88 protein-coding genes, 1 tRNA gene and 23 pseudogenes (2 of these 112 running past the window's edge) are annotated in these 115,343 nt (G+C 73.2%); 61 read left to right on the plus strand and 51 right to left on the minus strand.

The window, feature by feature from the left end; genetic code table 11:
* Both UK82_RS03060 and UK82_RS03065 read left to right on the plus strand, forming a co-directional pair.
* Nucleotides 1-160, plus strand: the 3' end of a protein-coding gene (locus tag UK82_RS03060; protein ID WP_055406244.1) for a transposase. The gene continues 1,553 nt to the left of window position 1, outside the view; 160 of the gene's 1,713 nt are visible here — the last part of the coding sequence; its start codon lies off the left edge, out of view; its stop codon occupies nt 158-160.
* A gap of 69 nt (nt 161-229) precedes the next feature.
* A complete protein-coding gene (locus tag UK82_RS03065) occupies nt 230-1,252 on the plus strand; it encodes a bifunctional lytic transglycosylase/C40 family peptidase (RefSeq protein ID WP_055406245.1) in 1,023 nt (340 codons plus the stop codon).
* Nucleotides 1,253-1,303: 51 nt separating this feature from the next.
* On the opposite strand, the gene UK82_RS03070 is transcribed toward UK82_RS03065, so the two are convergent.
* The 3 genes and pseudogenes from UK82_RS03070 to UK82_RS03075 all read right to left on the minus strand — a co-directional run.
* Nucleotides 1,304-2,161 (minus strand): ATP-binding protein, encoded by an 858-nt coding sequence (locus UK82_RS03070; RefSeq protein WP_055406246.1) that lies wholly within the window; start codon nt 2,159-2,161, stop codon nt 1,304-1,306.
* Nucleotides 2,162-2,364: 203 nt separating this feature from the next.
* The coding region (locus tag UK82_RS35295; protein WP_236705444.1) for a PP2C family protein-serine/threonine phosphatase at nt 2,365-2,967 on the minus strand (603 nt) is incomplete at its 5' end.
* Between the two features lies 1 nt (nt 2,968).
* Nucleotides 2,969-4,476 (minus strand): annotated as a pseudogene (locus tag UK82_RS03075) (GAF domain-containing protein); the annotation flags it as partial.
* 240 nt (nt 4,477-4,716) lie between these two features.
* Here UK82_RS03075 and UK82_RS35300 point away from each other — a divergent pair.
* The 6 genes and pseudogenes from UK82_RS35300 to UK82_RS35320 form a co-directional block, all read left to right on the plus strand.
* The coding region (locus tag UK82_RS35300) for a HAMP domain-containing protein (protein ID WP_396230445.1) at nt 4,717-7,364 on the plus strand (2,648 nt) is incomplete at its 3' end.
* Between the two features lies 1 nt (nt 7,365).
* Nucleotides 7,366-8,898 (plus strand): annotated as a pseudogene (locus tag UK82_RS35305) (hybrid sensor histidine kinase/response regulator); the annotation flags it as partial.
* Nucleotides 8,899-9,034: 136 nt separating this feature from the next.
* On the plus strand, nt 9,035-9,673 hold the full coding sequence (locus UK82_RS03085; RefSeq protein WP_044887848.1) for a two-component system response regulator: 639 nt from the start codon (nt 9,035-9,037) through the stop codon (nt 9,671-9,673).
* Nucleotides 9,674-10,202: 529 nt separating this feature from the next.
* Nucleotides 10,203-10,678 (plus strand): annotated as a pseudogene (locus UK82_RS35310) (serine/threonine protein kinase); the annotation flags it as partial.
* Nucleotide 10,679: 1 nt separating this feature from the next.
* Nucleotides 10,680-12,564: pseudogene (locus tag UK82_RS35315) on the plus strand (protein kinase); the annotation flags it as partial.
* Between the two features lie 119 nt (nt 12,565-12,683).
* On the plus strand, nt 12,684-13,511 hold the full coding sequence (locus UK82_RS35320; RefSeq protein ID WP_236705486.1) for a WD40 repeat domain-containing protein: 828 nt from the start codon (nt 12,684-12,686) through the stop codon (nt 13,509-13,511).
* Nucleotides 13,512-13,606: 95 nt separating this feature from the next.
* Here UK82_RS35320 and UK82_RS03095 read toward each other — a convergent pair whose 3' ends face one another.
* The gene (locus UK82_RS03095; protein WP_082122236.1) at nt 13,607-14,353 is read right to left on the minus strand and encodes an alpha-ketoglutarate-dependent dioxygenase AlkB; all 747 of its coding nucleotides are present in this window, start codon (nt 14,351-14,353) and stop codon (nt 13,607-13,609) included.
* 216 nt (nt 14,354-14,569) lie between these two features.
* Between UK82_RS03095 and UK82_RS03100 the strand changes: the two genes are divergently transcribed.
* Nucleotides 14,570-15,106, plus strand: coding sequence for a MarR family winged helix-turn-helix transcriptional regulator (locus UK82_RS03100; protein ID WP_044887850.1), 537 nt, complete (start codon nt 14,570-14,572; stop codon nt 15,104-15,106).
* A 133-nt stretch (nt 15,107-15,239) separates the two neighbouring features.
* On the opposite strand, the gene UK82_RS03105 is transcribed toward UK82_RS03100, so the two are convergent.
* The 8 genes and pseudogenes from UK82_RS03105 to UK82_RS03120 form a co-directional block, all read right to left on the minus strand.
* The coding region (locus UK82_RS03105; RefSeq protein WP_236705446.1) for a metal-sensitive transcriptional regulator at nt 15,240-15,460 on the minus strand (221 nt) is incomplete at its 5' end.
* A gap of 1 nt (nt 15,461) precedes the next feature.
* Nucleotides 15,462-15,614, minus strand: a pseudogene (locus tag UK82_RS42235) (hypothetical protein); the annotation flags it as partial.
* Nucleotides 15,557-15,808 (minus strand): annotated as a pseudogene (locus tag UK82_RS35325) (allophanate hydrolase); the annotation flags it as partial. The pseudogenes UK82_RS35325 and UK82_RS42235, both read right to left, overlap by 58 nt.
* A 1-nt stretch (nt 15,809) precedes the next feature.
* A pseudogene (locus tag UK82_RS35330) lies at nt 15,810-16,239 on the minus strand (allophanate hydrolase); the annotation flags it as partial.
* 1 nt (nt 16,240) lies between these two features.
* A pseudogene (locus tag UK82_RS03110) lies at nt 16,241-17,794 on the minus strand (amidase family protein); the annotation flags it as partial.
* A gap of 15 nt (nt 17,795-17,809) precedes the next feature.
* Nucleotides 17,810-18,412: cysteine hydrolase family protein (locus UK82_RS03115; protein ID WP_236705447.1), on the minus strand; the 603-nt coding region annotated here is incomplete at its 5' end.
* A 1-nt stretch (nt 18,413) separates the two neighbouring features.
* Nucleotides 18,414-18,637 (minus strand): annotated as a pseudogene (locus UK82_RS35335) (cysteine hydrolase); the annotation flags it as partial.
* Nucleotides 18,638-18,702: 65 nt separating this feature from the next.
* Nucleotides 18,703-19,428, minus strand: a complete 726-nt coding sequence (locus UK82_RS03120; RefSeq protein WP_044887851.1) for a GntR family transcriptional regulator — start codon at nt 19,426-19,428, stop codon at nt 18,703-18,705.
* A gap of 292 nt (nt 19,429-19,720) precedes the next feature.
* On the opposite strand from UK82_RS03120, the gene UK82_RS03125 reads away from it, so the two are divergent.
* Nucleotides 19,721-20,515 carry an alpha/beta fold hydrolase gene (locus UK82_RS03125; RefSeq protein WP_063897432.1) on the plus strand — a complete coding sequence of 265 codons (795 nt, stop codon included), beginning with the start codon at nt 19,721-19,723 and terminating at the stop codon, nt 20,513-20,515.
* A 156-nt stretch (nt 20,516-20,671) separates the two neighbouring features.
* Here the strand turns inward: UK82_RS03125 and UK82_RS33935 are convergent, their stop codons facing one another.
* Nucleotides 20,672-20,815, minus strand: a complete 144-nt coding sequence (locus UK82_RS33935; RefSeq protein WP_009741885.1) for a hypothetical protein — start codon at nt 20,813-20,815, stop codon at nt 20,672-20,674.
* A 640-nt stretch (nt 20,816-21,455) separates the two neighbouring features.
* Here UK82_RS33935 and UK82_RS03135 point away from each other — a divergent pair.
* Nucleotides 21,456-21,686, plus strand: coding sequence for a hypothetical protein (locus UK82_RS03135; protein WP_173402713.1), 231 nt, complete (start codon nt 21,456-21,458; stop codon nt 21,684-21,686).
* Nucleotides 21,687-22,313: 627 nt separating this feature from the next.
* Here the strand turns inward: UK82_RS03135 and UK82_RS42240 are convergent.
* Together UK82_RS42240 and UK82_RS03145 are read right to left on the minus strand one after the other, a co-directional pair.
* Nucleotides 22,314-22,685 carry an FmdB family zinc ribbon protein gene (locus UK82_RS42240; protein ID WP_082122238.1) on the minus strand — a complete coding sequence of 124 codons (372 nt, stop codon included), beginning with the start codon at nt 22,683-22,685 and terminating at the stop codon, nt 22,314-22,316.
* A gap of 44 nt (nt 22,686-22,729) precedes the next feature.
* Entirely contained in the window at nt 22,730-23,485 is a 756-nt protein-coding gene (locus tag UK82_RS03145) for a 5-formyltetrahydrofolate cyclo-ligase (RefSeq protein WP_055406343.1), read from the minus strand.
* A 391-nt stretch (nt 23,486-23,876) separates the two neighbouring features.
* Between UK82_RS03145 and UK82_RS03150 the strand changes: the two genes are divergently transcribed.
* From UK82_RS03150 to UK82_RS03170, 6 genes and pseudogenes are all read left to right on the plus strand, one after another.
* The coding region (locus tag UK82_RS03150) for a UTP--glucose-1-phosphate uridylyltransferase (RefSeq protein WP_236705449.1) at nt 23,877-24,668 on the plus strand (792 nt) is incomplete at its 3' end.
* Between the two features lies 1 nt (nt 24,669).
* Nucleotides 24,670-24,809, plus strand: a pseudogene (locus UK82_RS35350) (UTP--glucose-1-phosphate uridylyltransferase); the annotation flags it as partial.
* Between the two features lie 274 nt (nt 24,810-25,083).
* On the plus strand, nt 25,084-26,439 hold the full coding sequence (gene glp, locus UK82_RS03155; protein ID WP_055406252.1) for a gephyrin-like molybdotransferase Glp: 1,356 nt from the start codon (nt 25,084-25,086) through the stop codon (nt 26,437-26,439).
* On the plus strand, nt 26,436-26,966 hold the full coding sequence (gene moaC / locus UK82_RS03160) for a cyclic pyranopterin monophosphate synthase MoaC (RefSeq protein WP_055406253.1): 531 nt from the start codon (nt 26,436-26,438) through the stop codon (nt 26,964-26,966). Before glp ends, moaC begins: the two co-directional genes overlap by 4 nt.
* Nucleotides 26,963-27,499: a molybdenum cofactor biosynthesis protein B gene (locus tag UK82_RS03165; RefSeq protein WP_044887877.1), complete on the plus strand. Its 537-nt coding sequence runs from the start codon at nt 26,963-26,965 to the stop codon at nt 27,497-27,499. The genes moaC and UK82_RS03165 overlap by 4 nt, the downstream gene beginning before the upstream one ends.
* A 9-nt stretch (nt 27,500-27,508) precedes the next feature.
* Entirely contained in the window at nt 27,509-28,141 is a 633-nt protein-coding gene (locus UK82_RS03170) for a GNAT family N-acetyltransferase (protein ID WP_044887878.1), read from the plus strand.
* Nucleotides 28,142-28,543: 402 nt separating this feature from the next.
* On the opposite strand, the gene UK82_RS35355 is transcribed toward UK82_RS03170, so the two are convergent.
* A complete protein-coding gene (locus UK82_RS35355; RefSeq protein WP_199865824.1) occupies nt 28,544-28,690 on the minus strand; it encodes a hypothetical protein in 147 nt (48 codons plus the stop codon).
* A gap of 21 nt (nt 28,691-28,711) precedes the next feature.
* Here UK82_RS35355 and glpR point away from each other — a divergent pair, with 21 nt between their 5' ends.
* On the plus strand, nt 28,712-30,451 hold the full coding sequence (gene glpR / locus UK82_RS03175; RefSeq protein WP_055406254.1) for a gephyrin-like molybdotransferase receptor GlpR: 1,740 nt from the start codon (nt 28,712-28,714) through the stop codon (nt 30,449-30,451).
* A gap of 47 nt (nt 30,452-30,498) precedes the next feature.
* Here glpR and UK82_RS03180 read toward each other — a convergent pair whose 3' ends face one another.
* The gene (locus UK82_RS03180) at nt 30,499-31,200 is read right to left on the minus strand and encodes a cyclase family protein (RefSeq protein ID WP_044887860.1); all 702 of its coding nucleotides are present in this window, start codon (nt 31,198-31,200) and stop codon (nt 30,499-30,501) included.
* 106 nt (nt 31,201-31,306) lie between these two features.
* Nucleotides 31,307-31,603, minus strand: a complete 297-nt coding sequence (locus tag UK82_RS03185; protein ID WP_044887861.1) for a YiaA/YiaB family inner membrane protein — start codon at nt 31,601-31,603, stop codon at nt 31,307-31,309.
* Between the two features lie 114 nt (nt 31,604-31,717).
* Between UK82_RS03185 and macS the strand changes: the two genes are divergently transcribed.
* The 3 genes from macS (at nt 31,718) to UK82_RS03200 (ending at nt 34,327) form a co-directional block, all read left to right on the plus strand.
* Nucleotides 31,718-32,899, plus strand: a complete 1,182-nt coding sequence (macS, locus tag UK82_RS03190; protein WP_236705450.1) for a MacS family sensor histidine kinase — start codon at nt 31,718-31,720, stop codon at nt 32,897-32,899.
* Nucleotides 32,886-33,629, plus strand: a complete 744-nt coding sequence (locus UK82_RS03195; RefSeq protein ID WP_055406255.1) for a response regulator transcription factor — start codon at nt 32,886-32,888, stop codon at nt 33,627-33,629. Before macS ends, UK82_RS03195 begins: the two co-directional genes overlap by 14 nt.
* A 149-nt stretch (nt 33,630-33,778) precedes the next feature.
* Nucleotides 33,779-34,327, plus strand: a complete 549-nt coding sequence (locus UK82_RS03200; RefSeq protein ID WP_055406256.1) for a YbaK/EbsC family protein — start codon at nt 33,779-33,781, stop codon at nt 34,325-34,327.
* Nucleotides 34,328-34,443: 116 nt separating this feature from the next.
* On the opposite strand, the gene UK82_RS03205 is transcribed toward UK82_RS03200, so the two are convergent.
* Complete coding sequence (locus UK82_RS03205; protein WP_044887865.1) at nt 34,444-34,716, minus strand: acyl carrier protein; 273 nt, start codon at nt 34,714-34,716, stop codon at nt 34,444-34,446.
* Between the two features lie 122 nt (nt 34,717-34,838).
* A complete protein-coding gene (locus tag UK82_RS03210) occupies nt 34,839-35,651 on the minus strand; it encodes a ferritin-like domain-containing protein (RefSeq protein WP_044887866.1) in 813 nt (270 codons plus the stop codon).
* Between the two features lie 553 nt (nt 35,652-36,204).
* Here UK82_RS03210 and UK82_RS41940 point away from each other — a divergent pair.
* The 3 genes and pseudogenes from UK82_RS41940 to UK82_RS42245 form a co-directional block, all read left to right on the plus strand.
* Nucleotides 36,205-36,310 (plus strand): annotated as a pseudogene (locus UK82_RS41940) (hypothetical protein); the annotation flags it as partial.
* Between the two features lies 1 nt (nt 36,311).
* Nucleotides 36,312-36,864: pseudogene (locus UK82_RS41945) on the plus strand (DUF6629 family protein); the annotation flags it as partial.
* Nucleotides 36,865-37,019: 155 nt separating this feature from the next.
* Nucleotides 37,020-37,625, plus strand: coding sequence for a DUF397 domain-containing protein (locus tag UK82_RS42245; protein ID WP_396230446.1), 606 nt, complete (start codon nt 37,020-37,022; stop codon nt 37,623-37,625).
* Nucleotides 37,626-37,712: 87 nt separating this feature from the next.
* Here the strand turns inward: UK82_RS42245 and UK82_RS03220 are convergent.
* Both UK82_RS03220 and UK82_RS03225 read right to left on the minus strand, forming a co-directional pair.
* Nucleotides 37,713-37,786, minus strand: a tRNA-Ala gene (locus UK82_RS03220).
* Between the two features lie 96 nt (nt 37,787-37,882).
* The gene (locus UK82_RS03225) at nt 37,883-38,584 is read right to left on the minus strand and encodes a hypothetical protein (RefSeq protein ID WP_044883340.1); all 702 of its coding nucleotides are present in this window, start codon (nt 38,582-38,584) and stop codon (nt 37,883-37,885) included.
* Nucleotides 38,585-39,803: 1,219 nt separating this feature from the next.
* On the opposite strand from UK82_RS03225, the gene UK82_RS35365 reads away from it, so the two are divergent.
* The 3 genes and pseudogenes from UK82_RS35365 to UK82_RS03240 form a co-directional block, all read left to right on the plus strand.
* Nucleotides 39,804-40,587, plus strand: a 784-nt coding sequence (locus UK82_RS35365; protein ID WP_255354242.1) for a phosphoribosyltransferase family protein, incomplete at its 3' end; no start/stop codon positions are given.
* Nucleotide 40,588: 1 nt separating this feature from the next.
* Nucleotides 40,589-41,366, plus strand: a pseudogene (locus tag UK82_RS42250) (dienelactone hydrolase family protein); the annotation flags it as partial.
* Nucleotides 41,367-41,486: 120 nt separating this feature from the next.
* Nucleotides 41,487-42,323 carry a DUF1918 domain-containing protein gene (locus UK82_RS03240; protein ID WP_055406260.1) on the plus strand — a complete coding sequence of 279 codons (837 nt, stop codon included), beginning with the start codon at nt 41,487-41,489 and terminating at the stop codon, nt 42,321-42,323.
* Nucleotides 42,324-42,358: 35 nt separating this feature from the next.
* Here the strand turns inward: UK82_RS03240 and UK82_RS03245 are convergent, their stop codons facing one another.
* From UK82_RS03245 to UK82_RS03255, 3 genes are all read right to left on the minus strand, one after another.
* Entirely contained in the window at nt 42,359-43,093 is a 735-nt protein-coding gene (locus UK82_RS03245; RefSeq protein ID WP_055406261.1) for an ABC transporter ATP-binding protein, read from the minus strand.
* Entirely contained in the window at nt 43,090-44,154 is a 1,065-nt protein-coding gene (locus UK82_RS03250; protein ID WP_082121623.1) for an ABC transporter permease, read from the minus strand. The genes UK82_RS03245 and UK82_RS03250 overlap by 4 nt, the downstream gene beginning before the upstream one ends.
* Nucleotides 44,155-44,277: 123 nt before the next feature.
* On the minus strand, nt 44,278-44,685 hold the full coding sequence (locus tag UK82_RS03255; RefSeq protein WP_044883345.1) for a molybdopterin-binding protein: 408 nt from the start codon (nt 44,683-44,685) through the stop codon (nt 44,278-44,280).
* 238 nt (nt 44,686-44,923) lie between these two features.
* Here UK82_RS03255 and UK82_RS03260 point away from each other — a divergent pair, with 238 nt between their 5' ends.
* From UK82_RS03260 to UK82_RS03275, 4 genes are all read left to right on the plus strand, one after another.
* Nucleotides 44,924-45,436, plus strand: coding sequence for an NUDIX hydrolase (locus UK82_RS03260; protein WP_055406262.1), 513 nt, complete (start codon nt 44,924-44,926; stop codon nt 45,434-45,436).
* 268 nt (nt 45,437-45,704) lie between these two features.
* Nucleotides 45,705-46,685: a zinc-binding dehydrogenase gene (locus tag UK82_RS03265; protein WP_044883347.1), complete on the plus strand. Its 981-nt coding sequence runs from the start codon at nt 45,705-45,707 to the stop codon at nt 46,683-46,685.
* A 67-nt stretch (nt 46,686-46,752) separates the two neighbouring features.
* A complete protein-coding gene (locus tag UK82_RS03270; protein ID WP_044883487.1) occupies nt 46,753-48,174 on the plus strand; it encodes a winged helix-turn-helix domain-containing protein in 1,422 nt (473 codons plus the stop codon).
* Nucleotides 48,175-48,373: 199 nt separating this feature from the next.
* A complete protein-coding gene (locus tag UK82_RS03275; protein WP_055406263.1) occupies nt 48,374-48,877 on the plus strand; it encodes a hypothetical protein in 504 nt (167 codons plus the stop codon).
* Between the two features lie 2,644 nt (nt 48,878-51,521).
* Here the strand turns inward: UK82_RS03275 and UK82_RS03285 are convergent.
* Nucleotides 51,522-52,409, minus strand: coding sequence for a TetR/AcrR family transcriptional regulator (locus tag UK82_RS03285; RefSeq protein ID WP_063897434.1), 888 nt, complete (start codon nt 52,407-52,409; stop codon nt 51,522-51,524).
* Nucleotides 52,410-52,541: 132 nt separating this feature from the next.
* On the opposite strand from UK82_RS03285, the pseudogene UK82_RS03290 reads away from it, so the two are divergent.
* A pseudogene (locus tag UK82_RS03290) lies at nt 52,542-54,102 on the plus strand (MFS transporter); the annotation flags it as partial.
* A gap of 119 nt (nt 54,103-54,221) precedes the next feature.
* Here the strand turns inward: UK82_RS03290 and UK82_RS03295 are convergent.
* Nucleotides 54,222-55,112 carry an acyl-CoA thioesterase II gene (locus tag UK82_RS03295; RefSeq protein ID WP_055406266.1) on the minus strand — a complete coding sequence of 297 codons (891 nt, stop codon included), beginning with the start codon at nt 55,110-55,112 and terminating at the stop codon, nt 54,222-54,224.
* Between the two features lie 490 nt (nt 55,113-55,602).
* Here UK82_RS03295 and UK82_RS03300 point away from each other — a divergent pair, with 490 nt between their 5' ends.
* Both UK82_RS03300 and UK82_RS03305 read left to right on the plus strand, forming a co-directional pair.
* The gene (locus UK82_RS03300) at nt 55,603-56,349 is read left to right on the plus strand and encodes a cysteine hydrolase family protein (protein ID WP_055406267.1); all 747 of its coding nucleotides are present in this window, start codon (nt 55,603-55,605) and stop codon (nt 56,347-56,349) included.
* 17 nt (nt 56,350-56,366) lie between these two features.
* Nucleotides 56,367-58,139, plus strand: coding sequence for a hypothetical protein (locus UK82_RS03305; protein ID WP_044883353.1), 1,773 nt, complete (start codon nt 56,367-56,369; stop codon nt 58,137-58,139).
* 239 nt (nt 58,140-58,378) lie between these two features.
* Here UK82_RS03305 and UK82_RS03310 read toward each other — a convergent pair whose 3' ends face one another.
* The 8 genes and pseudogenes from UK82_RS03310 to UK82_RS03335 all read right to left on the minus strand — a co-directional run.
* Nucleotides 58,379-59,134, minus strand: coding sequence for a YceI family protein (locus UK82_RS03310; RefSeq protein WP_052680919.1), 756 nt, complete (start codon nt 59,132-59,134; stop codon nt 58,379-58,381).
* Between the two features lie 103 nt (nt 59,135-59,237).
* Nucleotides 59,238-60,230 carry a family 43 glycosylhydrolase gene (locus tag UK82_RS03315; protein ID WP_236705487.1) on the minus strand — a complete coding sequence of 331 codons (993 nt, stop codon included), beginning with the start codon at nt 60,228-60,230 and terminating at the stop codon, nt 59,238-59,240.
* 267 nt (nt 60,231-60,497) lie between these two features.
* The coding region (locus tag UK82_RS03320) for a SulP family inorganic anion transporter (RefSeq protein ID WP_236705452.1) at nt 60,498-61,900 on the minus strand (1,403 nt) is incomplete at its 5' end.
* A gap of 1 nt (nt 61,901) precedes the next feature.
* Nucleotides 61,902-62,159: pseudogene (locus tag UK82_RS35375) on the minus strand (SulP family inorganic anion transporter); the annotation flags it as partial.
* A 320-nt stretch (nt 62,160-62,479) separates the two neighbouring features.
* Entirely contained in the window at nt 62,480-63,349 is an 870-nt protein-coding gene (locus UK82_RS03325; RefSeq protein ID WP_044883356.1) for a DUF305 domain-containing protein, read from the minus strand.
* A gap of 120 nt (nt 63,350-63,469) precedes the next feature.
* Nucleotides 63,470-64,990 carry an FHA domain-containing protein gene (locus tag UK82_RS03330; protein ID WP_044883357.1) on the minus strand — a complete coding sequence of 507 codons (1,521 nt, stop codon included), beginning with the start codon at nt 64,988-64,990 and terminating at the stop codon, nt 63,470-63,472.
* 235 nt (nt 64,991-65,225) lie between these two features.
* Nucleotides 65,226-65,484: glycoside hydrolase family 15 protein (locus tag UK82_RS35380; RefSeq protein WP_396230440.1), on the minus strand; the 259-nt coding region annotated here is incomplete at its 5' end.
* Between the two features lies 1 nt (nt 65,485).
* Nucleotides 65,486-67,010 (minus strand): annotated as a pseudogene (locus UK82_RS03335) (glycoside hydrolase family 15 protein); the annotation flags it as partial.
* 415 nt (nt 67,011-67,425) lie between these two features.
* Between UK82_RS03335 and UK82_RS03340 the strand changes: the two are divergent.
* Nucleotides 67,426-67,989 (plus strand): hypothetical protein, encoded by a 564-nt coding sequence (locus tag UK82_RS03340; RefSeq protein ID WP_044883490.1) that lies wholly within the window; start codon nt 67,426-67,428, stop codon nt 67,987-67,989.
* An 802-nt stretch (nt 67,990-68,791) separates the two neighbouring features.
* Here UK82_RS03340 and UK82_RS35385 read toward each other — a convergent pair.
* Together UK82_RS35385 and UK82_RS35390 are read right to left on the minus strand one after the other, a co-directional pair.
* Nucleotides 68,792-69,862: dolichyl-phosphate-mannose--protein mannosyltransferase (locus UK82_RS35385; RefSeq protein WP_396229755.1), on the minus strand; the 1,071-nt coding region annotated here is incomplete at its 5' end.
* A gap of 1 nt (nt 69,863) precedes the next feature.
* Nucleotides 69,864-70,576, minus strand: a pseudogene (locus tag UK82_RS35390) (phospholipid carrier-dependent glycosyltransferase); the annotation flags it as partial.
* A 40-nt stretch (nt 70,577-70,616) separates the two neighbouring features.
* On the opposite strand from UK82_RS35390, the gene rsmI reads away from it, so the two are divergent.
* Nucleotides 70,617-71,765, plus strand: a complete 1,149-nt coding sequence (gene rsmI / locus UK82_RS03355; RefSeq protein WP_055406271.1) for a 16S rRNA (cytidine(1402)-2'-O)-methyltransferase — start codon at nt 70,617-70,619, stop codon at nt 71,763-71,765.
* Nucleotides 71,766-72,066: 301 nt separating this feature from the next.
* On the opposite strand, the gene UK82_RS03360 is transcribed toward rsmI, so the two are convergent.
* Complete coding sequence (locus UK82_RS03360; RefSeq protein WP_044883361.1) at nt 72,067-72,621, minus strand: YdcF family protein; 555 nt, start codon at nt 72,619-72,621, stop codon at nt 72,067-72,069.
* A gap of 270 nt (nt 72,622-72,891) precedes the next feature.
* The gene (locus tag UK82_RS03365) at nt 72,892-74,004 is read right to left on the minus strand and encodes an ABC transporter substrate-binding protein (RefSeq protein ID WP_044883362.1); all 1,113 of its coding nucleotides are present in this window, start codon (nt 74,002-74,004) and stop codon (nt 72,892-72,894) included.
* 114 nt (nt 74,005-74,118) lie between these two features.
* Here UK82_RS03365 and UK82_RS03370 point away from each other — a divergent pair, with 114 nt between their 5' ends.
* Together UK82_RS03370 and rsmA are read left to right on the plus strand one after the other, a co-directional pair.
* The gene (locus UK82_RS03370; protein ID WP_044883363.1) at nt 74,119-74,943 is read left to right on the plus strand and encodes a TatD family hydrolase; all 825 of its coding nucleotides are present in this window, start codon (nt 74,119-74,121) and stop codon (nt 74,941-74,943) included.
* A 107-nt stretch (nt 74,944-75,050) separates the two neighbouring features.
* Entirely contained in the window at nt 75,051-75,827 is a 777-nt protein-coding gene (gene rsmA / locus UK82_RS03375) for a 16S rRNA (adenine(1518)-N(6)/adenine(1519)-N(6))-dimethyltransferase RsmA (RefSeq protein ID WP_236705453.1), read from the plus strand.
* Nucleotides 75,828-75,846: 19 nt separating this feature from the next.
* Here rsmA and UK82_RS03380 read toward each other — a convergent pair whose 3' ends face one another.
* The 4 genes and pseudogenes from UK82_RS03380 to glmU form a co-directional block, all read right to left on the minus strand.
* On the minus strand, nt 75,847-76,872 hold the full coding sequence (locus UK82_RS03380; RefSeq protein ID WP_044883364.1) for a tryptophan--tRNA ligase: 1,026 nt from the start codon (nt 76,870-76,872) through the stop codon (nt 75,847-75,849).
* A gap of 134 nt (nt 76,873-77,006) precedes the next feature.
* Nucleotides 77,007-77,515, minus strand: a 509-nt coding sequence (gene prs / locus UK82_RS35395; RefSeq protein WP_236705454.1) for a ribose-phosphate diphosphokinase, incomplete at its 5' end; no start/stop codon positions are given.
* 1 nt (nt 77,516) lies between these two features.
* Nucleotides 77,517-77,981 (minus strand): annotated as a pseudogene (prs, locus tag UK82_RS35400) (ribose-phosphate diphosphokinase); the annotation flags it as partial.
* Nucleotides 77,982-78,469: 488 nt separating this feature from the next.
* Entirely contained in the window at nt 78,470-80,083 is a 1,614-nt protein-coding gene (glmU, locus tag UK82_RS03390) for a bifunctional UDP-N-acetylglucosamine diphosphorylase/glucosamine-1-phosphate N-acetyltransferase GlmU (RefSeq protein WP_083507039.1), read from the minus strand.
* A gap of 849 nt (nt 80,084-80,932) precedes the next feature.
* Between glmU and UK82_RS03400 the strand changes: the two genes are divergently transcribed.
* Nucleotides 80,933-81,964, plus strand: coding sequence for an acyl-CoA desaturase (locus UK82_RS03400; protein WP_055406347.1), 1,032 nt, complete (start codon nt 80,933-80,935; stop codon nt 81,962-81,964).
* A gap of 72 nt (nt 81,965-82,036) precedes the next feature.
* Here the strand turns inward: UK82_RS03400 and UK82_RS35405 are convergent.
* The 3 genes and pseudogenes from UK82_RS35405 to UK82_RS03410 form a co-directional block, all read right to left on the minus strand.
* Nucleotides 82,037-82,898: ATP-binding cassette domain-containing protein (locus UK82_RS35405; protein ID WP_236705455.1), on the minus strand; the 862-nt coding region annotated here is incomplete at its 5' end.
* Nucleotide 82,899: 1 nt separating this feature from the next.
* A pseudogene (locus tag UK82_RS35410) lies at nt 82,900-83,941 on the minus strand (ABC-F family ATP-binding cassette domain-containing protein); the annotation flags it as partial.
* Entirely contained in the window at nt 83,938-84,984 is a 1,047-nt protein-coding gene (locus UK82_RS03410; protein ID WP_044883369.1) for a 4-(cytidine 5'-diphospho)-2-C-methyl-D-erythritol kinase, read from the minus strand. The gene UK82_RS03410 and the pseudogene UK82_RS35410, both read right to left, overlap by 4 nt.
* Nucleotides 84,985-85,479: 495 nt before the next feature.
* Here UK82_RS03410 and UK82_RS03415 point away from each other — a divergent pair, with 495 nt between their 5' ends.
* From UK82_RS03415 to pth, 8 genes and pseudogenes are all read left to right on the plus strand, one after another.
* Nucleotides 85,480-85,998, plus strand: coding sequence for an Asp23/Gls24 family envelope stress response protein (locus tag UK82_RS03415; RefSeq protein WP_055406275.1), 519 nt, complete (start codon nt 85,480-85,482; stop codon nt 85,996-85,998).
* A 65-nt stretch (nt 85,999-86,063) separates the two neighbouring features.
* Nucleotides 86,064-86,588, plus strand: coding sequence for a hypothetical protein (locus UK82_RS03420; RefSeq protein WP_236705456.1), 525 nt, complete (start codon nt 86,064-86,066; stop codon nt 86,586-86,588).
* Nucleotides 86,589-87,134: 546 nt separating this feature from the next.
* The gene (locus tag UK82_RS03425) at nt 87,135-87,323 is read left to right on the plus strand and encodes a DUF2273 domain-containing protein (protein ID WP_044883372.1); all 189 of its coding nucleotides are present in this window, start codon (nt 87,135-87,137) and stop codon (nt 87,321-87,323) included.
* Entirely contained in the window at nt 87,320-87,763 is a 444-nt protein-coding gene (locus UK82_RS03430; RefSeq protein WP_044883373.1) for an Asp23/Gls24 family envelope stress response protein, read from the plus strand. The genes UK82_RS03425 and UK82_RS03430 overlap by 4 nt, the downstream gene beginning before the upstream one ends.
* Before the next feature lie 210 nt (nt 87,764-87,973).
* On the plus strand, nt 87,974-88,738 hold the full coding sequence (locus UK82_RS03435) for a DUF6286 domain-containing protein (protein ID WP_055406349.1): 765 nt from the start codon (nt 87,974-87,976) through the stop codon (nt 88,736-88,738).
* A pseudogene (locus UK82_RS35415) lies at nt 88,735-89,046 on the plus strand (alkaline shock response membrane anchor protein AmaP); the annotation flags it as partial. The gene UK82_RS03435 and the pseudogene UK82_RS35415, both read left to right, overlap by 4 nt.
* A gap of 461 nt (nt 89,047-89,507) precedes the next feature.
* Nucleotides 89,508-90,131, plus strand: coding sequence for a 50S ribosomal protein L25/general stress protein Ctc (locus UK82_RS03445; protein WP_044883493.1), 624 nt, complete (start codon nt 89,508-89,510; stop codon nt 90,129-90,131).
* A 69-nt stretch (nt 90,132-90,200) separates the two neighbouring features.
* Nucleotides 90,201-90,794, plus strand: coding sequence for an aminoacyl-tRNA hydrolase (gene pth / locus UK82_RS03450; protein ID WP_044883375.1), 594 nt, complete (start codon nt 90,201-90,203; stop codon nt 90,792-90,794).
* 55 nt (nt 90,795-90,849) lie between these two features.
* Here pth and UK82_RS03455 read toward each other — a convergent pair whose 3' ends face one another.
* On the minus strand, nt 90,850-92,058 hold the full coding sequence (locus tag UK82_RS03455; RefSeq protein ID WP_044883494.1) for a glycosyltransferase: 1,209 nt from the start codon (nt 92,056-92,058) through the stop codon (nt 90,850-90,852).
* Nucleotides 92,059-92,343: 285 nt separating this feature from the next.
* On the opposite strand from UK82_RS03455, the gene UK82_RS03460 reads away from it, so the two are divergent.
* Both UK82_RS03460 and UK82_RS03465 read left to right on the plus strand, forming a co-directional pair.
* On the plus strand, nt 92,344-93,576 hold the full coding sequence (locus UK82_RS03460; RefSeq protein WP_044883376.1) for a glycosyltransferase family 2 protein: 1,233 nt from the start codon (nt 92,344-92,346) through the stop codon (nt 93,574-93,576).
* 85 nt (nt 93,577-93,661) lie between these two features.
* Nucleotides 93,662-94,573, plus strand: a complete 912-nt coding sequence (locus UK82_RS03465) for a glycosyltransferase (RefSeq protein WP_044883495.1) — start codon at nt 93,662-93,664, stop codon at nt 94,571-94,573.
* A gap of 40 nt (nt 94,574-94,613) precedes the next feature.
* Here the strand turns inward: UK82_RS03465 and tyrS are convergent, their stop codons facing one another.
* Together tyrS and UK82_RS03475 are read right to left on the minus strand one after the other, a co-directional pair.
* Nucleotides 94,614-95,903: a tyrosine--tRNA ligase gene (tyrS, locus tag UK82_RS03470; RefSeq protein WP_044883377.1), complete on the minus strand. Its 1,290-nt coding sequence runs from the start codon at nt 95,901-95,903 to the stop codon at nt 94,614-94,616.
* Between the two features lie 9 nt (nt 95,904-95,912).
* Nucleotides 95,913-97,541 (minus strand): S8 family serine peptidase, encoded by a 1,629-nt coding sequence (locus UK82_RS03475; protein WP_236705457.1) that lies wholly within the window; start codon nt 97,539-97,541, stop codon nt 95,913-95,915.
* A gap of 560 nt (nt 97,542-98,101) precedes the next feature.
* Here UK82_RS03475 and UK82_RS03480 point away from each other — a divergent pair.
* The 12 genes and pseudogenes from UK82_RS03480 (at nt 98,102) to UK82_RS03520 (ending at nt 113,911) form a co-directional block, all read left to right on the plus strand.
* The gene (locus UK82_RS03480; protein WP_055406278.1) at nt 98,102-100,213 is read left to right on the plus strand and encodes an HAD family hydrolase; all 2,112 of its coding nucleotides are present in this window, start codon (nt 98,102-98,104) and stop codon (nt 100,211-100,213) included.
* Between the two features lie 5 nt (nt 100,214-100,218).
* The gene (locus UK82_RS03485) at nt 100,219-100,455 is read left to right on the plus strand and encodes an acyl carrier protein (RefSeq protein ID WP_044883496.1); all 237 of its coding nucleotides are present in this window, start codon (nt 100,219-100,221) and stop codon (nt 100,453-100,455) included.
* Nucleotides 100,445-101,092 carry a serine O-acetyltransferase gene (locus UK82_RS03490; RefSeq protein ID WP_236705458.1) on the plus strand — a complete coding sequence of 216 codons (648 nt, stop codon included), beginning with the start codon at nt 100,445-100,447 and terminating at the stop codon, nt 101,090-101,092. Before UK82_RS03485 ends, UK82_RS03490 begins: the two co-directional genes overlap by 11 nt.
* A gap of 363 nt (nt 101,093-101,455) precedes the next feature.
* Nucleotides 101,456-101,613 (plus strand): DUF4062 domain-containing protein (locus UK82_RS42255; RefSeq protein WP_396230447.1); only part of this gene is annotated, 158 nt, incomplete at its 3' end.
* 1 nt (nt 101,614) lies between these two features.
* Nucleotides 101,615-101,701, plus strand: a pseudogene (locus tag UK82_RS42260) (hypothetical protein); the annotation flags it as partial.
* Between the two features lie 45 nt (nt 101,702-101,746).
* Nucleotides 101,747-102,841, plus strand: a pseudogene (locus tag UK82_RS35420) (hypothetical protein); the annotation flags it as partial.
* A 1,961-nt stretch (nt 102,842-104,802) separates the two neighbouring features.
* Nucleotides 104,803-105,579 (plus strand): SDR family oxidoreductase (locus UK82_RS03500; protein ID WP_236705460.1); only part of this gene is annotated, 777 nt, incomplete at its 3' end.
* 1 nt (nt 105,580) lies between these two features.
* Nucleotides 105,581-105,831 (plus strand): annotated as a pseudogene (locus UK82_RS41950) (NAD-dependent dehydratase); the annotation flags it as partial.
* Nucleotides 105,828-106,367, plus strand: coding sequence for a dTDP-4-dehydrorhamnose 3,5-epimerase family protein (locus UK82_RS03505; protein WP_044883381.1), 540 nt, complete (start codon nt 105,828-105,830; stop codon nt 106,365-106,367). The pseudogene UK82_RS41950 and the gene UK82_RS03505, both read left to right, overlap by 4 nt.
* A gap of 292 nt (nt 106,368-106,659) precedes the next feature.
* The gene (locus tag UK82_RS03510; RefSeq protein ID WP_044883382.1) at nt 106,660-107,979 is read left to right on the plus strand and encodes a class I SAM-dependent methyltransferase; all 1,320 of its coding nucleotides are present in this window, start codon (nt 106,660-106,662) and stop codon (nt 107,977-107,979) included.
* Nucleotides 107,980-109,690: 1,711 nt separating this feature from the next.
* The gene (locus tag UK82_RS03515; protein ID WP_236705461.1) at nt 109,691-112,117 is read left to right on the plus strand and encodes a hypothetical protein; all 2,427 of its coding nucleotides are present in this window, start codon (nt 109,691-109,693) and stop codon (nt 112,115-112,117) included.
* Nucleotides 112,118-112,351: 234 nt separating this feature from the next.
* Entirely contained in the window at nt 112,352-113,911 is a 1,560-nt protein-coding gene (locus UK82_RS03520) for a Wzz/FepE/Etk N-terminal domain-containing protein (protein WP_044883384.1), read from the plus strand.
* 161 nt (nt 113,912-114,072) lie between these two features.
* Here UK82_RS03520 and UK82_RS03525 read toward each other — a convergent pair whose 3' ends face one another.
* Together UK82_RS03525 and UK82_RS03530 are read right to left on the minus strand one after the other, a co-directional pair.
* Nucleotides 114,073-114,747: an O-methyltransferase gene (locus tag UK82_RS03525; RefSeq protein ID WP_044883385.1), complete on the minus strand. Its 675-nt coding sequence runs from the start codon at nt 114,745-114,747 to the stop codon at nt 114,073-114,075.
* A 66-nt stretch (nt 114,748-114,813) separates the two neighbouring features.
* The coding region annotated (locus tag UK82_RS03530; RefSeq protein ID WP_236705462.1) for a hypothetical protein crosses the window boundary (this coding region is incomplete at its 5' end): on the minus strand, nt 114,814-115,343 show 530 of its 1,118 nt. Its footprint extends 588 nt past the window's final position.

The following is a 115,343-nucleotide window of genomic DNA, read 5'->3' on the forward strand; positions in this document are numbered from 1 at the left end:
CGGGATCGAGGGCACCATCAACCAGGCCCTCGACGTCACCGGCCTGCGCTACGCCCGCTACTGCGGCCTACCCAAGACCCGCCTCCAACACGCCTTCTCCGCCACCGCGGTCAACATCACCCGCCTCAGCCACCAACTCGCAACCCAAACCCCGAATTAAGCAGCAGAGTCTTCACCGCGATCAGCATCAAGTCGTCCTGACTCGTGATGAGGGGGTGGATCCCGGGCGATGGCGGTCGAGACCATGCCGGCGCAGGGAGCATCGACGCCACCGCTGGCGGCCATCCTCGCCGGATCGGCGATGGTGCTGGTCGTGGGCTTTGTCGCGATCTTCGGCGAGGCGATCTCCGGGGACTCCGGCGGCGCAACCGGCCAGTACGCGGACGCCGGGACGATCCCCGGCGCCTACGTGGGCGCGATCCTCAGTGCCGGTCAGACCTGCGCCACCCTCAGTCCCGGTCTGCTCGCCGCCCAGCTCAAGCAGGAGTCCGGCTTCCGGCCCGGTGCTCGATCACCGGTCGGCGCCCTCGGCATCGCGCAGTTCCTGCCCGGCACCTGGGCCAGCCACGGCCGGGACGGGGACGGGGACGGCCGGGCCGACATTCTCAATCCCGCCGACGCGATCCCGTCTGCGGCCGCCTACGACTGCTCGGTGGCCGCCGCGGTCGCGGATGTGCCCGGGGACCCGGTACGGCTCATGCTCGCCGCCTACAACGCCGGCCCGGGCGCTGTGCGTGCCTACCAGGGCGTTCCGCCCTTTTCGGAGACCCAGAGCTACGTCGAGTCGATCCTCGCCGCCGTGCCCGGCATGACCGCGGCGCTCAGCAGCGCGAGCGCCCCGATCGGACCGGCGACCGAGGCGGCCGCGGCCGCGATCGCCTTCGCGCGCGGTGAGCTTGGTGATCCCTACGTGCTCGGCGCGAACGGGCCGGATGCCTGGGACTGTTCCTCGCTCGTCCAGGCGGCCTACGCCGCGGCCGGGGTCAGACTGCCCCGCACGACCTACGACCAGGTCGACGCCTCCGGTCCGAGCATCGCGCTGATGCCGTTGTCGGCCTGGCAGCCGGGGGACCTGCTGTTCGCCGCGGGATCGGACGGAACCCCCTCGAATCCGGGGCATGTGGGCATCTACCTTGGCGGCAACCAGGTTCTGCACGCCCCGCACACCGGCGACGTGGTCAAGATCGTGACACTGGATCGTTACGAGAAGGTCACCCGGGTCACCAGGCCGTCGGCGCTGTCGACGGAGTGAGTCGCGCCGGCCCGGCGCCTGCGCGCTTCCATGGGCGGCGGCCCCGGGGCCTCAGAACAGTCGGGTGATGATCCTGGTGTCGGGCTGGCCGTCGTCCGATCGGGGGACGCCCGGCCCGGAGATGGCCGGCCGGATCCTGCCCGAACCGGGGCGGGACCGCCGCTGGGAGATGGCGGAGGTCGTGGATGCCGCGGGCGTCGCCGTCGGCCCGTCGGCGCGCAGGCCGGAAGACACCAGGGCGGCCCGCGGCGCGGCGGGGGGCGCAGCCTTGTCCGGCGGTGGCGTGGACGGCGGTGGCGTGGACGGCGGTTGCGTGGACGGCGAGGCGGGTCCATCGGAACGCCCCTGGTGCGGGTGTCCCGCGGCGACCCGGGTGGAATCCGTCGGGTCCGAGGTGCCGGCGGACGCCGGGGTGCGGTCGCCGTCGCGGGAGGCCGTCGCCGTGGCCTCGCCGTCGCCGGCGGGGGCGGGCTCGTGCGGCACCGGCAGGTCGAACCAGAGGTACTTGCCCGACTCCGCCATGACCGTCCCCCAGCTTCCGGCGAGGGCGTCGAGGACGAGCAGGCCGCGGCCGCCCTCGGCGTCGGGCGCGGCCGTGCGCCGCTGCGGCAGGACGGTCGAGGTGTCCGAGACGGAAGCGTGGATCAGCCCGGGGCGCATCTCGATGAGCAGCCACAACGGTGGCTGGCCGTACTTGACGGCGTTGGTCACGAGCTCGCTGACGAGCAGCTCGGCGGTGCTGCGGACGTCCTCGGGGAGCTGCGCCATCCGCATGCCCTCCCGCAGGACCCGACGGGCCTGGGGAACGGCCGAGGGCAGATAGGGAAGCTCGGCGAGTATGTGGGTCGCGGGTGGGCAACGCGAGGTCGCCTGCCGAACCACGTCCATCGGAACCGAAGACGCGCTCATCTACCACCAAGCCTGAACAACGAGGACATCGCTCATCGTGTACCCGCTCAGGGCCGATTGAAGCCTCGGAATCCGGATCGCACCCCTTGGGGCGATGCCCACTCGGCATTCGATCTTGCTGTGGACGCCGGACCTGCGTTTATGGCCGCCGACCGGCTTCGTCGCGGGGGGACGTGACGGCCGTCGCCACCACCCGGGGCCGGTCAGCCGGGTACCCGCGCGACCAGGATCGCGACGTCGTCGCGCAGGTTGCCGCCGGCGAAGCGCTCGGCCGCGGCGAGCACCCGGTCGGCGATGCCCTGTGCCGACAGCCCCGCGCACCCGGCGACCGCCGCCAGCAGCCGATCCTCGCCGAGCAGGTCGCGGCCGTCGCGGGCCTCGATCACCCCGTCGGTGTAGAAGACCAGCGACTCGCCGGCGCCGAGGGTGACGTCGATGCCGGGGAAGGAGACCTCGTCGTCGTCGAGCACGCCGAGCAGGGTGCCGGGCCGGCCGACGAGCGAGGCGTGCCCGTCGGCATGCAGCACCACCGGCTGGGGGTGCCCGGCGAGGAACAGCCGCAGCCGGATTCCGGCGGCCTGCGCGTCCCCGGCCGGGCCCCCGCCGGGCAGGCTCGCGGGGCCCGTGATCGACGCCGCGGCCAGGGTGCAGAACCGGCCCTGACCGTTGGGGTGCGAGGAGGCGGCGTCACGCAGTGTCCGGTTCAGTTCGAGCAGTACCTCGCCGAGGTCGGTGCCGCGCCCGGTGAGCAGCCGCAGGACGGCGCGGGCCACCCCGGTGACCGTCGCGGCCTCGGCGCCCTTGCCNCAGACGTCGCCGATGGCGATCGTCCAGCCCAGCGGGCCCCACAGCAGGTCGAAGAAGTCCCCGCCGACGTCCAGACCGGCCGACTGCGCGGCGCCGTAGGCGGAGCCGAGATCGAGTCCTTCGATCATCGGCAGGTCCGGCGGGCGCAGCCCGGCCTGCAACGTGCCGGCGAGCTCCACCTGGCGGCTGTAGAGGCGGGCGTTGTCGATGGCGAACGCGGCCCGGCGGGCGAGGTCGGCGAGCAGGTCGATCTCGTCGGCGGCGAACGCGTTGCCCTCCGGGCGCCCGAGGGCGAGCACCCCGAGCACCCGGCGGCGGGCCTTGAGCACCATCACCAGGGTCGGGCCGCCGAACGCGGTCAGCGAGTGCACCCGGTCGCCGCTCGCGGAGCGCACCGCGGCCATCAGCACCCCGCCCGGGTCGGCCGCCGCCGTGCTCAGCGCGCCGGCCATGTTCTCCTCGGCGTGGGCGGCCGACCACAGCGCCGGATCGGCGTTCTCCCGATGCAGGTAGACCGCGCACCACTGGGCGAGTCGGGGGACCGGCAGCCGGGCCAGCAGGGCCAGCGAATGGCCGAGGTCGAGGCTGCCGGCGAGCAGGTCGGACGCCTCGGCGAGGAACGACAGCATCCCGATCCGGCGCTCCTCGGCGCGGCGCATGTCGCCGCCGCCGAGGGCCAGCGCCATCCACCGGGTCGCCAGCCGGATGCGGTCGACGTCGAGCCCGGCCGGGCCTGCCCCGGGCGCCGGCCACAGCAGCAGCTCGCCGAGGCTCGACTGGGTCGGGTCCAGCGGGAACGCCACCGCCTCGTCGGCCTCGCCGACGACGCCAAGGGTGGCCACGGTCTCGACCCGGCCGCCGTCGCGGCCGGGGCGTCGCACCAGCCCGGCGGTCACGGTCAGGGCGTCGACGAGCTGCGCGAGAAGCTCGTTCACCTCGCCCTCGGCGGTCAGGGCGCGCGCGGTGTCGCGGGCGATGAGCCGTGCCGGGCGCATCTGGGCCGGCACGATCACCGCCTCGTCGTCGGCGGTGGAGTCCTCCTGCGGGACGTCCGCGGAACCGAGCCGGAACCAGACGGTCTTGCCGCCGGGACGGTGCTCGGTGCCCCAGCTCGTCGCGAGCGCGTCGACGAGGGCGAGGCCGCGGCCGTCCTCGCGCAGCCCGTCGAGGCCGAAGTCGGCCTCCTCGGGGAACGCCGACGGCGGGCGCGGCACGTCCACCTTCTTCACCCGCGCCATGCCGATGCGCACCGGGTGCCGGTCGGCGACGCCGACGCGAACGCCGTCGCCCTCCTGGCGGACGTCGACGGTGGCCGCGGTGCCCGCGTGCACGACGACGTTGGTGACCAGCTCGGTGACCAGCAGGAGCGCGGAGTCGAGCAGGTCGTCGTCGAGCCGGCCGTGCAGCGTCTCGAGCACGAAGCGCCGCGCGGACCGAGGGGAATCGGGCGTCGGCGGCAGCGTGATGGCCTGCGTCGGCGTCGTCGGACCCCCTCCTACGCCATTCATGTCGCTCAGTCTCTCCTGCGTTGTCCATCGTGAGGCGGATACTGGCGGCTGGTGTCACCTGTCCACCGACGCCCGCCCACGCCGGTGCCCCGAGGAGACCGCCCCTGGCCCGGGCTCCTCCGCCCGGCCCGTCGTCCGAGACGATCGTGCCGACCGAGCTCAGGTAGGAGACCGATGAGTTCCACTGACGACCAGCAGGCCCCGGCTCGCCGTGATCCCGTTGCACCCGGCGGTGACGCTATCGCGACCATCGTCCCTCATGCGACCCGCGACGTGGACGAGACCCGGACATCGCGCACCTCGTCGGATGAGCTGATCGCCGATCTCCTGCACGGTCTGACCAGGTTGTGCGAGGGCGACTTCGCCACCCGCCTGCCGGCCCGGGAGGGGTATGCCGGCGACGTGGTGCGCAAGTTCGACGAGCTGGCCGCCATCCAGGAGCGCCATGCCGGCGAGCTGGCCCGGGTCAGCAAGGTGATCCGCCGCGACGGGCGGCTCACCCTGCGGATGGAGGACCAGGGCAGCCCCGGCGGCTGGTCGGACATGACCCAGGCAGCGAACTCCCTCATCGACGACCTGGCCCGCCCGACCCACGAGGTCGCGCGCGTCATCGCCGCGGTGGCCGAGGGGGACCTGTCCCAGCACATGGCGCTGGAGATCGCCGGCCAGCCGGTGCGCGGGGAGTTCCTGCGGATCGGCACCACGGTGAACACGATGGTGGACCAGCTCTCGTCGTTCGCCGATGAGGTGACCCGGGTGGCCCGCGAGGTCGGTACCGAGGGCAACCTGGGCGGGCAGGCCAAGGTCAAGGACGTCTCCGGGGTCTGGCGGGACCTGACCGAGTCGGTGAACTCGATGGCGGGCAACCTGACCAGCCAGGTCCGCAACATCGCCCAGGTGACCACCGCGGTCGCGCAGGGCGACCTCAGCCAGAAGATCACCGTCGACGCCCGCGGCGAGATCCACGAGCTGAAGTCGACCGTGAACACGATGGTCGACCAGCTCTCCGCGTTCGCCGACGAGGTCACCCGGATGGCCAAGGAGGTCGGCACCGAGGGCAAGCTGGGCGGCCAGGCGCAGGTCAAGGGCGTCTCCGGCGTCTGGCGGGACCTCACCGACTCGGTCAACGTCATGGCCGGCAACCTCACCACCCAGGTCCGCAGCATCGCCGAGGTGGCGGCGGCGGTGGCCCGGGGCGACCTGACCCGGCAGATCACCGTCGACGCCCGCGGCGAGGTCGCGGGCCTCGCCCACACCCTGAACACGATGGTCGACCAGCTGTCGTCGTTCGCCGACGAGGTGACCCGGGTCGCCTGGGAGGTCGGCACCGAGGGCAACCTGGGTGGGCAGGCGCACGTGCGCGGGGTCTCGGGGGTGTGGCGGGACCTGACCGAGTCGGTGAACTCGATGGCGGGCAACCTGACCAGCCAGGTCCGCAACATCGCCCTGGTCGCCACCGCGGTCGCGCGCGGCGACCTGTCCCAGAAGATCACCGTTGCCGCCCAGGGCGAGATCCTGGAGCTCAAGGACACCCTGAACACGATGGTGGACCAGTTGTCCTCGTTCGCCGACGAGGTCACCCGGGTGGCCCGCGAGGTCGGCACCGAGGGCGCGCTGGGTGGGCAGGCGCACGTGCGCGGGGTCTCGGGGGTGTGGCGGGACCTGACCGAGTCGGTGAACTCGATGGCGGGCAACCTGACCAGCCAGGTCCGCAACATCGCCCTGGTCACCACGGCGGTGGCCCGCGGCGACCTGTCGCAGAAGATCACCGTCACCGCGCAGGGCGAGATCGCCGAGCTCAAGGACACCGTCAACACGATGGTCGACCAGCTCTCCTCGTTCGCCGCGGAGATCACCCGGGTGGGCCGGGAGGTCGGCGTGGAGGGCAAGCTCGGCGGCCAGGCCACGGTCGCCGGGGTGGCCGGGACCTGGAAGGACCTCACCGACAACGTCAACCAGCTCGCCTCCACGCTGACCATCCAGCTCCGCGCGATCGGCGACGTGTCCACCGCCGTCACCCGCGGCGACCTGACCAGGTCCATCTCGGTGGAGGCCGAGGGGGAGGTCGCCGAGCTCAAGGACAACATCAACCAGATGATCGCCCGGCTGCGGGAGACCACCGAGCTCAACGCACAGCAGGACTGGCTGAAGTCGAACCTGGCCCGCATCGGCAGCAAGATGCAGGGCCAGCGCGACCTCTACGCGGTCTGCCAGATGATCATCAGCGAGATGACCCCGGCGGTCAACGCCCAGCAGGGCACCGTCTACCTGCTCGACTTCATCGAGGGCGACAAGCTGCGCTACGTCGCCGGCTACGGCTCGGTGCCCCGGCGCCGCTCGGACGGCACGTTCCTGTTCGGCGAGGGCCTGATCGGCCAGGCGGCGCTGGAGCGCAACCGGATCCGGGTCGAGCACGTGCCCGCCGGCTACCTCAACATCCGCAGCGGGCTGGGCGAGGCGCCACCGTGCGACCTCGTCGTCGTCCCGGTCGTCTTCGAGAACCAGGTGCTCGGCGTCATCGAGCTGGCCTCGTTCACGCCGTTCTCCGAGCTGCACCTGACCCTGGTCGACCAGCTCGTCGACACCATCGGCGTCGTCCTCAACACGATCATGGCGAACGCGCGGACGGAGGAGCTGCTCGCCCAGTCGCAGCGGCTCACCCAGGAGCTGCGGTCGCAGTCGGTCGAGCTGCAGCGCACCAACAACGAGCTGGAGGAGAAGGCGGCGCTGCTGGAGGACAAGAACCACGAGATCGAGCTGGCCCGCATCGGCCTGGAGGAGAAGGCCGAGCAGCTCGCGCTGTCCTCGCAGTACAAGACGGAGTTCCTGGCGAACATGAGCCACGAGCTGCGCACGCCGCTGAACAGCCTGCTCATCCTCGCCAAGCTNCTCGCCGACAACCCCGACCGCAACCTGTCCCGCAAGCAGATCGACTTCGCCGAGACGATCCACTCCGCCGGCTCCGAACTGCTCGGCCTGATCAACGACATCCTCGACCTGTCGAAGGTCGAGGCCGGCAAGATGGACGTCGACGCGACCACCGTGCGCACCGCGGCCCTGTGCGACGCCGTCGCCGGGGTCTTCGGCCCCGTCGCCGACGAGAAGGGGCTGGCGTTCGAGGTCAACCTCGCCGCCGACGTGCCGGCCGAGTTCGTCACCGACGAGCAGCGCCTGCAGCAGGTGCTCAAGAACCTGCTGTCCAACTCGGTGAAGTTCACCGACAGCGGCACCGTCCGCCTCGACGTCACCCTCGCTCGTCCCGACCTCCCGCACCTGGCGTCGCACCTGCGCTCGGCCGGCACGGTGCTGTCCTTCGCCGTCAGCGACACGGGGATCGGGATCGCCGCCGAGAAGCTGCGCATGATCTTCGAGGCGTTCCAGCAGGCGGACGGCACCACCTCGCGCCGCTACGGCGGCACCGGGCTCGGCCTGTCCATCAGCAAGGAGATCGCTCGCCTGCTCGGCGGCTCGATCGCGGTGTCCAGCGCGGTCGGGCACGGCAGCACCTTCACCCTCTACCTGCCGGCGGTCCCGCTCGCGCAGATGCCGGCCTTCGGGGTCACGCCGGGGGAGCCCGACGACGTTCTGATGATCGTCGGCGCGGCGGACGGTGGCTGGGGCCAGAACGAGTCGACGAGGGCGGCCCTGGCCGGCTCGCCGGCCGCGCAGGGCTGGCGCAACGGGGTCGCCGACCGGATCGGCGGAGTCGCCGGCCAGCGCGGCGGCGCGCCCACGCCGGCGCCCACCGCCGTCGGCGGATCCGGCCCGGGCTCGGGCGCCGCCAACGGTTCCGCTGCTGTCAACGGCTCAGGCGGAGCCAACGGCTCCGGCGCCGCCAACGGCTCCGGCGCGGCGAGCGTCCCAGGCGGGGCAGGCGGGGACGCGGCTTCTGCCGGTCCGGCCGAGAACCGGGTCTCGCCACCGGCCGCGACCGCCTACACCACGGACTGGCGGCCGGGCGATTCCGCGGTGGGCACCCCGTTCCTGACGGAACCGGCCGACACCGGCGGCCGGCTGCCCGCGGGGGACATCGACGACTCCGACCCGCTGGTCGGCACGACGGTCCTGGTCGTGGACGACGACGTGCGCAACGTGTTCGCGCTCACAAGCGCTCTGGAGATGTACGGAATGCGGGTCCTCTACGCCGACAACGGCCACGATGCGATCCGCACCCTCCAGCAGGACACCGCGCCGGTGCACCTCGTGCTGATGGACGTCATGCTCCCCGGCATGGACGGCAACGAAACGACCTCGATGATCCGGGACATGCCCGCCTTCGCCGACCTGCCGATACTGGTGCTGACCGCGAAGGCCATGCCCGGGGACCGGGAGAAGAGCATCACCGCCGGCGCCACGGACTACATCACCAAGCCGGTGGATCTCGACCACCTCCTCGGGGTGATGCGGTCGTATCTGTATTGATCAGATCGCGTATGGTGCGCATTCGGGTGTCTATCGGTGGGGCGGTGAGATGCCGTCGGGAGCGATCAGCGATGGTGGTGGGGTGGCGACTCCCACCATGGACCGGCAAGGCGATCGCGAAGGAGGAGGCGGGCGGGTGACCGAGCGGAGCGGCGGTTCCGTCGACGGCGAAGGCGGGCCGGCCGCGGAACGACCCCGCAGCAAGATCCTGCTGGTTGACGATCGGGCCGACAATCTCATGGCGCTGGAGGCGATTCTCGCCTCGCTGGATCAGGATCTTGTCACGGCGTCGTCGGGTGAGGAGGCGCTCAAACGCCTTCTCGTCGACGACTTCGCCGTGATCCTTCTGGACGTGCAGATGCCTGGGATGGACGGATTCGAGACAGCGCATCGGATCAAGCAGCGCGGGCGCACCCGAGACACCCCGATCATCTTTCTCACGGCGATCGATCGGGAGCCGCATCACGCGTTCCGCGGTTACGCTGTCGGTGCGGTCGACTACATTGCGAAGCCGTTCGACCCGTGGTTGCTGCGGGCCAAGGTCAGTGTGTTCGTGGAGCTGTTCGAGAAGAACGAGCGGCTGTCCGAGCTGGTTCATCAGCGGGTCCGGGACTTCGACCTGATGACGGAGGTCGCCGAGCGGCTCATCGCGCTCGACGTCCTGCTGGAAGGCGGGGGCGGGAGTTCCGCTGAGGAGACGATCGCCGCGGCCGGAGCCGAGGTGCGCGGTCTGGTCGCCCGGCTGCAGCCCTTCGCGCGCTCGAACAACACCTGAACGCCCGCGCAGCCGTCCGTCTGGTTCGCCGCGGTTGCGGGTGAGCGGGGCGGGGCGCCGGGTCGAGCTGTGGTGTGGGGTGACCCGAGGCGTCGGTCGGACGGCGGTGCTGGTCGCCTGGCGGTGCCGGTCGGTCGGAGTGCTGGTCGGTCGGAGTGCCGGTCGGGGCGGGTGGCCCGGGGTAGCGCGGGTGCCCGCCTGGGGGACCACTGGCGCGTGGCGGTCCGTTGTGTCGGTCACATCACGCCGTCGTCGCGGGCGGGTGACGGACACGGGCGGAGGCTCCGATCCGTTGCCGACGTCTCACGCTTCGTCGCGCTGGCGACGCCGACCAGCGCCAGATCGGCCCCCAGTCGCACCGGACCGCCCGTTCCGGACCGCTCATTTCCCTGTGTCCCGGCTGACACTGCGCCGCGATCGAATGGATGTTGTCCCCGCCCTCGCTCCGCGCCGATAGCATGCTTTTGTCGACCAGATCCGCCGGCGTGCCCGCCCAGCCGGTTTGTGCAGCCGTAGGAGGTTTCGTCGTATGGCGATTGCCCGGCGCACTCCCCAGCCTCTTGCCGGGCTAGATCCCAGGACTATCGGTCCGTATACGGTTGAACGGAAGCTGGTCGATGCCGGGACCGGACCGGTGTTTCTTGCCCGTAACAATCTCGCGCGGCCCGTCATCATCAAGCTGATCACGGCGCCGTTCGCGCGGGACACGGAGTTCCGTCGCCGGCTGCGCACCGATCTTGATCATCTGCGGGGGCTGGCCCCGTTCTGCCTCGCCGCGATCCTGGACCTGGATACGCTGGCCCGGCCCCCCTACGTGGTCGTCGAGTACATCGACGCGCCGACTCTCGCCGCCAGCGTCGAGGACGACGGTCCGTTGCACTCGGCCGACACCGCCCGGCTCGCCGTGGGGCTTGCCGCAGCGCTGTCCGCGCTCCATGGCGAAGGAATTGTCTTCGGCGATTTGAAACCGACCAATGTGGTGCTTTCTGGGCGAGGGTTGCGGTTNGTCGACTTTGGTCTCGCCCGAGTGTTGAACGTGGTCTCCGCCGACAATTCGGGCACTTCCTCGTCCGGCGTCGGGACGCTCGCGTTCATCAGTCCGGAACAGGCTCTGGGCCAGGCGGTGACCGCCGCGTCCGACATCTTCACCTGGGGCGGCGTACTGCTGTTCGCCGCGACCGGCCGACCTCCGTTCGGCGCGGGCACCCCGCGTGCTCTGCTCCAGCGTGCCGTCTACGCCGAGCCCGATGTGTCGATGCTCGATCCCGATCTGCGCGACCTGGTCTCTGCCGCGATGCGCAAGGACCCCAAACGCCGGCCCCGCGCCGTCGACCTGCTCGAGCACCTCATGGTGAGTGCTCCCGAGGACGACCCGCGGACTGTCGCCGAACACGGCGTGATGGGACTCCCCGACGACGCTGCCGACGCCGTCGCGGCGACAGCCCGGGAGACGACGGTGACCGCCGGTCCGCTACCCGCCGCCGCATCGGTCGCCGACGATCATCGGCGGCCGGCGGCAGCGCCCGAGGCGGAGGCGGACCCGCGGGTTGAGCCCGGGGCGGAGGCGGCCCCGCAGGTTGAGTCCGACCCTGAGCCGGAGTCCGACCCCGAGCCCGAGCCGGAGCCCGAGCCGGAGCCTGGTGCCGAGTCCGAAGCGAAGCCCGAGCCGGCGGTGGAGCCCGAGCCGGCGGTGGAGCCCGAGCCCGCCGGCAGCGAGATCTCGCCTGGTGCGACGGTCTCGCGGGCGGGGATGTCGTCGCACCCCGCGAACGCGTCGCCCGTCGCGGCGACATCTCCGCTGGCCGCGACCGGGGCCGGCCCGACCTCCTTATCCCCACAGGTCGGTTCCGGGCAGCCGTCCGGGGACGAGACGGTCCCGCTGCCCGGTGCCTCGCTGCCCCGACGCGTGAGCGGCGACGACCCGCCCGGCGAGGACCGGCCGGCGCTGCTCGCGGTCGTGACAGAGCCCGGACCGGACACCCCCACCCCGGCCCCGCGCCAGCGGACGCCGATACCCCAGCAGGCCCTGCGCGCGTCGTCCCCGTCTATCCGGCAGCTGGCGGACGCCCGCCCGGCCCGCACGGGAGACGTGCCGACCGCCGCCCGGCCGGCCGGGGCGGACAGATCGCCCCGGGAGGGCGACGTCGCCGTCACGGAGACCACCGGGATCACGGAGACCACCCGGATCACGGAGACCACCGGCACCACGGAGACCACCGGGACCGGCGGGGACCGGGAGGAGCCGGCGGTCGCGGCGCCGCACCCGGGTCGACCGGACCGCGGGTGGCTACGGCGTGCGCTGTCGCTCGGCGCGGCGACGTCGCTGCTGGTCATCCCGGCGTTCGCGATCCTGGGCACCGTGCGCGACCGCGGCGGCGCGGCGACGTCCCGCGGTGCCGCCGCGGCCGCGATCAGCCTGCTCGACCGGGAGCCGAACCTCGCCGGGCAGCTTGCCTTCGCCGCGTACCGGCTCGAGCCGACCGCGCTGGCCGCCCAGGCCCTGGCCGAGGCGAGCGTCCGGCAGATCGTCGCGTCGACCGGAACCATCCGTGGCCTGCGGGTCACCTCGGACGGCCGGTACCTGATCGCGGTCGGCGATGCCGGCGGATCCGTCTGGGACATCGCCGATTCCACGCGGGTACGCCGGGTCGGCGACCTGACCGCGGACAGCGCGGCGAACGCCGCCGGCCGTGCACAGCTCGCCGCCGGCTCCGGCAGCCGTTCCGCCGGCGGCACCCGGCGCGGTTTCAGCGCCGCGGAGCTCACCCCGGCCGGCGTGGCCGCCGCCGGTGGCGCCGGGACGGTCGACGCCTCGCGCGTGACCGAGACCGCCGACAGCGCCCCGCGGTCGGCCGGGCCGGCGCTGCGTGCCGTCACGATCGTGCCGCGCCNATCCGCGTCCGCCACCGCCCCGGTACCGCAGACCGTGGTGACGGCCGGGGCGGACGGCGTGATCCGGCTGTGGCAGCTCATCCCGCCACGGCTGGTGGGCGACGGCGCGCTGGACCAGGTGCGCACCGCCGCGGCCGAGGTCGCGCCGCTGGCGGACCTGCGCGGTCACGCCGGCGCCGGGACGGCCGTCGCGGTCAGCGCGGACGGCCGGATGCTCGCCTCGGCGGGGGCGGATCGGACGGTCCGGTTGTGGGACGTTAGCCGCCCACGCTCGCCGCGTGCCCTCGTCGTGCTGACCCGACCGTCGGCCGTCACCAGCCTGGCCTTCACCCCGGACGGGCGTTCACTCGTGCTCGGCGGCCCGGGTCGCCTCGCGGTGTGGGACGTCACCGATCCGCGGAACCCGCGAAGCCGCGCGGAGCGCACCGCCGCGGCCGACGTCCGGGCGATCGTCGTCAGCCCGGGTGGCCGCTGGTTCGCGGCGACCACCACGACCACCCGCGGCACCCAGACGGAGATCTTCGGGCTTGGCGATCCGCGGGGTCTGCGCCGGCTGGCGTCCATCGCCCCCGGACCAGCTCCTGCTCCCGGACCAGCTCCGAGCGCCGCGGCGGACCCGCCCGGGGCTCTTGCGCTGTCCGCGGACGGCCGGGTGCTCGCCGTCGGCGGCGCGGCCGGTCAGATCACGCTGTGGGACGTGTCCTCGGCGCCCCAGCCGGTGCGCCGGGGCACCCTGCCGGCCGGCGCCACCACCGGCGTGACCGCCCTCGGCCTCGCCGGGCCCGCCGGCACCCTCGCGGCCGCGGTCGGGGATGGCGTCCGGCTCTGGCAGCTCGATCTGCTCGCGGCCCAGGACGAGGTGTGCGCCCGGATCGGAGACCGCATCAGCCGCGAACAGTGGCGCAGCCAGCTCGGTCACCGTCGCTACGACCCGCCCTGCGACTGACTCCGCCCTGCGACGGACTCCGCCGTGCGACGGACTCCACCCTGCGACGGACTCCGCCGTGCGACTGACCCCGCCGGACGGTGGCGCGGGCACGGCTAACGGTCGAAGTGGCGGGCCGCGCCGTAGCCGGGCCCCTGCTCGGGCCGGCCGGCCCGGGAGGTCCAGCGCCACTGCACGGAGATGCGGGCGCCGACGTGCCCCTGCACCCGCGGTACCGCATGCAGCCAGTCAGCCTGGGCGCGCCCGCCCAGCACGATCAGATCCCCGCCGGCGGGGGACAGGTCACGCCCGCCCGGTGCCTGCGGGTCGTTGAGCAGCCGCCGGCCCGGCGGCAGGTGGCGCGACTTCACCAGGAACGGCCGCCGCGCACCGAGGGTGAGGATCGCGATGATCGTGTCGTCCAGCCAGCGCATCTCGCGGTCGCGGTGGAAGCCGACGCCGTCGGAGCCGTCCCGGTACAGGGACATGCCGAACCCGTCGAACTCCACTCCGTAGACGCGCCGCAGCGTCCGGTAGGCCTCCAGCAGAGCGGGGAAGGGCACCGGCGCGCCGCGAGGGACCCACGCGGTCAACCGCGGCTCGGTGACCTGGCGCTCGTAGCGCCACATGGCGCCCTGCCGCCAGGGCAGGCCCGAGCGCATCGCCTCGTGCAGCTCGTCCGCGCCGCGCAGCCAACCGCGAGTGACGTCGACCCAGGACCGTTCGTCCAGCCAGATCCGCTCCGAGCGCGCCGCCGGATCCACCATGCCGACGCCCGGCGACAGGGACGCCCCCGCGTCCGGCGGCGCGGCGGGCCCGCCCGCGCGGCCGGCAGCCGTGGCCGGTGGGACGGCGTCCGTCACCTCGCCGACGCTACCTCGTGCCTACCACGGGTCCCGGTGTGGGCCGATCTACGGTCGCGATGCGCCGCTGCCGTCACCGCGGGGCGTAACCTGCGGGATCGAGGCCCCGGGTACCGGTGGTGTCGTCGGCGTGGAACGGACAACAACAATGCCAACCATGATGGAGCGGCGTTTCCTCCCCACCGTGAACGGCGGGGTCGCCACGCCGCAGATCCGATGACCGGACGTTCTCCCGAGCCCGGCGTCGCCGACGGCTCGACCGTCCTCCCTTCGTCGACGGCCGGCGAAGCCGTCACCGGCCCCGACTGGGACGTGCGCCGACTCACCGAGGTCGTCACCCGGCTGCGCCGGGTGCTGCGGACAAGCATCCGTACCGAGTACTCGTGGGAGGCCCTGCCGATGGCGCAGGTCGAGCTCCTGCAATGCCTGGCCGAGGCCGACGGCACCCGCGTCGGTGAGCTCGCCGGGCGTCTGCGACTCGCTCCGAACAGCGTCTCGACGCTGGTGCAGCAGCTCGCTGACGCCGGCTACCTGCACCGGGAGCGCGACCCGGCGGATCGGCGGGCGGCGCTGCTGCGGCTCACCCCGGCCGGGGCGGCGGCCCTGGCCGGCTGGCAGCGTGCCCATGAGCGACGCCTCGGCGCGGCCCTGGCCCGGCTGGTCGAGGCTGACCGGACGGCCATCCTCACCGCCCTGCCCGCGCTGTCGAACCTGGTGGATGCGTTGGGTGATCGCGGCCAGCCGACCGGGTGACCGGTGGGGGAAGTGGCCCGGCGGGGGCTGCGGGGGTCAGCCCCGGGCCGGCAGGTACCTGGCGCGGGCCTTCGCGGGGGTGCCGGCGTGGATGCTCTGGCTCACGGTCGGGCGGGTCGGACGGGGGAGTACGTCAGGAGCGGATGAGCCGGGCGATCGCGGCGGACGCCTCCCGGAGCTTCTCGTCGGCGACGGGGCCGCCCTCCGCCGCCGCGTGGGCCACGCAGTGCGCGAGATGATCCTCCAGCAGACCGAGGGCGACCGACTGCAGGGCCCGGGTCGCGGCCGAGACCTGGGTCAGGATGTCGATGCAGTACTTGTCCTCGGCGATCATGCGTTGCAGGCCGCGGACCTNCCCCTCGATCCGGCGCAACCGGGCGGTGTACTCGTCCTTGGCGTTGGTGTAGCCGTGCATCCGCAGCACCTTCCCCCACGACGACCAGTACCCCCCTACGGTACCTGTGAGGGTGCTGTCTCCGTCTGGGGTCGGGCCAGATACGACCGCCAGCCGCCGAGGGCGGTGATGTCCAGCGCGCCGTTCACCGCCGCCGACTCGCACAGGAAGCCCAGGGTGGGGCCGCCGGCGAGGTCGAGGGTTCCGATCGCCAGCGGAGACGGCACCTCGAGCAGGAAGCCGCCGGCTGCGGCCAGTGGCAGCCGCCACACCTCGGCGTCGATCGCCGCGCCGCCGGTGTGCACCCGNAGCAGGCCGGGACGGCGCGGCTGCGGGCCCGGCAGGGCGTAGAGCCGGTATCGGGGCAGGGTGCGGTCGTGACGCAGCAGTACCGCGCCGAGCCGGGTCAGCTCGCCGTTCAGTGGCAGCCCACTCATGTGCGCGCCGACCACGGCGAGGTCGAGAAAGCCGGCTGGTGTGCCCGGCCGGCCGGCGGGGCCCGACCGGGCCAGGGCGTGGCCGGTGGCGCCGACCGGCAGGCCCGTCCTGGCGTGCAGGCGCGCCGCGAGGTCCACGAGAAACTCGTCCCGGCCCGCGGGGGCGATGAGGGTCAGCCCGTGCGGGAGTCCGTCGGCGAAGCCGACCGGAACCGCGACGGCGGCCAGATCGAGCAGGTTGACGAAGGTGGTGTACCGCCCGAGCCTGGCGTTCAGGCCGATCGGGTCGGCCTGGACGGCCTNGACCGGGTAGGTCGTGGGCACGGTCGGCAGGACCAGCACGTCGATGTCCCGCCAGATCTCGTCGGCCTGGCGGCGCAGGGCGTGCAGGTGGGTCAGACCCCGGAACGTCTCCACCCCGGTGATCGACGCGCCCGGCTCGAGCACGGTGCGGACGACCGGATGCACCTCGTCCGGCCGGGCGGTCACGAACTCTCCCACCGAGGCGAACCGCTCCGCCAGCCAGGGCCCGCCGTACAGCAGCGCCCCCGCCGCCAGGAACGGTCCCAGATCGATCTCGCCGGTCCGCGCGCCGACGCCGCGGATCAGCCGCAGCCCGTCGTCGTAGACCGCTCGGGCCCCCCGATCGCCGAAGAAGGTGAGCTGCTCCGGCCTGGCCACCCCGACCCGTAGCCCGTGTGGGGGACGCGGCGGATGATCGTTATTCCCGGACGCCCCCTGCTCGGGCGGGAACAACGAGGCCGCCGGGGCTGCGTCCGGGGCCGGCGCGTCGTCCGCCGGGGGCATGAGGGGCAGCCGGCGCGAGTAGGGGTCGGCGGCGTCGTAGCCGTTCATGACCGACAGGGCCAGGCGCGCATCCGGCACGCTGAGGGCGAAGACACTCAGGCAGTCCAACGACCGGCAGGCCGGGACCAGTCCGCGGGTGCTCACCAGGCCGCGGGAGGGCTTGAGCCCGACGACGTTGGTCAGCGCCGCCGGCACCCGGCCGGAGCCCGCGGTGTCGGTACCGACCGCGAAGGTCACGAGGCCGACCGCGACCGCGACGCCGGAGCCGGAACTCGACCCGCCGGCGATCAGGGTGGGGTCGAACGGCGACACCGGCGTGCCGTAGGGCGAGCGCGCCCCGGACAGGCCGGTCGCGAACTGGTCGAGGTTCGTCTTGCCCACGCAGATGGCCCCGGCGGCGAGCAGTGCGCTGACGGCCGGGGCATCCTCGGTCGGCTCGTAGGCGAAGCCCGGGCAGCCGGCCGTGGTTGGGAGGCCGGCGACGTCGATGTTGTCCTTGACGGCGAAGGGCAGCCCGAACAGGGCAGGCAGGTCCGGTGTCGCGCCCCCCAGCCCGTCCGGGTCATGGTCAGGCCCGGTCGCGCTACCCGTGCTGCCCGCGGGGGCCATGGGGGCGGTGGGAACCGGGGGTGGCCCGAACAGGGCATCCCGTTGCGCGTCCAGGGCTGCGGCCCGGGCCAGTGCCTGCGACCGGGGGAATCTCGAAATCCACACCGCGTCGTCCCCACGGGCCTCGATCCGGTCGTAGACGGCGGCGATCACCTCGGTCACCCGCAGCCGACCGCTGCGGTACCCCGCCTGCAGCACTGCGGCCTGCAGGTTCGGGGTCTGCGGGTTCGGGGTCTGCAGGTTCGGGGTCTGCAGACCCGGCGCTTGCAGGTTCGGGGGCTGCAGAGTGGGGGTCTGCAGGTTCGGGGCCTGCAGGTTCGGGGGCTGCCGGTCAGGGGCGGCGCTGGTCGGATCGGGGTGGGTCTGGGCAGGTACGGGCTCGGCGGTGGGTGGCGGCGGGGCCGTACTGGTCGGATCAGGGGAGGGCGCGTCGATGACCATGGAGCGGGACGAGGTTCAGACCGCGGCGGTGGCCGCGGTGGCCGCAATGACCGCCGTACGCACCGCGTCCGAGGTGGCCACCGATCCGAAGACGCCACCCTGCATCGTCACCATGTGCAACGCGGCCGCGTGGTTGCTGGGATCCGTGGCCCCGGTGCAGTCGGACAGCAGCAGGCACTCGTACCCGCGGTCGTTGGCGTCCCGCATCGTCGTGTGGACGCACACGTCGGTGGTGATGCCGGTGAGAATGATGTGGGTGACGCCGTGCCGACGCAGCACGAGGTCCAGGTCGGTCGCGTAGAAGGAGCCCTTGCCCGGCTTGTCGATCACGATCTCGCCCGGCAGCGGCGCGACCTCGGGCACGATCTCCCAGCCGGGCTCGCCACGGGTGAGAATCCGCCCGCGCGGGCCCCGATCCCCGATGCCCGCGCCGATCTGCTTCGAGCGCCACAGCTTGTTCGGCGGGCAGTCCGACAGGTCCGGCCGATGCCCCTCCCGGGTGTGCACGATGAGAAAGCCCAACGGGCGCAGCGCGGCCAGCAGCGCCGCAGTCGGGGCGAGGCCGGCGCGGGTCAGCCCGAGGTCGTAGCCCATCGCGTCCACGTAGCCGCCCGGACCNCAGAAGTCGACCTGCCAGTCGATGTTGATGACGGCGGTCGTCGCCGGGCTGAACGATCCGTCGTAGGGCCAGGCGTAGGGGTTCGCAACGACAGGCCCGATCCGCAGGTCCCCGGCGGCGGCCAGCCGGTCCGGGTTCGGCAGGGGCGGCCCGGCCGTGACGGCGGGCCGAGTCGCGCCGGTGGGGGCTGAGGTTGCGGTGGGGGCTGAGGTTGCGGTGGTCATGACGGTCCTCCTGGGGCGAGCCGACGATGATCGGTCGTGCTGGTGGGCGTCCGCCGGCTCCGCGGTCAGCTCCTGATCCCCGAGGCGCGGCTGCGGTTCAGCACCATCTGGGTGATCGCCCGGGCCGCCCGCTTCTCGACGACGTCCATGGACTCGCCGACGTGCTGGCGCAGGGCGACGACGCTGCCCTCAAGATCGCCCGCGAGCACCCTCTCGACGATCCCGAGATGCTGGCTGATCGTCAGATGAACCCGGTCGGCGGTGACGAAGTCGTGCATCCGAACGGGGCGGATCCGAGCATTTATTGCGTCCAACATGTGGGCGAGTTCCGCGTTTCCCGACGCGCGGCTGAGGGTGATATGGAAATCCTCGTCCAGGGCGACGAATGCGGGATCGGGAGCAGGCTGATCGTCGCGCAGGGCGCGCCAGGCGTCCCGCAACGGCTCCAACACCGCCGGATCGTGCGCGGTGCCGGACTCCACCGCGCGCTGCAGCCCGCGCAGCTCCAGCGTGACCCGGATCTCGTAGAGGTCGCGCAGGGCGCCGAGGTCGGGCTCGGCCGGGTAGTAGCCGCCGTCCGGTCGCTTCTCCACCAGGCCGTCGCCGGCCAGCCGGGTCAGGGCCTCCCGGACGGGGGTGCGCGAGACTCCGAGCAGGGCCGCGAGACGTTCCTCGGCAAGCCGGTCCCGAAAGGAGAACTCTCCGGACATCAGTCGTCGACGCAGTGCAACGTATGCCTGGTCGCGAAGGTTGCCGGCGGCGGTGGACCTCGGGGTCGGCGACGGAGTCATACAGCCGAGCATCCGACATCGACGTCGACGGTGCGCCACCCCCCTCGGTCGGGCCGCCGCCCGGCAGCGGTCGGTGCCCGTCCCCGGCCGNCCGCCGGAGGTGATCGTGACGGGATTTTCGTCCCTGTTGCATACTGCGCTGTATACAGAGCCGTGTACATGCATTGGACGGTAAGGATTCGAATGTTTCCGATCAATGCGCTCGTTGTTACTTTCCTGCGACGAGGATTGCGGACGCGTTAACGGCCGTCCGTGGACGGTTCGGTCGACGGGCGAGACGGAGGCTGACGCGGTGGTGGACGTCGGGACGATGCGTGGGACGGGGGAGGCCGGGGTGCCGGAGACGGGGGCGGCCGGGGTGGCCGGGGTGGCCGGGGTGGTGCCACCCGTCGTGCTCGTGCACGGCACGGCGACGACCGGGGCGGTGTGGCGGCACGTGCGTCGAGAGCTCGGCGACCGGCCGGTGCAGGCCCCGGACCGGCCGTCCACCGGGAACCTGGCCGCGGAGCTGGCGGCGCTGCGGCCGCTGCTCGACGGCGCCGTCTACGGCGGGGTGAGCGGCGGTGCGACGCTGGGGTTGGCGATCCTTGCCGCCGGCGTGCCCCTGGCGGGTGCCGTGCTGCACGAGCCGGCCGTGGGGTCGCTGCTGCCCGGGCTGCTCGCGCCGATGGCCGCCGCGTTCGCGCAGGGTGGCGTGGTCCCCTTCGCCCGGGCGCTGTACGGGCCCGCGTGGAGTCCCGCCGACGCGCCGGCCGACCCGGACGCCGTCGTTCGGGACCTGGCGATGTTCCTGGACTTCGAGCCGCCGCCCCTGCCGGCGCGGACCTGTCCGACGATCATCACTGTAGGGGCGGACTCGCCGCCCGTGCGCCATCGTGCCGCGCTGCTCCTGCGCGAGAAGCTGGGGCTGACGGTCCGTGTCGTGCCCGGCTGCGGACACGCCGCACACCTGGAGGCGCCGGCCGCCTTCGCCCGCCTGCTCGGGGGCGTCCACCTCGGCCCCGCGGCCAGCTCGGCGCCGGCTTCCCGCGGGCAATCCGGCTCCGACCACGGATTGCACGTGCCGGGGACGGGGACAACGCAGTAAACCGTGTCATGGCACCCGCAATTCGCCTGACCTGGCGCGGGTGCCGGCACGGCGCTCAGGCTTACCTACCGGTAGACGTATTGCGCCGGGAAAGCTGGCCGAGCGCGGCGCTTTCCACCTCGTGGCCCGCGGGGTGGCCGGCGGTGTCGCCGCCGATCAGCGCTCGACGTGGTGCGGCGGAAGATCGGCGAGGAGTCGCTCGATGTCCGGATCGTCTTCCTCGGACAATGACTCGTCGCCCCATCCGATCTCCCGTTCGTCGTCGAACGAGTCGTCGTCGCGCGGCTCGGTGGCGCCCATGATCTTCCCCTCGTGTGGCGCGGACTGTTCGTTGCCGCGGTCCCGGTCCGGCGATCGCGGCCGGGGCGGCAGGTCGGTGGTGAATCGATTGCCGACGGGATGGGACCGCGTCCCGCGGACTGGTTAGACGCGAGTGCGTTGTTCGCCCCGGCGCCCGGGCCGGTCACGCGCCGGGTCGGCCACTGCAATGCTGCCACCGGGGGCGCGGGGCCCGGATCCGGGCGGGATGGTGGCCACCCGGATCCGGGCCGCGCGCCGACGGTCAATCTACGCCGCCGAAACCATCGCGGGCGGGTGGCGGCGTGGTCAGGGCGTGCCCGATCACCTCGACGACGAGTCGGAGGGTGGCCCGGCTGCCCGCCAGGAAAGCGTCCGTCTCCCGTTGGGACCAGGCGGAAGCGACGATCCCGGGCTCCGGCATCCGGACGCCCAGGACCGCCCGGATGGACGCCCGGTAGCGGCTCACCGTGATCGGCGGATCCCCGATCGGATCCTCGTCGTAGTCCTCGTCGCGGTCTAACAGCGCCCCGACCTCATNGGCGCGGCGTGGCGTGGGGGGCATCGGTTTCCTCCTCCGTCAATTTGCTACGCAGCAAAATAGACCCTAGCGAGGTTCTTGGGGAAGAGCAAAGTGGTTACGATGTTCCGCGTGGACGACGGTGAGCAGTTGGTCGGCATCGGGGACATCGCGTTCCAACTCAAGATCACTCGCCAGGCGGTGGACTACTGGACGCGCAAGGACTCCCGGTTTCCGGCACCCTTGCAGGTCATCAACGCGCCGACGGGTAGTGGTGCCAAAGGCACCCGAGTTTGGCGCAAGCGAGAGGTAGACGCCTGGATCGTGGAGCACTATCGCCGCCGCAAACAGTAGGCGGTGTGTCTGGTACGACGGCGCGGGCGCGTGACCCGATCCGGAGTCGATCCGGATCGGCGGCGGGCGCCGTCGTCGGCCTCGTCGGCGTGTGCCGTCCGGAGGCGAACGGAAATGCCTGGCAGCCGTGCTGAATCGCACTAACAGCGCATTTCGGGGAGCTGTACGAAACGGAACGTCCGCTCCCATCCCGGTTCATCGGTGCGCGGTGCTCCGACCTGAGCGGAGCGCCGGTCGCCGGTCACCGGTCACCACCGTGGGGAAGGCCGGCTGGGCAGGCACGGGACGCCCGTCTGCGTGGCACCCGTCTGCGTGGCACCCGTCCGGCCTCTGCCCGACCGCGGTACTGCGACCGTCGCAACCCGTCGCACGGCCTCGTCGGAGCCGGCATCGGTCATGGTGCCGCCCCGTCCTGGCCTCATCGCGTCCGGAGCGCGTCCGGAGCGCGTCCGGAGCGAGTCCGGAGCGAGTCCGGAGCGCGTCCGGAGCGCGTCCGGGACGCCTGGGGCGGTGCGGTACGCGGTCCATCGGGGCGTGCAGGGCCGTCGCTACCCCGAGCATGCCGAAGGCGTCCGGGACGACGAGCGCCCGGACGCCTTCGGCAGACGGTGAACGTGCTTTGGTCGGTCAGGCCGCCGCGGTGCTGGAGGCCGTGCTCGACGTCGAGGGCGCCGACGAGGACGAGCCGCTGCTCGCCGTGGCGGCCGAGGACGACTCGGAGCTGGACGACGAGTCGTTCCCACCGGTGGAGCTGGTGGCGGTGGCGCTCGCGGCGTCCGCGGTGTCCTTCGGGCGGTGCTGCGTGGAACCGCCGGAGGAGCTTGACCGGCTGTCGTTCTTGTAGAAGCCGCTGCCCTTGAACACCACGCCCACCGAACCGAACACTTTACGAAGTCGTCCGGCGCAGGTCGGGCACTCCGTCAGTGACGCGTCGCTGAAGCTTTGCACGACTTCAAGGTCACGTCCGCAGTCGGTGCAGCGGTACTGGTAGGTAGGCACGTACTCCTCCCGGAGCTGGCACTCAGAAGTGGCGACTGCCAACTTTAGCTCGTGGACGGCCTCGGATGTTCCCGGGTGCCGTCAGTCGGTTCGCACCGTAGCGTACGACTTGGCGTGACAACGATCTTCACGCTGCGATCGTGCTCCTCCGTGGGGACGAGATCGAGCAGCTCCTGGTCGTACAGCACGGCGATCACGGGGACATCGGGCCCGACCCGGCGCAGTGCGCGGTCGTACGAGCCGCCGCCCCGGCCGAGCCGCCGTCCCGCCCGATCGACGGCGAGCGCCGGGATGATCACGGCGTCGGCTGCGGAAAGATCCCCCGGGGGTGCCGCCGCGGGTGGCTCCCGGGTGCCCAGGGCGCCCGGGATCAGCGTGCCGGCGTACTCGCGGAAGTCGAGGTCGAGATCGGCGCGCACCACCGGCAGCAACACCCGGGTGCCGCGGGCGAGCAGCCGGGCCAGCAGGTCGGCGAGATCGGGCTCGCCGGGCAGCCCCACGTACGCCGCGACGCACCGGGCGTCGGCGACCTCGGGGATCTGGAGGATCCGCGTCGCCAGCACCGCCGTGTCCGCCGGCGACCAGGGCTCGTGACACAGGGCCAGGGAGGTTCGTCGCTGGGCGAGCAGCCGCGCGCGTAGCCGTTGCTTGGCAGCGCCGCCCGGCGCGGCGCCGCCCGGCGCGGCGTCACCCTCGGATCCGAGCACCGCGCCGGCCACCGGCCCCGAGGGCGGCCGAGCCGGCGGCCCGGCGGCGGGCGTCTCCCGCGGATCATCGGGTGGTAGGTGTCTTCCCTGCACGTGCACAGCCTCCCGCAGGTCGGCGCCGCAGGGGCGGTTGCCGGGGTCCCTGGCCTCGGATGATGCCGTGGAGATGCGCAGCGGAGCAGGTCACCGGCCCGCGCGGCCACGGCGGGTCACACCCGCGGCCGCGGTCGGGGCGCGGTCGGGCCGCGGGCGGGGGGCTCCACGGCCCGCGGACGGGGCGCGCGGGGCGCAGCGGGTGGGTCGTGCGGGCCGTGGGAGCCGTGGGCGGGAGGTGGGTGGGATGGGCGCGCGGCGCGTGGGGCTGGCGAGGTCGTGGCCGTGCCGGTGGCGCCCCGCAGACGGCCGGGTACCGCCCGAGCTGTGCATCGCCCGTGAAGGCGGCCGTCGCGGTGCCCGTGCACTTCGACCCGGCTAAGGTTTCCCCATGCCAGTGACGAAGGCGGTTATTCCGGCCGCGGGTCTGGGCACTCGCTTCCTGCCGGCCACGAAGGCGGTGCCCAAGGAGATGCTGCCGGTTGTCGACAGGCCGGCTATCGAATACGTCGTCGAGGAGGCCTCTCGGGTCGGCCTGCGCGACGTCCTCCTTGTCACCAGCCGCACCAAGAAGGCGATCGAGGACCATTTCGATCGAGAGGCGGACATCGAGGCCGCGCTGGAACGCAAGGGCGACGAGACCCGCCTGCGCCGGGTCCGCGCGTCGGCGGAGCTGGCCGAGGTGCACTCGGTCCGCCAGCCCTCGCCGCGGGGGCTCGGTCACGCCGTCCTGTGCGCAGCCGCGCACGTGGGCGACGAGCCCTTCGCCGTCCTGCTCGGTGACGATCTCATCGATGAGCGTGACCCACTGCTGGCGGAGATGCTCGCGGTGCAGGCCCGCTTCGGCGGTAGCGTCATCGCGCTGATGGAGGTCCCGCAGGAGCAGGTCTCGATGTACGGCGTCGCCACCGTGGAGTCCGTCCCCACCGGGCCGGACGACCGGTACGGGATCGTGCGCATCCTGGACCTGGTGGAGAAACCGCCGGTCGCGGAGGCGCCGAGCAACCTGGCGATCATCGGCCGCTACGTCCTGGCTCCGGAGATCTTCGAGGTGCTGCGGCACACCGAACCCGGGCGGGGCGGGGAGATCCAGATCACCGACGCGCTGCGGACGCTGGCGCTGCACGCGGCGGCCGGGGGCGCCGATGCCCAGCCGGTGCACGGCGTGGTGTTCACGGGCCGGNGCTACGACACCGGGGACCGGGTCGACTATCTCAAGGCGGTCATCCGGCTGGCCTGCGAGCGGGCCGATCTGGGCCCCGATCTCTATCCGTGGCTCGAGGAGTACGTCGCCGCCGGCGGACCCAAGGGAAATTTGTCCTAATTAGCGGGTTTTCTCCAATCATCATCCCCCTGATTGACCTGGTTGCATTCGTCTAACCTTGACGCTTCCGGCGTGGGCAGGAACGCTCCCGGGATCGGCCCGGCGCGATCGGCGCGCAGGTCGGGCGTGGAGCGGCGGCCGTCGACGGGTGCGTGGCGCCCGCCCGGCCGCCGATGCAGGGAAGGTGTCCGGGCTCCGATGGCCGTAGCCCGGACGATGCCGGCCGGGCACGCCGGGCCGGCATCAAAGGGCACAGGAACGGGGACGGGCGCCCATGACGACGGTGGATGAACACCTGGAGCGAATCCTCGCGGAGGTGGCGCCGACCCGCCCCCGGCGCGCCGGGCTGGAGCAGGCCCACGGTTGCGTGCTCGCCGCGGACGTCCGGGCGACGGTGGCCCTGCCCAGCTTCGACAACTCGGCCATGGACGGCTACGCGGTGCGGGCCGCCGACGTCGCCGCGGCCACCGAGGACGCCCCCACCGTCCTCCCCGTCGTCGGCGACATCCCGGCCGGGCCCGGCACGCCGGCGCCGCTGGAACCCGGCACGGCGGTGCGGATCATGACCGGTGCCCCGCTGCCCCGCGGCGCGGACGCCGTGGTCCAGCTCGAGTGGACCGACGGCGGCCGCGAGTCGGTCGCGGTCCGCCGGCCTGCCGCCCGCGGGCTGCACATCCGCCGCGCCGGCGAGGACGTCACCCCCGGCGCGCTGGTGCTACCGGCGGGGACGGTCATCGGCTCGGCCCAGATCGGCCTGCTCGCCGCCGTCAACGTGGCGCGCCCGCCGGTGCACCCGCGGCCCCGGGTGGCGGTGCTGTCCACGGGCACCGAGCTCGTCGAGGTCGGCTCGCGGCTCGGCGCCGGGCAGATCGTCGACTCCAACAGTCACGGCATCGCGGCCGCCGCCCGCGAGGCCGGCGCGGTCGTCCGCCGGCTCACCGGAGTGCCCGACGAGCCCGACGCCTTCGCCAAGGCCCTGCACGGGGTGCTGGGTGACGTCGACGCGGTGGTGACCACCGGCGGGGTCAGCGTCGGCGCCTACGACGTGGTCAAGGAGGTCCTCACCGGGACCGGCAGCGTGCGGTTCGACCAGGTGGCGATGCAGCCGGGCAAACCGCAGGGCTTCGGTCTGGTCGAGGGTGTGCCGATCTTCGCGTTGCCCGGCAACCCGGTCAGCGCGTTGGTCTCCTTCGAGCTGTTCGTCCGCCCGGCGCTGCGCCGGATGCGTGGGCTGACGGCCACGGGTCTGCCGCGGATCGTCGTGACGGTCGGCACGGCACTGCGTTCCCCGTCCGGCCGGCGCAGCTTCGTGCGGGTCGGCCTCGACCGTCTCGGCGAGAACGGCCGGCCCGGCCCGGCCACCGTCGCCCGCCCGGCCGGCGGCCAGGGCTCCCACCAGCTCACCTCGCTGGCCGGCGCGCAGGCGTTGCTGGTCATTCCCGAGGACGTGACGGAGGTACCGGTCGGCTCCCGACTGCCGGCACTGTTGCTCGGCGGGGACGCAGGCGCCGTTCTCTCCGGCCTGGGCTGGGCGGAGACCGACAGGTCGGACACGGACACGGACACGGGTGCGGGTGCGGACACGGGTGCGGGTGCGGGCACCGGGCCGTCGGAGCCGATCGCCCGATGACCGCGCCCCGACTCACCCACGTCGACGAGCAGGGCGCGGCCCGGATGGTCGACGTCACGGCCAAGGACGTCACCGCCCGCACGGCGACCGCCACCGGCCTGCTGCGGGTCATCCCCGAGGTGGTGGACCTGCTGCGCGGCACCGGGGTGCCCAAGGGGGACGCGCTCGGGACCGCCCGGATCGCCGGGATCATGGGCGCGAAGCGCACGCCCGACCTCGTCCCGCTCTGTCATCCCATCGCGATCTCCGGGGTCACCGTCGACCTCACGGTCCGCGACGACGGGGTGGAGATCACCGCCACCGTGCGGACGGCCGACCGGACCGGCGTCGAGATGGAGGCGCTGACCGCCGTCACCGTGGCCGCGCTGACCCTGCACGACATGGTCAAGGCGGTCGATCCCGGCGCGGAACTGACCGGCGTGCGGGTGCTGACCAAGACGGGCGGGCGCCACGGCGAATGGCGCGCCGGGCCCTCCCGGGAGGCCGGGCCGGAAACCCCGCCGGGCCCGGCGGAGGCGGTCCGGTGAGCCGCTCGTCGAGCCTTCCGTCGGGAGCGCGGGCCCAGGTCGTCACCGTGTCCGACCGGGCGTACGGGGGCGTCTACCCGGACCGTTCCGGCCCGCTGCTCGTCGCCGGGCTGGCCGAGCTCGGCTTCGCAGTCGGCCCGGCGCAGGTCGTCCCCGACGACCGCGAGCGGATCACGGCCGCGCTGCGGGCCGCCGTCGCCGACGGGATCGACCTGGTCGTCACCACGGGCGGGACCGGTCTTGGACCGCGGGACATCACCCCCGAGGCGACCGGGGACGTGATCGAGCGGCTGATCCCCGGGCTCGCCGAGGCGCTGCGGGCCGCGGGCCGCGACGCCGTCCCCGCGGCGGTACTCTCCCGCGGGCTCGCCGGGACCGCGGCGGCGACGCTGGTGGTGAACCTGCCGGGCTCGACGGGAGGCGTCCGCGACGGGCTGGGCGTGCTCGCTGGGGTGGTCGGACATGCCGTGGCCCAGATCCGCGGCACGGATGACCACACGGTTGTGCCCGGCGTTGCCGGGACGGCGGACTAGGGCGCCATGGTGCGGGCCCCGGGCTGGCCGGCGGTGCTGTCCGAGGGATCGGTGACGGTGCGGCCGCTGCGGCTGCGCGACGCCTCCGCGTGGGTGGAGGTGCGGCTGCGCAACGCCGACTGGCTGGCCCCGTGGGAGGCGACCCCGCCCGGTCTGGTCATGGTCCGCGAGACCTGGGCGCAGCGCCAGACCATCTCGGTGTACCGGCAGATGGTGCACCGGCTGCGTCAGCAGGCGCGGATCGGCATGGCGTTGCCGTTCGGGATCGTTTTCCACGGCCGGCTCGTCGGCCAGGTGACGGTGTCGACGATTGTCCGCGGCGCCTTCAACAGCGCGCAGGTCGGCTACTGGGTGGACAGCAATTTTGCCGGCCGGGGCATCACCCCGACCGCCCTCGCGCTCGTCGTCGACCACTGTTTCGGCCCGGTCGGCCTGCACCGCGTCGAGGCCAATGTGCGGCCCGAGAACGCCGCCAGCCAGCGGGTGCTGGCCAAGCTCGGCTTCCGCGAGGAGGGCCTGCACCGGCACTATCTCGCCATCGACGGCCACTACCGAGATCACCTCGGATTCGCGCTGACGACCGAGGACGTTCCCGAGGGGCTCGTGCGCCGCTGGCGGGAGAGCCGCCACAGCCGGCCCTGACCGCCGGGGTCGGAGCCGAGCGGACGCGCCCGGCGTCAGCGGCCGCCACCTGCCCGATCCGCGGTGGCCCGGAGCGGGACCGGGGGCCCGCGTCCGGGTTATGCCGTGAGTGGGGTGACGAGTTCCACTCCGCGCTGTGGCGGGTGTCGGCAACCGGACGCCGGCCTGTCGTTGTCACGGCGCGTTGTTCCAACACTCACGTCCGAGCGCATTCGCAGCGACCTGCTGGAGGCGCGTGCTATCCGCGAGTGCTTCCGTATGCCAAGCCGAGCCCACACGGGGGGCTCTGGGTCGGTTAGACGACGGGGGGACGACCATCGCCCATCCGATTGCGGATGCGACACGCGGGGTTCGGGTCGGTGACCACGTGGATTTCGCTCACTAGCGTCAACAGCGAAACCGCTATCCGCCGGTGTCGAGGAAGAGGCCCCGCATGGTCAGCACCTCCGCGCTCGCCGCGCTTGCCGCGCCCTGCGCGGACGGTGCGTGCTCGGCGTCCGGCGCGGGGATCGTGCCGGTTCCGCCGCCGGTCCATCGCGGGATCCACATCGGCCGGACGGCGGTGCTCCGGTGAGCGCCCTGATCTGGGCGGCGATTGTCGCGGTGTGGGGATTTGTCCTGATCCCCATGTGGCTGCGCCGCCACGACTCGGCGTCGGAGCAGCGTTCCACCGAGCGGTTCACGGTGGCGATGCGGGTGCTCTCCCGCCGCCCACCGGGCCACGACGAGGACGATCTCGATCGATTCGACGGTGACCATGAACGTCTCAGCGGGGTGAGAGGAACGGGCATGTCGCACGCGGAGTCCCCCCGTTCGCGCGATCCCAACGCCGCCGCGGAGTCTGCGCCGGCGGGCCTCTCGGCCGCGCAGGGCGAGTCCGGCGGCTGGCGCGACGCGCCGCCCGGCACGGCGCGGGACTCCTACGCGGCGCGGGTGTCCGCGCGCCCCAGCGCTCCCGGGGACTCCGACGACGCCGCGCCGTCCGATCCGGTCGGGCGGCAGCCCAGCCCCGCGCCGCCGCTGCGCCCCGCGGCGCAGTCCGGGCCCGGGATCTCGGGCGGGCCTGCGACTCCGGGCAGGCCGACGACCCTGGGCTGGCCGGGAACTCCCGGTGGGCCGGGTACTTCGGGTGGGCCGGGTACTTCGGGTGGGCCGGCGACTTCGGGTAGGCCGGGACCTTCGGCGAGGTCCGGAGTTGCGGGCGGGCCAGCGTCGGCCGGCGACGACGGCGCGGTCCGCGGCGGCGAGCGGGTCGACTCCCGCCGCACCATCGCCCTGCACCGGGTGGCCGCCGAGCGGGCGACCCTGATGCGGGTGCGCCGCCAGCGGCTGACCCTGCTGGCGACGGTGTTCCCGGTGACCGTCGTGCTGGCCGCCCTGTTCGGCGGGATGTGGATCGCCGTGCAGCTCCTGACCGATCTCGGGCTCGCCGGTTACCTCGTCCACCTGCGGCGCGCCGCCCAGGTCGAGCGCCGGCTGGCGATCACCAAGGTCTCGATCGAGCGCCGGATCGAGGCCGAGCGGGTCGCCCGCCGCCGCCGTCCGGTCGGCTCGTCCTTCGCCTATCACGAGCGAAACCCAGGCGCCCAGCACGAGCGAAACCCAGGCGCCCAGCACGAGCGTCCCCGGCAGGGGGAGGAGCTCACCCCCGAAGAACTCGCGCACGCCCGGGCGGAGACGATCGACCTCGGCAGCCTGATGGCCGCTCAGCACGCGTATCGCGACGACGCCGGGCAGGACGAGCAGCCCGCACCGACCCGGTGGACGGGCGGCGGAGCCCATCCCGAGGACCCGGCCGCGGCCGACGAGCAGGATCCGGGCGGCTACGCTCCCGCGGCCGAGTGGGACGCCGCCGGCCCGGGCCGTCCGGCGATCGGCGGCCACGCGAAGGTCCTTCACGGCTACGCGCCGCCCGCCGGCCCCGACGTGCCCGCCGGCTACGAGGTCGCCGGCTACGAGGTCGCCGGCTACGAGGTCGCCGGGTACGACGAGGTCGCCGGGTACGAAGTCGCCGGCTACGAAGTCGCCGGGTACGACGAGGTCGAGGTGGACGTCGAGGTCGAGATGGAGGCGGGGGAGGTCGCGTCGGCATCCGCCGCACGCATGACCGCTCGTCCGGCGGTCCGTCCCCCCAACCGGCCGACCACCTCGCGTCCCGGCCGCGTCCAGATCAACCCGCCGGGCACCCACGGTGGGCTGATCGCGTCCCCGGAGGCTGCCTCCGCCGGCGGGGCCATGGCCGGCGATCCGGCCGGCGAGAACACCGGTGAGATCGACCCGCTGCTGCGTCGCCACGCCGTGGGGAGCTGAGCGGAGCACCGCCCCGGCACGGCGCCGAGCGGCGCTGAACCGCCCGCTCAGGGCCGGGGGCCCAGCCGGGCCACCGCGCGGGTCGGGGCGCCGTCGGCCGCGGCGAGCGGCAGGGGGAACAGGAAGATCTCGACCGTCCGTCCCTGCGCCCGGGCCCGCAGCAGGCTCGCCAGGCCGGTGAGGTTCTCGGCGATCACCGCGCCGGCGCCGCACAGCACCCGGTGCGCCGCCAGGCTGACCTCCTGGCCCGGCCCGGGGGTGCGGTCCACGCTCAGGGCGTCGATGCCGACGGTCCGCACCCCGGCGTCGACGATCGCCCGGGCCGTGTCCGGCGCCAGGTAGGGATGGCGCAGGTAATCAGGGTGCCCCCAGCGGTCCGACCAGCCGGTCACGAACAGGACGACGTCGCCGGGGCGCAGCGCCGCCGGGAGCGCGGCAGGCCCGATCGACCCCTGCGCCGCCTGCCCGCGCACGTCGACCAGCACCGCCGGGCCGGTGAAGCGGTCCAGCGGCAGCTCGTCGAGCCGGGGCAGCGCGTCGTCGATGTGCCAGGGCGCGTCGACGTGCGTGCCCGACTGCGAACCCAGGTGCACGCGTTGCACGTTGACCCCGTCCTCGGCCGCGCGCAGCGCCGGCGCCACGGCCACCTCGGGATCCCCCGGGTACACGGGCATCCCGCTGACGATCGGCACGGACAGGTCGACCAGCTCGCAGCCCTGCGTACCGCCTTCGACGGGGATGCTCGACATGGGACCTCCGGCGGTGGGGACGCCCGCGCGCGGCGGGCCGTCGCACCACCATGCCCGCCGGTCCCGGTCCCGGTCCCGGTTACCGGCTGCCGTGGCCGGCGTCGACTCAGCGATGGACCGGCGTCTTCAGCGGGTCGTAGTCCGCCAGGAGCCGCTCCAGTCGGACCTGGTCGACGCGGTTGATGACGCTGGCCGCCTCCTGCTGGTCGCGCACGCACTTGGCCAGGGTGAACGCAGAGGTCACGACGTAGAGCAGGCCGAGCCAGAGGAAGGCGCGCAGCCAGGCGTCGCCGGGCAGCCGGGCGATCGCGTACGTGACGGCGACCAGCGATACGGCGAACGACAAAGCCGCCTGGACGAAGAAGACGGTCGTGCTCCTGGCTTGCGGAGGTGGGTTCGACATGAGAATCAGTCTCGTGCCGTCCCGGCGTCCCGGCATGAGTACAGATACTCATTCCGTCCTGAGTACACCTTCTGTAACACTTGTGCGGTGGGGATCCCACGAGGACCGGCCGGCGTGCGGGGCGCGCTGTGGCGGTCCCTGACGGTCTACCGCTGGGCGTCTCTCGCCTACGCCGTCGCCCTGGTCGGCCAGACCCTCGGGCAGGCCGACCGGCCCGCGCTCGGCTTCACCCTGTTCGGTGTGATGGCGGCATGGTCGCTGGTCATGTCGGTGCTCGCGCCCGTGATCGACGGCCGCCGGCCTCGGCTGCTGGCCGGCCTCGTCGCCGCGGACGTCGCGCTGTGCGCGGCGATGGTCGTCCTGACCCTGCCGGTGGGTCCCCGCTCCGGCCACGTCCTGCCGGGGATGTGGTCGGCCGGCGGCGTCCTCGGCGCGGCGCTGTTGGGCGGCACGGCGGGCGGCCTGGTCGCCGGCCTGCTGCTGTCGATCGCGACGTTCATCGAACGCGGCGTCGTCAACGACTCCTCGATCGGCACGGCCGTGCTGTTCCTGTTGTCCGGGACGATCGTCGGATACCTGAGCCGCACGGCGCTGGTGGCGGAGACGGCGCTCGCCGACGTGCTGGCCGCGCGCGCCGGCGACGCCGAGCGGGAGCGGTTGGCCCGCCGCGTGCACGACGGCGTCCTGCAGGCGCTTGCGTTGATCTCGCGGGAGGCGCCGCGGGGCCTGCCGGCGGCGGAGGTGGCGGCGATGGCCGCCGAGCAGGAGGCGGCGCTGCGGGAGCTGCTGCGCACGCCCGCCGCCTCGCGGGTCACGGCCGGCGCCTCGCGGGTCACGGCCGGCGTGGCAGGTGGCGTGGCGGGTGTCGGGGCGCCGCGGCCAGGAAACGGGATTTCGGCGGACCTGGTCGAGCCGCTGCTGCGGCTGGCGCGACCGGCGGCGCCGGGCCGGGGCGCGGTGACGGTGGCGACGCCGGGCGCGCCGGTTCCCCTGGAGGGCGAGCGTGCGCGGGAGGTGGTCGCCGCGGTCGAGGCCACGGTGGACAACGTGGCCCGCCACGCCGGCCCCGGGGCGTCGGCCTGGGTGCTCGTCGAGGACGACGGCGACCGGGTGGTCGTCACCGTCCGCGACGACGGGGTGGGGATGGCGGCCGGGCGGATGGAACGGGCCGCCGCCGAGGGGCGGCTGGGACTCGCGGTCTCGGTGCGGGGGCGCATCCGGGAACTGGGCGGCACGGTCACCGTGACGAGCCGACCAGGGGCAGGGACGGAGGTCGAGTTGCGTGTCCCACGCTGACGGGTCGCGAGGCGGCCGGTCCGACGGGGGTGGACCGGCCCCGGACGGCTCGGCGGCCCAGGGGTCCGCGCCCTGCCGGGTGGTGGTCGTCGACGATCACCCACTGTGGCGGGAGGCCCTGAGCCGGGACCTGGACCAGGCAGGGTTCGTGGTGGTCGGCACGGCCGGCTCGGTGGCGCAGGCGCTGCGGGTGGTCGCCGCGACCCGGCCCGACCTCGTCGTCCTCGACCTGACGCTCCCGGACGGCTCGGGCGTCGAGGTGATCCGGGGCCTGCTCGGTCCGGGGGCGGCCGGTGGGTTCGGCGGCGCGGTCCTGATCGTCTCGGCCTCCGGCGAGCAGGCCGACGTCCTGGCGGCGGTCCAGGCCGGGGCGTCGGGCTATGTGGTCAAGTCGGCGCGGCCCGAGGAGCTCGTCGACGCCGTGCGGCGCACCGCCGCCGGGGCCCCCGTCTTCAGCGCGGGGCTCGCCGCGCTCGTGCTGGGGGAGATGTCGCGGGCGGCGCGCGACGTGACCGCGACGCCGTCGACCCCCCGGCTCACGGCGCGGGAGATCGAGGTGCTGCGCCTGGTCGCGAAGGGCCTGTCGGCCCGGGACGCGGCGGCGCGCCTCGGGATCTCCCACCGCACCGTGCAGAACCACATGTACAACGTGCTGGGCAAGCTCCAGCTCCGCAACCGGGTGGAGCTGACCCGGTTCGCCGTTCGCGAGGGCTACGACGACGCGTCCTGACGTGCCGCCCGGGGGCCTCCGCCCGGCGGCCTCCGCCAGACGGCCTCCGCCAGAGGCCTCCGACCGGCGCCGCGGACCACACGCGGGGGCGCGTCGGGGCGAACGAGCCGACGGATCGAGGCCCGCGGCGGCGCCGTACGCTCGCTGCCATGACCGAGGTTCTCCAGCCGGTGCCGGCCCTGCACCGACCGGACCTGCTCGCGGCGGCGACCGCGGCGGCGCTGGCGGCCTGGCCGGACGGGGTGTCCGCGCCGCCCGTCGAGCAGGTCGAGGTGGCCGAGATCGACCCCGAGCTGGCCGACACGGCCGCGTTCTGCGCGCGCTACGGGGTCGAGCCGGCCGACTCGGCGAACTGCGTGATCGTCGCGGCTCGGCGCGGGGCCGAGACGACGCTCGCGGCGTGCGTCGTCCTCGCGACGACCCGGGCGGATGTGAACGGGCTGGTGCGGCGCCGGCTGGCCGCCCGCAAGGTGTCGTTCGCGCCGATGGACACGGCCGTCTCCCGCACCGGGATGGAGTACGGCGGCATCACCCCGGTCGGGCTGCCCGCCGACTGGCCGCTGCTGATCGACCGCGCGGTCGCCGAGCATCCCCGCGTCGTCGTCGGCTCCGGCCTGCGCCGGTCCAAGCTCTGGCTGCCCGGAGCGGCGCTCGCCGCCCTCCCCGCCGCCGAGGTTCTCGACACTCTCGGCACCTGACGTTCCTTGCCGGTCCAGCGGGACGAGTCGGACGCCGAACCCTCTGAAAGGCAAGGAAGTCTGGCGATCGGGCGGGTGAACGCGGCGGGCTAGCGGCCTGGCTGGCTGGCTCGGCGTCAGACCGTCGTCGTCTCGGCGAGCTGCGCCTGCACGATGCGGACGACGTCGTTGATCGTGGTCAGGGTGAAGACGTCCTCGTCCTCGATCTCGATGCCGTACTCGCGCTCGATCCGGGCGATCGCGAGCAGGACCTTCACCGAGTCCGTGCCCTCGACCGTCCGCAGGTTCAGATCCGCGGCGAGGGTCTCGGCGGGCAGGCGGAGCGCCCCGGCGACGATCTCGGTCACCGTGTGGACGATTTCGGCGTGGGATGACGGCGATGACGACATCGGGACTCCTCGGATCGTGCGATCTGCGGTTCGATGCGGATGAGGCGACGGGCGAGCCCCGGCCCCGCCGGCCGGCGGGGCCGGGGCCGGGGCCGGACGGTGTGCCGGCGAAGCCGGGGGCGTCACGCGATGGAGTCGGCGAGGGCCTGCCGGATGTCGGAGTTCCGGGTCAGGTCCCGGCCGATCGCGCTGCCGAGCGCGCGGCGCAGCTTGGCCTGGAGCCGGTCCTGCTCGTCCGGCGGCGAGAACCGCAGGTAGACGTCGATCACGTCATCGACGGTCTCGTAGCCCCGCATCTCCTCGACGAGCTGATGCTTGTAGACCCCGACCGGGTGGTTGAGCCGCGAACTCGTCGCGTAGAAATGGATTCGCTCCAGGACCGAGGTGAGTTCCTCGGGGTGCTGGTCGAGCCGCCGCTTCAGGTAGTACAGGAATTCGCGGGCGTGGCCGGCCTCGTCGCGGCTCGCCCGCAGGAAAAGGTCGGACAGGACGGGCTCACGCACCCAGGCGGAAAGAGCCCGGTACGCGGTGTTGACGATGATCTCGGAGATCACGTTCGTGGCCAGGGTGGCGCTCGGCGTGATGCCACGCTCGTACGGCTCGCGCAACGCCTCGATCCTGGCCTGGTCGATGTGCACGCCGACCGCCTTCAGCCAGGCCCGGAAGGCGTAGTGGTGCTGGAGCTCCTGGTAGGCCCAGACGGCCACGAAGGCCGAGCAGTCGTAGTCATCGTCGAACTCGCTGAGGAATCCGTGCAGCCCGGGCAGCGAGGTCGCCTCGCCCATGACGACACCCTTGACGAGCGAGATGTAGGCCGGGTCCACCAGGTCGCGCCGGACATTCTCCAACCCGAGCTCGGAGACCTTCCACTGAAGGCGCTCGTAATGTTGGAAAACTTCGAAACTGTGGGCCTCTTCGGGGGCTGCGGTCGGCATCTGTGAGCTCCTTCCGAGCTTCCTGCCTGGCCTTCCGGCCTCCACTCTTCATTCTCCGCCCGGCCGCGACAACCCACTACCAGGATCTCAATCGGCCCATCATGATCAGTTATCACCGGACTCGTTCGGCCGGCGCCCACCCACCGCGGCGCATGTTCTGACCGGGACCAGGAACCGGGGTGTCGTCGCAGTGTGCAGCGACGTCGAGATCCGGAAGGTGCGGGCGGCGTGTTCAGCGCATCAGGATGGGGATGAGGCTACGGGGGTCGAAGCGTTGCGGTTTCGGCGGCCATTGGGCTTGGTCGGCGCCGTGGGGGGACAGCATGTTGGTGCGGGGTGCGGGGTGCGGGGTGCGGGGTGCGGGGTGCGGGGTGCGGGGTGCGGTCGAAGCTGACCCTGTCGGGATCGATGTCGGCGGACTCGGCGGGCACCCGCACGCTTGGACGGCACCGACGGTGCGGCAGCGCGGATCTGCCCGCGACACGAGCAGCCACCACGAGATACTCAGAGGCGGCACAGGCGGCACAGGCGGCCGTGGGCAGGGGGAGCCGGAATGTGTTTCTCACCGGAGGCCGATGTCGTGGCCGCCGTCGTGATCGGTGGTGTCGGCGTTGACGCTGCCCGCCACGTCCGGACCGGCGCGCAGTGGCCGCTGGCCGNGTTGCCGCTCCTGTTTGCTGGGCACACGCTGGTCGAGGCGTTCGTCTGGTGGGGGCTGCGCGGTGATGTCAGTGGCAGGGTACAGACGGTGGCGACCGTGCTCTACCTGATCTTCGCCTTCCTTGTCCTGCCGGTGTATGTGCCTGTTACCGTGCTTGTACTGGAACACGTGCCGAGGCATCGACCGATCGAGATCATCACGCTTGTCGCTGGTGTGATCTGCGCGGCGGGTCTGGCGGTGGCCCTCATCTCCAAGCCCTTCACGGCACGCCCAGAGGGTCATCACATCGTCTATCACGTGCATCTGCACGCCGGGCCAGTGATCATCGCTTTGTATCTCGTCAGCACGTGTGGCGCTCTCATCGTCTCCGGACGGCGGTTCCTGCGCTGGTTCGGCGTCTTCAACCTAGCTGCGGTCGCGCTGCTGGCCTGGGTCGCAACTGAGGCCGTCACCTCGCTGTGGTGCGCCTGGGCCGCCGTCACAAGCATGGCTGTGGCGGCGTACCTCCGCTCGGCTGGCCCGGCTGATGTCGACTACGCTCCGCAATCTTAACGAACCGCCTATCGACGCCGACGCCGACGGCGTCGGCACGCGTGAACGAAGCCTCGGAGCAGCCCGGAGTCACCCTTCAGATCGCGCCGAAGCTTCTGCATACGATGCGCCTGGTTTCCGACGGATCATGGCAGTCGCACGTGAGTACATGTGACATGAATACCGACAGCGACGTCACGCCGTTGGCCTGGCGTAAGAGCAGCTACTCCGGCGGCACCGGCGGCAACTGCGTCGAGGAGCTGGCATGGTCTGCGGCCGGCCGGCACGACTCGCAGCGACGCGGTAAGCGTGTCGTCGTCCGCCAGGTAGAAGGCGAGGACGTTGCGACGGGCAGCGCCGAAATCCAAGGTCACGTCCGGATGCTCTGTCCGCAGTTGCCGCAACTCGTCGACCTTGCCGGCGAACGCTTCCGCTTCGGAAAGCCGGTCGGTGAATATCCGCTGCGCGGAGATACGGGCGCCGCCGAGGCGACGTGCCCGAATCTCTTCACCGATACCCATCTGGCCGCCCCCTCGCCTGGTTGCCAACCCCTGCGGTTCGCGTCGGGATCAGTCTTACCGGCCCGCACCGGTGACCGCCTCTGTTTCCGGGAAGTGCCCGGTGGGACTGGATGCCGAGGCGCATCGCCGCTTCGCCAACCCGGTAGCCCGTGGCCGGGTGACTGGCGGCACGCCCGAGCCTGCGGCGGGCAGACCGCAGCGACGGGCATCTTCTGTGTGGTGGATCACAGTCATTCCGTGCCGTTGGCTGCCGCCGGGTGACGCCCAGTTCCACGGACGAATGGCGGACCAATGATCAAAGGCCTTGATCGAATCTTTCCGATCAAGGCCTTGACCTGCGAGTATCTGTGGAGGTGAGGGGACTCGAACCCCTGGCCTCCTCCGTGCGAGGGAGGCGCTCTACCAGGCTGAGCTACACCCCCTGGAAGTAACCGAAGCTTACAGGATGGCGGGGGCTGTGTGACGACCACCCCCGTCCGGAGTGCATCGCCATCCGTCCGCCAGCTCGCGGGGCGAGGTCAGCCGATCCGGACCGTGCGGTCGCTGTGGGCCTCGGAGCGGGCCTCGTCGCGCCTCTCGGAGCGGGCGGCGGGGAGGGCCACCTCGGTGAGGTCCGCGCGGCGGCCGGGGTGTTCCGCGGCGCCGACTGTGACGGCGGTGCCGGCCCGGCGCGGGGTGCTTGGGCGCCGGGCCGGGGAGCCTGTGCGGGCAGGCGCCACGCCGGCGCCGACGGGACGATCGGGGGTGGTGGCCCAGCCGCCCTGGCCCCGGATGCCGAGGGCCTCCTGCGCTCCGGAGCCGACGAGGGTCGCGAGGAGGTGGTCGAACAGGTAGGCGGCGGCGGTCGGTCGCAGCAGGCCCGCCTCGTGGCGGGACCAGCCCCACGCGCGGGCGCCGTCGACGACGAGTTCCTGGTCCGGCCCGGCGTCCCCGGGGAAGGCCAGTCGCGCGTCGGCGGTCGGCGGTGGGCCGTCGAGGGGGCGGTGGGCCCACAGTTGCAGGGCCTCCTCGGGGCACCATCCCTCGTCCCGGACGGCTACCTGCCACGCCGCCCGACCGGGCCGGTACACGGCGAGCCGGACGGACGTGCCCCGGCAACGGAAGTGCAGGCCGACTCCGTCCGGGCGGACGCCTCGTATCTCGACCGGCACCGCGGAGCTGCCCGGGCAGACGAGGTATCCCTCGTCCCGCAGACGGGCCATCCACGCCTTGAAGGACACGGCGGATGCTGCCTTCCTGATCGATACGCACGTCGGGGGACTCCCACCGGAGGATCGGCGAACTGCCGGCCGGACCTGGGGCCGGGACATCGCGCGCGGCAGGCCACCGGCGAGCCGATCCGAAGCCGGATCGGTCGCCGTGGCCTGCGGCATGTCGCGAATCCTCGGCAGACGTCGGCAAACGCCGGATGCCCGCGTTCGGCGGGAGATGACGGAGCGGTGCCTCTCGCCACTGCGACCGGAGGTGGCGGTCCGTGGGCGCTGCCGGCTCGTTGCGGGGCCGGTGACCGGGACGACGGACGATCAGCGGGGGTCGGCCCGCCGGTCAGGATGGTCTTGCGCCCAGGTTCGATGCACCGAACTCCGAGGCCCCTCGCACCCGGGCCGGCCCCGAAACTATCGGGCCGACCGGCTCGTCACGCTGGCGGCGAGCCTCAGTGGGCGCGAGGGCTGGGACAACACGGACAGCTCCCGGGACGACAGACCACTCGCCACCCCCGGTGAGGGGCGGCGCCGTGCTGCAAACGGAGCGTCACCTCTCCATTATGCATGGGGGCCGATTCGGGTGCCGACGCGCAGACACCCGGCGGGCGGTTCGGGGCTGACCGGGACGAGGCCGGCCGCGATGGTCCGGCGGCCGTGCCGGGCGTCTCCCAGTGGTCCTCCCGTAACAGCTCCCGTGAGGCATCCCGTCGGCCCGGCGAGTTCAGGCCAGGCGGTGGGGGCGGCGCGGGCGCACGCCTGTCCGCGCAGTTCCGGCGCGTGCCGCGTCCCCGCGATCCGGCGACCAGCCGCGGCCGGCGGTCAGCGGTCGGCGGCCGGCTGCGGCGGCCGGCCAGGGCGGCCAGGGCGGACCGGGCCTGGTCGCTGGCCGCGGTGGATCGGGCACGGCCGATCGCACGGTCGACCCACGCGAGGGGGTTTCCCCATGCCAGCCTGGCAAGGCGGCCGGCGTTTGGCGCCTGTCCGGCGGCCACCGCGCTCGGCGGGACCGAGACCCCGGGGCCGGACCGAGGCCGGGACCGGACCGAGACCCCGGACCGGTCGGCCGGATGGTCCGACCAGGGGATGCCGGGTTGGTAGCGGTGCTCCGCGGGCATCGGGCTCGGTGGGGCCCGATCGGGCGGTGCGGATGTGGCCCAGGGCGGATCGAACCTGGCCTTCCCGGGAATCACGACGGCACAGACGTCCAGTCGGAACGAGGGACGGTGAGACGGTCGTGATCTTCAACACTCGGGTGGAGGCGGGCCGGCAGCTCGGCGCACGGCTGGCCCACCTGCGCGGCCAGGATGTCGTCGTCGTGGGGCTGCCCCGCGGCGGGGTCCCGGTCGGGTACGAGGTGGCGCGGGCCCTGGATGCGCCACTGGACGTGATCCTTGTCCGCAAGATCGGTGTGCCGTTCCAGCCCGAGCTCGCCATGGGCGCGATCGCCGAGGGCGGGGTGCGGGTCGTCAACGAGGAGACCCTGCGGCTGGCCAACGTCGGTCCGGGCGCGTTCGCCGAGGTCGAGGCGCGGGAGGCGGCCGAGTTGGAGCGGCGCGCCCGGCGCTTCCGGGACGGCCGGCCGCGGATCCCCCTCGCCGGCCGCACGGTGGTCATCGTCGACGACGGGATCGCGACCGGTTCGACGGCGCTGGCCGCCTGCCGGGTCGTCCGGGCCCAGGGGGCGGAGCGGGTCGTGCTCGCCACCCCCGTCGCCGCCCGTGACCGCGTCGACTGGCTGCGCCGGCAGGCCGACGAGGTGATCTGCGTCCAGGAGCCGGCGAGCTTCTTCGGCATCGGCGAGTTCTACGCCGACTTCGATCAGACACCGGACGAAGAGGTCACCGATCTGCTGCGCCGGGCCGCTGCCCGCCGTCCGGGGGGCGCGACCGGAAATCGCGATGCCGATCCGGTGGAGGGCGCCCGTGCGGAGGCCGCCCGCGTGGAGGGTGCCCGAGCGGAGAACGCCTGCGGGGAGGCCGCCCGAGCGGAGGGTGCCCGCGGAGAGACCGCCCGAGCGGNGGGTGCCCGCGGGGAGACCGCCCGAGCGGAGACCGCCTGCGGAGAGACCGCCCGAGCGGAGGGTGCCCCAGCGGAGGGTGCCTGTGACGGTGGGGGGCCCGGGACGGGCCGGGTCGTGGAGGTGTCGATTCCGGCGGATCTGGTGCGGCTCGCCGGGCGGCTGAGCGTGCCCCCGCAGCCGGGCGGGGTGGTCGTCTTCGCGCACGGCAGCGGCAGCAGCCGCATCAGCCCGCGTAACCGCTTCGTCGCCGACACCCTGGCGTCCGCGGGGCTCGCCACGCTGCTGTTCGACCTGCTGACCCCGGACGAGGAGCGCGACGTCGGGAACGTGTTCGACATCGGGCTGCTCGCCCGGCGCCTGCTTGCCGCGACCGCCTGGCTGCGGGAGGTGTCCGCGACCGCCGCCCTACCGCTGGGCTACTTCGGCGCGAGCACCGGCGCCGCGGCGGCGCTGTCCGCCGCGGCCGAGGCCGCCCAGCAACCCGCCTTCGACGTCGCCGCCGTCGTCTCCCGGGGCGGGCGGCCGGACCTGGCCTGGGATGCGCTGCCGGCGGTGCGGGCGCCGACCCTGCTCGTCGTCGGCGGGCTCGATGAACAGGTCCTCGAGCTGAACCGGCGGGCGCGGGAGCGGCTCACCGGCTGCGCGAGTCGCCTGGAGATCGTGCCGGGCGCGACGCATCTCTTCAGCGAGCCGGGCGCGCTGGAGCGGGTGGCCGCGCTCGCCCGGGACTGGTTCGTCGACCACCTCACCCTGCTGGGCCACGCACACCAGGTCTGACCGACCTCGTTCGTCAAGCACCTTTGCGTAATCGTGTGCGTGCTCCCCGAAATGGGGGAACGACGTCAAGGGGAGCGCATGGCCCACCCGGGCGGGGCGTCGGGCGGAGAGGGGCTAGGCATGGCCTACATCGGTTCGGTGGTCAGCGGGCCGCCGGTGACCGTGGCGAGAGCCACCACGATCAGCGAGGCGGCCCGGAAGATGGGGCGAACGGGCGTCGGCGCGCTGCTCGTCGTCGACGATGACCGGCAGGCGGCGGAGCGGCAGGTCGATGACCGGCAGGCGGCGGAGCGGCAGGTCGATGACCGGCAGGCGGGGGAGCGGCAGGTCGGGGATCGACTGGTCGGCATCGTGACCGACCGTGACATCGTCCTGCGCGGGGTGGCGCGGGGGATCGGGCCGGACGGCCGGATCGACGCGCTGATGACGACCGAGGTCATCACCGTGCCCGCCGGCATGGGCGTCGAACGGGCCTACGAGATCTTCCGGGATCACGCGATCCGGCGGCTGCCGGTGCTGGACGGCCGGCGCATCGTCGGCCTGGTCTCCGTCGACGATCTGCTGATCCGCAGCGAGCGGGAGATCGCGGACCTGGTGCATCCGCTGTGCGAGGAGACGTTCGCCCCGCACCGCGAGGCGGCGGCGCCGGTCGTGACGGAACGAGTGACGACCACGACCACGACCACCACGGCGGCCGTCCGCATGGCCGATTTCGCCGCGCCCGCCCGTCGACGGACCGCGCTGCACGCGCACCCCGGAGACACCCTGGTGGTTCACAGCCACGTACCCAGGGCACCGGACCGGCTCGGGGAGATCTTCGAGGCCCGGACGGACGCGGGTGACCCGCCGTTCGCTGTGCGCTGGTCAGACACCGGGCATGTCAGCTTCGTGTACCCCGGCCCGGACGCGGAGATCCGCCGTGGCGGCGAGCGGGCGGTCGCGGACAGCACCCGCTAGGGTCACGAGCTCGCCGACCGGCACCCGCCGCGGGGTCAGGCCGCGATGTCCACCACGTGGCCGCCCTCGAAGGCGATCGTGCGGTCGGCGAGGACCTCGGCGTCGGTCGGGTCGTGCGTGACGATCAGTACGGGTGCGGACAGCGTCGGCAGGACCGTGCGCAGGAACGCCCGGACCTCCCCCCGGGTGGTGGTGTCCAGTGCGGCCAGCGGCTCGTCGAGCAGCAGCAGGCGAGGCTCCGTGGCCAGCGCGCGGGCGAGCGCCACCCGTTGGCTCTGGCCGCCGGACAGAGCCCCGGGGCGGCGGTCGCCGAGCTCGCCGATCCCGAACCGCTCCAGCCACGAATCCGCCCGTTCGCGCGCGTGCCGGCGGCCCTGGCCGAGGCGGGCCCGCACCCCGAACGCCACGTTGTCGCGGGCGCGCAGGTGCGGGAACAGCAGGTAGTCCTGGAACACGACGCCCACCGGGCGGCGCTCGGACGGGACGAAGCGGTGTTGCGTGGGGTCGTCGAGGACCTGTCCGGCCAGCGTGATCCGTCCCTCGTCGAGCGGGAGCAGCCCGGCCAGCGTGCGCAGCAGGGTGCTCTTGCCGGCACCGCTGCGGCCGAGAACGGCGACCGTCTCCCCCCGGGCGACCTGGACGTCGACGGCGAGGACGAACTGGCCGCGGCGCACCGTCACGCGGGCATCGAGGCCGCCCGTCTCCGACGCCGGTTCGGGCCCGGGCTTGGACGGGTCGGACTGCGTGCTCCCCGGCGTGCCGGCGCTCACCCGAGTCCTCCCTCAGGGCCGACGGCCACCGGTGTCGGGCGGGATGCCCGGCCCCGTAGCAGCCGCCGGGCGCCCGGGAACCACCGCGCGCGCAGCGCCACCAGCACCGCGACGCAGACGGCGAGCAGGACGAGGGACAGCGCGATGGCGGCGTCGGTGTCCGTCTCCAGCGCCAGGTAGACGGCCAGTGGCATCGTCGTGGTGGTGCCGGGGAAGTTGCCGGCGAAGGTGATCGTCGCGCCGAACTCGCCGAGGGCGCGGGCCCAGCACAACGCGGCCCCGGCGGCGACGGCGGGCGCGACCAGCGGGACGGTCACCCGGCGGAACGTGGTCCAGGGGCCCGCGCCGAGGGTGGCGGCGGCGTCCTCGAAGCGGCGATCGGCGCTGTTCAGCGCGCCCTCGACCGAGACGACGAGGAAGGGCATCGCCACGAAGGTCTGCGCGATCACCACTCCGGCGGTGGTGAAGGGCAGGGTGATCCCGAACCAGTCGTCCAGGCGCTGCCCGACAATGCCGCGCCGGCCCAGGGCCAGCAGCAGCGCCACGCCGCCGACGACGGGCGGCAGCACCAGCGGCAGCGTGACCAGCGCCCGTAGCAGGGAGCGACCCGGGAACCTGGTCCGGGCCAGCAGCCAGGCGAGCGGAATGCCGAACACCAGCGACAACGCCGTCGCCGCGGTGGCGGTCTCCAACGACAGCAACAGTGCCTCGCGGACGCTGTGCTTGGTGATCAGATCGGGCAGCCCGGACCAGGGGGCCCGGACGAGCAGGCCGACGAGCGGCAGGAGCAGGAACAACGCGGCGACCGCCCCGGGCACCCACAGCGCCCACGGCGCCCGGCGGCGGGTCTCCCGGCGGGCGGTACGGCCCATCGCCCGCGGGCGGGGTCGCCGGTCCGGATCGCGATCCAGGCCGCGATCCGGACCGGCTACCAGGCTCTCCGGTGCGCCCGCGGAGCCGCCCCTCGACCGGTTTCGCGCGCGCAGTGCCAGCCGCCAACCGGTCACGGCCCGCTGCGCCGGAGCGGCCCACGGGAGCGAGGCATCGCCTGGACTCGTCATCGCCGGCGGGGCCCCTCTCCCTGGTGACTCTGGTGATCCGTTGCAGCACAGGTGATCCGTTGCGGAGCAGGTGAGTGATCCGTTGCAGAGCGGGCCACCCGCGGGACCCGGGCCGCCGGACGGTCAGCGGCGGTCGGGCATCTCGATGACGACGTTGGTCGACTTCACCGCGCCGACCGCGAGGACGCCGGGTTCGAGCCCGAGCTCGTCGGCGGCCTCCCGGCTCATCAGGGAGACCAGCCGGTGCGGGCCGGCCTGGATCTCGACCTGGGCCATCACCGTGTCCCGGGTGACCCGGGTGATGATCCCGGGGAATCGGTTGCGGGCGGACTCGGCGACGACGGGCGTCGCTGTACTGGTCTGGTCTCCTGCCATATCCTTGGCGAACTCGGCCAGGTTGGCGCCCTCGATCGCTCGGCGACCGGCGTCGTCCAGGACGGTAGGCAGTCGGCCGCTGTCCGCCCATCGGCGGATGGTGTCGTCGCTGACACCGAGCAGCGCTGCCGCCTCACTGATCCGGAATCTCGGCATGCTTGTGATGGTAGCCCGGTAGCTTCGGCGAGTTCGACGCGCATAACCCGAATTTGCGGTGATTTTGGCGGCGTTTCTTCCGCTTACGCGGAGCTCCTCCGGTGCGGCGGGGTCGGCCCGTTCGTGGCCTCGGCCGGCCCGTCCCCGGCGGGATGACCGGTTGGCGCCCAAGCATCCGCCCCGACGGGGCACCATGCGGATGTTGCCCCGTCCGCCGATCCCCGTCCCTGGAGCGCCCGTGACACCGTCCGCTCGCCCGTTAGCCACCCCCACCGCCAGCACCGCCGACGGCCCGGCCGTCGACCCCACGGATCCGGTCGCGGCGCCGGTGCGGATCAACGTCCGCGCGCTGCTGGTCGAGGGTGACCGGATCCTGCTCGCCAACGAACGTGGCCAGACGTGGTTCCACCTGCTCGGTGGCCGGGTCGAGGCCGGGGAGACGGTGCAGGGGGCGTTGCGCCGCCTGCTCGATGAGCAGGCCGGCATCGAACTCGACCATCTCACGTTCGCCGGCTGCCTCGAGGGAACTGCGATCGAGCGCGGAGAGCGGGTCCGGGTGCTTGACGTCGTCTTCGCGGTCGACCGGTCCTGGGCCGGCGAGTTCGGCACCAGGCTCGACGACCTGGACATCGTCTCGGCGTCCCTCGTGAGCCTCCCCGACCTGGATCTGCGCCCCGCCACCCTGCGCCAGCTCATCCCCGAGTGGCTGCTGCACGCCCGACCGGCCTGGTACGGGGCGAGCGGCCGCTGACCGCCGAGGCGTGGCCGACCGCCGAGGCGTGGCCGACCGCCGAGGCATGGCCGACCGCCGAGGCATGGCCGACCGCAAGGCGTGGCCGGCATCACGGCGTGGTTGACCGCAAGGCGTGGTCGGTCTCACCGAGTAGGTGACCTCGCGGCGTGGTTGACCTCAATCCGACTTCAGGTTCTAGCGTTCGGTCACGGGCCGGCGCCGCCTCGTGGGCACATCGGCGCGGCCCGTGGCCACCCGGCCCCGACCGCGACCTGGAGGACGGATCATGTACGCAGTCCGGCTGCACGAGTTCGGCCCGGCGGGCAATCTCCGCTACGAGCAGGTCGACGATCCGGTGCCGGCGGCCGGCCAGGTGCGCGTCGCGGTGGCCGCAGCCGGCGTTCACCTGGTCGACACCATCCTGCGGCAGGGCTCGGCCGGTGGCCCGTTCCAGCGCCCCGAGCTGCCGACCATCCCAGGGCGGGAGGTCGCCGGCACGGTCGACGCCGTCGGGCCGGGCGTCGACGAGGGGTGGCTCGGCCGGCGTGTCGTCGCCCATCTCGGCCTGACCGGCCAGGGATACGCCCAGCTTGCCGTCCGCGAGGTGGACAGCATCCATCCCATCCCGCCCGGCCTCGACGCCCCCGCCGCCGTGGCGATGATCGGCACCGGTCGCACCACGATCGGCATCCTCGACGTCGCCGAGCTGACCGCCGAGGACGTCGTCCTGATCACCGCCGCGGCCGGCGGCATCGGCAGCCTGCTCGTCCAGGCGGCCCGCGGCGTCGGGGCGACCGCCGTCGCCATCGCCGGGGGAGCCGCGAAGGTCGCCGCGGCGCGCCGCCTCGGCGCCGACATCGCCGTCGACTACACCCTCCCCGACTGGCCGGACGCCGTCCGGGCCGCCCTCGACGGCCGCACCGTGACCGTGACGCTGGACGGGGTGGGTGGCGCCGCCGGCCGCGCCGCCCTGGAGCTGATCGGACCGGCCGGCCGTTACTACACGTTCGGCTGGTCGGCCGGGTCGCCCACCGCCATCACCACCGAGGACGTGACGGAACGTGGCCTGCTGGTCGCCTCCGTCCTCGGCCCGCGGATGTTCCGCCGGCCCGGTGGGCTGGCGGCGCTGGAGGAGGCCGCGCTCGCCGCCGCGGCCGCCGGCACCCTGGTACCAGCCGTGCAGACCTTCCCGCTGGCCGAGGCGGCGGCCGCCCATGCCGCCCTGGAAACCCGCGCGACGACCGGCAAGGTCGTCCTGATCCCCTGATCCCCTGATCCCCACCGAGCCCCCCTGAGCCCCGGGCGGAGCGGGCGGGGATCGTAGTGTTGCGGTGGTGGCGGTTCGAGGGACGGGCGACGCGCTGGTGCTGCTGACCGGATCCCAGGCGCGCCGGGCGGCCCTCGCGGCTCAGGGACTGGCTCGTCCACGGCCGACCGGCCGGCTCGATCGTCGGCACCTGCGGGCCCTGTTCGCCCAGGTCGGGGTCGTGCAGATCGACTCGGTGAACGTGCTGGCCCGGGCGCACTACCTTCCCGGCTGGTCGCGGTTGGGACCGTACTCTCGGGAGATGTTCGACCGGCTCGTCCAGGTCGAGCGGTACGCCTACGAGTACTGGGCGCACGAGGCCTCGCTCGTCCCGGTCGCCTGGGAGCCGCTGTTCCGCTGGCGGGCGGCGGCGGCGCTGGCCGGCGAGGGCCTGTGGCGGGGGGTCGCCGCGTTCGGCCGGGAGCGCGCCGACTACGTGGCCGACGCGCTGGCCCAGGTCCGTGACCGCGGCCCGCTCGCCGCCGCCGACCTGGCCGAACCCGGCCGCGGCGGTGGGGGCTGGTGGGGATGGGCGGACGGCAAGCGGGCCCTGGAGTACCTCATGTGGACGGGCCAACTCTGCGTCGCCGGCCGCCGCGCATCCTTCGAACGGCTCTACGACCTGCCGGAGCGAGTGATCCCACCGGCCGTTCTCGGCCTGCCGACCCCCGACCCGCACGAGGCCGTCCGGATCCTGCTCGGCCACGCCGCCGACCGCCTCGGGGTGGCGACCGCAGGTGACCTCGCCGACTACTTCCGGCTGCCCGCCGCGGTGGCGAGGCCCCGCCTCGCCGAGGTGGTGGAGAACGGGGAGCTGGTGGAGGTGGGGGTGGCCGGCTGGTCCGGGCGGGCGTACGCCCGCCCGGAGCTCACCGTCGCCCGCCGGGCCGCCGCCCGTGCCCTGCTGTCCCCCTTCGACCCGCTGGTCTGGGAACGTGCCCGCACCCGTCGCCTGTTCGGGATGGATCTGGTCCTGGAGCTCTACACACCCGCGCCGAAGCGGCGGTACGGCTACTACGTACTGCCTTTCCTGCTCGGGGATCGACTCGCGGCCCGGGTCGACCTCAAGGCAGACCGGGCGGCGAGGGTCCTGCGGGTCGCGGCGGCCTGGCACGAACCCGATCCCGGCTCGGACATCCCGGCCCCGCGCCGTTCGGTTCGGCCAGGTCGGGCAGGTCAGCCGTCGGTCGTCGCGGCCGGTCGGGATCTGGCCGGTCGGGATCTGGCCGGTCGGGATCTGGCCGGTCGGGATCTGGGCGGTTCGGATCCGGCCGGCTCAGCGTCGGACGGTCCGGATCCGGGCAGTCCGGCGACGGTCGCCGGCGAGCTCGCCGCCGAACTCGCCGCGCTCGCCGGCTGGCTGGGCCTCGACCGTATCGAGGTCGTCGCGAACGGGACGTTGGCCCCCGCACTGACCCGAGCGGTCGCGGCCCTCGGCGCGGCCGGCTGAGCGCGCCGGTCCACCCGGCGGCTTTGGCAGCGCGCCTTTGGGATCACGGCGTTGGCAGCGTGGCTTTGGCCGCGCGGCCTTGGGAGCGCGGCCGGCGCCGCTACTTTGCAAGAGTGGCCCTCGATGCCGATGCCGATGCCGACCGGCGCGAACCGGTTCGCGGACTGCTCACGCGGCCGTCGCCGGGAGGGGTGACGGTGTGGTCGTCGTCGGCGTGACGGGCCACCGGGGGCTCACCGGGGGTCAGGCCCGCTACGTGGCCGCGCAGGCGCGCCGGCTGCTCACGCCCCTCGCTGACGCCGGTTTCGCCGGGATGACCTGCCTCGCCGAGGGCGCGGACACCATCGTCGCCGACGTCGTGCTCGCTCTCGGCGGCCGGCTGATCTCCGTGATCCCGGCGGACGGGTACCGCGACTTCCAACCCGCCGCGCATCGCCGGGACTTCGACCGCCTGCTGCGCTGCTCCGCCGAGGTTCGTCGGCAGGACCGCCCGACCCCGGACCTGGCCAGCCTGATGGCGGCGAGCCGGGTTCTCGTCGACGCCTCAGACCGGATCATCGCGGTCTGGGACGGTCTGCCGGCCCGCGGCTACGGGGGTACGGCTGACGTCGTCGATTACGCCCGGCTACGGCGCCGGCCCGTAGAGATCATCTGGCCGGCTGGTGCCGTGCGTCGCTCGGCGAGACCCGACGCCGAGGACTGACAGCGCCGGCCAGCCGGCGGCCGGACCGTCAGCGGGGAGTGAGCGGGACGATGCCCACCTGGACCGGGGTGAGACCGCTCTTGGGCGCGGCCGAGGTGCCGGCGGTCCCCGCGGCCGGAGGCTGCGCCTGGGCTGGGGCCTGTGCCTGGGCTGGAGCCTGCGCCTGGGTCTGGGTCTGGGTGCGCGCCGGCGCCTGGCTCTGACTCTGCGGTTGGCTCTGACTCTGCGGCTGGCTCTGGGCCTGGGTTCGGGGGGGTGCTTGCTGGGCCTGGGCCGGCCGGGCAGCCGGGGCCGCACCGCCGCTCGCGGCCGGCAGCCCCGCCGCGGCGGCCACGGGCGCCGCCGGAACGCGGTCCGTGCCGGCCGTGCCCGGCGTGATCGTGCCGGGCTGCCCCGTCGGTGCGGTGACCCGGGACGCCGGAGGCTGCGCGGCGGGCCGTTCGGTCGGCGTGAGGGGGGTGACGAGGAGCCCCTGGGGCGCCTGGACGGCCGGGTTCGGGGCGCTCACCGGGGCCTGCCCGGCGCCTTGCGCGGGATGACGATCGGCCGAGACCAGTGGCGCGCCAGCCGCACCGGCGTCCCCGGCACGGCTGGCCGCGGCGAGCCGCAACGTGTGCAGCGCGAAGTCCTCGGCGGCGAGATCCTCCTGCTGCTCGTACTCGGTCGGGGCGAGCGCCGCCCCGCCGCCGGGGCTGGTCGGGGCGCCGGTGGCCGCGTCGCCGGGATCGGTCGGGGCGGCGGGATCGGTGGAGTCCGTGGAGTCGGCGGAGCCCGCCGGCGCGGGCGCCGCGGACGGGTGCGCCGGCGCCGGCGCGACCCGGTCTGCGGACCGGCTCCCGGCCGTGCCGTCCCCGGCGCGATTCTCGTGCAGGGGGGCCTGCGCGCCGGTGGTCACGTCGTCGCTGGAGCCACCCAGCCCCGCGGCGGTCGCGGCCGCCGCGACCGCGGCCGCCGCCGCCACCGCGAGCACGGCGACCGGGCGGGCCCGGGGACGGCGCCGACGCTCCTCCTCCGGGCCCGGCGAGTTCGGTGGCAACCGCTGCACCCCCGCCGCGGCCGCCGAACGTTCGGACGGGGTGGACTGGCCGCCCACCGTGGCGCCCTGGCCGGGCGGGAGGATCAGCGTCGGGTGCGTGCGGCTGGCACTCTGCTCCGAGCGGTCTGCCGCGGCGGACCGGCGGGGGCCGGGCCCCGCCGGCCGCTGCGACGGCGTCGGCGGCGGGGGGAGCACCGGCGGCGGTGGCAGGGTCGGCAACGGGGGCAGCGTGAGGCTGACCTCGAGTAGGTGGGGCAGGTCCGGTAGGCCGCCCCCGGCCGCGTCCTCCCGCCGTCCGGCATCCTCCCGCCGTCCGGCATCCTCCCGCCGTCCGGCATCCCCTCGCCGCTCGGCGGAGCGGGCTCGTCCGAACGGGTCGGCCCGCCTGATCGCCCGGCCGAGGCCGTTCCCGGCGCCGCGACCGTCCCCGCCACCGGTCTGCGTGTCGCTACCGGTCTGCGTGTCGCTACCGGTCTGCGTGCCGCTACGAGTCTGCGTGCCCCCGTGGCTGGTCGCGCGGGCGGTGCTGTGGCGACCACCGCCGGCCGGCCTGACCTCCCCACTCCCACCGTCGGAGCGGGACGGCGGCGGAGTGAGTCGCGCGGTGACGGCCTGCTGGCGGGAGATCGCGCGGGAGCGGTCGCGCCCGGCGCGACCCGAACGAGGGCGTGGACCGGCAAGCAGAGCCAGTAGTTCGGAGACGTCGGGCAACGAGGCACCGTCGGCCTGTCGCACCCGGGCCAGCGCGCGGGCCACCCCGGGGCTGGTCGGGCTGTCCTGCTCGGGCCGTTGCGCGCGCCGCCAGCCGCCGCGGCCCGCCGGCTCCACCGAACCGGACGCCTTGCCCGTGGCGGCCAGGTCGACGATGCCGGCCCAGGCCACGATGTCGGCGGCCGGCCCGTCCCAGCCGCCCGCCGCCGGCCCGTAGCCGTACCCGGGCACGTAGCCGCCGCCGGCCGCAGGCACGGTCGCGGCCCCCTGCCCGGCGGCGGCCGTGGACAGTAGCAGCGGGCGCAGGGCGGCGGCGATCCCCAGGTCGACCAGGCGAGGACCGACGACGGACAGGACGACGTCCGTGGCCGTCAGGTCGCCCAGGGCGCCGACCGTGTGGTGGGCCGCGTCGATGGTTTCGAGCAGGGTGCGGGCGAGCCGGTCGATCTCGTCGGCGGACAGCGGTCCCCGCTCGGTGAGCTCGCGCGCCAGGGTCGGCCCGCCGACGAACTCGGTGACCACGTATGGGCGGTCCGCGTCGGGCGCGGCGTCGAGCACGCCGCAGGTGTGCGGACCGGACAGCACGCTGGCCCGGTCGACGGCCGCCGCGAAACGGGCCCGCATGTCGGCGCGCAGGGCGTCGCCCGGATGCAGCGCACGGATCGCCACCTGGCCGCCGCCCGGCGCCCGGCCCAGGTAGACGATGCCCGTGATGCCCGCGTCGAGGCGGCCGAGCAGCGGATAAGGCCCGAGCGCCGAGGATTCGCCGGCGGCGAGCGGTGCGACGTGGCGAGGTAGTCGAGCGGTCATGGTGGGTGCCCCGAATGNGACTCGCGGATGGCCGGCGGCGTGCGACCTCTCCGACGGTAGCTACTCAGGTCGTGTCCGTGAAGGCCGCTACGCCCCCTTCTTCGGATGCATCCGGGTCGTGGCCGCCGTGCCCACGAGGTCCGGGGTCGGCGTGGCCGCCTCGACGGGGCGCGGGGGCGCCGGCCGGGCGCCCGGATGAGCGGCCTCGATCCCGTCGAGCAGCCAGCCCAGGGCCTGCTCGAAGCGGGGCGTCAACAGCCGGCAGCCGGCCGTCCGCAGCGACTGCAGCCGGGGCAGCTCCTCGGCGGCGACGATCGCGTCGAAACCCGGTTGCGGTTCCAGCATCGGCGCAGGATCATCGTTATGGTCGCCCGCGGGTTCGTCCGGGTCGCGGTACGCCTGGCCGCTGAGCTCCCGCAGCGTGCAGCCGACGACCAGATCGCTGACGGAGTGGATGATCCGCAACTGCTCGTCCGGATCGTCGGTGATGCGCGACGCGACGGTGAGGTACTGCTCGAGGTAGCGCAGCTTGTTGGGGCCGAGCGCGGGGCGGACCGCGACGCCCAGCGCCCACGGGTGGCGCTGGAAGGACTGCCTGATCCGCCGGGCGATCTCGGTCAGCGCCGTGCGCCAGTCGGCGGGGATGTCGTCGAGCAGGTGCCCGCCGAGAAACTCGTTCCACATCAGGTCGAGGAGCTCGTCCTTGTCGCGCACGTGGTAGTAGAGCGTCATCGTCCCGACGCCCAGGCTCGCGGCGAGCCGGCGCATCGACACGGCCGCCAACCCCTCGGCGTCGGCGAGCTCGATGGCCGCCAGCGCGAGCCGCTCGGGGCTCAGGCTGGACCGGCACCCGGGTGGGGGACCCTGTCCCGCCCGGCGCCTCCCGCCCGGCCCGACGGCCGGTTCCGTCGGCGCGGCCATGACCTCGTCACCTCCGAACACGCAGCCGAACAGCAGTTTTTGCCGTTGGTACATCGTACGGCGTAGGGTGGCCCCTGGTCCTCGTACGGTGTACGACGGCTGCTAGGAGGGGATGTTGGGAATGGCACATTCGGAGGGAACAGGCGCAAGCGGCGTCGGCGGTCCCGATCAGGTGGCGGCGGGGGNGCCCGGGGGCACCGCGTCCGTCGAGGCCTCCGTCGGGGGTGGTCGGGGCGCGGCCGGTTCGGCGCCGCCGGCCCCCCGGGCGAAGTGGGCCGTGCTGGCGGTGTGCTGCCTGGCCCAGTTCATGGTGGTGCTCGACATCTCGATCGTGAACGTCGCGCTGCCGGCGATGCAGACCGATCTCGGCATGTCGGCCGGCGGTCTGCAGTGGGTGGTGAACGCCTACACCCTCGCCTTCGCCGGGCTGCTGCTGTTCGGCGGCCGGGCGGCGGACTTGTTCGGTCGGCGCCGGGTCTTCGTGTTCGGGCTGGGGCTGTTCACGCTGGCGAGCCTCGCCGGTGGCCTCGCCCAGTCCGAGACGCAGCTCATCATCGCCCGGGCGGTGCAGGGTCTCGGCGGCGCCGTGCTGGCCCCGGCGACGTTGAGCCTGCTGATGACCTCGTTCGCGGAGGGCCGGGAGCGGACCAGGGCGCTCGGCGCCTGGGGTGCCACGGCGGCCAGCGGCGGTGCCTTCGGAACGGTCGTCGGCGGGATCCTCACCGACGTCGCCGACTGGCGGTGGGTGCTGTTCGTCAACGTGCCGATCGGGGTGGCGCTCGTGGCCGCAGCCCGCGTGGTGCTCGTGGAGTCGCGGGGGCAGGTCAGCCGCCTGCGCGACCTCGACGCGCCGGGCACGCTGACCGTGACGGGCGGCCTGGTTCTGCTGGTCTACGCGATCGTCCGCACGGAGACCTCCTCCTGGGGCTCGCCGGTGACGATCGGGTTGCTGGTCGGTGCGGTCGTGCTCCTCGGTGCCTTCGTCGCGATCGAGGCCACCACGGCCAATCCGCTGGTGCCGCTGAACATCTTCCGCTATCCGGGGATCGCGGTCGCCAACGTGGTCGCGGCGCTCCTCGGCGCGGCGATGTTCGCGGTGTTCTTCTTCCTCACCCTGTTCCTGCAGCGGGTCGAGGACTACAGCCCGCTGCGGGCGGGGCTGTCGATGCTGCCGATGCCACTGATGATCATTTTGGCGTCGCAGCTCGTCACGCGGACGATCGGTCGGCTCGGCCCGCGGCCGATCATCATCTTCGGCGCCGCCGTGGGCTCGTCGGGCCTGCTGTGGCTGTCGGCGATCACGGTGGGCGGCTCGTACTGGACGCATGTGTTCGGCCCGCTCGCGGTAATGGGCTTCGGCATGGGAACCACGATGGTCTCGATGGTCTCCGCGGCCACCGCGGGTGTGCCGATGCGGCTCGCCGGGCTCGCCTCCGGGCTTATCAACACCGGGCGGCAGATCGGGGCGGCCGTCGGTCTCGCCGCCGTGACGACGATCGCCACGCATCACACCGACAGTCGGCTCCGCCATGGGATCGCGCCGCCCGAGGCGCTGACCTCCGGGTACTCGCTCGGCCTGTTCATCAGCGGCTGCGTCTTCGCCGTGGGAGTCCCGGTGGCGTTCCTGCTGCCGCGGCTGCGCCGGCCCGAGCCGGCTGCCGCCGGGCCGCCGGCACCGGCCCAGCTCGCCGACGCCCAGCTCGCCGACGCCGACGAGCAGGCAGTCGCCCACACCGCCGAGATCTGACCTCGGGTCGAGCTGCCTGGTCTTTCCAGAGGGATGGACCGGACACGGAACCCTCTGGAAAGACTAAGGAACTCCGACGCCCCGCCGCGGCGGGGCGTCGGAGCCGGCGGGACGTGACGTCAGGGGCGGGCCGAGCGCAGCAGTCCGACGACCTCGGCGGCGGCCCGCTGCACCCCGTCCGGGCCGAAGATCTCGATGCGGCCGACCGCGCGGCCGTGACCGGCGTGCACCGTGCGGACCTGGAACAGGTGCCAGTCCCGAACGTCCAGGTCATCGAGGAACGTGACGGTCTGGGACAGCACCGCTGCGGCGACCTGCGGCCGTTCTCCGGGCAGGGGCGGGATCCCCGCGGCCGCGAGCAGATCAGCCAGAGGTAGCAACTCGCAGGAATGTGCCAGCAGGGCCCGCCAGACCGTCGGGTCCTCGCCCGCGTCGGGGATCCGCTGCCACTGGTCGAGCCGGTGCGGCTCCGCCCGCGGCAGCACCCTGACCTCCCACGGCATCATCGGCCGATCCGGGCGCGGCAGCCCCGCCTCCGGCCCCGGCAGGTCCACTCGGCTCGTCTGCACGCTGAGGAAGTCGGCCTCCGCGGCCCGCAGCATCACGTCCGCCCGGCAGATGTGCAGCGAGCCCTGCCGGAAGGACAGCGCCAGCGCGTCGATCGAACCGCCGTGCGCGAGACGTTCGACGTCGACCCAGAGCGGCTGCCGGCAGTCCCCGGGGCGGGAGAAGATCGTGTGCAGCGAGTGCACCGTCTTGCCCGGCGCCATGCGTTCCGCGAGGACGATCTGCTGACCGAGCAACTGCGCACCGAGGATCCCGCCGTGCGCGCTCACCAGACATCGGGCCGGCACCGGAGGGACGTCCCCGCCCAGGTCCAGCACCGCCAGCAGATCGCTCAGCGTAAACCTGCCAGGCGCCGGGGCGTTGACCGGTACCAGCGACTTGGGCCGTGCGGATTCCGAACCGTCCCGCTGGGGATCGATGGTCTCCACGGACCGTCCACCCACATCGCACCCCTTCTCTCGCGACGGCCGACGGCCGGTGCCGCGAGGGACGCGATCGCTGCGCGCCGCGGCTCGGCGCGGGCAGGTGACCGGTCGCCGCGCCTGCCGACGGTCCGTCGCGCGTGGATCACGACTCCGCCCGGCGCGGAGCCTCGCGGGCCAATATCGACCCGTTCGGCGCTGTGAGTGGCTCGCAGTGGCGTACGCCACGTCCCCACGAACCGCCGACCAGCACAAAAGCCGCTAAACGCCAGATCGACCGTTCTCATGATCTGTATACGAATTCGGATACGGGACGGGATACAGAGTTTATCGACGCGTTACGTGCCGGGCGGTGATCTGAAACGACACCCCCTGACCCTCGTCTCCAGACCCGACGGGGGAGGCACCGGACGACCGGGCCGGGCGTGGCGAGCTCCCTCGACGCACTCCAGACGCGCGGATCCGACCTGCGCGGACCCGAAACCCGTGGACTCCGATGGCGAGAGCTGGCATGAGCGAAACCGCAACGACCCCGACCGCGCCCCTGACCGTGAGCGCCCGACCGTACGACTTCACCTTCGACCCCGCAACCACCGCCCTCGTCGTCATCGACATGCAGCGCGACTTCCTCGAACCGGGTGGCTTCGGGGAGAGCCTCGGCAACGATGTCAGCCAACTGCGCAGCACGATCGAACCGCTGCAGGCCGTGCTGGCGGCCGTGCGGGCCGCGGGGCTGACCGTCATCCACACCCGCGAGGGCCACCTGCCCGACCTGTCCGACCTCCCGCCGGCGAAGCTGCACCGCGGCGACGCCGCGCTGCGCATCGGCGACCTCGGTCCCAAGGGCCGCATCCTCATCCGGGGTGAGTACGGGCAGGACATCATCGACGAGCTCGCGCCGGTCGACGGCGAGTACGTCATCGACAAGCCCGGCAAGGGTGCCTTCTACGCCACCGCCTTCGGCGACGTCCTCGCCGAGAAGGGGATCACCAGCCTCGTCGTCGCCGGGGTGACGACCGAGGTCTGCGTGCACACGACCGTCCGCGAGGCCAACGACCGCGGCTTCGAGTGCCTGGTGCTCAGTGACTGCGTGGGCTCCTACTTCCCCGAGTTCCAGCGGGTGGCGCTGGAGATGGTCGCCGCCCAGGGCGGGATCTTCGGCTGGGTCGCCCCCTCCGCCGACTTCCTCGCCGCGCTCGCCTCCTCGGCCCCCGCGGCCGACTCCACCGTGCCCGCACCCGCCGTCACGGCCTCCTGAAGAGGACGGGTCCCACCATGGTCAAGATCGGGAATCGGCCTGCGTCGTCCGCGCCGGCCCTGCCCTACTGGACGAAGGGCGACACCAACGCCTTCTTCGGCCTGGGCGTCAACGTGCTGGTCAACGTCATCGTCCTGAGCTCGCTGTGCCTGTTCGTCGTCAACATCCCCTCCGCCGACGTCTTCGGCGCGATCCTGCCCGCGCTCGGGATCGCGATGCTGCTCGGCAACCTGTTCTACGCCTACCTGGGGCGCCGGCTGGCGGCGAAGGAGGGCCGTGACGACGTCACGGCGATGCCGTACGGGCCGAGCGTCCCGCACATGTTCATCGTCGTGTTCGTCATCATGCTGCCGATCTACCTGAAGACGAAGAACCCGGTCGAGGCGTGGCAGGCCGGCCTCGCCTGGGCATTCATCATCGGCATCATCGTCGTGATCGGTGCGTTCGTCGGGCCGATGATCCGCAAGTACGCGCCGCGGGCGGCCATGCTCGGCACGCTGGCCGGCATCTCGATCGCGTTCATCTCCATGCGGCCCGCCGCGCAGATGTGGGACGCCGCCTGGATCGCGCTGCCCGTCTTCGGCCTGCTGCTCGTCGGCCTGCTCACCGACCTGAAGCTGCCGTGGAACCTGCCGATCGGCGCGGTCGCGCTGGCGCTGGGCACCGCCATCGGCTGGATCGGCGGGTTCATGGACACCCCGGCGGTGTCGGAGGCGGCCAAGGACATCGCGGTGTCGCTGCCGACCTTCCACTTCGACAAGCTGTTCCACGGCCTGTCCGACATCTCGCCGCTGCTGGCCACGGCCATCCCGCTCGGCGTCTACAACTTCACCGAGGGCATGTCCAACGTGGAGAGCGCCGCGTCCGCCGGGGACAACTACAACCTGCGGCCGATCCTGCTCGCCGACGGCTTCGGCGCCATCATCGGCTCGGCGCTCGGCTCGCCGTTCCCGCCCGCCGTCTACATCGGCCACCCGGGCTGGAAGGCCGCCGGTGGTCGCACCGGCTACTCCCTGGCCACCGGCATCGTCATCGCGGTCCTGTGCTTCCTCGGCCTGTTCGGCCTGCTCAACGCCGTGCTACCGCTGCCGGCGATCGTGCCGATCCTGCTCTACATCGGGCTGCTCATCGGCGCCCAGGCCTTCCAGGCCTCGCCGAAGGCGCACGGCGCCGCCGTCATCGCCGCGATCATCCCGAACATCGCCTCCTGGGCGGCCGGGCAGATCGACAACACGGTGACGACAGCCGTCGGCGTGGCGTCGAAGCTGAACCCGGCGGTCAACCTGAACGTCACCGACGCCGACCTCGAGGGCAACAGCGTGCTGCTGCATGGCCTGCACCTGCTCGGGGACGGCGCGGTGTTGGCCGGCCTGGTGCTCGGCTCCATCGTCGCGTTCATCATCGACAAACGGTTCATCTCGGCCGCGATCGCCTCGGCCGCCGGTGCGGTGTTGTCCTTCGTGGGGCTGATCCACGCGGAGAAGGTCGAGTGGGACGCGGGCGGCGGCCAGGTTGCCCTGGGGTACCTGTTCCTCACGCTGGTCTGCGTGGCCTGGGCGCTGACCAGGCCCGCACCGCGGGTACCGGACGCCGAGGAGATCGCGCTGGAGCGGGAGCACGGCATCCCGTCGCAGACGCGGCGGAGCACTCCCGACGAGGCCTCGCCGGCCGCCGACGCCGCCCGCCCGCCCGTCGCGGACCCGGTCTCGGCCCCGGACACCCCGGCCAGCACCTCGGCGACCGGCCCCAAGCCGACGACCTCGGCACCTGCGGGCGCCGGAACCGTCTGACCGGTCGCCTCAGCGAGGGGCGGATCTTCGCCACGCCGCCCGAGGCGCAGCCTTCGCCGCGCCGCCGGTCACCCACCCCGACCGGCGGCGCGGTTCTCGTTCGTGACCGGTGACGCGCATGCCGTACGGTCCGGTCGACGTGTGGCGGCCTGGTTGCATTACGCAACTTTGCCCTTCCGAAGCGCTTCGTGTCCGTTTCGTCTCTCTGGAAGGGCAGGGGAAGGGCAGGGGAGGGGCGGTCAGGGGCTGGCGGTGGTGGCGGGGGCCGCGGCGGAGCGGGTGAAGATCAGGGAGACCTCCATGATCCCGTGATCCTCCGTGGAGACGCCGGGGAAGCTCGGGTTCGGGACGTCGTAGTCGGCGAAGACGATCGGGAGCTGGCCGACGGTACGGATCGAGGTGCCGTCCCAGCGGGACTGCAGCGTCATCGTGACCCGCCTGGTCTTGCCCCGCAGGGTCAGGTCACCCTTCGCCGTGACGGCCCGGGTGGTCTTCGAGTCGGTGGGGACGGCGCCGATGTCGACCGGTTCGGCGAGGGTGAAGGTGGCGGTCGGGAAGGTGTCCGTGTCCATGATCCGGCCGCGGAACTGGCTGTCCCGGCGGCTCTCGTCGCTGGTCACCGTGGCCATCTGCACGGTGAAGGACGCCTTCGAGGCCCGCGAGCCGTCGATGGTGAGCGAGCCGGACACCTGCTTCGTCCGCCCCGCCGCCGTCGTGTCCTGGCCGAACAGGTTCTCCTTCACTCGGTAGCCGACCTCCGAGCCCGGCGCGATCGCCCAGGAGCCGGCCAGCGAGCCGGTCGGCGCCACCGTCTCGCTGCCGCCCGGCTGGGCCAGGGAGAACTCCTCCGGGGCGTCTTTCTTGATCACGTTGATGTAGAGGGCGGTGCCGCCGACGACCAGGATCGCCAGCACCACGACGGCGCCGATCAGGACGACGAGCAGCCGCGGCCGCCGACGTCGGGGCCGCGGGCCCGGTGCCTCGGGTTCGGTCATCGGAAGATCGTCCCTCTCGACGTGGGGGCTCGGAGACGGGCGTCGCCGAGGTTCGTTGCTGTTAGTTGTCCAGACAACGATGTTGAGAGGGTCATTGTGCCTGTCACCCGCCGGCGGCCGTCCCCGGGCCGGCGTGAGCGCCGCTGTCGGCGGCGTCCTGCTCGCGGGCGTGGTCGCCACGGTCACGGGTCTCGTGGCGGCGGGTCTCGTGGTCACGGGTCTCGTGGCGACGGGTCTCGTGGTCGCGCGGGTGGGAGCCGTGCTGCTCGGGCGGGCGGACTCGGCCCTGGGTGAGCGACTTGACCTGTACGGACAGCCCGTCGTCGCGCACCCGCAGGGGGACCACGACGAACCGCCCGGTCGGCAGGTAGGCGCCCGCCGGCGGTGAGTCCCAGCCGTGCAGGCCCAGCCACCAGCGATGACGGGAGTCGGTGAAGGCGTGGGCGCCTCCGGGGCCGAAGCCGACCTTCCCACCCGTCAGCATCGGCTTCGGTGCCGGGCGGCAGGGCCCGAGCGGGCCGGTGCACGACGCGCTGGCCACCACCTGGCGCCCGTTGAGCTCCGGTGCGGCCGAGTACACCAGGTGGTCGCGCCCCTGTTCGACGATCATCGAGGGGCTCGCGACCCGCTTCTGCTGCCAGGGCAGGCTGGGGCGCAGCAGTACCGCCGGCTCGCCGGTGAGCACCAGCCCGTCCGAGCGCAGCCGCTGGGCCCACAGCGTCGGGCCCGCGCCGCCGGGCCGTCCCGGGCTGCTCCAGGCCAGGTAGGCGCGCCCGGCGTCGTCCACGAAGGGGCTCGGGTCGGTGCTGCCGCCGTCCGCGGTCTGGCAGACGAACGGGGCCTGCGAGGTGTCCACGAACGGCTCGTCGAGGTGCTCCGAGGTCGCCGCCGAGATGCAGCGAATGCCGAGCTCGTGCCAGATCGTCGTGTAATAGAGGACGTACGAGCCGTCGAACGCGCCGATCGCCGCCGGCCCCAGCCCGCCGCCCGGGTCGGCCCAGTCCGGTGGCGCCTTCAGGGCGTCGGGCTGGGTGGTCCAGCTCCGGCGGTCCCGGCTGGAGAGCAGGCTGATCGTGCCGGGGGTACGCGGGTCCACGCCGACGGCGTAGGTCGTCCGGTTGCGGGTCAGCAGGGACGGCGCCGGGAAGTCGACGCCGGGGACGAGGATGGCCCGGGTCGAGGCGCCCGAGCTCGCCTTGGACAGGTACAACCCGGCGATGACGATGACGATGANGACCACGGCCGGCTGGCGTCGGGCGAAGTCGACCAGACCACCGGTAAGGCCCTTCTCGCCCATGCCGCCACCATCCTCATTGTGAGTATCTGATGGCGGAGTGTATTCACGGTGGGGTGAAGTTGGGCGTCAATCGACTCGTCGGACACTCCCTGTCGCCTCGGTGGTTGTTTCAGTAGTTGTCTCGGTGGTTGTCTTGAGGGGCGGCTCGAGGGGCGGCTCGGCGGTCGTCTCGGGGGGCGGCTCGGTGGTCGTCTCGGGGGGCGGCTCGACAGACAGCCCCCGCAGCAGGGCGGCGCTGCGCGGATTCAGCCCGACGATGGTCACCTCCGTGCCACGTTCGCGGTACTTCGTGCGGACGTCGTCGAGGGCGGCGACCGCGGCGGAGTCGAGGACGTCGGCCTTGGACAGGTCGATGACGACGCGGGCCGGGTCGCGGCCGTAGGCGAAGGCGTCGACCAGGTCCCCCGTCGAGGCGAAGAACAACGTGCCCTGGACGGCGTAGATCCGTTCGCCGCCCTCCGGGTCGAGCACGCTGGTCACCAGGGCCAGGCGGGCGACCTGGCGGGTGAACAGCAGGGCGGCCAGGACGACGCCGACGGCCACCCCGTACGCAAGGTTGTGGGTGGGCACCACGACGGCGACCGTCACGACCATGACCGCGGTCTCGCCGCGGGGCATCCGGCGCAGGGTGGACGGCGCGACGCTGCGCCACTCGAAGGTCATCACCGAGACCAGGATCATCACCGCGACCAGCGCGGACATGGGGATGTGTCGGACGAGGTCGCGCAGCGGCACGACAAGCATCAGCAGGAAGCCGCCGGCGGCGAAGGTCGACAGCCGGCCGCGACCGCCGGAGTTGACGTTGACGATGGTCTGGCCGATCATCGCGCAGCCACCCATCCCGCCGAAGAAGCCGTTGACGACGTTGGCGATGCCCAGGCCCCAGGCCTCGCGGTTCGGGTCGTGGGTGGAGTCGGTCATCCGGTCGACGATCTGGGCGGTCAGCAGCGTCTCCAGCAGGCCCACCGCGGTCAGCGCGACCACGTACGGGGCGATGATCTGCAGGGTCTGCCAGGTGAGCGGGACGTCGGGGAGGCCGGGCACCGGCAGGGAGCTGGGCAGCCGGCCCTCGTCCCCGACCGTCGGCACCGAGACGTGGAAACCGCACGTGACCAGCGTCAGGATCGCCACCGCGACGAGCGGCGCCGGGATCGCCGTCGTGACCCGGGGGACCGTCAGCAGGATCGCCAGGCCCCCCGCGACCAGAACGTAGACCTTCCACGACTCGCCGATGACGTGCGGCATCTGGGCGGTGAAGATCAGGATGGCCAGCGCGTTGACGAAGCCGATCATCACGGTGCGCGGCACGAAGCGCATCAGCCGCGCGACCCCGAGCACGCCGAGGACACCCATCAGCAACCCGACCCCGACGGTGGTCGCGAGCAGGTAGTTCAGCCCGTGCTCGCGGACCAGCGGCGCGGCCACGAGGGCCATCGAGCCCGCGGCGGCGGAGATCATCGCCGGCCGGCNGCCGGTGAACGCGATGATCACCGAGATGGTGAACGACGCGAACAGGCCGACCTTCGGGTCGACCCCGGCCACCACCGAGAACGAGATCGTCTCCGGGATCAGCGCGAGCGCCGTCACCAGGCCCGCGAGCAGCTCCACCCGGACGTGGCGCGCGCCGGGCCAGTGTCGGGCCAGCACGGGCAGGCGCAGTCCCCCGACGACCGCACGACGGCTCCCGGCCGCCACGCCGGCGGCCTCGCGGGCGGAAACACCTGTCATGGAAGCGGACCTCGAGGATCGACGGCGGCGTCGGCGCAGCGCCGAAGCCGCCGTGGCGGGACCGGACCCCTACTCGCCCGCCGCCTGTCGCCACCACGCGACGCATCGATCAGACGGCGACGCATGGATCGGGGGACGGCGCCCCGTGGGGAGACGCGACGGATCCCCGGGAGAGCGCAGCGTGGCGGCATCATCGCCCTGGGAACGACTGCGGGGCAGCGTTCCCCACGCCTCGGGTGCACGACCGGCGGTACGGTCCGGTTAGACGGATCTGACGATACAAAGTCAGCTTCGGTGAGGCGACGGCCGGGTTCGGCCGGTCATGCCCGGGGTGCCCCGAGCCGGGCGAGGGCCTCCTGCATCTGGTCGACCTCGATCGACTGGTTGAGCACCATCGCCCTGGCCAGGCTGCGCGTGCGGTCCGCATCGGCGTGCTGCGCCGCGTACTGCGCCATCGCCAGCCCCCCACGATGGTGGTGCACCATCAGGGTGAGGAACAGGACGTCGAGGTCGCGGCCGTGGATTGTCGCGAGCCGCCGCAGCTCGTTCGGGGTCGCCATGCCCGGCATCCGGGCGGTGTCGCCGGCCGACGCGGCGCCGCCGGCGGTGCCGTTCATACCCGGCATGTCGGTCATGGTCGCCGAGCCGGTGTCGCCGTGCCCCTCGTGCCCGGTGCCGGCCGCCGCGCCCGTGCCGCCCATCCAGCGCATCGGCGCGCCGGCGGCGGTCTGGGTCCGCCCCCAGCCCGACAGCCACGCCGACATGATGCCGATCTCCCGCTGCTGGGTCAGCGCGATGTCCTGCGCGACGCTGCGGGTCGACGTGTCGCCGCCGCGGTCGAACTCGATCATCGCCATCTGCACGGCCTGCGCGTGGTGCTCGGACATGTCGCGGGCGAAGCCGACGTCGACGGAGCTCTCGCCGGGCGGGCGGTCGAGCAGGTCGCCCAGCGCCGCGCCGGCGGCCAGCAGCCCGGCCACCAGCACCACGACGACCGGGGTCCACCACAGGGCCGCCCGGCCCCGGCGACGGCGACGCGGGGCACCGGCCTCGCCCGGCCGGGCTCTGGCGGTGCCGGGCTCGTCTCGCGCGGGCCGGTCGTCCTGCCTGCGCGGCTCGGCTGGGGCGTCTGCGGGCGCGGTGGGGGAGGCGGGCAGGCCGCCCCCGGCGCGCAGCTCTGAATCGCTCATCGTCCGTCAAGTCTGACGTAGGTGCCGACGTTTNGCGCGCCACCCCCCGCGAGCCTCCCCGTTTCGGCCGCGGGGACCAGGGTCAGCCGCGGGCGGTGGGGTCGGCCGCGGGCGGTGGGGTCAGACGTGCAGGTGTGAGTTGAAGACGAAGGTCCGCTTGCCGACCTGGACGCGGGTGCCGGGCACCAACGGGGCGGGCTGGTGCGGGTTGAGGGGGGTCCACACGGTCGCCTCGGGCGGCGCGATGTAGGTGCCGTTGGCCGAACCCTGGTCGGTGATCACCGCGTCCCAGCCGGCCAGGGTGATCACGGCGTGTACCCGGGAGACGGCGCTCTCGCCGTCCTCGACTGGCAGCGCCCGCGCCTTGCCGGCCCGGACGGCGTCGTCCCGGTCGGGCTGGCGGCCGATGACCAGATCCATGTCGACGTCCATCGTCTGCCCGTCGTCGAACACGAGCACCCCGACGGTCGGCCGCGGGCCCCACACCGTGCGGGAGCCCTGCTGGGCCAGCGACAGGCCGCACTCGGCGCAGTACGGCGCCTGCGGGTGGTTGAAGTGCCCGTTCGCGCACAGCACCCCCTCGACCTGGGGCTCGGAGCCGCTGGGCAGCATCGTCGGGGCCTCGTCGTCCTCGATGAGGTCGGAGACGGTGAAGGTCTGCCCGGGCAACTGGGTCATGGCGTCGTGCTCGTCGTCGGTGAGGTCGTCGCCGAGCCCGTCGTCGAGGCCGTCCGACAGGGGCTCGGCATGGCCGCCGAGCTGGCCGAGGCGGCCGAGCTGGCCGAGCTGGCCGCCGGGGCCGGAGTCGACAGCGGCGTGGCCGATCACCTCGCGCCCGGCGAGCTCGGTCGGCGGGTCCTCGTCGAGTTCGTCGAGTTCGTCGAGGTCGGCGGCCTGGGTGGGCTCCGCCGCCGCCCGGCGACGGTGGGCCTCCTCCTCCTCGCTGAGCAGCGGGGCCAGCGCCGGCGGGGTGGTCGACATCGGGTCCGGGGCGCGCGAGCCGGGCGTGGGGATCGCCGCGGCGCCGGTCATCGGGTCGCGCAGCGGATCGAAGCCGGCGAGCAACTGGTCGGCCGACGCCTTGGGGGCGGGCAGCGCGGGCGCGTCGCTGAGCAGCAGGCTCACGCCGATCCCGGGCACCGCGCCGATCCGCAGGTCGAGGGGGAAGCCGAGGTCGCCGAGGCCGCCGGGGAAGCCGGTCGGGCCGACGATGCCGGTCGGCCCGACGTCGATCCGGGCGATCTCCGTCGGCAGCAGCCGGTCGACCCAGGTGGCCGAGTCCACGCCGGACAGCGTCACCCCGGACGTCCCGGACGCCACGACGTCCATCGCCCCGTGGACGAGCGCCGCGACGCGGTCGTTGACGGTGGTCAGCAGGCTGAAGTCGGGCACCCGGTCCGGGTCGGCGTCGGCGAGGACCCCGGCGACCCGGCGCACGAGCCGGCGACCCATGGTCGACGCGGTCGTGCCCACCTCCGCGGCCACCTCGGCGCACAGCCCGAGCAGCCTGCTGGTGATCTCGGCGGTCTCGGGCCGGCCGGCCCGGGCGACGATGAGCGCGCCGGGCAGCCGGACGACCACCCCGGTCCGATCCGGGTGCCCGGACTCCACGACCACCCGGAAATGGTCCAGTCCCGCCATGACCTCGCCCCTCGTCCCCACACCCCGCGCCGCGCCGGTCATCACCGCCGGCAGCCTCGTGGCACATCCTCGCCGCTCGGTGCGGCCCGTCCGGTACGGTCCTATCCTGCCGTGCCCACGGGTCGGCTGGTACCGCCTTACCGTCACCGCGGCCGGTGATGTCCGGGGCCCGACAGGCGAGCGCGCGCCGCGGGCGCGTCACCCGCCCGCCGGGTGGTCGAGGGCGGGGCGGCGGTTACCCCAGGGCCCGGTCCAGGTTGATCGCCGCGCTGATCAGCGCCAGGTGGGTGAACGCCTGCGGGAAGTTGCCGAGCGCCTCGCCGGAGGAGCCGATCTCCTCGGCGTAGAGGCCCACATGGTTGGCGTAGGTGAGCATCTTCTCGAAGACCATCCGGGCCTCGCTCACCCGGCCGGCCCGGGTCAGCGCCTCCACGTACCAGAACGAGCACAGGTTGAACGTGCCCTCGTCGCCGGTCAGCCCGTCGCTGCCGTCGNCGGCGTAACGGCGCACCAGGCTGTCGCTGACGAGGTCCTCGCCGAACCGGTCCAGCGTCGAGAGGAACCGCGGATCGGTGGGTCCGGAGAACTTCACCAGCGGCATGCACAGCAGGGACGCGTCCAGCCGCGGTGAGCCGGGGAACTCCATGTAGGCGCCGCGGGTGGGATTCCACGCCTCGTTCTGCACGAACCGGTACGCCTGACCGGCGTAGTCCTTCCAGTCGTTCGTCGGGCCGGGCAGGCCCCGCTGGCGCGAGATGCGGCAGGCCCGCTCGAAGGCGACCCAGGTCATCAGCGCCGAGTAGGTGAAGCGCTGGCGCCCGCCGCGGGTCTCCCAGATCCCCTCGTCCGGGGTGTCCCAGTGCTTGGCCAGCCAGTCGAGCTGGCGGCCGAGGGCCTCCCAGAGCTGGAAGGAGATCGGAACCTTCTTGTTGTACAGGTAGACCGAGTCCATCAGCTCGCCGTAGATGTCGAGCTGGAGCTGCTCGGCGGCGGCGTTGCCGATGCGCACCGGCTTCGAACCGCGGTAGCCGGCGAGATGGTCCAGGACGATCTCGTCCAGGTGGGCGTTGCCGTCGACGCTGTACAGCACGTACAGCCCGGAATCCTTCGGTGCCTCGTGGCAGCGCTGCTCCAGCCAGTCCATGAACGCGGCGGCCTCGTCGGTGAAACCCAGGGCCATCAAGGCGTAGGTGGTGAACGCCGCATCCCGGATCCAGGTGTAGCGGTAGTCCCAGTTGCGCACGCCGCCGAGCTCCTCCGGCAGCGAGGTGGTCGGCGCCGCCACCAGCGCGCCGGTGGGCCGGTAGACCAGCAGCTTCAGCACCAGTGCGCTGCGTAGGACCATTTCTCGCCAGCGGCCGTGGTAACGACTGCGCCGCAGCCACGCCTGCCAGTAGTTCAGCGTCCGGGTGAACAGCGTGTCTGCTTCGCCGGTGATCAGCGGACGGATCGTCGAGTTCCATTCGAGCACGATGTCGGCGGTCTCACCCATGGGCAGGTCGAACTCCGCGAACACGGCGGTGCCGTCGACCCGCAGCGGCAGCGCGGTGCGCAGCACGAGGGTGCCCTTCACCGATTCGAACACCGCCCCCGAGCCGGGGACCAGCGTCACCGTGTGCGCGGCGCGCCCGTAGTCGAACCGCGGGTCGCAGCGCAGCCGGAACGTCGCCGTCCCGCGCACGGCGCGGGCCTGGCGGACGACGACGTGCGGCGTCTCCGCGACGTCGCTGTCCACCGGGACCATGAAGTCGACGACCTCGCCGACCGCCCGTGGGGTGAGGAAACGGGTCATCAGGATGTTCGAGTCGGGCAGGTAAAGCTGCTTCGCCCGCGAGTCCGGACAGTGGATGCGGAACGATCCGCCGCGATCGGCGTCGAGCAGGCTCGCGAAGACCGACGGCGCATCGAAGCGTTGCGGGCAGTACCAGTCGATCGTGCCATCCGTGGCGACCAGGGCCACGGTACGCAGGTCGCCGATGACCGCGTGCTCCTCGATGGGCGGGTAGTCGGTGTCGGGCATTCGTAGGCTCCGCGAGGCGTGATTGGCCGAGGATCCGACCAGGGATTCTGCGGGGGACGGAGAGGGAGGACGCCACCGCGCGAGCACAACCCGACGCCGAGCCGCTCGCGTCCTCCCGGCCGCCGCCGGTCGCCACCCGAGCGATGGCAACCAGGCGAAGGTAACCCGCCGGGACGGTCCACGCCCATCACTGCCGACAAGCCGAAAAACGGGCCCAACCCGCCGTGTGAAATCGCGGTGTCGGCGATGCGTCGGCGCCGGGTCCGCGCCGCGTCTGCGGAGGTCACCGGGTCGGTGGAACCCTCGTCGCTACTGGCGGTCCGGGGCGGTCGCGGGCGGTGGCGGGGGCGGCGTTCGCACCCCGGTGGGGGGTCTCGCCGCGCGGGCGTCCGAGGTCGCCACCTACGATCACGCCATGGCCGCCCACCCTCCGACTGCCGAGGACGGTCGTGCCGCGCTGGTGATGTTCGCTCGGGGCGACCGGGTCTTCCCGGTCGACGACCTCGGTGGCGGGATCTGGTCGCGGCGCGGCACCGTGCTGGCCGTGCACGCGGCCGGGCGCCGCGAGCCGGCCGAGCAGCCCGGGCCGGTACGCGTCGAGTCGACCCGCAGCGCGGCACCGGTCACCGCGCGGGCGACGGTCCTCTGGGACGACGGCAGCGCCGAGGTGCTGGCCGAGGATCAGCTCTGCCTCGTCTACGACCAGGAGGCCCCCGTCGGCATGCGGGTCGTCACCCTGCCGATGGACGAGCCGGTGGATGTGGTGCAGCACGGCGGGCACGTCGTGCTGGTGCTGCGCGACGGCCTGGTCTCGCCCGCGGTCGTGGAGTCGCTGCGCGACAAGCTGCGGCGGGTGCGGGCGGCGCTGACTCCGGCGCGGCCGGATCCCGCCTCCGCGGCCGAGCTGCGTCGGCGGGACCTCGACCTGCTGCGGGCCTTGATCGCACAGCTCACCGGGGGCGCGCCCGAGCCCCGCTGACGAGTGCCTACAGGTGCTGGGTGCCTGCGGGTGCCGAGTGGCCGGCGGATGCTGGGTGCCGATGGGTACCCGCGGCCGGGCGGGGCGCCCCGGCCGCCGCCGTCGCGATGTCCGCCGTCGCGATGTCCGCCGTCGCGATGTCCGCCGTCGCGATGTCCGCCGTCGCGATGTCCGCCGTCGCGATGTCCGCCGTCGCGATGTCCGCCGTCGCGATGTCCGCCGTCAGGACGTCGAGTACGGCCCGGGGCGCACTCCNCCCGGGCCGTAGGCGTTGCCGTTCATCCCGGCCCGCGGCTGCTCGGTCATCGCCTGGCTCACCTTCGACGCGATCGCCTCGGTGAGTCGGATCGCCTGCGTGAGGGACAGGTTCAGCACGATCTCGCTGTCATCGGTCATCGCGAAGCGCACCGACACATCGGCCATGGTGGTTCCTCCCAGTCTCGGTCCGCCCGACACCCGGCTCCGGTGGTTGGAGGTCGGAGGGAGACCCGCACGGGCGCTACCTGCCGTGCGGCCTCGGGGCATGGTGACCGCCCCACCATCCCCGATGGGGATCTCACGCCGTACGTGACCCCCCCTGTCGCCCCCACCGATGAGACTGCTAGCGGTGTGTTGCTTCGACTCTGGGTGATCAGTCAACTGCGATAGCCCCCGTGTCTGCGCGCCAACCCGGACGGGAGTGTCCTTTTGTGAGGATGGCATCGCTTTTGGTGGTCGCGTGGAGCATCGGGGCGGATCGAGTGAGAGAGCTCACATCGAGCCCACGCCGCCGGGTCGGCGCGCCGTGTGGGGGTTCCCCGGTTCAGATCCAGCCGGGGAACCACATCCTGGCCCGCCACGAGGAGTAGGGGATCACCTGCGCGGCGAGGATCGGGTAGAAGTACGCGAACAGCAGGACGACGACGATCGTGTAGACGCCGACCGTCAACGCGCCGGTGAGCCGGCGGGCGTCGGAGGCCTCCCGCGGGCCGAGCGCGAGCCCCGCCAGCGCCGTGATCCCGAGGACGAGGAACGGCAGGCACGGCAGCGCGTAGAAGAAGAACATCGTGCGGTTCGGGAACAGCAGCCACGGCAGGAAGGCCGAGCCGAAACCGACCAGCACCAGGGCCGCCCGCCAGTCCCGCCGGGTCACCCACCAGGCGAGCATCCCCACCAGGCAGGCGGTGCCCACCCACCACACCGCCGGGTTGCCCAGCGCCAGAACCTCCCGGGAGCAGCCGGCCGGGTCGTGGCAGCCGGACGTCCCGTAGGCGGGCGACGAGTAGTAGTACGCCACCGGCCGGGCCATCACCAGCCAGCTCATCGGGTGCGAGGCGAAGGCATGCCCCTGGTCGAGGCCCTCGTGGAACTTCAGCACCGCCATCTGGTACTTCCACCAGCCGTGCCACGCCGCGCCGAACCCGTCGCCGTAGAAGTGCCGGTAGTAGCCGCCGTCGGTGACGAACCAGCCCGTCCAGGTGGCCAGGAACGTCACGATCGGGACGATCACGAACATCGCGGCCCAGGCGGGCAGGTCCCGTCGCAGCGCCCCCAGCACGGGCCGCTGCGCACCGCCGGTGCGCCGGGCGCCGATGTCCCAGGCGATCGCGAGCGCCGCGAAGCCGATGATCGTGTACAGCGCGCTCCACTTCACGCCCATCGACAGGCCGAGCGCCACCCCGCAGGCCAGTCGCCACCGGCGGAATCCCAGCCGGGGCCCGTACAGCTCGCGCAGCCGATCCTGACGGCCGGCCGCGGCGCCTGAGTCGGCTGTCGCCGCCGATTTCGCCGTAGCTACGGAGTTCGCCGCGGCCGTCGAGTCTGCTGTGGTGGCGGAGCCTGCCGAGTCCATGCCCGCGCCGTCCGCGCCTGGCGAGCCGGCGACCGGCGGGGGNGGTGCGGGTGGCGGACCGGAGCCTCGGGCCAGGGCCGCGCTCAGGCGGTCGGCGAGCCGGGCCCGTCCGTCGTCGCGGTCGAGCAGCAGGCACGCCAGCGCCACGACGACCCCGGTCATCAGGAAGATGTCGAGGATCCCGATCCGGCTCTGCACGAACTCCAGGCCGTCCATGGCGAGCAGCAGGCCGGCGAAGCAGCCCAGCAGGGTCGAGCGGAACATCCGCCGGGCGGCTCGGGCGAGGACGAGCACGGCCAGCGTGCCGAACAACGCCGAGGAGAACCGCCAGCCGAGCTCCGGGTCGCCGTGCGGAACCCCCCCGCAGTTCGTGTACCCGAACAGGCCCTCGGAGGCGGCCATCAGCCACTTGCCGAACGGCGGATGGACGACGTACGCCGGCCCGGAACAGGACCTCGAGTCGATCTCGTAACCGGCGGTGAGCAGGCCCCAGGCGTCCTTGGTGTAGTAGACCTCGTCGAAGTACACCCCGCGTGGCTGGGTGATGTTCCAGAACCGCAGCAGGCCGGCCAGCACCGCGACCGACAGGGTCGCCAGCCACCCGGCCAGCGGTGAACCCGGCATCGGCGGGCACAGCCGCTCACGCAGCGCCTCGGCCCGCGTCCGCCGCGGACCGAGCGGGTCCGGACCGGTCACGGGCGGCGTGTCGCCTCCTCCGCTCGCACTCCAGGGCACGTGGGCCGTCGTCGCCGTCACACCGATCAGGGTAGGTCCTGGCTCCTGACACACTGGGCGGGTGTCCGGGACCCTGGTGCTGTGCGGCGCTCCGATCGGTGATGTCCGGGACGCGAGCCCACGCCTCGGTGAGATCCTCGCCACGGCGGATGTGATCGCGGCCGAGGACACCCGGCGGGTGCTCCGGCTGGCGCACGCCCTCGGCGTCACCATCTCCGGCCGGATCGTGTCCTGCTACGACGCGGTGGAGGGCGCCCGCGCCGCGCTCCTGACCGACTACCTGCGTGAGGGGGCCACGGTCGCCCTGGTCACCGACGCCGGAATGCCGGCGGTGTCCGACCCCGGCTTCCGCGTGGTCGCCGCGGCCGCTGCCGCCGGCATGACCGTCACCGTCGTGCCCGGCCCGTCCGCGGTGACCGCCGCCCTGGCCGTCAGCGGACTGCCCACCGACCGGTGGACCTTCGAGGGCTTCCTGCCGCGCAAGGGCGCCGACCGGCGTTCCCGGCTGCGCGAACTCGGCAACGAGACCCGCACGATGGTGTTCCTGGAGTCCCCGCACCGGCTCCCGGCGGGCCTGGGCGACCTGATCGCCGCCTTCGGTGCCGACCGCGCCGCGGTGCTGTGCCGGGAGCTGACCAAGACCTTCGAGGAGATCGTCCGCGGCGATCTCGCGGCCCTGCTCGCCTGGGCCACCGACGGCCGCGTGATCCGCGGGGAGTTCACCCTGGTGATCGCCGGCGGCGCCAGGCGCGGACCGGTGACCGTCGATTTCGCCGCCGCGGAGGCGGCCAGGCCCGTCCAGTCCCCTCCGCCCGCCGCCAGCTCGCCCGCCGCCAGGCCGGCTGCTGCCGGCTCGTCCGCTGCCGGCTCGTCCGCCGCCGGCCTGTCCGCCGCGGGTTCGTCCGCCGTCCTCCTGCCCGCTGCCGGCTCGTCCGCCGTCGGTGGGCCTGCCGCCGGTTCGCCCCTCGGCGGTTCGCCTAGCGGCGGATCGGAGGAGCTCGACGCCCCTGCCGACGTTGCGGGCTCCGTCGACTCGGTCGATGCTCGGGTCCTCGCCGCCGACGTCGCCCGCCGCACCGCCGCCGGCATGCCGCGCAAGGAGGCCCGCCGGGCGGTCGCCGCCGACCACGGCGTGTCCCGCAACGATGTCTACGCCGCCGAACTCGCCGTCCGTGCGCCCCGCCCCGCCCCGCCCGACCGTCCCTGCTAGGTCGGCCGTCCCCGTCAGGTCGGCCGTTCCCGTCAGGTCGGCCGTTCCCGTCAGGACCGACCCGAACGGCCGCGCCGGTCCCGACCAGCCGACGGTCAGCAGTTGCAGGAGGTCGTTCGTGGTTCGCCCGCCTGCTACCGCGAATAACCTCTTGCAGTTGCCTCTGCAACCACCGGCGTCGGACGGCTGGCCACGCCCGCACGTCGGGGGCGGGGCTTCCGGGAGGCGCGGGCACGGTTCCGCGGAACCCCAAGATCGCCGAGGTGGGGGCTGGAGTCGGGAGTGGGGCTCGCGGCGTGGGTCAGCAGCCCCGCTGGAGCAGCAGGGCCTTGCCCATCGCGGCCCATTCGTAGATGATCATGTAGGGCCACAGGCGGCGGGGCGGCGGCACCCCGATCATCCGGACCTCGCCGGGGTAGCAGCGGCCAAGCCGTAGCCGGGCCCGGGTGCTCTGCGACGTCGAGGTGATCACGATCAGGGAGTGCCAGCCGCGCCGTGCCGCCGCGGCACCCACCCAGCGGGACTCGCCCTGGGTCGTCAGGGGGCTGGGCGCGAAGCAGATCACCTCCACGCCGGGGATGGCGTCGGGGCAGGGGTCGTCGGCGGTCGGCGTCGAGACGGCGAGAACCGGGGCGTAACCGGCGCGGGCGAGGGCGACCGCCCGTTCGAGCCGGCCAGCACTGCCGGCGAACATGACGATGGCGTCGACCGGCGCCGGCTGTTCGCGCTGGGGGAAGACGAACAGCCGTGCGGTGGCCGCAGTGAACGCGACCGCCAGGGCGCCGACCAGGGCGATGGCGATGGCCCGGCGGCGCGACGTGCCGGCCGGCGCGCGCTCGAGCGGACCCGCCGCCATGGACCTCCCTTCAGGGCGGCTCGGCGCCGCCGTGGCCATCGTGGAGCCTCGTTCCACCGCGTGGACCCGAGCCAACCACGGCTCACCAGCTCCGGGTGGGCTCACCCGCCGCAACCCGCCGCCCCGGACAACACCGAGATGCGGCGCCGACGGGCGGCCCGTCTCCCTGCCGCCCTACGCCGACGCCGCCCTACGCCGACGCCGCTCTACGCCGACGCCGCTCTACGCCGACGCCGCTCTACGCCGACGCCGCTCTACGCCGACGCCGCTCTACGCCGACGGGGAGGTGGAGGTCGGCGGTGCCGAGGCCGGCCGGCTGGTGATCCGGCGGGGATGGGCGAACGTGGCCCGGGCGGCCTCCCTGGGCCACACGGTGCGTGACGCGCCGTCCTGCCACTGCACGATCGGGATCTGGTGGCCGACCTGCAGCCCGGTCGCCTCGTCCAGCCGAAACCGGCCGAGCAGCGTCGTCGTGTCGATACCGCGGGCGGCGGCGAGCACCGAGGCGTCCTGCACGCCCCCGCAGAACCGGATCGCCCGCCCCAGGATCAGGCCGGTGACGTAGGCCCAGGCGGCCGTCTCCGTCGGCGCGACGCCGTGCAGGGCGGTGTAGTCGGCGGTGAACTCGCGCGCCGTCGGGCCGGTGGCGGTCGGCTGGGTGCTCTCCGGCATCCAGCTTCCCGGGGCGAGCAGTTGCTCGCGCAGGTCGCCAAGGCTGGCGGTGGCCTGGGCGCTGACGGCGGTGGAGAATGCCGCCGCCCGCCACGGCCGGCGCAGCAGGATGTTCGCCGCGGCCAGCTCGTCGTCGGGGCTCGCGTGCACGATGAGGACGTCGCCCGGGGGTAGCCGGGTCGCGGCGAGTGTGGCCTTCCCCGGCGCGAAGACGTGCGAGGCGACCTCGAACGCCTGGGCGGTGGCGGCTGCCCTGGCCACCGAGGTGATCTCGACCGCGGTGTCGCCCGAGGCGAGCAGGACGACCTTGCGGGCCCGCCGGTCGGCCGCCCGCACCGCCGCGAGGACCCCCCGTGGCCAGGTCGAGGTGGCCGCGGCGATGTTGACGACGTTGGGGAACGCCTGCCGGACGAACCTGGTCGACGGCGCCCCCGTGTTGAACACCACCCGGTCGGTCGCCGCGCAGGCCGCCAGGGCCGCCCGGTGGCCGTAGGGCCCGAGCAGGGCGTCCGGACGGCCGGCGACGGCGGCTCGCATCGCGGCCGCCGGGTCGGGGTAGGCGTCGTACGCGGTGAGGCTCACCTCGTCCCAGGGGGCGGGGAGCCGCTCGTCGCGCGCCCACAGGGTGACGCCGCGCAGACCGGCCAGGCCCTGGGCGGCGTCCGGCCCGGTCAGCGGGGTGACGAGGGCCACGGTCAACGGCGTCGTCATCGGCAGGAATCCTCGCAGTCGCTCACGAGATAAGCGTCCCATGCTTGATAGGCGCATTCCTCGGCGCGCCCGGCAGCGGCCGTAGACTTCACCGGATGCGGAAGGATGGGTGAGGTGGCGCGAAACTCTGACCGGGCGGGCGAACCACCGCCGCCGCCCGATCCCCTGCCGGTGGCCGTCGTCGACAGCCACTGCCACCTCGACCTCATGGACACCGAGGTGGACGCCGCGATCGCGGCCGCCGTCGCCGTCGGCGTCACCCGGGCCGTCACCGTCGGGGTGGACCTGCCGACGAGCCGGTGGCAGGCCGACGTCGCCGACGCCCACCCGGAGCTCTACGCGGCCGTGGCCATCCACCCCAACGAGGCCGCCCACGGTGTGAGCGAGGAGACGTTCGCGGCCATCACCGAGCTTGCTCGCCGGGACAAGGTCCGGGCCATCGGCGAGACCGGGCTGGACTACTTCCGCACCCCGCCGGAGGCGCACGCCGTCCAGCAGGAGAGTTTCCGCCGGCACATCGCGATCGCCAAGGAGACCGGCCGCGCCCTGATGATCCACGACCGGGATGCGCACGAGGACACGCTGCGCATCCTCGCCGAGGAGGGTGCTCCGGACACGGTCGTCTTCCACGCCTTCTCCGGCGACGCCGAGATGGCGAAGGTCTGCGCCGACGCCGGCTACGTGATGTCCTTCGCCGGCAACGTGACCTTCAAGAACGCGGCAAACCTGCGCGAGGCGGCCGCCGTCGCCCCGGCCGAGCTGCTGCTCGTCGAGACCGACGCGCCGTTCCTCACCCCGGTGCCCTGGCGGGGCCGGCCCGGCGGTCCCTACCTGATCCCGCTGACGCTGCGGGTGCTCGCCGAGACCCGTGGGGTGGGCGTCGCCGAGCTCGGCGCGTCGATCGCCGCCAACGCCGAGCGGGTGTTCGGGCCCTGGTAGGCACCGACGCGCTGCTCGCACCGGCCGAGCTGCGGGCGCTGGCGCACGCGCTGGACCTGCGGCCGACGAAGCGCCGTGGGCAGAACTTCCTGGTCGACGCGAACACCGTGCGCCGCCTGGTGCGCCTGGCCGACGTCGGTCCACGCGACACGGTCCTGGAGATCGGTCCGGGTCTCGGCTCGATGACCCTGGGGCTGCTCGGCACCGCCGGCGCAGTCGTGGCCGTCGAGGTGGACGCGCCGCTGGCCGCCGCCCTGCCGGTGACCGTCGCCGCCCGGCTGCCCGCCGAGGCCGCGGCGCGGCTGCACGTGGTGCTCGCCGACGGGCTGCGGCTGGGACCGGCGGACCTGCCCGCGGGCGTGCCCGCCCCGGACGTGCTCGCCGCGAACCTGCCCTACAACGTCGCGGTGCCGCTGCTGCTGGGCGTGCTCGAACGGCTGCCGTCGCTGCGCCGCGGCCTGGTGATGGTGCAGGCGGAGGTCGCCGACCGGCTGACGGCGCCGCCCGGCAGCCGGGTGTACGGCGCGCCCAGTGTGAAACTGGCCTGGTACGCGCGCAGCCGCCCGGCCGGCGGCGTGCCCCGCCCGGTCTTCTGGCCGCAGCCGAACGTCGACTCCGGGCTGGTCGCCTTCACCCGCCGGACCCCGCCGGCGCCGGCGGAGCTACGCGCCGAGGTGTTCGCCGCCGTCGACGCCGCGTTCGCCCAGCGCCGCAAGACGCTGCGCACCGCTCTGGCCCCCTGGGCCGGCTCGCGCGCCGCCGCGACGACCCTGGCGGAGGCGGCCGGGGTGGATCCCGGCGCCCGCGGCGAGACCCTCGACGTCGAGGCCTACTGCCGCCTCGCCACCGCCCGCGTCGCCGCCGAGCGCGCGCCCGCGGACTAACGTCGCCGGAGAGGCTCGGTCAGAGGGAGGCGATGCCAACGGCGCGGCGGACGCCCTGGAGGACGGGGCGGGCGCGGTCGCGGGCCTGCTCGGCGCCGGCGGCGAGGATGGCGTCGAGCTCGCTGCCAGGGGCGACGAGCGCCTCGTACTGCTCACGCAGCGGCGACAACCAGGCGTTGACGGTCTCGAACAGGGCGTTCTTCAGCTCGCCCCAGCCCGTGCCGCCCTGCTCCAGGCGGGTCCGCATCTCCTTGATCGCCTCGGGGGTGGCGAAGTTCTCGAACAGCGCGAACGCCGCCGAGGTGTCCGGGTCCTTCGGCTGCTCCACCGGTGTGCTGTCGCTCACGATGCCGCGGATGAGCTTCCGTAGCTGCTTCTCGGGGGCGAACAGGGGAATCGTGTTCTTGTAGGACTTGCTCATCTTGCGGCCGTCGGTTCCGGGCAGCGCCCGCGCCGAGATGCCGGCCGGATAGATTCCCTCCGGAATCCTCAGGCTGAAGACGTCGCCGAAGAGATGGTTGAACGAGCCGGCGATGTCGGCGGCATATTCAACGTGCTGCGACTGGTCCTGCCCGACGGGCACCACGTCGGTGTTCATGATGAGAATGTCGACGGCCATCAGAATCGGGTAGTTGAACAGGCCCATGTTGATCCCGGCGTCCAGATCCGCCACGCCGGACTCGGCGTTGCGGTCGCGGGCGGCCTTGTAGGCGTGCGCCCGGTTCATCAGGCCCTTGCCGGTGACGCAGGACAGCACCCAGGACAGCTCGAAGATCTCGGGGACGTCGGACTGGCGGTAGAAGACCGTGCGCGCCGGGTCGAGGCCGAGCGTGATCCAGGTGGCCGCCACCGACCGGGTGTAGCTCGCCAGCTCCCTGCGGTCGCGAATCGACGTGAGGGCATGGTAGTCGGCGATGAAGTAGATCGACTCGTAGGTCGAGGTGAGCTCCAGCGAGGGCCGGATCGCTCCGATGTAGTTCCCGAGATGCGGCTCGCCCGTCGGCTTGATGCCGGTCAGCGAGACCTTCGGCTGTTGCGCTGCCATGGCTGGGCAGTCTACGGAGGCGAACCGTGCCGGCGATTCGCCGGCGTCGTGGCGGGCTGGCAGTGTGGCGAGCTGGCGGCGTAGCGGGCTGGCGGCGTCCCGGGGTCGGGCCCGGGACGCGCCACCCGCGGCCGTCAGGCGTCCCCGCCGAACAGGCCGGTCACGGAGCCGTCCTCGAAGACCGCCTTGATCGCGGCGGCCAGCAGCGGGGCGATCGACAGTTCGGTGATCTTGTCGATCCGCGCCTCGCTGGGCAGCGGCAGGGTGTTGGTGAGGACGACCTCGCCGATCTCGGAGTTCTTCAGCCGGTCGGCCGCCGGCCCGGACAGCACGCCGTGTGTCGCCGCCGCGATGACGTGGGTCGCCCCATGCTCCTTGAGCGACTCCGCCGCCTTCGTGATCGTGCCGGCCGTGTCGATCATGTCGTCGACGATGACGCAGGTGCGGCCGCGGACCTCACCGACCACGTCGAACATCTTCACCTGGTTGGGCACGTCGGGGTCCCGCCGCTTGTGGATGATGGCCAGCGGGCAGCCCAGCCGGTCGGTCCAGCGCTCGGCCACCCGTACCCGGCCCGAGTCGGGGGCGACGACGGTGACTTCCGAGGTGTCCAGCTTGTTCTCGATGTAGTCGGCGAGCAGCGNCAGCGCGAACAGGTGGTCCACCGGGCCGTCGAAGAAGCCCTGGATCTGCGCGGTGTGCAGGTCGACCGACATGAGCCGGTGCGCACCGGCGGTCTTGAACAGGTCGGCGACGAGCCGGGCGGAGATCGGCTCGCGGCCGCGGTGCTTCTTGTCCTGGCGGGCGTAGGGGTAGAACGGCGCGACCACCGTGATCCGCTTGGCGCTCGCCCGCTTCAGGGCGTCCACCATGATCAGTTGCTCCATCAGCCAGGTGTTGACCGGCGCCGAATGGCACTGCAGGACGAAGGCGTCGCAGCCGCGGACCGATTCGGAGAAGCGAACGAAGATCTCGCCGCTGGCGAACTCGTAGGCGTTCGTCGGCACGGGTTCGACGTCGAGTGCGGCCGCCACCTCCGCTGCGAGGCCGGGGTGCGAGCGTCCCGCGAAGAGCATCAGGTTGCGCCGGTTCTCGGTCTGGTAGGCCACCGCGTTCTCCTCGGACGTGACGGATGATCAGATTGGGGTGCGCGACGTGCCGGCCCGGCGAGCCGCCCGACGCAGACCGCCGGGGCCGGGTCGGGGCGTCGGCGCGTTCGACCGGCGAGCCGTGGGCGGGCAGTCGCGGCGTCGGTCGGGCGGCGGGCGGTCGGGCTGCATCGGTCGGGAGGCTGGCGGTAGGAGCTCTGGCGGTAGGAGCTCTGGCGGTACGGGCTCTGGCGGTACGGGCTAAGGGGCGGTACGGGCGGGCTGGGATGGATGGTGGGCAGGTATGTCTGGGGCTTANCCGGTCCGGCGCCCGTAAGCGGGACGCGGCTGGTCGCGGGTCCGCTGCCGCCGTGGGGCTGTCGGCGGCGTGGGGCTGTTGGCGACGTGCCTTCGCGCGGGGGGTGCTGCTCCGCGCGGCCCGCCGAGGTGTCCGGACCGATGGGGCGGTGTGCATCCCCCCGCTGGTCAGAAGGTTGGGACCGACGCCTCTACGTTCTGCTTCCCGCTCCGGGAACGCCAGCGATGCCGGCCTCGCCTCCGCTGGTGTGCGCCAAGTCACCCCGACCGTGCGGGCCGGCGTCGGGCGTGCCGACCTCGGGCGCCTGCGCTGCGCGGGAGTCGACTGCGCGGGAGTCGACCGGCGTCGCGGTGTCGGGGACGGCGGGAACCGGCGAGGCAGCGGCGGCGGCCGCGGCCAGCGCGGCGGGGCTGCCGGGCCGGCGCCGCTCCGTCCAGCCCTCGATGATCCGCTGCCGCCCCTCGCGGATGGCCAGCGCGCCCGGCGGCACGTCCTCCCGGATGACGGAACCGGCGCCCGTGTAGGCGCCGTCCCCGACGGTGACCGGGGCGACGAGCATCGTGTCGCTGCCGATGCGGACGTCGGAGCCGATGACGGTGCGGTGCTTCGCGACGCCGTCGTAGTTCACGAAGACGGTCGTGCAGCCGATGTTGCTTCGCTCGCCGACGACCGCATCGCCGACGTAGGCGAGGTGGGGGACCTTCGTATGGTCGCCGAACTCGGCGGACTTCGTCTCGACGAAGGATCCGATCTTGCCCTCCCGGCCGAGCCGCGTGCCGGGGCGCAGGTGGCTGTAGGGGCCGACGGCGGCGCCGGCGCCGATCTCGGCCCGGTCGGCCGTGGTCCGCACGACGCTCGCCTCCGCGCCGACGATCGTGTCCGTGAGGGTGCACTCGGGGCCGACGGTGGCGCCACGCGCGAGGTGGGTGCGCCCGTGCAGGAAGGTGTGGGGGGCGATCGTCGTGTCCGGCTCCAGGGTGACGTCCGCGTCGATCCAGGTGGTGGGCGGATCCACGACGGTGGTGCCGGCCTTCATCGCCGCGATGACGATCCGGTCGCGCAGCGCCCGACCGGCGGCGGCGAGCTGGACCCGGTCGTTGACCCCGGCGGCCTCGACCGGGTCGGCGACGACCCTCGCCGCCACCGGACTGCCGTCGCCGACCAGTAGCCCGACGACGTCGGTCAGGTACTCCTCGCCCTGGGCGTTCTGCCTGGTCAACCGGGCCAGCGCCGCCTGGAGCGGGCCAGCGCGGAAGGCGTAGACGCCGGTGTTGATCTCCCGGATGGCGGCCGTGGCCGCGTCGGCGTCGCGGTGCTCGATGATCGCCCGGACCCCGCCCGCGGTGTCGCGCACGACCCGGCCGTAGCCGGTGGCGTCGTCGAGGACGGCGGTCAGCACGGTCGCGGCGGCGCGCTGGGCATGGTGATGGGCGGTGAGGGCGGCCAGCGTCTCCCCGGTGAGCAGCGGGGTGTCGCCGGGGAGCACGACGACCGTGTCGTCGGCGGCGAGCCCGTCGAGCGCCGCCAGGGCGACCCGAACGGCGTGGCCGGTGCCGTGCTGGCGGTCCTGCACGACGGTGATGACCGCCGGGGCCTGCTCGGCCAGCATCGCCGCGACCTGTTCCCGGCCGTGGCCGACGACGACGGCGGTGCGGGGCGCGGCCATGGTGCCGGCGGCGTGCAGCACGTGCCCGAGCAGGGTTCGCCCGGCGATGCTGTGCAGCACCTTCGGTGTCGTCGAGCGCATCCGTCGACCCTCGCCCGCTGCCAGGATGATGACGGCGGCCGGACGTGGTGATGTCACGCGATCTCCCGAATCTTCGGCCTGCACGACGATGGGGCGACGGGCACCACACTACCGCGACCTGCTGGCCGGGCCTGGGGAGGTGACGGCCGCCGGTAACACGCCGGGCGCCGTCACCGGGGGAACACGGCGGCCGCCCGGCGGGGAACGACCCGATCGATACCCCGCCGAAGCACTCGGTCGATCGCGGAGAAAGGGGGCGACGGCGGTCCGGCCGGCGCGGCGATACTTCCCGGCGATTCTTTGTGATGGTATTACTGGTAGTGCTCCGGTAGTGCTCCGCCGCCACGACTCGAACGTGGACTAAGAGAACCAAAATCTCCTGTGCTGCCGATTACACTACGGCGGACCGCGGGGAAAACATGCCAACTCTACCATCGTGGGGTGGCTCGGAAGGTAAAAGCAGGGTCGCGGACCACTGTCCCGCGGGTCGGGCCGCGCCGCGGTCCCCGCCGACCCGGCACAGCCCGATGCATCGGGCTCCCGCGGCGATCGGGGCGCACCGCACCACCGCCGCACCGCTGCGGGGCATGCCGCCCGGGGTAGGTGGCGTCGGGCGTCGCCGCGGTCGCCCCGCGAGGTTCCAGGCACGGTTGGCCGGTCGCCCTCCGGGGTGGTCCGGGTGGGGCCCCCGGTGGGGCGGGTACCCCCACGAGACGTAGACCTTTCGGGCGGGTGTCGGGCGGTGGGTCGACGGCGGTGCCGGCAGGCCGGGCGGTCGGGCCGCCGTATTGGGTGGCCCGTTTGCGTGGTGGACGCCGGCAATGGGGACTGTTGTCACATCGGCGGGCTACCGTGACCGGTGGAGTGCCGGCGCAGTGGACCTGCCGCGATGGACGGGACGAGGCGATGACCGCTACCGACACGGTGACACCGAGCGACAATCGGGCGCCGGATGACGACCGGGAAACGACTGCGGGGCAGGCTGTCGGCCGCGCCGATCCCGCCAACAGCCGGGGCAACGCCACCAGGCCCAGGTCGATGGCGAAGGCTCGGGCCGAACAGATCATCATGGTGACGACGATCATCGTTCCGCTTGCCGCGGTGATCGCCGCGATACCCGCGCTGTGGGGCCGGTGGATCTCCTGGCATGACGTCGTCCTTGCCCTGATCTTCTATGCCATCAGCGGGCACGGGGTGACGGTCGGATTCCACCGTTACTTCACCCACCGTGGTTTCAAGACGTCCCGGCCGATGCGCATCGCGCTCGCCGTCGCCGGCAACATGGCGATCGAGGGTCCGGTGATCCGCTGGGTGGCCGACCACCGGCGCCACCACGCCTTCAGCGACGCCGAGGGCGACCCGCACTCGCCGTGGCGCTACGGCCCCGGCACGTGGTCGATGATGAAGGGCCTCTACCACGCCCACGTCGGCTGGCTGTTCGACGTCGAGCAGACCGACCAGCGCCGCTTCGCCCCCGACCTGCTGGACGACCCGGACATCGTGAAGGTCAGCCGTTCGTTCGCCGGGTGCGCCTTCGTCAGCCTCGCCGCGCCGGCGATCATCGGCGGCCTCTGGGGCGGCTCGTTCGAGGCGGCCGCGCAGGCGTTCTTCTGGGCGGGCCTCGTCCGGGTCGCCACGCTCCATCACGTCACCTGGTCGGTGAACAGCATCTGCCACGTGCTCGGCTCCCGGCCGTACCGGTCGCGGGACCGTTCGACCAACGTCTGGCCGCTGGCGCTGCTGTCGATGGGCGAGTCCTGGCACAACCTGCACCACGCCGAGCCGACCTCGGCCCGCCACGGCGTGCGCCCCTGGCAGATCGACACCAGCTTCTACATCATCAAGCTGATGGAGACGCTGCACCTGGTCTGGGATGTGCGCTGGCCCGACCCGGCCCGCCTCGCCGCCAAGCGCGTCACCGCCGACGCGACCGCCTGAGCCCCCGACCTCACCGCGTCCAGCCTCGACGCCATCGGCCTGCGCCCGGCCGGCGGCGTCGGGGCGGCCCGTTCAGCCCTCCAGCTCGGCGGCGAGCGTCAGCCAGGCCTCCTCGGTGCCGTCCTTGTCGGCGACGACGGCGCGCAGCTCGGCGTCCAGCGCCAACAGGCGTTCGTGGTCGGTCGCCGCCTCGGCGAGGGCATGGTGGAGCTCCTGCTCCCGGCGGGTCAGCCGATCGAGGGCGCGTTCGAGGCGGGTCAGTTCCTTGCGGGCGGCCCGCAGCTCGCTGCCGGACCGGGACGGCCCGGTCGCCGTGCCGGTGGCGGATGCTGCCGTGCCGGAGGCCGCCGTCGCGGAGGCGGGAACGCCCGGCGCGGTTTCGCCGATCCGGGCGCCACCCGCGCCACCCCGGCCACCCGCGCCACCTGTCCCGCCCACGGCGGCCCCCGGGGCCGGCGGGGCCGAGGTGGCGGTCTCCGACCCGGCGGCGGCGCGGCGGGCCAGGTACTCCTCGATGCCGCCCGGCAGCATCCGCAGGTGGCCGTCGCCGAGCAGCGCCATCGTCACGTCGCAGGTGCGCTCGAGGAAGTACCGGTCGTGGCTGACCACGACCAGGGTGCCGGGCCAGGAATCGAGCAGGTCCTCCAACGCGGTGAGGGTGTCCGTGTCGAGATCGTTGGTCGGCTCGTCCAGGAACAGCACGTTCGGACGGGCCATGAGCAGGCGCAGGAGCTGCAGCCGGCGCCGCTCGCCACCGGAGAGGTCACCGACCCGGGTCCACTGCCGCGACGACGGCAGGCCGAACTGCTCCAGCAACTGCCCGGCGCTGCGTTCCCGGCCCCGCTCGACCTCCAGCGACCGGCCGACCTGCTCGACGGCCTCCAGCGCCCGCAGCGACGCCGGGAGTTCGATGACCTCCTGGGACAGCAGGGCGNGGCGGACGCTGGCCCCGACCTTCACCCGCCCACCGTCCGGGACGACGTCGCCGAGCAGGGTGCGCAGCAGCGTCGTCTTGCCGGCGCCGTTGACACCGACCAGCCCGATCCGGTCCCCCGGACCCAGCAGCCAGGTGATGCCGTCGAACAGGGTGCGCTCCCCGATCCGGACGGTGATGTTCTCCGCGTCGTAGACGTCCTTGCCGAGCCGGGAGGCCGCGAAGCTGCGCAGCGCCATCGTGTCGCGGGGCGGCGGCTCGTCGGCGATCAGGGCGTTGGCGGCGTCGATGCGGAACCGCGGCTTGCTGGTCCGGGCGGGGGGCCCGCGGCGTAGCCAGGCGAGTTCCTTGCGCAGCAGGTTCTGCCGGCGGGCCTCCGACGCGTCCGCCCGCCTGGTCCGTTCGGCCCGGGCGAGGACGTAGGCGGAGTAGCCGCCCTCGTAGGCGTCGACGCGCCCGTCGACGACCTCCCACACCCGGCCGCACACCTCGTCGAGGAACCAGCGATCGTGGGTGGCGACGAGCAGGCCGCCGCGCCAGCCGGCGAGGTGGGCGGCGAGCCAGGCGACCCCCTCGACGTCGAGGTGGTTCGTCGGCTCGTCGAGGATCAGCAGGTCGAGGTCCTGGACCAGCAGCCGGGCCAGCGCCACCCGCCGACGCTCGCCGCCCGACATCGGGCCGAGCACGTCGTCGAGGCGGTCCAGCAGGCCGAGGCCGGCGAGCACGCCGCGGCGGCGCGGGTCCGCAGCCCACTCGTGCTCCGCGCCGGTGCCGACCACGACCTCGCGGACCGTCCGGTCGGCGGGCAGCACGTCCGCCTGGGCCAGCGAGCCCACCCGGGTCGATCCCGCGAGCACGGCCCGGCCCGCGTGTGGCTCCGCCTCGCCCGCGATGATCCGCAGCAGGGTGGACTTGCCGGCGCCGTTGCGCCCGACCACCCCGATCCGCTCGCCCGTGCCGATGCCCAGACTCACCTGGTCAAGCAGGGTGCGGGTACCGAAGGCGGCGTCGACGTTCTCCAAACTGACCAGGACGGGGCTCACGGCCCTCCGCCCGACCCGTCCGCGTCGTCCGGTCCCTCCAGCACCCGGGCGCCGGCCGCCGGCCCGGAGGCTCGGCGCACGGCCCGGGCGACGCCCATTCCGGCCAGGCTCGCGGCCAGTTCGACGCTCTCGGTCGCCCCGGCGGCGAGGAAGGCGCAGGTCGGCCCCGAACCGCTCACGATGGCCCCGACGGCGCCGAGCTCGCGGCCGGTCTCCAGGACCCGGCGCAGCGCCGGCCGCAGCCGCAGCGCCGCTGGCTGCAGGTCGTTGACGAGGGCCGCCCCGAGCTGGGCGGGGTCGCCGGTGCGCAGCGCCGCCAGCACGTCGTCGGCGGGGGTGGGCCCGGTGCGCAGCCGGCCCTCGGACAGCTTGTCGAACTCGGCGTAGACGGCCGGGGTGGACAGTCCGCCGTCGGCGAGGGCGAACACCCAGTGGTACTCGCCGGTGGCCAGGACGTCGGTGAGCTGCTCGCCCCGGCCGGTGCCCAGCGCGGTCCCGCCGGTCAGCGGGAACGGGACGTCGCTGCCGAGCCGGGCGGCGAGGCCGGCGAGGGCGACCCGGTCGAGGCCGGCCTGCCACAGCGCGTCGAAGGCGACGAGCGCCGCCGCCGCGTCCGCGCTGCCGCCGGCCATGCCCGCGGCGACCGGGATGCCCTTGGCCAGGGTCAGGTGCACCCGCTCCGAGGTGATGCCCGCGGCCTCGGCGACCAGGTGCGCCGCGCGGACGGCGATGTTGTCACGGCCGGTGGGAACGATGGACACGTCGGGGGTGGTCGTGGCCGGGCCCCGCGCGGTCGGGTCGGCGCCCTCGCCGGAGACCTCGACGGTGACCACGACCCCGTCCTGGTCGCCGGGGGGCACCCCGTCGAGCGCCGTGGGGTCGAGCGTCGTGGGGTCAAGCTCCGTGGGGTCAAGCGCGGTGGCGGTCAGGTCGTCGAACAGCGAGACGGCCTGAAGCACGGTGATCACATCGTGGTAGCCGTCCGGCCGCAGCGGGCCGACGCCGAGATGCAGGTTGACCTTGGCCGGGGCCCGGACGGTCACGGCGGCGGTGCCGGCTCCCGCGCCTTGGCGCGGGCCCGGGTGGGATCGAGGCAGCGGATGCTCCTTCGCTCGGACTCACTCAGGCTCACTCGAGGGGACGGCTCTACTCGTGCGGGCGCCCCGCCCATACGGGCAGTGCGACCGGCCGGATCCAACCTATCCGCGGGCCCGGAGCGTATGACTGTCCGCCCACGGGGTACATGGGAGAACGGGATGCCTGGCTGGTGAAATCGGGCGGCTCGTGGCGTGGGTGACCCCGTCGGGGAGGGCCCACACGTGCTTCGGAACGCCACCCCGCCCGGTTGGACCTGGCCCTTCACACCTTTTCCCAGCTCCCCATGACGTCCGGCCTGCACATGCGTCGCCGTCGTGTCCTAGCTGACCCGCGGCGGCCCGGTCGGACCCGCCCCCGAAGGGCGGGCGGCGGCCTGACCCCGGGTGGTGCCCCGCGATCACGACCCACCCCGGGGCGCCGAAACCATGAAAGGGAGCACCATGACCACGACCACCAGCTCCGGAACCACGACGACCGGCGCCGGGACCTCGACCAGCGCCGGCCATGCGGATTCGCCGGCGACCGGCGTCGCTGGCCGGGCCGCTGTGCCGGACCGCAAGCACTCAACGGAGCTCATCAGCGAACTGGGCCGCACGTCGATCGCGGACGTCGTGGTCCGCAAGATCGCCGGGGTGGCGGCCCGCGAAGTCGCCGGCGTACACAAGCTGGGCACCGGCGGCGCCCGGGCGGTCGCCTCGGTGAAGGCCCGCATCCCCGGCGCGTCGGCCAGCGTCGCGCAGGGCGTCGTGGTCGAGGTCGGCCAGCGGCAGGCGGCCGTCGACCTGGACGTGGTCTGCGACTACGGCGTCTCCATCGTCGACCTGTCGCAGTCGATCCGGCGCAACGTCGTCAGCTCCGTGGAGGGGATGACCGGGCTGGAGGTCACCGAGGTCAACGTTGCGGTCGACGACGTCTACATCGCTGAAGACAGCCAGGAAGAGACCCGGCGGGTCGAGTGAGCCCGGTCAGGACGGGGGATACCGCCGCCTGGTTTCGCTGGGATCCCGACAGGGTCGCGGCGGCCGTGGCCGCCTGCCCTGGGGTGACGCGGCTCGTCGCCGCCCCCACGCCCGCGGCCCTGAGCATTCCAGCGCGCCCCAGCGCGTCGCCCTGCGGTAATGCCGACCCGGCAGCCCGCACCGACGACGCCACGGCCGAAGTCACGCGGGTGGACGCGGCGCGGGACCGGTTCGGGGGGGCTGAGGTGGCGACGTACCTGCCGGGTCGCCGGGTCGCGGGGGTGCGGGTGCGGGCTGACCGGATCCTCGTGCAGGTCGACTGCCGCTACGGCGAGCCGCTGCCCGATCTCGCCGGCCGGATCCGGGCGGCGGTGCGCTGCGCCGCCCCCGACTGTCCCCGGGTGGACGTGGTCATCCGCGATCTCGACCCCGCGGACGGGCCGGCATCGGTCGACCCGCGAACGCCGATCGGCGGACGGAGCCCGACCGAGGGGTCCGCGCCCGGTGGGTGGCCACTCGGTCGGGGTGCGGGGGATCCGCGGCTGGCGCGATCGGGGGATGACGATCAGCCGTGGGTGTGGCCGCCGTGACCTCCCGACATGCGGGGGATGACGTCGCCCGTCCGCAGACCCGGCCGGACCCCGACGCGGCCCGGCGCCGGGCGGAGATCCGGGCGTTCGTTCGGACGCATCACCCGGACCGCGGCGGAGATCCGCACGCTTTCGCCGAGGGACTGCGGGCGCTGCGCGCCGCATCGACCCCTGGCTCGGCGACCCCTGGCTCGGCGACCGGTGCCGCCTCGCGGCCTACGGCCTACTACCGACGTACCGGAGCCGAGCAGCTGGCCGGCTGGATAGCGGAGCGCGGCCGGGACTGGGGCGGCACCGCGCGGCGCCGATGGCCGGGTCTCGGTGAACGGTGGGCCCATCGGCTCGGCGTCCGATGGGTACACCGAAAGGAGGGTTCGAGAGCACAGCGTGGCTCTCGGGTCCGCTGACGCGACACTCCCGCATGAAACGTAGCTGTCCCCTCGCCATATGTGACGATCGTGCCCATGGCTCCTGCCTGACCCGTCCGAGGGGCACGCCGGACGTACTACCCGACTGGACGGGTCGTGGACCGGAAGGGGCGTCACCATGCGAGCTGCAGCACTCGGTCTGATCACCGGCCTCATCGCCGGGCTCGCTCTCGCCTTCGGCGGGTTCAGCGAGTTCCTGATCGTCCTCGTCTTCGGGGCGGTCGGGCTGGTCGTCGGCAAGGTCGTCGACGGTGATCTCGACATCACCCGCTACGTGGGCGGGGACCGGCGCCGGAGCCGGCGGTGACGACGCCGTCTCGGCCCGATGCGTCCGCCGAGCCGGCCGGCACCCGGCGCGGAGGTGCGGCGGCAGGTTCGCTGCGTGTCGCCGACCGGGTCGTGGAGAAGATCGCCGCAGTGGCCGCCGCGGAGGTGCCCGGGGTGACCGGGCCGCCGCGACGGCTCTCGCGCCGGGGAGGTGCCCGCCGGGACGGGGCGCGATGGCGCCGCGGGGCCCGGTGGCGCGGGCATGCCCGCCGACCCCGGGTGGACGCCCGGCTCGAGGGCAGCACGGCGCGGCTGACCATGACGTTCTCGGTGCGGTACCCGAACCCCGTCGGCGAGACCGCCGAGCGGGTGCGGGGCGAGGTGCGGGAACGGCTCGCGGCGCTCGCCGGTGTGCGGGTCGCCCATCTCGACATCGAGGTGCCCTCCCTGAGCCCCGGCGGCGGCGAACCGGACGGCTGATCCCCGGGTGGCTGCCCGCGGTCACCCCGCCCCTGTCCTCCACCGGCTGCCGTTCCACGGGCTTCGGTGTCCGTTTTGCCGTCATGGGTTCGGTGCCCGTTTCATCCCCGGGGGAAAGGTGGGGAGGCGGATGGGTGGTGTCTGTTCGTGCTCGGCTGGGCACGAGTCGTGGAGTACGGGTGGACTCGGTGGGGGGTGGACATCGTGCGGATGGGACGTCGGATCGTCGCCGGGCTGCTGGCCGCGCTGATCGCGGCTGCCGGTGTCATCGCCGTCATCGAGATCATCGCTGCCGCCGCGGGCGGTGGTCATATCGTGATCGACTGGCAGAGCTGGGCGAACAGTCTCAGCGACACCGCCTGGTCGGAGGGGCCGGCGTTGCTGGCCGCCGGATTCGTCGCGCTGGTCGGGTTGCTGCTGATCGGGACCGCGCTTCGGCGCGGCACACCCGCCCGGCTGCGTATCCGCTGGGACAGCCCGCGGACCGGGGTGTTCGTGGACCGGCGCGGGCTGGCCCGGGACCTGCGGGCCACGGCACTCGCCGTCGACGGGGTGGAGCGGGCCCGGGTCCGGGTGGACCGGCGGGGCACGGATGCCCGGCTGCGCCTGCGTCCCCCCATCGCGGGCGGCGCCCCGCATCGGGTGGAGGTCGCGCAGCAGGTGGAGGCCGCGCTGCATGAGGAGCTCGACGCCTTCGCGTTGGCCGAGCCGTCCGTCCCCGTCGTCCGGGTAACCGCGCGGTCGACCGCTGCTCGGCACGAACTGGCCGGGGGGGATGGGCCGGCTAGGCATGACGGCCCGGCCGAGCGGGGCGGTCCGGGCGGGCATACCGGCCCCTCCGGGCGTGACGGCCGGGTCGGGTCAGAGGGTCCGGTCGGGTCAGAGGGTCCGGACGGGCCCGGCCGGCGGGTCGGGCCCGAACCGGACGGCGCCCGTGTGGGTGCCGCGACTCGGCAGGGAGGCGAGGCGCCGTGACCGGCCCCGGGCCGCACACGCCGTCGACCGACCGGCGCAACCAGGTCATCCTCGCCGTCCTGGGCGTGCTGCTCACCGCGGCCGGCGTGGTCGCGCTGCTCACCGGGGTCGGCGTCTTCGGGGACGGCCGGGCGGACCAGTCGGTACTCGATCCGGACGTCCGTGACTTCGCCGCGGACCACGGCTGGTTCTGGCTGGTCATCGGGGTCGGCAGTGGGCTGGTCGCCCTGCTGGCACTGGTCTGGCTGGCCCAGCAGATGCGCACCGACAGGTCCCCCGGGCTGGACGTGACCCACGATGCGCTGGGCNANGTGCACCTGCCGGCGGCCGCGCTGACCGACGCTGTCGCGGACGACGTGGCCGGGATCGCGGGCGTCGAGGGCGCGTGGGCCGAGCTGCGGGGCAGGCGCGAACCGTCGCTGGACATCGCGGTCCGAGTGACCCGCGGCACCGACGTGTCCGGCGTGGTCGGGGAGGTCTGCGGCCCGGTGCTGGGACGGGCCCGGCGGGCGCTCGGCCGCCCCGATCTGCCAGCTCAGGTGAACATCCGGCCCGTCGGTGCGGCCCGACGCCCATCCGGCGTCCGCTGATGCCGCCGGTCCGGCCGTGACCGGTGCCCCACGACGGCACGCATCCCCGCAGGGTCTTGACAGATCGGGGTGGCCGTCCACCACTCGCGAAGCGTCCGGTACTGTGAAGGACCGCGCCGCGGTGGTTCTCCCGCCCTCCGGCGATGGAATCCCCTGTTTTGGAAAGGATGAGCGCCGCCATGTCCGAGGTCCGCATCGCCGCGGAGCCGCGCACCGAGTTCGGTAAGGGCGGTGCTCGTCGCACCCGCCGCGCCGGCAAGGTACCCGCTGTTCTCTACGGTCACGGCAAGCCGCCGCGCCACATCGCCCTGCCCGCGCACGACCTGCTGCACGCCTTCAAGACCGACGCCGGCACGAACGTCCTGCTGACGCTCGAGCTTGCCGACGGCACCGAGCTCGCGCTCGCGAAGGACGTCCAGCGGCACCCGATCAAGGGCAGCTTCGAGCACATCGACCTGGTTCTCGTGAACCGGGGCGAGAAGGTCGTCGCAGACATCCCGGTGCAGGTCGTCGGCGAGCCCCACCCCGACACGCTGGTCGACCAGCAGGTCACTTCGATCGCGGTGAAGGCCGACGCCTCGCGTCTGCCGAACGCGATCGAAGTGGACATCACCGGCCTGGAGCCGGGCACCGCCGTGCTGGCCCGCCAGCTGCCGCTGCCTGACGGCGCCGAACTCGACGCCGATCCCGATCTGGCCGTCGTGCAGTGCCTGGCCAAGCGGACTGTCGCCCAGCAGGACGCCGAGCTCGGCGAGACCACCGAGGCGACCGAGGAGGCCGGCGTGGCGAGCGCGTCCGCCTAGGCGAACGGCTCTCCCCGTCGACCCCCTCGTCATCTCGTCACCTGCCGATGACCTGCGGATGAGCTGTCGATGACGAACGTGCCGACCGACGACGGGCCGTGGCTCGTCGTCGGACTGGGCAATCCGGGTCCGGGCTATGCCGGCAACCGCCACAACGCCGGTTTCATGGTCGTCGAGCTGCTCGCCGAGCGGGCCGGGTCGCGGCTGAAGTCGCACCGGTCCCGGGCGGATGTCGCCGAGGTTCGCCTCGCCGGCGCGCGGGCGGTCCTGGCCCGCCCGCTGTCCTTCATGAACCTCTCGGGTGGGCCCGTCTCGGCGGTGCGCACCTTCTACAAGATCGATCCGGCCCGGGTCATCGTCGTGCACGACGAGCTGGACATCCCGTTCGGGAGCGTCCGGCTCAAGCGCGGCGGCGGGGACAACGGCCACAACGGGCTGCGATCGATCTCCTCTGCCCTCGGCACCCGCGACTACCTGCGGGTCCGGGTCGGCATCGGTCGCCCGCCCGGCCGGATGGACCCGGCCGACTTCGTCCTGCGGGACTTCGGCGCGGCGGAGCGGCGCGAGCTGCCGCTGCTGCTGGAGCACGCCGCCGACTCGGTCGAAATGCTCATCACGGATGGCCTGGAGCCCACGCAGAACCGCTATCACGCCCTGCTCTGACCGGGGCCCCGCACTCTGTCCCGACCCCGCCCGGTTCCGACCCCGCCCGGCGTGGTCAGGACGGCGTCAGGTGCTCCTGGATGCGGCCGATCAGCGCCGCGTGGTCGAGCTCCCGGCGGACGAAGGCCCGGCCGGCGAGGCCGATCTCGGCCGCCCGCACCGGGTTGTCCAGCAGCTCGCACGCGGCAGCGGCGAAGGCGCCCGGCTCCTCGGCGACCAGCAGGTCGGTGCCGGGGGCCCAGTCCAACCCGCGGCTGCCGGTCGGGGTGCTCACCACCGGGGTGGCGGTCGCCATCGCCTCGATGGCCTTGATGTTCACGCCCGAGCCGGAGCGCATCGGGTTCACCGACAGCGTCGCCGCGGTGAGGTAGCCGGCGACGCTCGGTACGTCGGTGTGCAGCTCGACGCCCTCGAAACCGGCGAGCCACGCGGCCAGGCCGTCCTCCGGACGCCGCCCCACCACCTGGAAGGTGGCCTTCGGATGGCGGACCCGGATCATCGGCCAGCATCCCCCGAGGAACCAGCGCAGCGCCTCGATGTTCGTCGGGGTGTCCAGCGAACCGACGAAGATCAGCCGCTGGTCGCCGGCCACGGCCGCGGCGGCCGCCGCGGCCGGCTCGGTGGAGGCGGTCGCCCGCAGCGCCCCCACGGGCAGGAACGGTGGCAGGTGGAACGTGGGCACGCTTGCCCGGGTGCGCCGCCACTCGTGGTCTTCCAACGAGATGTCGGCGATGCAGGTGACCAGGGGGGAATGGTGCATCGCGAGTTCGGCCAGGCGTAGCTTGTGGTACTCCAGCTCGTAGGCCACGGCCCGGGGGCCGGAGCTGCTGCGGGCGAGCACCCGGAAGAACTCCGAGTCGACGTTGTGCGCGCGCACCAGGTGCGGCAGCTTCCAGATCCGGGCGATCTCCTCGCCGAGATGCGACGATCGGCAGCTGTAACTGATCACGGCGTCGGCGCGCGGGGGCGTGGACTCCAACGCGCGGCGCAGCGGCCCGACCGGTCGAGAGGCGTGCATGAACGGCTTCGGCGTCAGGTGGGCGCGCGGGCTGTCGTCCCGGGGCAGTCGGATGACCGCCGAACCGGGAACCGCCTCCTCGTAGGCGGCGATGTCCAGATCCTCCCGCGAGGGAACCAGGATCTGCATCCGAATACCGGCCGCGGAGGCCGCGGTGAGGAAGCTGAATGTCTCCACCCGGCCGCCGGCGTCCGCCGGGAGAAACGGTTCCTCGACAACGACGATCCAGCGCGTGGAGTCGCTCACCGGTCCCACTGTAACGACTCGGGTTCACCCGCATGGGGGAGGGTCCGCCCGGTCGCTCGGGCGAGGAATGCGACGCGTGGCCGGGTGGTCACGATGGTGTCGAGTAGCGGTGAATAAACCGGGCGGTTTCCTGTGGCCCTCATCGGCGGATCGCGGCCGCGCCGGACTGCCGCGCAGGTCGGGTCCGGGCATCACGGCCGCGCAGCGTCATGAGGTCAATCGCGTGATTCGACGGGCCAGGAGCCGTTCGCCGTGGCGTTCCGATGGAACGCTACGGTTACTGTCATGACAGGTGTCCGGACCATCGGTCGAGGAGCCGCCGTCGCGGCGCTCGGAGCCGCAACTGTTTACGGTCACGTTCTGTATCCGGTTTATATCGGACTGCGCAGCCGTGGCCTGGAACCGACGACACCGCCGGACCCTGAGATCTGGCCGGGCCTGAGTGTTGTCGTCTCCGCGTACCGGGAATCCGCGGTTATTGGCACGAAACTGGATGAGCTGGCCGGCGCGGACTATCCCGGGCCGATGGAGGTCATCGTCGTCGCGGACGATCCGGAGACGGCGGAGGCCTCGCGCCGGCCGGGTGTGCGAGTGCTGTCCTCGGGGGAGCGGCTGGGCAAGGCCCGCGCGGTCAACCGCGGCGTCGCCGCCGCCTCCCACGAGATCGTCGTGCTCACCGACGCGAACGCGGTGCTCGCCCCCGGCGCGCTGCGCGCTGCCGCCCGTCACTTCACCGACGAGACCGTCGGCGCGGTCGCGGGGGAGAAGCAGGTCGACGACCCCGACGGCGCCCAGGGCTTCTACTGGAAGTTCGAGTCGTGGCTGAAGCGCTGCGAGTCGGCGACCGGCGCGACGATCGGCGTCGTCGGCGAGATGCTGGCCTTCCGCCGACAGGCGTTCCGGCCGCTGCCCGCCGACACGGCGGTCGACGACGCCTGGCTGGCCCTCGACATCCTCGAGGGCGGGCTGCGGGTCGTCTACGAGCCCGAGGCGTACTCGATCGAGTCGGCGGCCCCGGACTACACCGGTGAGTGGGAGCGGCGGACCCGGATCGTCGCCGGCAACCTGGACATGCTCTGGCGCCGCCGGGCGGCGCTGGTGCCGGGCGCGTTGCCGGTCACCCCGCAACTGTGGGGGCATCGGCTGGTCCGCTCGTCGTTCGGGCCGATGGCCCACGTCGTCCTCGTCGTCATGGCCGTCCCGGCCGCCCGGCACAGCTGGGCCGCCCGGGTGTTCCTGGCCGGCAACGCCGCCGGCGCCGCGAGCGCCGCCGCCCTGATGACCGGGCGGACGCCGCCGGGGCCCAGCCGGCTGGTCGCGCAGGTGTTCTTCCTGCAGGCCGTCGCGCTCGGCGGAGTGCGCCGCTTCGCCGCCCGGGACCGCCCGGCCGTGTGGCCGAAGCCGGATCGCCAGCCGGTCGCCCCGCCGTCCGGTGCCGGTGCGCCGGCCGGAGCCGACCCGGCGAGCCCGTCCAGCCCGTCCAGCCCGTCCAGCGCGCTGACCTCGGCCGGCGGTTGAGTCGAGAATCGCAGCACCCTCGGCAGCCGGGCCGAACGGTGCATCGGAAGTTCGCGTGAACACACGCAGTGAGGAGCGTGCCGCCGTGTCGGTCGAGCAAGCCAAGCGGTCCACGTGGCAGTACGAGCTCGTGCTGGTCAGCTACCACAGCCGGGAGCAGCTCGAGGGGCTGTTCGCGACGCTGCCGCTGGACATGCCGGTGGTGGTCATCGACAACGCGAAGGGCGCCGACCGGGTCGACGAGCTGCTCGCGGACCGACCGAACAGCCGCTACCTCGACTCCGGTGGCGGCAAGGGCTTCGCGAAGGCCGCGAACATGGGCATCCGCTCGTCCAGGTACGACTACATCGTCCTCGGCAACCCGGACAGCCGGCCCACCGTCGACGTCATCGACGTGCTCGTCGACGACCTCATCGCCGATCCGGAGCTGGTCACCAGCGCGGCGACGATGAAGGGCCACGACGACAAGCCCGAGCTCGGCAACGGTGGGTGGGAGCCGACGCCCCGCCGGGTGCTGCTGCACGTCCTCGGCGCGCACAAGGTGGCCCCGACCTCGGCGCTGTTCGCGCGCCCGACCCCCGGTCGGCCGATGAACCCCGAGTGGCTGACCGGCGCCTGCATGGCCGTGCGCCGCGCCACGTTCCTCGACCTGGGCGGCTTCGACGAGACGTTCTACGTCTACAACGAGGACATGGCGCTCGGCCGGGCGATCCGCGAGGCCGGCCTGCGCCAGCAGCTGCACACCGATCTGCTGGTGCCGCACGGAGCCGGCGGCAGCGGCGCGGGCAAGACCTGGATGCTCCAGATGCGCGGCGCGTCCATGGTCCGCTACCTGCGCAAACACAACGCTCCGGCCCGGGTGAACGTGATGCGCTCGATGCTCGTGGCCGGGTACGCCGGGCGCACGGTGCTCTCCCGTGCCCGTGGCAAGAAGGCGGTGGCCGACGAGCACGCCGCCTACATCAAGGGGCTGCTCGTCGGTCCGCCCGCCCCCTGAGGCCCCGCCCGGCGTGGCTGGGGCCGGGCGAGGCGGGCGCTCAGGTGAAGCGGGCGACCCGCCACTCGCGGCGGCCGCGGCGGACGAGGATGACGGAACCGTGCAGCAGGTCCTTCTCGGTCACGGTCGCCTCGGCGTCGATCCGGTCGCCGTTGACGAGCACGGCACGGTTGCCGAGGTGCTCGCGGGCGTCGCGGCGGCTGCTGGCCAGGCCGGTGGCGAGCAGGAGGTCGACGACGGGCCAGCCGCCGTCGGCCGCGAGCCGGGCCAGCGGCTCGGTGACCGTGGGCACGTCGGCGAAGACGTCCGAGATCAGGTCCGCCCCGATCGCCTTCACGTCGCCGCTGAACAGCGCCGCGGACGCCGCCTCGGCGGCGTCGACGGCGGGCTGGCCGTGCATGAGCCCGGTCATCTCCCGGGCGAGATGGCGTTGCAGCGCGCGGCGGCCGGGCGCCTCGGCGTGCTCGGCGAACAGCCGCTCCAGCGGCTCGCGGTCGGTGAGCGAGAAGAACAGCGCGAACCGGCGTGCCTCGTCGTCGGACAGATTGATCAGGAACTGGTACAGCGTGTATGGCGAGGTGCGGTCGGCCGTCAGCCACACCGCGCCCTTCTCCGACTTGCCGAACTTCGTGCCGTCCGCGCGCAGCAGCAGCGGGCAGGTCAGCCCGTGCACCTGCGTGCGCAGCACCCGGCGCACGTAGTCGATCCCGGCGACGATGTTGCCCCACTGGTCCGACGCCCCCATCTGGAGCGTCACGCCATGGTCCTCGCACAGCCGGCGGAAGTCGTACGCCTGCAGCAGCGAGTAGCTGAACTCGGTGTAGGTCAGGCCGACATCGGGGTCGTCGAGGCGGCGGCGGACCGAGTCGCGCCTGATCATCTCGGTGACGGGGAAGTGCTTGCCGACGTCCCGCAGGAACTCGATCATGCCGAGCCCGCCCAGCCAGTCGCCGTTGTCGACGAAGGCCGGGATCTCCTCGGCGGCCAACGCCCGCCCGAAGATCGTCTCCATGATCTCGCGGTGGCGCGCCACGTTGGCCCGCACGTCCTCGACGGTGAGCAGGCTGCGCTCGACGGACTTGCCGGACGGATCGCCGATCAGGCCGGTGCCGCCCCCGAACAGGGTGACGGCGCCGAGCCCGGCCCGCGCCGCCCGGATCAGCAGCGTGATGGGCAGCAGGTTGCCGATGGTCAGCGACGGGGCGGTCGGGTCGAAACCGATGTAGCAACGCCGCCCGCCGCTGTCGAGGTGGTCCCGTAGTTCGGCGGGATCGGTGCTGTCGTGGATGAGTCCACGCCAGGACAGCTCGTCCAGGAGCGCGTGTGTCATATGGCCATGTTAGGAGTGGCCGCGCGGGCCCTCGTGCGTCGTGGTTCGCCGGGCGGACAGCAGGTGCGCGCCCACACCGAGCAGGCCGCCCAGCCAGACGGCGAGGGCCAGCCCGCCGACCCAGGCCAGCGCGGACAGGATGCCGGGATGTCCACCCGGGCCGCCGGCGCCGGCCGCCGCCACCGAGCCGCCGTCCCGGTCCTGCCCCTGCCCGCCACCCGAGGCCGCCCCGTGCCCGGGGCCGGGGCCGCCCGCGGGGCCGGTGGGGCCGGTGGGGCGGCCGGCGGTCAGGCCCGGCGGCGTGGCCGCGCCGTCCGCTGGTTCCGCCCGCGCACCGGCCGCCGTCGGCGGCACCACCGATGCGGCGGCCTGCGAGCCGAGGCCACCGTCGCCGTTCGGACCGGATCCGGCGGAGCCGTCCGCGCCGTCCGCGCCGCCGGAGAGGCCGGAGAGGCCGGAGCCCGACTCGGCGTCGGTGGGGTCCGCGCCGGCGGGTGCCTGGCCGGCCGTGCCCCAGCGAGTCGGGGTGGCCAGCAGGGGGTTGGCGGCGACGACCGGCACCGGTTTGGTCAGCGCCGCGGCGGGGTCGACGATGCCGAAACCGAACTCGACGTCGCGTCCCGGCGCCCCGGCGTCCCGCGCGGTGTAGATGAGCCGCTCGATGACGTTGGGCGCGTCCAGGTCGGGCCGGGCCGACCGGATGAGCGCGACCACGCCCGAGACGATCGCGGCCGAGTTCGAGGTGCCGGCGCCGGTGTCCAGGCCGTCCGGGGAGACCCTCGTCGGCACCGGCGCCCGGATGCCCGGGGCCGGGGCGGCGATGACGGCCCGCGTTCCGCGGGACGAGCCGCGCCAGAAGTCGCCCCGCGCGGTCGAGCCGGTCACGGCGACGACACCCGGGATGTTCGCCGGCGAGTTGATCTCACTGTCGCCGGTCTCCACGTTGCCGGCGGAGGCGACCACGACCACATCGTGGGCGAAGGCGTAGGCCACCGCCTCCCGCTCGTCGGGGGTCGCGGCGCCGGCCGAGCCGAGGGAGAGGTTGATGACGTCCGCGCCGAGGTCGACGGCTCGGTGGATGCCGCGGGCGACCTCCGTCGAGTCGGCCTCGGCGCCGGTCGAGATGGGCAGGATCCGGGCGGCCGGGGCGATGCCGCGTACCTCGGGCCGGCCGTTGTCGTTGCGCCCCGCGATCAGGCCCGCCATGGCCGTGCCGTGGCCGTCGGGATCGTCGTCGCGCCACCCGTCGGAAGCCGCCCCCGGCCCGACGCCGGCGCCGGGCAGGACCTGGCCCTGCAGCTTGGGGTGGCCGGCGTCGACCCCGCCGTCGATGACCGCGACCACCGTCCCGGCGCCCTCGCTGATCTGCTGCGCCTGGGCGAGTCCGAGCACCGCGTGGTACCACTGCGAGCCCTGCGCGGGGGCGACGGGGGCGGGAACGACGCCGGCGGGTGCGGCCACGGCGGGTGCGGCCACGGCGGGTGTGGCCACGGCGAGCAGCGGCCCATCGAGGACGGACACCACCAGCAGCGCCAGTACGGCCGGCACCGCCCGGAGGGCACGGCGCGGCACGACCGTCCTGGTGGGGCCGCGGGGCACCGTCCCACCGGGGCCGCGGGGCATAGCGCGGTGCTGCATGAGGGGGGTCCTGCCTCCCGGGACGTGCCACTGGGCGCGCTGAGGGGGATCACGGGTGGCCGGGTGGAAAGGCGCGGTCGGCGTCGCCGTGTGAGGCAGTTTTCCATATTGCCGGCCCTATGCGGGCCGTTGTCGAGAAGTAAACAGATACGCCCCTGTTGACCTGGTAGGGCGCAACCCTCGGCGCGTCTCGAGTCCGGGTCCGAGACGCGCCGAGGTGTCGGACACGGTGGGGTGGCGCCACTGCAGCGGAACGGATACTACAATGTGTAATGTGACAATTACAGTTGTGTGTTGACTGTGGCGGTCGGTCGTCGCGGCGGCTCGGCGCCGTTGCGTCCGCCTCGGTGGACCGCCCCGAGTCGCGAAGGATGCCGGATTTTGTGCGGAAAATCCGTGGTGTTCCTGTTGCCGCTGCGGCCGCGGCCGCCGTGGATATCCGGTCGATATCCCCGCCGCCCGTCCCCGCCGTTCCGTTCGAACCAACTCTCACGTGAGGGTAGAGTTTGGGCGGTCGGATGCGGTGGCCGTGACGGGCCGCCACGAGAGGGGCCACAGGGATGACCGAAAGTGGGGATACCGGCGTGGGGGTTGGGCCTGACCGGCCGGCGCCGCCGCGCGACGGACGCATCGCCGAGCTGACCGCGCTCGCCGCCGCGAGCGAGATCCCGACCGCCGCGCTGTGCCGCGACCTCGCCGTCGCCCACGAGCGCGCCGGAGACCCGGACGGGGCGGTGCGCTGGGCGCTGGCGCTCACCGACACCGACGGCGACCTCGGCGCCTGGTCGGCGGCGGCCGGCGTGCTGCGCCGCTGCCTGCCCGCCGTCGCGCCGCTGCCGCGCTCGGCCCGGGTCGCCGTCCTCGGCAGCTACACGACGTCCCAGTTCGCGGCGCTGCTGCCGCTCGCGGCCGCGCGGGCGGGCGTCGCCATCGAGACCTACGAGTGCGGCTACGGGCAGTACCGCCAGGAGATCCTCGATCCCGGCAGCGGGCTGTACCGCTTCGCGCCGGACGTGGTCGTGCTCGCCGTGCACGCCGGCGAGGCGGCCCTGCCGGCCGTCGGGGATGGGCCGGCCGTCGGGGATGGGCCGGCCGTCGGGGATGGGCCGGACGCCGCGGTCGCCGCCGAGGTGCGCCGCTGGACGGCGCTGTGGGAGACGATCCGCGCTCGCTGCGGCGCCCGGGTCGTCCAGCACACCTTCGCGGTGCCCGGCGAGGTCGCCCTCGGGCATCTGGCGCTGCGTACCGGGGGCGCCCGCCCGACCCTGCTCGCCCGGGTCAACGCCGAGCTCGGCCGCGCCGCCGGCGACGGGGTCGGCCTGGTCGACTGCGAGCGCCTCGCTGCCGACGTCGGCAAGCGGGCCTGGTTCGACGCGCGCTACTGGCATCGCTCCAAGCAGGCGGTGTCGCTCGCGCAGGTACCGCTGCTCGCCCGGCACACCGCGGCGGTGATCGGCGCGCAGCTCGGGGTCAGCCGCAAGTGCCTGGTCCTCGACCTCGACAACACCCTGTGGGGCGGCGTGCTGGGGGAGGAGGGGCTCGCCGGCATCGCGCTCGGCGACGGCGCCGTCGGCGAGGCCTTCGCCGCCTTCCAGGACTACGTCGTCGAGCTGAAGGACCGCGGCGTCGTGCTCGCCGTCTGCTCCAAGAACAACGACGCCGACGCGCGGGAGGCGTTCGAGCGCCACCCCGGCATGCGGCTGCGCCTCGACGACATCGCGATGTTCAGCGCCTGCTGGGACGACAAGCCGACCCAGGTGCGCCGGATCGCCGCCACCCTCGGCCTCGGCCTCGACGCCCTCGTCTTCGTCGACGACAATCCGGCCGAGCGCGAGGCGGTGCGCCAGCTCGTCGGCGAGGTCGACGTCCTCGCGCTGCCCGCCGACCCGCACGGCTACGTCCGGGCGCTGGCCGACTACCCGTTCTTCGAGACGGCGGCGCTCACCGCGGAGGACGCCGCGCGGACGGCGACCTACCGGGCCCGGGCCGAACTCGCCGCCGCCGAGGCCGCGGCCCCCTCGCTGGCGGAGTTCCACCGGGGGCTGGACATGACGGCCACCGTCGTTCCGCTCGACGAGCTGACCCTGCCCCGGGTCGCGCAGCTCGTCGGCAAGACCAACCAGTTCAACCTGACCGGGCGCCGCCGGAGCGCCGACGAGATCGCCCGGCTGGCCGCCGACCCCGGCACGGCCGTGCTCTGCGTCCGCCTCGCCGATCGGTTCGCCGACCACGGCCTCGTCGCCGTGGTCATCGCGGTCGAGGCGGGCGACGCCCTGGCCGTCGACACCTGGCTGATGAGCTGCCGGGTGATCGGCCGGACCCTGGAGGACGAGGTCGCCGGGCTGATCCTTGCCGAGGCGCGCCGGCGCGGGCTCGCCCGGGTCGTCGGCGAGTACCGCCCGTCACCGAAGAACGCCCTGGTCGCGGACCTCTACGAACGCCTCGGCTTCACCCGGATGGACGCGCCGGACGATCCGTCCGAGCCGGGCACGATCCACTGGTCCCGTGCCGCGGACGCGCCGTATGCGCCGCCCGCCCTGATGCGCGTCGTCGCGGCGGCGGCCGGCGTCGACCCGAACGGGGCCGACCGGCCGGGTGTGCCGCCCGCCGAGCTGTCCACCCACGTGTTCGCCCAGACGCGGCCGCAGGACCGCAGGATGGAAGAGGTGTAAAGGTGATGGTGCAGGACCGACTCCAGCAGATCTTTCGGGAGATCTTCAGCGACGACGGCCTCCTCGTCTCCGACACGATGACCGCCGAGGACGTGCCCGGCTGGGACTCGCTCGCGCACATCAACCTGATCTACGCCGTCGAGCGGGAGTTCTCGATCCAGATCGCCGACGACCGGCTCGCCAGCTTCGCCACCGTCGGTGACATGCGCGAGCACATCGAGGAGCTCAGCGGTGTCCACTGAGGCCGGCCCCGCGATCGGGTCACCCGCCCCGCCGATCGCCCCAGCGGACGACGTCACCGCCCCGTCCGCCGCGACCGCCCCGTCCGCCGCGGAGGCGGACCATCGGGAGGCGTCCGAGCTGGGCCTGCGGGAGATCCTGCGGGAGGACTTCCGGCGGCATTACGGCTCGCTCGCCCATCCGGGCCTGCACGTGCTCGCCGTCTACCGCCTCGGGCAGTGGCGGCGCACCCGGCGCCAGCCGCTGCGCGCCGCGCTCACGGTGGTCTACAAGGTGCTCAACAACCTCGTCATCCGTAACCTCTACGGGGTCGAGCTGTCCGAGCAGGCCCGCCTCGGCCGGCGGGTCCTCATCGGCCATCACCAGACGATCCTGATCCCGCCGTTCTGCGAGATCGGCGACGACTGCACCCTGCGGCACAACCTGACCATCGGCTACGCCGGCGGCTCGGCGTCGCCGCGGGACGTGCCGAAGGTCGGGGCCCGGGTCGAGCTCGCCCCCGGCGTCCACCTTCTCGGCGCGATCACCATCGGCGACGACGCCCGCATCGGCCCCGGCTCGATCGTCATGGCGGACGTCCCTGCCGGCTCCACTGTCTTCGCCGCCCCGGCCCGGATCATGAAGCCCCCCACCCGCTGACCACCGCACTTCGGCCGGCCGCCGCTCGGACAAGCAGCCCGGTTCCGCGGAACATCAAGATCACTGAGCTGTGGTGGGGGCCGGGCGCATGGCGCGGTTCCGCGGAACACCAAGATCACCGGTATGTGGTTGGGGTTGGACGTGATTCGCGGTTCCGCGGAACACTGAGATCGCAATAGCCGGAGCCCGGACGCGACGCGATTCCGCCCGAAGCGCTGGGTGACATACTCCCAGGGCATGGGGGACAGGCACGTGTACGGGCCGGGTCGTGCCGTGACCGGTGAACCTTCGGCGCCTGAACCTTCGGCGCCTGAACCTTCGGCGGCTGAACCTTCGACGACGCCGCGCCGGTTCCACGGGGTGATGGTCTCGAGTACCTACCGAGATCTGGAGCAGCACCGTGCCGCCGCGATCCGGGCGATTGACGGGCAGGGGCTGCACCCGGTTGCGATGGAGCAGGACTCGGCGCTGCCCGAGGTCACCGTGGTGGATTCCTCGTTGCAGAAGGTCCGGGACGCGGCNGCCTATGTGGGCATCGTTGGACGCAGCTACGGGCAGGTCCCCAGGATCGCAGGTAATCCGCGGGGTCTGTCGCTGACCGAGCTGGAGTTCCGGGAGGCGCGCCGCCTCGGCCGGCCAACGCTGATCTTCATCATGAGCGAAAGGCATCCGGTGCCGGAGACGGCGGTGGAGCTGGACCCGGAGAAACGCCGAAAACTGGCGGAGTTCCGCGACGAGGTGAAGCGCGCGAGTGACGACTCTCTCGTGCACCGGGTGTACCGGGAGTTCGACAGTCTCGAGGATTTCACGGTCGCGGTCACGCAGTCGGTCGCTGCGCTGCGCCGTGTCCTCGACGCGCGCGACACCGGGGCTGCCCCCGGGCCCGCCGCCGGGGCGAATCGGGCCGGCCGGCGGGAGCGCGATGGTATCCCCGCCTCGCCGCAGCTTTACGCCGAGCCTCCCTATATCGGTCGGCAGCGGTTCGTCGGGCGGGTGGCCCAACTGGAGACCCTGACCGACTGGGCGGCACCCGCGGATCCGTACCCGATCCTGCTGTTCGACGCGATCGGCGGCACCGGAAAGAGCGCGCTGACGTGGGAATGGGTCTTCGGCCACGCTACTGATGTCCGCGGAGACTGGGCGGGGCGATTCTGGTACTCCTTCTACGAGAAGGGGGCGGTGATGGCCGACTTCTGCCGCCGGGCCCTCGCCTACACCACCGGCCGGCCGCTGGACGACTTCAGGAACCTCAAACAGCCCGACCTCACCGACCTGCTGCTCCGCCAGCTCCAGAGCAGGCCGTGGCTGCTGGTCCTCGACGGCCTCGAACGAGTCCTCGTCCACTACCACCGCCAGGATGCCGCCCAGCTCGCCGACGAAGACGCCGGCACCAGCGACACGATCGCCGACCGCGACCCCTGCGCGGCGATCCGTCCCCTCGACGACGAGCTGCTGCGCGGGCTCGCCGCCCCCGGTCCGTCGAAGATCCTCATGACCTCACGGCTGGTGCCGTCGGTTCTGCTCGGCCCCGCCGGCCAACCGATCCCCGGTGTCCGACACGAGCCGCTGCCCGGACTCCGGCCAGCCGACGCGGAAGCCCTGCTGCGGTCCTTCGGAGTCGACGGCGACTCGGGCACCATCCGCACCTACCTGCAGCGGCACTGCGACTGCCATCCACTCGTGACCGGCATCGTCGCCGGTCTCGTCACCCACTATCTGCCCGCGCGCGGCCAGTTCGACCGCTGGGCCNCCGACCCCGACCACGGGGGCCGCCTCGACGTCGGGGACCTCGATCTCGTCGGCAAACGCAACCACATCCTGCACGCGGCCATCGACGCACTTCCCGACCCGGGTCGACAACTGTTGTCCATGCTCGCCCTGCTGTCCGAAGCCACCGACTACGACACCATCAACGCGCTCAACCCCCACCTGCCGGTTAAACCCGACGCCGTCCCCACGCCGTCGAAGCCCGAAGACGATTGGGACTGGGAGTACAGGTCGGCGGAGGACCGCGCCGCCGCGCGGGTGGCACACGCGGCGGCGATGGAGGAGTACCAGGCATACCTGCAAGCCCTGAGCACGTGGGAGCGAGCCCCGGAACGTCTCTCGGCCGCGCGACGACTCGCCGACACCGTGGTGGACCTGGAAAAACGCGGGCTGCTGCAGTTCGATCGGCGCACCCGCCGGTACGACCTGCACCCGGTGGTGCGCTCCGTCGCCGCCGGCAGGCTCCCCACCCACGACCGTGACCACCTTGGCCAACGCGTCGTGGACTACTTCTCCGCCCGTCCCCACATCCCTTACGGGGAAGCCGAATCTCTTGACGATCTACAGGATGGCCTGACCGTCGTCCGTACCCTCCTGCGAATGGGCCGGATCTCCGAAGCCTACGACGCATACCTGGGCGACCTGACACACGCCCTCGCCTTCAATCTGGAGGCGTACACTGAGATACTATCTTTAGTACGCCCCTTCTTTGTCCATGGCTGGAACACTCCGTCCCCCGATCTGGACGCGACGGCCCAGAGTTTTCTGGTCTCCAACGCGGGCTACGCGCTCAGTATCCTCGGAGAGTACCGCCAGGCGTTCGCCGCTGGCAGAGTCGGTTTGGATATCAACCTTGACCGGCAGAACTGGAATAGCTTGCGTAATGCGATAAGCAACTGTGGAATGGGTATTTATGGCCAGAACCGCCTCGCGGCTGGCGAGCGCCTTTTTTCTCTCGCTCTCGAGCTGNCTGAATGTCTCGACGGTGAGGATTTGTTCCTCGGGCGACTAGGCCTTTACAATATATATGTAGATTCCGGACGTATGGATGATGCCGAGCGCATGTGGGAGGCTCTCGACCCGATGGGTCGCGACTGGGCCCGGTCGAGGTACAGACCCGGGAGCGCCGAGCTACTGCGTGCCTACTTCCTGTTCGAGCAGGGCACTCTCACGGAGGACGACCTGGGGCAGGCCGAGCAGATTGCGACGGCCGGCCGCAGCCGTGAGAATGTCCGCGAGCTGTACCGGCTGCGTGGGTGGTGGCTGGCGGACCNCGGCCAGTGGGCGGCCGCAGCAGACAGTCTCGGCGAAGCCGTGCGCATGGCCCGCGAAGCCGGCATCCCCGAAGCCCACGCTGAAACCCTGCTCGCCCTGGCCCGTCTCCACCTCGGCCAGCTCACGAACCCCCGCGCCGACGCCGAACGCCTGGCCGCGCTCCGCCGGCCCGCGCACCTCCACCTCGCGCGTCTGTGGCACGCCATCGGCGACACCGGCCAGGCGACCAGGCACGCCCTCGCCGCCTACCGGTATGCCTGGGCAGACGGCGAACCCCACGTCCACCGCCACGAACTGAACCGCGCGACGGAGCTGCTGCACACCTTGGGCGCCGAGATCCCCCGCCTGTCCCCCTACGACCCCGCGGCCGACCCGCCGCCCGACTGGGAACTACGCGCCGCGGCAGCCATCCGCGATCTACGCCGTCAGGACGACAGTCAGGGCTGACGAGGTCCGACCGCTCCCCGGGTGGCCATCGGTCGGTCCGTTCACAGTGACGGTGAATGACCGGGCTTTCGCGTCTGGTGTCGCGGTGCGTCGACTAGGTGGCCTGTGCGGAGGCCGCGGGATGTCGGCGGCCGGGGGGCGGGACCGAGTCGGTACGGTTTGAGACCGGACCGTCTGGCCCGATCGGGCCACCCCGCGGCCGACATGGAGAGGACTCGCGGATGAAGGTGCTCGTGACGGGCACGGAGGGGTACCTGGGGTGCCTGCTCGCGCCCGAGCTGATGCGCGATGGCCACGAGGTCATCGGCGTGGACACCGGTTACTACAAGTACGGCTGGCTGTACCGCGGGACGGACCGGACCCCGCTGACCCTCGACAAGGACCTGCGCCACCTCACCGTCGCCGACCTCGCGGGCGTCGACGCCGTGGTGCACATGGCCGAGCTGTCCAACGACCCGCTCGGCGCGCTCGCGCCAGACGTCACGTACAAGGTCAACCACCTCGGCTCGGTGCGGCTGGCGAACCTCGCCAAGCAGGCCGGCGTCGAACGGTTCGTCTACATGTCCTCGTGCAGCGTCTACGGCGTGGCGACCGGCGAGGACGTCACGGAGACCTCGCCGGTCAACCCGCAGACCCCGTACGCCGAGTGCAAGGTCTACGTGGAGCGCGACGTCGCCCCGCTGGCCGACGACTTCTTCTCGCCGACCTTCCTGCGCAACGCCACCGCCTACGGCGCCTCGCCGCGGCAGCGGTTCGACATCGTGCTGAACAACCTCGCCGGCGTCGCCTGGACGACCGGCGAGATCGCGATGACCTCGGACGGCACCCCCTGGCGTCCGCTGGTCCACGGCCTCGACATCGCGAAGGCGATCCGCCTCGCGCTGACCGCGCCGCGCGACGTCGTCCACAACCAGATCTTCAACGTGGGTGACAGCGAGCAGAACTACCAGGTCAAGGAGATCGCCGACGCGGTCGCCAGCGTCTTCACCGGGTGCAAGNTGAGCTTCGGCGACAACGGCGGTGACAACCGCAGCTACCGGGTGTCCTTCGACAAGATCGCGAGCACCCTGCCCGGATTCTCCTGCGACTGGAACGCGCTGCGCGGCGCCCAGCAGCTCCACGAGGTCTTCAGCCGTATCCAGCTCGACCCGGAGACCTTCACCGGCCGCGGGCACACCCGACTCAAGCAGCTCCAGTACCTGATCGGCACCGGCCAGCTCGACGCCGACCTGTTCTGGGCGCATCCGTGATCGTCACCCCGACGGCGATCGCCGGGGTGACGATCGTCGACGTCGAGGCGTTCACCGACGCCCGGGGCCTGTTCGCTCGGACGTTCTGTGCCGAGGAGTTCGCCGCCGCGGGGCTCGCCGTCGAGGTCGCCCAGTGCAGCGTGGCCTACAACGCCACGGCCGGCACGATCCGCGGGATGCACTGGGCTGGCGAACCCGTGCGCGAGACCAAGTTGGTCCGCTGCACCCGCGGCGCGCTGCTCGACGTCGTGGTCGACCCCCGGCCGGACTCGCCGACGTACCTGCGCCACGTCGCGGTCGAGCTGTCCGCCGACAACCACCGGGCGTTGTTCATCGACGCGGGGCTCGCGCACGGCTACCAGACGCTGGCCGACGCCACCGAGGCGACGTACCAGATGAACGTTCCCTTCACCCCGGGACACGATCGCGGGCTGCGCTTCGACGACCCGCGCCTGGGCATCGCCTGGCCGCTGCCGGTGTCGGTGATCTCCGACAAGGACCGGGCCTGGCCGCTGCTCACGGGCGTCCCGGCCTGANTCCGTTGTCGTTGCCGCCACCCCCCGTTGTCCNATCGCTTTCGGTGCCTGCGAAACTCAACGCCGGCGGGAACGTGGGTGGTGCCCTCGCGACCCGGAGGGCAACACGGCCCCTGACCCTGGTGCCGTGACGATCAGATTGCTTCGGACTGTCACATCCCCGCGGCGGATGTGCGGTCACCACACCGCTCGGCTCGCTGGGCCGAGCGGCACACCCGCGTCCGGCCCGCCGGGCCGTGTAGCCGGCACCGACGCGGGCAGATCGATGCCGACATCTCACCAAGGGGAGCGCATGTCATCCGGAAACCCGGCCCAGGGCGGTAGCGGAACCGTCGCGGCCGACGCGAACCAGTCGCCGGCCACCTCCGGCGGCATCGCCACGCCGGTCACCGCGTGCCGGTCCTGCGGCGGGGCCGCCCCGCGGCTGTTCCTCTCCCTGGGGTCGACGCCCATCGCGAACCGCCTGGTGCGCGCCGACGCCCTCGACGCCACCGACCCGTCGTTCCCGCTCGAGGTCGGCTTCTGCGAGTCCTGCGCGCTGGTCCAGCTCACCCACGAGCTGCCCGCGTCGGAGATCTTCGACGAGGACTACCCGTACTTCTCGTCGTTTTCGGACATGCTCGTCCGGCACGCCGAGAAGCATGTCATCGACCTGATCGCCAGCCGCAACCTCGGCCCGGACAGCCTGGTCGTCGAGGTCGCCAGCAACGACGGCTACCTGCTCAAGGCGTTCGTCGAGCGGGGCATCCCGGTGCTCGGCATCGAGCCGACGCCGGGTCCGGCCGCCGCCGCCCGCGAGGCCGGCGTGCCGACCCGCGAGGAGTTCTTCGGCGCGGACCTGGCCCGCCAGCTTGTCGCGGAGGGCCTGCGGGCCGACGTGATCATCGCGAACAACGTGATGGCCCACGTCCCCGACCTCAACAGCTTCGTCGAGGGCTTCTCGATCCTGCTCGCCGACGGCGGGCTCGTCGACGTCGAGAACCCCGGCGTGGGCGCCCTGCTGGCCCACACCGAGTTCGACACGGTCTACCACGAGCACTTCTGCTACTTCTCCACCATCGCGGTGGACGCCCTCATGCGCCGCCACGGTCTGGCGCTCGTCGGCGTCCAGGAGTTTCCCGAGCTGCACGGCGGGACGCTGCGCTGGAGCATGCAGCACGCCGTGGCCGCCGAGCCGGCCGAGTCGGTCGCGGCCGTGCTCGGCGCCGAGCGGGCCGCGGGCCTCGACTCGTTCGCGCGGTACGCCACCTTCGGTGACGACGTACGCGCCGTGCAGGAGGAGCTGGTCGCCCTGCTGCAGTCGCTGCGAGCCGAGGGGAAGACGGTCGCCGCCTACGGCGCCGCGGCCAAGGGTGCGACGCTGCTGAACTCCAGCGGCATCACCACGGACCTCATCGACTTCGTGGTCGACCGCAACGTCCACAAGCAGGGCAAGTACATCCCCGGGGCGCGGCTGCCGATCCTCGACCCCGCCGTCCTGCTGGAGCGCCAGCCCGACTACCTGCTGCTGCTGGCCTGGAACGTGAAGAAGGAGATCATCGCCCAGCAGGAGGAGTACGCCGCGCGCGGCGGTTCCTTCATCGTGCCGGTACCCCGGCCGGTCGTGCTGTAGGCGGGTCCTGCATCGTGGAATGGGGTCGTCGTCATCTCCGCCCGCGGCCATCCGGGTCGCGGGCGCCGGGCCGGCGTCGTCGGTCGGGAGAGCGAGCATGACGGACATCGATCTGGATCTGCGGGCCTCGGGCTGGCCCGAGGATCCGCCGCCCGAGGACCCGCACTCCGTCGAGCAGACCCCCCACGCCCCCCGGCCGGGCGCGCCGGCGCCGGACGGATCTCCGGTGGCCGGCGGCCAGAGCAGCCCCGCGCGCGCCTACGATTCGGCGTTCATCGGCTTCGAGGTGTCCTCGGTGATCCCGCCGGAGACCTGGGCCGCGCCTGCGCCTCTCCCGGCGTCTCCGGCTCTCCCGGCGTCTCCGGCTCTCCCGGCGTCTCCGGTTCACCCTGCGCCTCCGGTTCACCGACAACCCGGCCCCGGCGCCGGACCGTGGGGTCAGCCCCCGGGGCACCCCGGTACGTCCGAGCCGGCGCCCGGCGTACCGGCCTGGCCGGGCCAGCAGCCCGCGCCGCCGCGTCCCCAGTCCACCGGGTCCGGAACGCGGCCTCCGCCGCCTGGTCAGGGGCAACAGCCTGGTGGGGGGCAACCGCTGAGCGGTCCGCCCGACCCCCGTCGAACCCCGACCGCACCCCCGGCCCCGACGTCCGGCGCCGGGCCTCCGGACCGGGCTGCGACACCGCCGCCCGCCGCCCATCGGACGCCGCCCGCCGGCCACCCGACGGTTGGGCCCCCTGCCACGGATCACCGGCCACCGATGTCGCCGGGTGGCTACCCCGCCGGATCGGGCACCTCCCCTGGTCGCCCGTCGCCGCCGGATGGGTCCCGGCGGGGGCGGATTCCCACGGCGGGCCGCGTCCCGACGTCACCGCCGGCCGGCTACCCGGCGGGTCAGGCGCCGATCGTGGGACGCGTTCCCACCGGACCATCGCCGACAGCCCGCGGCCCGGTGGGCCAGGCCCCCGCAGGTCCGACGCCGGCGGGCCAGACGCCAGCAGGCCACGCCGCGGGAAGCCAGGCCAGATCGGACTACGTCAGGCCGGGCCAGCTTCCGCCGGGCCAGACTCCGCAGGGACAGGTCCCGGGAGGCCGGAACCCGACCTCGCCCGGCAGGACCGGGTTCTCGCAGCCCGGCTGGACCGTATCGTCCCGGCCGGGCGTGGGGGCTGCACGTCCGGGTCCGGCCGCCACACCACCCGAACGGCCCCCCGCCGTGCTGCCGGGGCTCACCCCGGCGCTCCCCGAGGGTCCCCCCGGGGGGCAGATGCCCTCGCCGATCACCGTGGAACCCGGGGTGCGATCCGTCCCGCCGGCCTCCGCTGGGCCGTCAGGGCCCCGCACCCCCTCGGGTCCGCGTGGGCCGAGGGAAGGCCGTGCGCCGTCGGGTCCTGGCGTGCCGTCGGGTCCTGGTGTGCCGTCGGGTCCTGGTGTGCCGTCGGGTCCTGGTGTGCCGCTGGGTCCGGACATGCGAGATGGTTCGCGGCCTGCGCCGGGAACGCGGACGTCGGCGGAGTCCGCCGGTCTGGGTTGGATCGCGGTCAGCACGGCGCCGCGGGCTTCCATCCGATCCGTCGAGGCCGGCGGTCCCGAGGTGGGCGGCAGCCTGCCCGGGTTCGGATCTACCTATCCGGCCCCCGGCCCAGACCCGGGCCCAGGCCCCGGCCCCGGCGGAGCCGCAGCCGCAGGCCCACGTCCCGCCGCAGGTCCAGGGGTGAGGTCGCAGCCGGGGCCAGGCGAGGCCGGGGGCGGTGCGGGTGCGGGGCCGAGTTCGCCGGAGACCTCGGCGCTGCCGGGGCTGCGCCGGTTGCCGGGCGGTAGCCCGCTGCCCCACACGATCACCTCGACGATCGACCTGAGCGCCCTGCAGCACCGCCTCCGCGTCGAACAGACCGAGATCATCGCCCGGGTCGAGGATCCCGCGCCCCGCTCGCACCGGCGCCGCCGCCGAGCCGCCCCCGCGGACGTGGAGTCCACCCAGGTGGTCTCGCGCGGGTCATTGCCCGGCCAGCCGCGTCCCGGCGGCCGGTCCGATCCGTCGGGCAGCGGCGCGGCCTACGAGGGCCTCGCCGACGCTCTGGACACCGGGCTCATCGATCGGCGTGGCGGCCGGGCGGGCGGTACGGCGCGGCGCCGGGCCGACGTCGGCGGGGTGGTCGACGACCGTGGCCGCCGTGCCGACCATGGCCGCCGTGCCGACCGGACCCGCCGCGTCGACGGCGATCCTGGCGAGGTTGACGATCCCGAGCGGGGGGCCGGCCCCGGCGGGGGCGGCCCCAGCACTCGCTCGAAGGCGATCTGGACCCTCGCCGACCAGGCCATCTCCAGCGCGACGAACGCCGCGATCTCGTTTCTCATCGCGCGCCAGGTCAGCGATGTCGAGTATGGCGCGTTCGGGATCGCCTACACGCTGTTCGCCATTGTGATCGGGTTGTCTCGTGGCGCGACCTGCATGCCGCTGAGCATGCACTACTCGGGCGCGACGCCGTCGTCGTTCCGGTCGGCCGCCTCGGCCACGACCGGCTCGTCGTTCGTCTTCGGGATCGGGATCGGGGTCGGGTTCGTCGGCGTCGGCCTTGCCGTCGGCGGGCCGGTCGGATCGTCGCTGATGGCGATGGGCTTCGTGCTGCCCGGCCTGCTCCTGCAGGACGCCTGGCGGTACGTCTTCTTCGCCATGGGGCGGCCGTTCGGCGCGTTCCTCAACGACCTCGTGTGGGCCGTCGTCCAGCTGCTCGGGATCTGGCTGCTCGTCCACCGTGGGGTGACCGAGTCGTCCCCGCTGCTGCTGGCCTGGGGAGCCTCGGCCCTGGTCGCCGCCCTCATCGGCATCGTCCAGGCCGGCTTCTGGCCGTCGCCCGGGGCGACCAGGCGGTGGCTGGCGGAGAACAGGACGGACTCGACGTACCTGGCGGCGGAGTTCATCACGGTCCAAGGCGCCCTGCAGACGTCGATGCTGGCGATCGGGGCGGTCGGGTCGCTGTCGACGATCGGTGCCCTGCAGGGCGCGCGGACGCTGCTCGGTCCGACCACCGTGGTCGGGGTCGGGGTGGTCAGCTTCGCGCTACCCGAGTTCTCCAAGCGGACCTCGATGAACGTGCACGCCCGTGAGCGGGCGGCGTACGCGCTGTCCGGGCTGGTCCTCGCGATCGGCGCGGCCTGGAGCCTGATCTTCTACTTCCTGCCGGAGCGCTATGGCCAGGCTCTGCTGGGCGACACCTGGGAGGGGACGAAGGGCATCCTGGGCCTGTCGATCCTGCACTATCTCGCGGCGGCGGTCCCGGTGGGACCGGCCTGCATGGTCTACGCGCTCGGTAAGACCAAGATCACTTTTAGGCTGAACGCGGCCTTCGCCCCGATGCTGCTCGGATTTCCCATCCTCGGGGCGGTTCTCGGCGAGGCCCGCGGCGCGGTGATCGGATTCAACATTGCTTTTTGGGCTATTGCTCCGGTGTGGTTCGTTCTGCTCCGTCGGCTCGGGCGCGAACACGACGCCGAGCAGGCGGCGCTGCGCGCGGCGCAGGGCGAGCCGGGAACCGCCGTCGATCCGGTGCGTCCGCGCGCCGGCAAATCCGGCAGTGGTGGTGGCGCTCGTGGGCGCGGGTCGCGGCGGCCCCGGCCGGGGGAGGGGAGAGGCGGCCGCGCGGGATGGTCGGACCGGGGGGCGAGGCCGCCCGAGCCGGTGTCGGCCGGGGCGCCGCGCGGCGGCGCCGGTCCCGGCACCGCGGGTGGTTGGTCGCCGGAACGGGGACGATCACGCCAGGACCAACGTTCGTCCGGGGGGCGGCGGCCGGCCGGCGGTCGCCCGGTCGCCGGTGCGTTCGACGAGGTGGAAATGACCGGCGGGTGGGAGTTGCCCGAAGGTTCGGCGCGGCGTGATAGGTCCAGTGCAAAACGACGGGATGGAAATAACTCGACAAAAGTTCGGAAATCTGACGTCCCGGAAGAGTTACGACGGGAACTTCCGCGACCGCGGCCGGTCCGCACGGATCGTGACCGTCCCTCGCCGCGGGGGAAGTCGGGTGAATCCGAGCGCGGTATCGGGTCGGTGGATGATGTGGACGGTAGGGGTCTCGCCCGGGGAGGTCAGCGCGACGGTCATCGTCGCGGAACCGGCCCGCGGCGTGGCAGGGGCGACACCTGAGCGCCATCACGGCGTCAGTCATAGCTATGACCGTTTACTATCCGCTATCGGCTATGCTCACAAATCGGTTCGTCAGATCTAGACCGTGGTCCGGCAATCGGGCCGGATGCTCCTGTGGGGGGCCACTTTGAGTCCGCTTCACGTCCTGCTGGAGGTGTCGGTGCGTCAGCTCGCCGGCTCTCCGATCCGCGTGCGGGCCCGGTCCGCCCGTCCTGAGTCCGAGGCGGGCACGTCATGAGCCGCAACGCACAGGCGGGTGGCGAGACCAGCCGGGCCCCGTCCGCTCCCTCGTTGTTCCGCATCATCCAGCCGCGGCTGCTGATCATCGTGATCGTGGTTGTGATCTTCGCGGCGCTGGCGGCCATCTACTCCAAGGCGCAGTCGGCCACCTACGCGTCGAGCGCGCGGGTCTTCCTCTCCACCGACTCGGGCACCCTGGGGGCGAGCTCGGTCGACGCGACCCGCTTCGTCCAGACCCAGGCGCAGTTCGCCCAGTCCTCGGCAGCGGTGGCGGTGATCGCGAAGGACCTCAAACTGTCCGAGTCGGACGTGTCGAGCCGGCTGAGCACGTCCCCGTCGGACGCGGGCTACTTCTTCGTCATCAAGGGCAAGGGGCCGTCGCAGGAGGCGGCGAACTCCCTGGTCAAGTCCGCCGAGACGGCCTACAGCACGCTGCTGACGAATTATGGCCCCAACAGCCAGGAGTCGGTGACCGCGCTGAAAAATCTGCGCGACCGGCTCGTCACTGAGGGGCAGGGTTCGGCTGCGGGGACAGCCAATGACGTCGGTGTGCGCACCGCGCAGATCCAGGACCTCAACACCAAGATCGCTGCGGCGGAGACTGCGGCGGTGCTGGGTAGCTCCGCGGTGAAGCTGGCAGAGCCGCCGGTCGCCGACGGTCAGGGCGGTCCCAACCTGCTGCGCAACGTCCTCGTCGCGGTGATCGTGGGCCTGCTCGGCTCCATCGCCGCTATCTGGATCATGTACCAGCGGCGGCCGACGATCCTCGACCCGCACAACCCGTCGGACACCCTCGGCGTGCCGCTGATCGCCGCGCTGGAGCCGGGGCGCACGACCGCGAGCGCGGCCGAGACGCTCGTCTCGGCAATGTCGGCGGTGATGTCGCCGACGAGCAAGGTGGTGGCGTTCACCCCGGCGTCGCGCGGGGACCTCGCCGCCGACCTCGTCTCCTCCGTCGCCGCGGCCTGGTCGGACGACCAGGGCGTCGTGCTGATCCTCGACACCTCCCCGTCGTCGGAGGTGCGGGCGTCGCTGGAGGGGCTGCCGCGGGCGACCTCCGGGGAGCTGCCCCGCTGGGCGCACGAGCCCACCTGCCTCGCCCGCTCGTCCGGCACCGGCCGCGGGCACATCCTGTACAACCGCGTCTCGCCGGCCCGGGCGGCGCGCCCCGGCGGCCTCGCGCCGATCCTCGCCGACCGCGCGCCCGTCGTCGACCTGGTCATCCTGGTCACCTCGGCGCTGGCCGAGCTGCCGATGACCGCGGCGTCGGCGATCCAGGCCGACGCGGTCGTGGTCATCACGTCCACCGAGACGCACCTCAAGGAGCTGGAGCAGGTGCCGCGGGACTGGCCGGCGCTCGCCGAGCGCGTCGTGGGCGTCGTCCACGACGGCCGGACCGGCATCCGCCGGGCGACCGGCAACGCCGCCCCGGAGCGTCGCTCCTCGGTCGACACGATCACGTCGAACTCCCCGGTGGGCGGCGAAGGTCCGCCGAGCAAGCGCGGCGGCATGGATCCGGAGGCCACCGACCGCTACGCCCGTCCCGCCCGGTAACAACCCGGCCCTCGCCCCGCCCTTGCCGGCCGGGCCGCCCACGGCGGCCGGCAGACAGCCAGAGCGACAGACGGCCCCGCTCCTCGCGCCCTGCGCGTCGAGCGGGGCCGTCGCCGTTCTGCGAGGGCCGAGCCGTTCCGCGGCCGCGGCCCGGCCCGGCTCTACGCGCGCACGAGTGCGAGGACGAAGCCGTCCCAGCCCTTGCTGCCCACCGTCTGCAGCGCGGTCGCCGTCAGCCGCGGCTCCGCCCCCACCAGGTCCAGCACGGCCCTGGTCCCCTGGACGTCGGGGTCCGCGCTGTCGGGGTCGACGACCGCCCCGCGGCGCACCACATTGTCGATCACGATCGCGCTGCCGGGGCGGGTCAGGCGCAGCGCGGCGGCGAGGTAGCGCGCGTTGTTCTGCTTGTCCGCGTCGATGAACACGAGGTCGAACGGCTCGGGTTGGGCCGCGATCAGCGCGTCGAGCGAGTCGACGGCGGGACCGAGCACGACCTGCGCGACGGCGCCGAGGCCGGCGCGCTCCAGGTTGCCCCGGGCCACCTCGGCGTGATGGGGATCGACCTCCAGGGTGACCACCCGGCCGGTCGGTCCGACGGCCCGCCCGAGCCAGATCGTCGAGTATCCGCCGAGGGTGCCCACCTCCAGCACCCGTCGGCCGGAGACCAGGCGGACGAGCAGGGCGAGGAAGGCGCCCTGGTTCGGCGCGACCTCGATCGGCGGCAGCCCGGCCGCGTGGCTCGCGGCCCGCGCCTGCCGCAGCGTGTCGTCATCGTCGACGAGGGTGTCGACGAGATAGTCGTCGACGGCTCGCCAGTTCTGCACCAGGTCGTCCACCGGTGGGCACCTCCATGGTCGCCAGCGTGGGCGCCGGGCGCCCGGCCGGGGCCCGGCGAGGCGGTCTCAGATGCCCGCGAAGGACCTGCGCTGCGCGGGGGGCGAGGGGCTCGGCGGCGCTGGCCCGGGATCGTCCGCCAGCCGGAGCGACTCCTCCGGCGCGACCGTGAACCAGCCGACGAGCAGCAGGCCCAGGCCGGTGACGACCGGGGCCAGCAGGCCGCCGGACAGCACAGTGTAGAAGATCAACACCGACCCGGAGAGCACGAACGACTGCGAGCCACGCACGAACATCGCCACGATGAAGCTGAGGAACGTCACCGTGCCGAGAACCCCGTACTCGAGGACGAGCTTCGGCACGAGCGCGTAGTTCAGCGGCAGACCGGTGCGGCGGAAGAACTCGCCGGCGTCGCGGTCGGCGAAGCCCGCGCCGGAGCCGAACACGACCGTCGCCGGATCGCTGCCGAGCGCGTCCCAGGTGCGCTGGTAGGGCTGGACGAAGCGCAGGCTGCCGCTGGAGGTCGACGAGGACGTCTCCGTCGCCCGGGCCGCGAAGATGCTCGACGCCGGGGTGAAGCTGATGACCAGGGCGATGA

The organism is Frankia sp. ACN1ag, from assembly GCF_001414035.1.
In the GTDB taxonomy this organism is placed as follows: domain Bacteria; phylum Actinomycetota; class Actinomycetes; order Frankiales; family Frankiaceae; genus Frankia; species Frankia torreyi.

Bases quoted from the DNA above. Each gene is read 5' to 3' on its own strand.
- UK82_RS03065 (WP_055406245.1), top strand. From the start codon at position 230: ATGGCGGTCGAGACCATGCCGGCGCAGGGAGCATCGACGCCACCGCTG.
- UK82_RS03070 (WP_055406246.1), bottom strand. From the start codon at position 2,161: ATGAGCGCGTCTTCGGTTCCGATGGACGTGGTTCGGCAGGCGACCTCG.
- UK82_RS03100 (WP_044887850.1), top strand. From the start codon at position 14,570: ATGACCGGACGTTCTCCCGAGCCCGGCGTCGCCGACGGCTCGACCGTC.
- UK82_RS03120 (WP_044887851.1), bottom strand. From the start codon at position 19,428: ATGACTCCGTCGCCGACCCCGAGGTCCACCGCCGCCGGCAACCTTCGC.
- UK82_RS33935 (WP_009741885.1), bottom strand. From the start codon at position 20,815: ATGGGCGCCACCGAGCCGCGCGACGACGACTCGTTCGACGACGAACGG.
- UK82_RS03135 (WP_173402713.1), top strand. From the start codon at position 21,456: ATGTTCCGCGTGGACGACGGTGAGCAGTTGGTCGGCATCGGGGACATC.
- glp (WP_055406252.1), top strand. From the start codon at position 25,084: ATGACGACGGTGGATGAACACCTGGAGCGAATCCTCGCGGAGGTGGCG.
- moaC (WP_055406253.1), top strand. From the start codon at position 26,436: ATGACCGCGCCCCGACTCACCCACGTCGACGAGCAGGGCGCGGCCCGG.
- UK82_RS35355 (WP_199865824.1), bottom strand. From the start codon at position 28,690: ATGTGGATCCCGCGATGGACCGGCGGCGGAACCGGCACGATCCCCGCG.
- UK82_RS03180 (WP_044887860.1), bottom strand. From the start codon at position 31,200: ATGTCGAGCATCCCCGTCGAAGGCGGTACGCAGGGCTGCGAGCTGGTC.
- UK82_RS03185 (WP_044887861.1), bottom strand. From the start codon at position 31,603: ATGTCGAACCCACCTCCGCAAGCCAGGAGCACGACCGTCTTCTTCGTC.
- UK82_RS03200 (WP_055406256.1), top strand. From the start codon at position 33,779: ATGACCGAGGTTCTCCAGCCGGTGCCGGCCCTGCACCGACCGGACCTG.
- UK82_RS03205 (WP_044887865.1), bottom strand. From the start codon at position 34,716: ATGTCGTCATCGCCGTCATCCCACGCCGAAATCGTCCACACGGTGACC.
- UK82_RS03210 (WP_044887866.1), bottom strand. From the start codon at position 35,651: ATGCCGACCGCAGCCCCCGAAGAGGCCCACAGTTTCGAAGTTTTCCAA.
- UK82_RS42245 (WP_396230446.1), top strand. From the start codon at position 37,020: ATGAATACCGACAGCGACGTCACGCCGTTGGCCTGGCGTAAGAGCAGC.
- UK82_RS03240 (WP_055406260.1), top strand. From the start codon at position 41,487: ATGGCCTACATCGGTTCGGTGGTCAGCGGGCCGCCGGTGACCGTGGCG.
- UK82_RS03250 (WP_082121623.1), bottom strand. From the start codon at position 44,154: ATGACGAGTCCAGGCGATGCCTCGCTCCCGTGGGCCGCTCCGGCGCAG.
- UK82_RS03255 (WP_044883345.1), bottom strand. From the start codon at position 44,685: ATGCCGAGATTCCGGATCAGTGAGGCGGCAGCGCTGCTCGGTGTCAGC.
- UK82_RS03265 (WP_044883347.1), top strand. From the start codon at position 45,705: ATGTACGCAGTCCGGCTGCACGAGTTCGGCCCGGCGGGCAATCTCCGC.
- UK82_RS03285 (WP_063897434.1), bottom strand. From the start codon at position 52,409: ATGTACCAACGGCAAAAACTGCTGTTCGGCTGCGTGTTCGGAGGTGAC.
- UK82_RS03300 (WP_055406267.1), top strand. From the start codon at position 55,603: ATGAGCGAAACCGCAACGACCCCGACCGCGCCCCTGACCGTGAGCGCC.
- UK82_RS03305 (WP_044883353.1), top strand. From the start codon at position 56,367: ATGGTCAAGATCGGGAATCGGCCTGCGTCGTCCGCGCCGGCCCTGCCC.
- UK82_RS03310 (WP_052680919.1), bottom strand. From the start codon at position 59,134: ATGACCGAACCCGAGGCACCGGGCCCGCGGCCCCGACGTCGGCGGCCG.
- UK82_RS03325 (WP_044883356.1), bottom strand. From the start codon at position 63,349: ATGAGCGATTCAGAGCTGCGCGCCGGGGGCGGCCTGCCCGCCTCCCCC.
- UK82_RS03330 (WP_044883357.1), bottom strand. From the start codon at position 64,990: ATGGCGGGACTGGACCATTTCCGGGTGGTCGTGGAGTCCGGGCACCCG.
- UK82_RS03340 (WP_044883490.1), top strand. From the start codon at position 67,426: ATGGCCGCCCACCCTCCGACTGCCGAGGACGGTCGTGCCGCGCTGGTG.
- UK82_RS03360 (WP_044883361.1), bottom strand. From the start codon at position 72,621: ATGGCGGCGGGTCCGCTCGAGCGCGCGCCGGCCGGCACGTCGCGCCGC.
- UK82_RS03365 (WP_044883362.1), bottom strand. From the start codon at position 74,004: ATGACGACGCCGTTGACCGTGGCCCTCGTCACCCCGCTGACCGGGCCG.
- UK82_RS03380 (WP_044883364.1), bottom strand. From the start codon at position 76,872: ATGGCAGCGCAACAGCCGAAGGTCTCGCTGACCGGCATCAAGCCGACG.
- UK82_RS03400 (WP_055406347.1), top strand. From the start codon at position 80,933: ATGACCGCTACCGACACGGTGACACCGAGCGACAATCGGGCGCCGGAT.
- UK82_RS03415 (WP_055406275.1), top strand. From the start codon at position 85,480: ATGACCACGACCACCAGCTCCGGAACCACGACGACCGGCGCCGGGACC.
- UK82_RS03425 (WP_044883372.1), top strand. From the start codon at position 87,135: ATGCGAGCTGCAGCACTCGGTCTGATCACCGGCCTCATCGCCGGGCTC.
- UK82_RS03435 (WP_055406349.1), top strand. From the start codon at position 87,974: ATGGGACGTCGGATCGTCGCCGGGCTGCTGGCCGCGCTGATCGCGGCT.
- UK82_RS03445 (WP_044883493.1), top strand. From the start codon at position 89,508: ATGTCCGAGGTCCGCATCGCCGCGGAGCCGCGCACCGAGTTCGGTAAG.
- pth (WP_044883375.1), top strand. From the start codon at position 90,201: ATGACGAACGTGCCGACCGACGACGGGCCGTGGCTCGTCGTCGGACTG.
- UK82_RS03460 (WP_044883376.1), top strand. From the start codon at position 92,344: ATGACAGGTGTCCGGACCATCGGTCGAGGAGCCGCCGTCGCGGCGCTC.
- tyrS (WP_044883377.1), bottom strand. From the start codon at position 95,903: ATGACACACGCGCTCCTGGACGAGCTGTCCTGGCGTGGACTCATCCAC.
- UK82_RS03475 (WP_236705457.1), bottom strand. From the start codon at position 97,541: ATGCAGCACCGCGCTATGCCCCGCGGCCCCGGTGGGACGGTGCCCCGC.
- UK82_RS03480 (WP_055406278.1), top strand. From the start codon at position 98,102: ATGACCGAAAGTGGGGATACCGGCGTGGGGGTTGGGCCTGACCGGCCG.
- UK82_RS03485 (WP_044883496.1), top strand. From the start codon at position 100,219: ATGGTGCAGGACCGACTCCAGCAGATCTTTCGGGAGATCTTCAGCGAC.
- UK82_RS03510 (WP_044883382.1), top strand. From the start codon at position 106,660: ATGTCATCCGGAAACCCGGCCCAGGGCGGTAGCGGAACCGTCGCGGCC.
- UK82_RS03520 (WP_044883384.1), top strand. From the start codon at position 112,352: ATGAGCCGCAACGCACAGGCGGGTGGCGAGACCAGCCGGGCCCCGTCC.